This window comes from Arthrobacter sp. SE2 (assembly GCF_058244265.1).
The window spans coordinates 1-111176 of record NZ_JBZAYA010000011.1; the positions used below are offsets into that span (position 1 = coordinate 1).

General features: G+C 64.0%; 111 protein-coding genes and 2 pseudogenes (1 of these 113 running past the window's edge). 44 read left to right on the forward strand and 69 right to left on the reverse strand.

Features of this window, described 5'->3' with window-relative positions:
• Positions 1 to 1342 (reverse strand): urocanate hydratase (gene hutU / locus AC4CS3_RS15405; protein ID WP_490784195.1); only part of this gene is annotated, 1342 nt, incomplete at its 3' end.
• Between the two features lie 296 nt (positions 1343 to 1638).
• Entirely contained in the window at positions 1639 to 2442 is an 804-nt protein-coding gene (locus tag AC4CS3_RS15410; protein ID WP_490784196.1) for an IclR family transcriptional regulator, read from the reverse strand.
• 298 nt (positions 2443 to 2740) lie between these two features.
• On the opposite strand from AC4CS3_RS15410, the gene AC4CS3_RS15415 reads away from it, so the two are divergent.
• Positions 2741 to 4213: an amino acid permease gene (locus AC4CS3_RS15415; RefSeq protein WP_490784197.1), complete on the forward strand. Its 1473-nt coding sequence runs from the start codon at positions 2741 to 2743 to the stop codon at positions 4211 to 4213.
• Positions 4214 to 4283: 70 nt separating this feature from the next.
• Positions 4284 to 4919 (forward strand): LysE family translocator, encoded by a 636-nt coding sequence (locus AC4CS3_RS15420; RefSeq protein WP_441413882.1) that lies wholly within the window; start codon positions 4284 to 4286, stop codon positions 4917 to 4919.
• A gap of 27 nt (positions 4920 to 4946) precedes the next feature.
• Here the strand turns inward: AC4CS3_RS15420 and AC4CS3_RS15425 are convergent, their stop codons facing one another.
• Positions 4947 to 5612, reverse strand: coding sequence for a hypothetical protein (locus AC4CS3_RS15425; protein WP_490784198.1), 666 nt, complete (start codon positions 5610 to 5612; stop codon positions 4947 to 4949).
• Positions 5613 to 5899: 287 nt separating this feature from the next.
• Here AC4CS3_RS15425 and AC4CS3_RS15430 point away from each other — a divergent pair, with 287 nt between their 5' ends.
• Together AC4CS3_RS15430 and AC4CS3_RS15435 are read left to right on the forward strand one after the other, a co-directional pair.
• A complete protein-coding gene (locus tag AC4CS3_RS15430) occupies positions 5900 to 6151 on the forward strand; it encodes a hypothetical protein (RefSeq protein ID WP_490784199.1) in 252 nt (83 codons plus the stop codon).
• A 2-nt stretch (positions 6152 to 6153) separates the two neighbouring features.
• Positions 6154 to 6384 (forward strand): helix-turn-helix domain-containing protein, encoded by a 231-nt coding sequence (locus AC4CS3_RS15435; protein ID WP_490784337.1) that lies wholly within the window; start codon positions 6154 to 6156, stop codon positions 6382 to 6384.
• On the opposite strand, the gene AC4CS3_RS15440 is transcribed toward AC4CS3_RS15435, so the two are convergent.
• From AC4CS3_RS15440 to AC4CS3_RS15475, 8 genes are all read right to left on the reverse strand, one after another.
• Positions 6362 to 7372: a LacI family DNA-binding transcriptional regulator gene (locus AC4CS3_RS15440; protein WP_490784200.1), complete on the reverse strand. Its 1011-nt coding sequence runs from the start codon at positions 7370 to 7372 to the stop codon at positions 6362 to 6364. The two genes, AC4CS3_RS15435 and AC4CS3_RS15440, sit on opposite strands and share 23 nt — an antisense overlap.
• 121 nt (positions 7373 to 7493) lie before the next feature.
• Positions 7494 to 8399: a carbohydrate ABC transporter permease gene (locus tag AC4CS3_RS15445; RefSeq protein ID WP_234754003.1), complete on the reverse strand. Its 906-nt coding sequence runs from the start codon at positions 8397 to 8399 to the stop codon at positions 7494 to 7496.
• Positions 8396 to 9277 carry a carbohydrate ABC transporter permease gene (locus AC4CS3_RS15450; RefSeq protein WP_490784201.1) on the reverse strand — a complete coding sequence of 294 codons (882 nt, stop codon included), beginning with the start codon at positions 9275 to 9277 and terminating at the stop codon, positions 8396 to 8398. The genes AC4CS3_RS15445 and AC4CS3_RS15450 overlap by 4 nt, the downstream gene beginning before the upstream one ends.
• 46 nt (positions 9278 to 9323) lie before the next feature.
• Positions 9324 to 10658, reverse strand: a complete 1335-nt coding sequence (locus AC4CS3_RS15455; protein WP_490784202.1) for an ABC transporter substrate-binding protein — start codon at positions 10656 to 10658, stop codon at positions 9324 to 9326.
• Between the two features lie 45 nt (positions 10659 to 10703).
• Positions 10704 to 12140, reverse strand: coding sequence for a glycoside hydrolase (locus AC4CS3_RS15460; RefSeq protein WP_490784203.1), 1437 nt, complete (start codon positions 12138 to 12140; stop codon positions 10704 to 10706).
• Positions 12141 to 12303: 163 nt separating this feature from the next.
• A complete protein-coding gene (locus AC4CS3_RS15465; protein ID WP_490784204.1) occupies positions 12304 to 13446 on the reverse strand; it encodes a GGDEF domain-containing protein in 1143 nt (380 codons plus the stop codon).
• A 45-nt stretch (positions 13447 to 13491) separates the two neighbouring features.
• Positions 13492 to 14235 carry a 3-hydroxybutyrate dehydrogenase gene (locus tag AC4CS3_RS15470; protein ID WP_490784205.1) on the reverse strand — a complete coding sequence of 248 codons (744 nt, stop codon included), beginning with the start codon at positions 14233 to 14235 and terminating at the stop codon, positions 13492 to 13494.
• Positions 14232 to 15611: an MFS transporter gene (locus tag AC4CS3_RS15475; RefSeq protein WP_490784206.1), complete on the reverse strand. Its 1380-nt coding sequence runs from the start codon at positions 15609 to 15611 to the stop codon at positions 14232 to 14234. The genes AC4CS3_RS15470 and AC4CS3_RS15475 overlap by 4 nt, the downstream gene beginning before the upstream one ends.
• Positions 15612 to 15740: 129 nt before the next feature.
• Between AC4CS3_RS15475 and AC4CS3_RS15480 the strand changes: the two genes are divergently transcribed.
• Positions 15741 to 16637 carry a LysR family transcriptional regulator gene (locus tag AC4CS3_RS15480; RefSeq protein ID WP_490784207.1) on the forward strand — a complete coding sequence of 299 codons (897 nt, stop codon included), beginning with the start codon at positions 15741 to 15743 and terminating at the stop codon, positions 16635 to 16637.
• A gap of 121 nt (positions 16638 to 16758) precedes the next feature.
• Here AC4CS3_RS15480 and AC4CS3_RS15485 read toward each other — a convergent pair whose 3' ends face one another.
• From AC4CS3_RS15485 to AC4CS3_RS15500, 4 genes are all read right to left on the reverse strand, one after another.
• Positions 16759 to 17649, reverse strand: coding sequence for a spermidine synthase (locus AC4CS3_RS15485; protein WP_490784208.1), 891 nt, complete (start codon positions 17647 to 17649; stop codon positions 16759 to 16761).
• A gap of 90 nt (positions 17650 to 17739) precedes the next feature.
• The gene (locus AC4CS3_RS15490) at positions 17740 to 18243 is read right to left on the reverse strand and encodes a GNAT family N-acetyltransferase (RefSeq protein ID WP_490784209.1); all 504 of its coding nucleotides are present in this window, start codon (positions 18241 to 18243) and stop codon (positions 17740 to 17742) included.
• Positions 18244 to 18258: 15 nt separating this feature from the next.
• Positions 18259 to 18942 (reverse strand): O-methyltransferase, encoded by a 684-nt coding sequence (locus tag AC4CS3_RS15495; RefSeq protein ID WP_490784210.1) that lies wholly within the window; start codon positions 18940 to 18942, stop codon positions 18259 to 18261.
• A gap of 42 nt (positions 18943 to 18984) precedes the next feature.
• The gene (locus tag AC4CS3_RS15500; RefSeq protein ID WP_490784211.1) at positions 18985 to 19311 is read right to left on the reverse strand and encodes a thiamine-binding protein; all 327 of its coding nucleotides are present in this window, start codon (positions 19309 to 19311) and stop codon (positions 18985 to 18987) included.
• A gap of 70 nt (positions 19312 to 19381) precedes the next feature.
• Between AC4CS3_RS15500 and AC4CS3_RS15505 the strand changes: the two genes are divergently transcribed.
• Positions 19382 to 20002: a TetR/AcrR family transcriptional regulator gene (locus tag AC4CS3_RS15505; RefSeq protein ID WP_437773940.1), complete on the forward strand. Its 621-nt coding sequence runs from the start codon at positions 19382 to 19384 to the stop codon at positions 20000 to 20002.
• A gap of 55 nt (positions 20003 to 20057) precedes the next feature.
• Here the strand turns inward: AC4CS3_RS15505 and AC4CS3_RS15510 are convergent, their stop codons facing one another.
• From AC4CS3_RS15510 to AC4CS3_RS15520, 3 genes are read right to left on the reverse strand one after another with little or no spacing between them, the layout of a single operon-like run.
• Complete coding sequence (locus AC4CS3_RS15510; protein WP_366178545.1) at positions 20058 to 20369, reverse strand: AzlD domain-containing protein; 312 nt, start codon at positions 20367 to 20369, stop codon at positions 20058 to 20060.
• Positions 20366 to 21118 (reverse strand): AzlC family ABC transporter permease, encoded by a 753-nt coding sequence (locus AC4CS3_RS15515; protein ID WP_490784212.1) that lies wholly within the window; start codon positions 21116 to 21118, stop codon positions 20366 to 20368. Before AC4CS3_RS15515 ends, AC4CS3_RS15510 begins: the two co-directional genes overlap by 4 nt.
• Positions 21115 to 21609, reverse strand: coding sequence for a DoxX family protein (locus AC4CS3_RS15520; RefSeq protein ID WP_490784213.1), 495 nt, complete (start codon positions 21607 to 21609; stop codon positions 21115 to 21117). Before AC4CS3_RS15520 ends, AC4CS3_RS15515 begins: the two co-directional genes overlap by 4 nt.
• 183 nt (positions 21610 to 21792) lie before the next feature.
• Here AC4CS3_RS15520 and AC4CS3_RS15525 point away from each other — a divergent pair, with 183 nt between their 5' ends.
• Positions 21793 to 22530: a fumarylacetoacetate hydrolase family protein gene (locus AC4CS3_RS15525; RefSeq protein WP_490784214.1), complete on the forward strand. Its 738-nt coding sequence runs from the start codon at positions 21793 to 21795 to the stop codon at positions 22528 to 22530.
• Between the two features lie 49 nt (positions 22531 to 22579).
• Here AC4CS3_RS15525 and AC4CS3_RS15530 read toward each other — a convergent pair whose 3' ends face one another.
• Entirely contained in the window at positions 22580 to 23479 is a 900-nt protein-coding gene (locus AC4CS3_RS15530) for a glycerophosphodiester phosphodiesterase (RefSeq protein ID WP_490784215.1), read from the reverse strand.
• Positions 23480 to 23529: 50 nt separating this feature from the next.
• Between AC4CS3_RS15530 and AC4CS3_RS15535 the strand changes: the two genes are divergently transcribed.
• Positions 23530 to 24891, forward strand: a complete 1362-nt coding sequence (locus AC4CS3_RS15535; protein ID WP_490784216.1) for a DUF445 domain-containing protein — start codon at positions 23530 to 23532, stop codon at positions 24889 to 24891.
• A gap of 156 nt (positions 24892 to 25047) precedes the next feature.
• On the opposite strand, the gene AC4CS3_RS15540 is transcribed toward AC4CS3_RS15535, so the two are convergent.
• The 4 genes from AC4CS3_RS15540 to AC4CS3_RS15555 are packed head-to-tail and all read right to left on the reverse strand — an operon-like array spanning position 25048 to position 28162.
• The gene (locus tag AC4CS3_RS15540; protein WP_490784217.1) at positions 25048 to 25995 is read right to left on the reverse strand and encodes a 5-oxoprolinase subunit C family protein; all 948 of its coding nucleotides are present in this window, start codon (positions 25993 to 25995) and stop codon (positions 25048 to 25050) included.
• Positions 25995 to 26651 (reverse strand): 5-oxoprolinase subunit PxpB, encoded by a 657-nt coding sequence (gene pxpB / locus AC4CS3_RS15545; RefSeq protein ID WP_490784218.1) that lies wholly within the window; start codon positions 26649 to 26651, stop codon positions 25995 to 25997. Before pxpB ends, AC4CS3_RS15540 begins: the two co-directional genes overlap by 1 nt.
• A complete protein-coding gene (locus AC4CS3_RS15550; RefSeq protein ID WP_490784219.1) occupies positions 26626 to 27375 on the reverse strand; it encodes a LamB/YcsF family protein in 750 nt (249 codons plus the stop codon). Before AC4CS3_RS15550 ends, pxpB begins: the two co-directional genes overlap by 26 nt.
• Positions 27359 to 28162 (reverse strand): hypothetical protein, encoded by an 804-nt coding sequence (locus AC4CS3_RS15555; protein ID WP_490784220.1) that lies wholly within the window; start codon positions 28160 to 28162, stop codon positions 27359 to 27361. The genes AC4CS3_RS15550 and AC4CS3_RS15555 overlap by 17 nt, the downstream gene beginning before the upstream one ends.
• A 133-nt stretch (positions 28163 to 28295) precedes the next feature.
• Here AC4CS3_RS15555 and AC4CS3_RS15560 point away from each other — a divergent pair, with 133 nt between their 5' ends.
• The 5 genes and pseudogenes from AC4CS3_RS15560 (at position 28296) to AC4CS3_RS15580 (ending at position 31692) form a co-directional block, all read left to right on the forward strand.
• Positions 28296 to 28442, forward strand: coding sequence for a hypothetical protein (locus AC4CS3_RS15560; protein ID WP_306960266.1), 147 nt, complete (start codon positions 28296 to 28298; stop codon positions 28440 to 28442).
• A gap of 33 nt (positions 28443 to 28475) precedes the next feature.
• On the forward strand, positions 28476 to 29189 hold the full coding sequence (locus AC4CS3_RS15565; RefSeq protein ID WP_490784221.1) for a DNA alkylation repair protein: 714 nt from the start codon (positions 28476 to 28478) through the stop codon (positions 29187 to 29189).
• 28 nt (positions 29190 to 29217) lie between these two features.
• Positions 29218 to 30522: a macrolide family glycosyltransferase gene (locus tag AC4CS3_RS15570; protein WP_490784222.1), complete on the forward strand. Its 1305-nt coding sequence runs from the start codon at positions 29218 to 29220 to the stop codon at positions 30520 to 30522.
• A 31-nt stretch (positions 30523 to 30553) separates the two neighbouring features.
• Positions 30554 to 31192: a hypothetical protein gene (locus AC4CS3_RS15575; RefSeq protein ID WP_490784223.1), complete on the forward strand. Its 639-nt coding sequence runs from the start codon at positions 30554 to 30556 to the stop codon at positions 31190 to 31192.
• Positions 31193 to 31348: 156 nt separating this feature from the next.
• Positions 31349 to 31692: pseudogene (locus AC4CS3_RS15580) on the forward strand (DUF6855 family protein).
• An 8-nt stretch (positions 31693 to 31700) separates the two neighbouring features.
• Here the strand turns inward: AC4CS3_RS15580 and AC4CS3_RS15585 are convergent.
• On the reverse strand, positions 31701 to 32234 hold the full coding sequence (locus tag AC4CS3_RS15585) for a MarR family transcriptional regulator (RefSeq protein ID WP_490784224.1): 534 nt from the start codon (positions 32232 to 32234) through the stop codon (positions 31701 to 31703).
• A gap of 108 nt (positions 32235 to 32342) precedes the next feature.
• On the opposite strand from AC4CS3_RS15585, the gene AC4CS3_RS15590 reads away from it, so the two are divergent.
• Positions 32343 to 33566, forward strand: coding sequence for an FAD-dependent oxidoreductase (locus AC4CS3_RS15590; protein WP_490784225.1), 1224 nt, complete (start codon positions 32343 to 32345; stop codon positions 33564 to 33566).
• 39 nt (positions 33567 to 33605) lie between these two features.
• Here AC4CS3_RS15590 and AC4CS3_RS15595 read toward each other — a convergent pair whose 3' ends face one another.
• The 8 genes from AC4CS3_RS15595 to AC4CS3_RS15630 all read right to left on the reverse strand — a co-directional run bounded on the left by AC4CS3_RS15595 (position 33606) and on the right by AC4CS3_RS15630 (position 41694).
• Positions 33606 to 34379, reverse strand: a complete 774-nt coding sequence (locus tag AC4CS3_RS15595; RefSeq protein WP_490784226.1) for a hypothetical protein — start codon at positions 34377 to 34379, stop codon at positions 33606 to 33608.
• 148 nt (positions 34380 to 34527) lie between these two features.
• Positions 34528 to 36933 (reverse strand): glycoside hydrolase family 65 protein, encoded by a 2406-nt coding sequence (locus tag AC4CS3_RS15600; protein WP_490784227.1) that lies wholly within the window; start codon positions 36931 to 36933, stop codon positions 34528 to 34530.
• A 40-nt stretch (positions 36934 to 36973) separates the two neighbouring features.
• The gene (locus tag AC4CS3_RS15605; RefSeq protein WP_490784228.1) at positions 36974 to 37711 is read right to left on the reverse strand and encodes an HAD family hydrolase; all 738 of its coding nucleotides are present in this window, start codon (positions 37709 to 37711) and stop codon (positions 36974 to 36976) included.
• A 17-nt stretch (positions 37712 to 37728) separates the two neighbouring features.
• Positions 37729 to 38739: a LacI family DNA-binding transcriptional regulator gene (locus AC4CS3_RS15610; RefSeq protein ID WP_490784229.1), complete on the reverse strand. Its 1011-nt coding sequence runs from the start codon at positions 38737 to 38739 to the stop codon at positions 37729 to 37731.
• A gap of 154 nt (positions 38740 to 38893) precedes the next feature.
• Positions 38894 to 39511 carry an alpha/beta hydrolase gene (locus AC4CS3_RS15615; protein WP_490784230.1) on the reverse strand — a complete coding sequence of 206 codons (618 nt, stop codon included), beginning with the start codon at positions 39509 to 39511 and terminating at the stop codon, positions 38894 to 38896.
• Between the two features lie 174 nt (positions 39512 to 39685).
• The gene (locus AC4CS3_RS15620) at positions 39686 to 40264 is read right to left on the reverse strand and encodes an NAD(P)H-dependent oxidoreductase (RefSeq protein ID WP_490784231.1); all 579 of its coding nucleotides are present in this window, start codon (positions 40262 to 40264) and stop codon (positions 39686 to 39688) included.
• Between the two features lie 16 nt (positions 40265 to 40280).
• Positions 40281 to 40583, reverse strand: a complete 303-nt coding sequence (locus tag AC4CS3_RS15625; RefSeq protein ID WP_490784232.1) for a tautomerase family protein — start codon at positions 40581 to 40583, stop codon at positions 40281 to 40283.
• A 151-nt stretch (positions 40584 to 40734) separates the two neighbouring features.
• Positions 40735 to 41694 carry a GlxA family transcriptional regulator gene (locus AC4CS3_RS15630; RefSeq protein ID WP_490784233.1) on the reverse strand — a complete coding sequence of 320 codons (960 nt, stop codon included), beginning with the start codon at positions 41692 to 41694 and terminating at the stop codon, positions 40735 to 40737.
• Positions 41695 to 41878: 184 nt separating this feature from the next.
• Between AC4CS3_RS15630 and AC4CS3_RS15635 the strand changes: the two genes are divergently transcribed.
• Positions 41879 to 42310: an SRPBCC domain-containing protein gene (locus AC4CS3_RS15635; RefSeq protein WP_490784234.1), complete on the forward strand. Its 432-nt coding sequence runs from the start codon at positions 41879 to 41881 to the stop codon at positions 42308 to 42310.
• A gap of 9 nt (positions 42311 to 42319) precedes the next feature.
• Here AC4CS3_RS15635 and AC4CS3_RS15640 read toward each other — a convergent pair whose 3' ends face one another.
• On the reverse strand, positions 42320 to 43057 hold the full coding sequence (locus AC4CS3_RS15640) for a GAF and ANTAR domain-containing protein (RefSeq protein ID WP_490784235.1): 738 nt from the start codon (positions 43055 to 43057) through the stop codon (positions 42320 to 42322).
• 718 nt (positions 43058 to 43775) lie between these two features.
• Between AC4CS3_RS15640 and AC4CS3_RS15645 the strand changes: the two genes are divergently transcribed.
• From AC4CS3_RS15645 to AC4CS3_RS15670, 6 genes are all read left to right on the forward strand, one after another.
• Positions 43776 to 43967, forward strand: coding sequence for a hypothetical protein (locus tag AC4CS3_RS15645; RefSeq protein WP_490784236.1), 192 nt, complete (start codon positions 43776 to 43778; stop codon positions 43965 to 43967).
• A gap of 321 nt (positions 43968 to 44288) precedes the next feature.
• Positions 44289 to 45101: a DeoR/GlpR family DNA-binding transcription regulator gene (locus tag AC4CS3_RS15650; RefSeq protein ID WP_234754051.1), complete on the forward strand. Its 813-nt coding sequence runs from the start codon at positions 44289 to 44291 to the stop codon at positions 45099 to 45101.
• Positions 45098 to 46105, forward strand: a complete 1008-nt coding sequence (locus AC4CS3_RS15655) for a 1-phosphofructokinase family hexose kinase (RefSeq protein ID WP_490784237.1) — start codon at positions 45098 to 45100, stop codon at positions 46103 to 46105. Before AC4CS3_RS15650 ends, AC4CS3_RS15655 begins: the two co-directional genes overlap by 4 nt.
• Positions 46106 to 46107: 2 nt before the next feature.
• Positions 46108 to 48156, forward strand: a complete 2049-nt coding sequence (locus tag AC4CS3_RS15660) for a PTS fructose transporter subunit IIABC (protein WP_490784238.1) — start codon at positions 46108 to 46110, stop codon at positions 48154 to 48156.
• Positions 48157 to 48190: 34 nt separating this feature from the next.
• Positions 48191 to 49900 (forward strand): phosphoenolpyruvate--protein phosphotransferase, encoded by a 1710-nt coding sequence (gene ptsP / locus AC4CS3_RS15665; protein WP_490784239.1) that lies wholly within the window; start codon positions 48191 to 48193, stop codon positions 49898 to 49900.
• A 33-nt stretch (positions 49901 to 49933) separates the two neighbouring features.
• Positions 49934 to 50212, forward strand: a complete 279-nt coding sequence (locus AC4CS3_RS15670; RefSeq protein ID WP_490784240.1) for an HPr family phosphocarrier protein — start codon at positions 49934 to 49936, stop codon at positions 50210 to 50212.
• A 95-nt stretch (positions 50213 to 50307) separates the two neighbouring features.
• Here the strand turns inward: AC4CS3_RS15670 and AC4CS3_RS15675 are convergent, their stop codons facing one another.
• Both AC4CS3_RS15675 and AC4CS3_RS15680 read right to left on the reverse strand, forming a co-directional pair.
• Positions 50308 to 51258 (reverse strand): DNA topoisomerase IB, encoded by a 951-nt coding sequence (locus AC4CS3_RS15675; RefSeq protein ID WP_490784241.1) that lies wholly within the window; start codon positions 51256 to 51258, stop codon positions 50308 to 50310.
• 31 nt (positions 51259 to 51289) lie between these two features.
• A complete protein-coding gene (locus AC4CS3_RS15680) occupies positions 51290 to 51769 on the reverse strand; it encodes a Dps family protein (RefSeq protein ID WP_490784242.1) in 480 nt (159 codons plus the stop codon).
• Between the two features lie 329 nt (positions 51770 to 52098).
• On the opposite strand from AC4CS3_RS15680, the gene AC4CS3_RS15685 reads away from it, so the two are divergent.
• The 4 genes from AC4CS3_RS15685 (at position 52099) to AC4CS3_RS15700 (ending at position 53332) form a co-directional block, all read left to right on the forward strand.
• On the forward strand, positions 52099 to 52269 hold the full coding sequence (locus AC4CS3_RS15685) for a DUF2207 domain-containing protein (protein WP_139359614.1): 171 nt from the start codon (positions 52099 to 52101) through the stop codon (positions 52267 to 52269).
• A gap of 97 nt (positions 52270 to 52366) precedes the next feature.
• Positions 52367 to 52543, forward strand: coding sequence for a CsbD family protein (locus AC4CS3_RS15690; RefSeq protein WP_234754057.1), 177 nt, complete (start codon positions 52367 to 52369; stop codon positions 52541 to 52543).
• Positions 52544 to 52609: 66 nt separating this feature from the next.
• A complete protein-coding gene (locus AC4CS3_RS15695) occupies positions 52610 to 53038 on the forward strand; it encodes a hypothetical protein (protein ID WP_490784243.1) in 429 nt (142 codons plus the stop codon).
• A 27-nt stretch (positions 53039 to 53065) separates the two neighbouring features.
• Positions 53066 to 53332 (forward strand): DUF7218 family protein, encoded by a 267-nt coding sequence (locus AC4CS3_RS15700; protein ID WP_490784244.1) that lies wholly within the window; start codon positions 53066 to 53068, stop codon positions 53330 to 53332.
• Positions 53333 to 53415: 83 nt separating this feature from the next.
• Here AC4CS3_RS15700 and ku read toward each other — a convergent pair whose 3' ends face one another.
• Positions 53416 to 54306 (reverse strand): non-homologous end joining protein Ku, encoded by an 891-nt coding sequence (ku, locus tag AC4CS3_RS15705; RefSeq protein ID WP_490784245.1) that lies wholly within the window; start codon positions 54304 to 54306, stop codon positions 53416 to 53418.
• Between the two features lie 38 nt (positions 54307 to 54344).
• Between ku and AC4CS3_RS15710 the strand changes: the two genes are divergently transcribed.
• A complete protein-coding gene (locus AC4CS3_RS15710; protein WP_490784246.1) occupies positions 54345 to 56840 on the forward strand; it encodes an ATP-dependent DNA ligase in 2496 nt (831 codons plus the stop codon).
• Between the two features lie 132 nt (positions 56841 to 56972).
• Here the strand turns inward: AC4CS3_RS15710 and AC4CS3_RS15715 are convergent, their stop codons facing one another.
• Complete coding sequence (locus AC4CS3_RS15715; RefSeq protein ID WP_490784247.1) at positions 56973 to 57233, reverse strand: hypothetical protein; 261 nt, start codon at positions 57231 to 57233, stop codon at positions 56973 to 56975.
• Positions 57234 to 57305: 72 nt separating this feature from the next.
• Positions 57306 to 57533 (reverse strand): hypothetical protein, encoded by a 228-nt coding sequence (locus tag AC4CS3_RS15720; protein ID WP_284754430.1) that lies wholly within the window; start codon positions 57531 to 57533, stop codon positions 57306 to 57308.
• A 367-nt stretch (positions 57534 to 57900) separates the two neighbouring features.
• On the opposite strand from AC4CS3_RS15720, the gene AC4CS3_RS15725 reads away from it, so the two are divergent.
• Positions 57901 to 58704, forward strand: coding sequence for a putative protein N(5)-glutamine methyltransferase (locus AC4CS3_RS15725; RefSeq protein WP_441413822.1), 804 nt, complete (start codon positions 57901 to 57903; stop codon positions 58702 to 58704).
• A gap of 255 nt (positions 58705 to 58959) precedes the next feature.
• Positions 58960 to 60546: an MFS transporter gene (locus AC4CS3_RS15730; RefSeq protein ID WP_490784248.1), complete on the forward strand. Its 1587-nt coding sequence runs from the start codon at positions 58960 to 58962 to the stop codon at positions 60544 to 60546.
• 109 nt (positions 60547 to 60655) lie between these two features.
• Here the strand turns inward: AC4CS3_RS15730 and AC4CS3_RS15735 are convergent, their stop codons facing one another.
• A complete protein-coding gene (locus tag AC4CS3_RS15735; RefSeq protein ID WP_490784249.1) occupies positions 60656 to 61165 on the reverse strand; it encodes a hypothetical protein in 510 nt (169 codons plus the stop codon).
• A 168-nt stretch (positions 61166 to 61333) separates the two neighbouring features.
• Here AC4CS3_RS15735 and AC4CS3_RS15740 point away from each other — a divergent pair, with 168 nt between their 5' ends.
• Both AC4CS3_RS15740 and AC4CS3_RS15745 read left to right on the forward strand, forming a co-directional pair.
• Complete coding sequence (locus AC4CS3_RS15740) at positions 61334 to 62053, forward strand: response regulator transcription factor (RefSeq protein WP_490784250.1); 720 nt, start codon at positions 61334 to 61336, stop codon at positions 62051 to 62053.
• Complete coding sequence (locus AC4CS3_RS15745; protein ID WP_490784251.1) at positions 62050 to 63417, forward strand: sensor histidine kinase; 1368 nt, start codon at positions 62050 to 62052, stop codon at positions 63415 to 63417. The genes AC4CS3_RS15740 and AC4CS3_RS15745 overlap by 4 nt, the downstream gene beginning before the upstream one ends.
• A 179-nt stretch (positions 63418 to 63596) precedes the next feature.
• On the opposite strand, the gene AC4CS3_RS15750 is transcribed toward AC4CS3_RS15745, so the two are convergent.
• Positions 63597 to 64265 (reverse strand): vitamin K epoxide reductase family protein, encoded by a 669-nt coding sequence (locus AC4CS3_RS15750; RefSeq protein ID WP_490784252.1) that lies wholly within the window; start codon positions 64263 to 64265, stop codon positions 63597 to 63599.
• Between the two features lie 273 nt (positions 64266 to 64538).
• Here AC4CS3_RS15750 and AC4CS3_RS15755 point away from each other — a divergent pair, with 273 nt between their 5' ends.
• The 4 genes and pseudogenes from AC4CS3_RS15755 to AC4CS3_RS15770 all read left to right on the forward strand — a co-directional run bounded on the left by AC4CS3_RS15755 (position 64539) and on the right by AC4CS3_RS15770 (position 66650).
• Positions 64539 to 64856: a beta/gamma crystallin domain-containing protein gene (locus AC4CS3_RS15755; RefSeq protein WP_490784253.1), complete on the forward strand. Its 318-nt coding sequence runs from the start codon at positions 64539 to 64541 to the stop codon at positions 64854 to 64856.
• Positions 64857 to 65062: 206 nt separating this feature from the next.
• Positions 65063 to 65719, forward strand: a complete 657-nt coding sequence (locus AC4CS3_RS15760; protein ID WP_490784254.1) for a hypothetical protein — start codon at positions 65063 to 65065, stop codon at positions 65717 to 65719.
• A 184-nt stretch (positions 65720 to 65903) separates the two neighbouring features.
• Positions 65904 to 66198, forward strand: a pseudogene (locus tag AC4CS3_RS15765) (hypothetical protein); the annotation flags it as partial.
• A 50-nt stretch (positions 66199 to 66248) separates the two neighbouring features.
• A complete protein-coding gene (locus AC4CS3_RS15770) occupies positions 66249 to 66650 on the forward strand; it encodes a VOC family protein (RefSeq protein WP_490784255.1) in 402 nt (133 codons plus the stop codon).
• A 44-nt stretch (positions 66651 to 66694) separates the two neighbouring features.
• Here AC4CS3_RS15770 and AC4CS3_RS15775 read toward each other — a convergent pair whose 3' ends face one another.
• From AC4CS3_RS15775 to AC4CS3_RS15860, 18 genes are all read right to left on the reverse strand, one after another.
• Entirely contained in the window at positions 66695 to 67159 is a 465-nt protein-coding gene (locus AC4CS3_RS15775) for a Clp protease N-terminal domain-containing protein (RefSeq protein ID WP_490784256.1), read from the reverse strand.
• A gap of 7 nt (positions 67160 to 67166) precedes the next feature.
• Complete coding sequence (locus AC4CS3_RS15780; protein WP_490784257.1) at positions 67167 to 67370, reverse strand: helix-turn-helix domain-containing protein; 204 nt, start codon at positions 67368 to 67370, stop codon at positions 67167 to 67169.
• A gap of 31 nt (positions 67371 to 67401) precedes the next feature.
• Complete coding sequence (locus tag AC4CS3_RS15785; RefSeq protein WP_490784258.1) at positions 67402 to 67944, reverse strand: GNAT family N-acetyltransferase; 543 nt, start codon at positions 67942 to 67944, stop codon at positions 67402 to 67404.
• Positions 67941 to 68399, reverse strand: coding sequence for an SRPBCC family protein (locus AC4CS3_RS15790; protein WP_490784259.1), 459 nt, complete (start codon positions 68397 to 68399; stop codon positions 67941 to 67943). The genes AC4CS3_RS15785 and AC4CS3_RS15790 overlap by 4 nt, the downstream gene beginning before the upstream one ends.
• A 112-nt stretch (positions 68400 to 68511) precedes the next feature.
• Positions 68512 to 70005, reverse strand: a complete 1494-nt coding sequence (locus AC4CS3_RS15795; protein ID WP_490784260.1) for a CoA-acylating methylmalonate-semialdehyde dehydrogenase — start codon at positions 70003 to 70005, stop codon at positions 68512 to 68514.
• Entirely contained in the window at positions 70005 to 71030 is a 1026-nt protein-coding gene (locus AC4CS3_RS15800; RefSeq protein WP_490784261.1) for a Gfo/Idh/MocA family protein, read from the reverse strand. Before AC4CS3_RS15800 ends, AC4CS3_RS15795 begins: the two co-directional genes overlap by 1 nt.
• Entirely contained in the window at positions 71027 to 71914 is an 888-nt protein-coding gene (locus tag AC4CS3_RS15805) for a sugar phosphate isomerase/epimerase family protein (protein ID WP_490784262.1), read from the reverse strand. The genes AC4CS3_RS15800 and AC4CS3_RS15805 overlap by 4 nt, the downstream gene beginning before the upstream one ends.
• The gene (locus AC4CS3_RS15810) at positions 71911 to 72690 is read right to left on the reverse strand and encodes an SDR family oxidoreductase (RefSeq protein ID WP_490784263.1); all 780 of its coding nucleotides are present in this window, start codon (positions 72688 to 72690) and stop codon (positions 71911 to 71913) included. Before AC4CS3_RS15810 ends, AC4CS3_RS15805 begins: the two co-directional genes overlap by 4 nt.
• Positions 72691 to 72692: 2 nt before the next feature.
• Positions 72693 to 73724 (reverse strand): inositol 2-dehydrogenase, encoded by a 1032-nt coding sequence (gene iolG, locus AC4CS3_RS15815; RefSeq protein ID WP_490784264.1) that lies wholly within the window; start codon positions 73722 to 73724, stop codon positions 72693 to 72695.
• An 87-nt stretch (positions 73725 to 73811) separates the two neighbouring features.
• Complete coding sequence (locus AC4CS3_RS15820) at positions 73812 to 74744, reverse strand: hydroxyacid dehydrogenase (RefSeq protein WP_490784265.1); 933 nt, start codon at positions 74742 to 74744, stop codon at positions 73812 to 73814.
• Between the two features lie 89 nt (positions 74745 to 74833).
• Complete coding sequence (locus tag AC4CS3_RS15825) at positions 74834 to 75850, reverse strand: LacI family DNA-binding transcriptional regulator (RefSeq protein WP_490784266.1); 1017 nt, start codon at positions 75848 to 75850, stop codon at positions 74834 to 74836.
• A 2-nt stretch (positions 75851 to 75852) separates the two neighbouring features.
• Positions 75853 to 77064, reverse strand: a complete 1212-nt coding sequence (locus tag AC4CS3_RS15830; RefSeq protein WP_490784267.1) for a Gfo/Idh/MocA family protein — start codon at positions 77062 to 77064, stop codon at positions 75853 to 75855.
• 29 nt (positions 77065 to 77093) lie between these two features.
• Entirely contained in the window at positions 77094 to 77891 is a 798-nt protein-coding gene (locus tag AC4CS3_RS15835) for an HpcH/HpaI aldolase family protein (RefSeq protein WP_490784268.1), read from the reverse strand.
• A complete protein-coding gene (iolD, locus tag AC4CS3_RS15840; RefSeq protein WP_490784269.1) occupies positions 77888 to 79837 on the reverse strand; it encodes a 3D-(3,5/4)-trihydroxycyclohexane-1,2-dione acylhydrolase (decyclizing) in 1950 nt (649 codons plus the stop codon). The genes AC4CS3_RS15835 and iolD overlap by 4 nt, the downstream gene beginning before the upstream one ends.
• Before the next feature lie 22 nt (positions 79838 to 79859).
• Positions 79860 to 81290, reverse strand: a complete 1431-nt coding sequence (locus AC4CS3_RS15845) for an aldehyde dehydrogenase family protein (RefSeq protein WP_490784270.1) — start codon at positions 81288 to 81290, stop codon at positions 79860 to 79862.
• Positions 81291 to 81321: 31 nt separating this feature from the next.
• A complete protein-coding gene (locus AC4CS3_RS15850; RefSeq protein ID WP_490784271.1) occupies positions 81322 to 82248 on the reverse strand; it encodes an ATP-binding cassette domain-containing protein in 927 nt (308 codons plus the stop codon).
• Between the two features lie 12 nt (positions 82249 to 82260).
• Positions 82261 to 83310 carry an ABC transporter permease gene (locus AC4CS3_RS15855; protein ID WP_490784272.1) on the reverse strand — a complete coding sequence of 350 codons (1050 nt, stop codon included), beginning with the start codon at positions 83308 to 83310 and terminating at the stop codon, positions 82261 to 82263.
• Positions 83311 to 83380: 70 nt separating this feature from the next.
• A complete protein-coding gene (locus tag AC4CS3_RS15860; protein ID WP_490784273.1) occupies positions 83381 to 84376 on the reverse strand; it encodes a substrate-binding domain-containing protein in 996 nt (331 codons plus the stop codon).
• A gap of 255 nt (positions 84377 to 84631) precedes the next feature.
• Here AC4CS3_RS15860 and AC4CS3_RS15865 point away from each other — a divergent pair, with 255 nt between their 5' ends.
• The 3 genes from AC4CS3_RS15865 (at position 84632) to AC4CS3_RS15875 (ending at position 87028) form a co-directional block, all read left to right on the forward strand.
• Positions 84632 to 85495: a sugar phosphate isomerase/epimerase family protein gene (locus tag AC4CS3_RS15865; RefSeq protein WP_490784274.1), complete on the forward strand. Its 864-nt coding sequence runs from the start codon at positions 84632 to 84634 to the stop codon at positions 85493 to 85495.
• On the forward strand, positions 85480 to 85806 hold the full coding sequence (locus AC4CS3_RS15870) for a hypothetical protein (RefSeq protein ID WP_490784275.1): 327 nt from the start codon (positions 85480 to 85482) through the stop codon (positions 85804 to 85806). The genes AC4CS3_RS15865 and AC4CS3_RS15870 overlap by 16 nt, the downstream gene beginning before the upstream one ends.
• A gap of 139 nt (positions 85807 to 85945) precedes the next feature.
• Positions 85946 to 87028, forward strand: a complete 1083-nt coding sequence (locus AC4CS3_RS15875) for an FUSC family protein (RefSeq protein WP_490784276.1) — start codon at positions 85946 to 85948, stop codon at positions 87026 to 87028.
• Here the strand turns inward: AC4CS3_RS15875 and AC4CS3_RS15880 are convergent.
• Positions 86976 to 87770, reverse strand: coding sequence for an SDR family NAD(P)-dependent oxidoreductase (locus AC4CS3_RS15880; protein WP_490784277.1), 795 nt, complete (start codon positions 87768 to 87770; stop codon positions 86976 to 86978). The two genes, AC4CS3_RS15875 and AC4CS3_RS15880, sit on opposite strands and share 53 nt — an antisense overlap.
• 154 nt (positions 87771 to 87924) lie before the next feature.
• On the opposite strand from AC4CS3_RS15880, the gene AC4CS3_RS15885 reads away from it, so the two are divergent.
• On the forward strand, positions 87925 to 88263 hold the full coding sequence (locus AC4CS3_RS15885; protein WP_490784278.1) for a hypothetical protein: 339 nt from the start codon (positions 87925 to 87927) through the stop codon (positions 88261 to 88263).
• A 47-nt stretch (positions 88264 to 88310) separates the two neighbouring features.
• Here the strand turns inward: AC4CS3_RS15885 and AC4CS3_RS15890 are convergent, their stop codons facing one another.
• Together AC4CS3_RS15890 and AC4CS3_RS15895 are read right to left on the reverse strand one after the other, a co-directional pair.
• Entirely contained in the window at positions 88311 to 88697 is a 387-nt protein-coding gene (locus AC4CS3_RS15890; RefSeq protein ID WP_490784279.1) for a hypothetical protein, read from the reverse strand.
• A gap of 15 nt (positions 88698 to 88712) precedes the next feature.
• Positions 88713 to 90398 carry an EndoS/ChiA family endoglycosidase gene (locus AC4CS3_RS15895; RefSeq protein ID WP_490784280.1) on the reverse strand — a complete coding sequence of 562 codons (1686 nt, stop codon included), beginning with the start codon at positions 90396 to 90398 and terminating at the stop codon, positions 88713 to 88715.
• Positions 90399 to 90547: 149 nt separating this feature from the next.
• Between AC4CS3_RS15895 and AC4CS3_RS15900 the strand changes: the two genes are divergently transcribed.
• Positions 90548 to 91570 (forward strand): LacI family DNA-binding transcriptional regulator, encoded by a 1023-nt coding sequence (locus AC4CS3_RS15900; protein WP_490784281.1) that lies wholly within the window; start codon positions 90548 to 90550, stop codon positions 91568 to 91570.
• 3 nt (positions 91571 to 91573) lie between these two features.
• Here AC4CS3_RS15900 and AC4CS3_RS15905 read toward each other — a convergent pair whose 3' ends face one another.
• Entirely contained in the window at positions 91574 to 92860 is a 1287-nt protein-coding gene (locus AC4CS3_RS15905) for a glycoside hydrolase 5 family protein (RefSeq protein ID WP_490784282.1), read from the reverse strand.
• A gap of 163 nt (positions 92861 to 93023) precedes the next feature.
• On the opposite strand from AC4CS3_RS15905, the gene AC4CS3_RS15910 reads away from it, so the two are divergent.
• From AC4CS3_RS15910 to AC4CS3_RS15925, 4 genes are all read left to right on the forward strand, one after another.
• Positions 93024 to 94313: an ABC transporter substrate-binding protein gene (locus AC4CS3_RS15910; RefSeq protein ID WP_490784283.1), complete on the forward strand. Its 1290-nt coding sequence runs from the start codon at positions 93024 to 93026 to the stop codon at positions 94311 to 94313.
• Between the two features lie 33 nt (positions 94314 to 94346).
• Positions 94347 to 95300, forward strand: a complete 954-nt coding sequence (locus AC4CS3_RS15915; protein ID WP_490784284.1) for a carbohydrate ABC transporter permease — start codon at positions 94347 to 94349, stop codon at positions 95298 to 95300.
• The gene (locus tag AC4CS3_RS15920) at positions 95297 to 96202 is read left to right on the forward strand and encodes a carbohydrate ABC transporter permease (RefSeq protein WP_490784285.1); all 906 of its coding nucleotides are present in this window, start codon (positions 95297 to 95299) and stop codon (positions 96200 to 96202) included. Before AC4CS3_RS15915 ends, AC4CS3_RS15920 begins: the two co-directional genes overlap by 4 nt.
• Positions 96203 to 96271: 69 nt before the next feature.
• Entirely contained in the window at positions 96272 to 99262 is a 2991-nt protein-coding gene (locus AC4CS3_RS15925) for an alpha-mannosidase (RefSeq protein WP_490784286.1), read from the forward strand.
• A gap of 463 nt (positions 99263 to 99725) precedes the next feature.
• On the opposite strand, the gene AC4CS3_RS15930 is transcribed toward AC4CS3_RS15925, so the two are convergent.
• The 5 genes from AC4CS3_RS15930 to AC4CS3_RS15950 form a co-directional block, all read right to left on the reverse strand.
• Positions 99726 to 99935, reverse strand: coding sequence for a YegP family protein (locus AC4CS3_RS15930; protein WP_490784287.1), 210 nt, complete (start codon positions 99933 to 99935; stop codon positions 99726 to 99728).
• 63 nt (positions 99936 to 99998) lie between these two features.
• Positions 99999 to 100820, reverse strand: a complete 822-nt coding sequence (locus tag AC4CS3_RS15935; RefSeq protein ID WP_490784288.1) for a class C sortase — start codon at positions 100818 to 100820, stop codon at positions 99999 to 100001.
• Between the two features lie 239 nt (positions 100821 to 101059).
• Positions 101060 to 102532: a SpaH/EbpB family LPXTG-anchored major pilin gene (locus AC4CS3_RS15940; protein WP_490784289.1), complete on the reverse strand. Its 1473-nt coding sequence runs from the start codon at positions 102530 to 102532 to the stop codon at positions 101060 to 101062.
• Between the two features lie 45 nt (positions 102533 to 102577).
• Positions 102578 to 105970, reverse strand: coding sequence for a DUF7927 domain-containing protein (locus AC4CS3_RS15945; RefSeq protein ID WP_490784290.1), 3393 nt, complete (start codon positions 105968 to 105970; stop codon positions 102578 to 102580).
• A gap of 230 nt (positions 105971 to 106200) precedes the next feature.
• The gene (locus AC4CS3_RS15950; protein WP_490784291.1) at positions 106201 to 108744 is read right to left on the reverse strand and encodes a SpaH/EbpB family LPXTG-anchored major pilin; all 2544 of its coding nucleotides are present in this window, start codon (positions 108742 to 108744) and stop codon (positions 106201 to 106203) included.
• A 190-nt stretch (positions 108745 to 108934) separates the two neighbouring features.
• Between AC4CS3_RS15950 and AC4CS3_RS15955 the strand changes: the two genes are divergently transcribed.
• Positions 108935 to 109327, forward strand: a complete 393-nt coding sequence (locus tag AC4CS3_RS15955) for a hypothetical protein (RefSeq protein WP_490784292.1) — start codon at positions 108935 to 108937, stop codon at positions 109325 to 109327.
• Between the two features lie 244 nt (positions 109328 to 109571).
• Here AC4CS3_RS15955 and AC4CS3_RS15960 read toward each other — a convergent pair whose 3' ends face one another.
• Together AC4CS3_RS15960 and AC4CS3_RS15965 are read right to left on the reverse strand one after the other, a co-directional pair.
• Positions 109572 to 109928: a GNAT family N-acetyltransferase gene (locus AC4CS3_RS15960; RefSeq protein WP_490784293.1), complete on the reverse strand. Its 357-nt coding sequence runs from the start codon at positions 109926 to 109928 to the stop codon at positions 109572 to 109574.
• Positions 109925 to 111176 carry the 3' portion of an acyltransferase family protein gene (locus AC4CS3_RS15965; protein WP_490784294.1) on the reverse strand. Its footprint extends 95 nt past the window's final position, so only the last 1252 of its 1347 coding nucleotides appear in the window; its start codon lies beyond the right edge, outside the window; the stop codon is at positions 109925 to 109927. The genes AC4CS3_RS15960 and AC4CS3_RS15965 overlap by 4 nt, the downstream gene beginning before the upstream one ends.

A 111176-nucleotide genomic window follows, 5' to 3' on the forward strand; every position in this document is an offset into this window, starting at 1 on the left:
CTTCGGCGACGAGCTGGTTGAAGAGCAGCCCGGCCTTGGCGCGTTCGCCGTAGCCGAGCCAGCAGATCCTCGCGGGGAGGCCTTCGAACTCGACGCGTTCGGCGGCGGCGTCGAGCCATTTGTGCAGGTGGGTGTTCTCCGGGAAGAGTTCCTTGATGGCCTTGTCGGTCACGGCGATGTCTTCGGGGTCACCGGAGAGCGCGACCCAGCGGAACGGGCCCAGGCCCTCGCAGAACAGGGGCCGGATGTAGGCCGGGACGAAGCCGGGGAACTCGAACGCCCGGTCGTAGCCGCCCTTGCGGGCTTCGTCGCGGATCGAGTTGCCGTAGTCGAAGACCTCGGCCCCGGCGTCCTGGAACCCGACCATGGCCTGGACGTGCTTGGCCATGGAGGCCTGGGCCTTCTTCGTGAAGCCTTCCGGGTCGGCCTCGGCCTCGGTGTGCCACTCGGCCACGGTGATGCCTTCGGGCAGGTAGGAGAGCGGGTCGTGCGCGGACGTCTGGTCGGTCACGACGTCGATGCTGATCTCGCCTGCCTTGTGGCGGGCCAGCAGCTCCGGGAAGACTTCGGCGGCGTTGCCGACGTAGCCCACGGACCAGCCGCGGCGCTCGTCCTTGGCTTTCTGGACTTTGGCGATGGCGGTGTCCAGGTCGGTTTCGACTTCGTCCAGGTAGCGTTTGCCGACGCGGCGGCGCAGCCGGGACTCGTCGACGTCCACGATCAGGCAGGCCCCGTCGTTCAGGGTCACGGCCAAAGGCTGGGCCCCGCCCATGCCCCCGCACCCGCCGGTCAGGGTCAGGGTCCCGGCCAACGGGCCCTCCGTGGAGGAAGTACCGGAGGGGACGCGGCCTTCGGCGCGGAGTTTGTTCCCGACGGCGGCGAAGGTCTCGTACGTGCCCTGCAGGATGCCCTGGGTGCCGATGTAGATCCAGGACCCGGCGGTCATCTGCCCGTACATCATCAGGCCTTCGGCCTCGAGGCGGCGGAACTCGGGCCACGTCGCCCAGTCACCTACCAGGTTCGAGTTCGCCAGCAACACCCGCGGCGCCCACTCGTTCGTGCGGAACACCCCGACGGGCTTGCCGGACTGCACCAGCAGGGTCTCGTCCTTCTCCATGGTCTCCAGGGTCCGGGTGATCGCGTCGAACGCGGCCCAGGACCGGGCGGCCCGGCCCGTGCCGCCGTACACGACCAGGTCATCCGGGCGCTCGGCAACCTCCGGATCCAGGTTGTTCATCAACATCCGCAACGGCGCCTCGGTCTGCCAGCTCTTCGCGGTCAGCTCCGTGCCGCGCGCGGCCTTGACCGGACGAGCTCCGGTAGTGAAATCGGCGGGTGCCATGATGACTCCTTCGTCTCTGGAAGTTGTTAGGTGGAAGTGCTTCTGTATCCAGTAGAGCCCCTCCGCAAGGGTCTTGGAATGGCTTTATGGAGGGTGCTGTCCGGAATACCAGACTCAACTGCCACGCAGTTGTTGTCGTTATGAACGCCCAAAACGACTGTGAGGGCCCACGCCGCCAGGGTTCCCTGGCCGTGGGGCCCCACCGGCGAGGGTCCCGGCCTGAGCTTGCGAAGGCTGGGAGCCGGTGGGGACTTGCGAGGTGAGGGTGGCGGTGGGGATCAGTTGGGCGGGGCGGGCTAGGACGGGCGGCCGTGGATGCGGATCGACAGTTCGTCCGCTGTTTTCTGGATTCGGGCGGCCAGGGCGGGCCATTCCTCAGCCGGCACCCGGTCCTCGAGGAATGTCACGGCGACTGCCGCCGTCGGCCATCCCAAATGGTCGGTGACGGCGGCGGCCACAGAACCGAAGCCGGGCGTGACTTCGCCGTGTTCGGTGGCGTAGCCGCGCTGCCGGACCTGGTCCAAGTGCGAGGACAAGGCCGAGTACTTCATGATGGGCGATTCCATCTCGTGCCGGGCCGTAAAGGCTGCGGCATTCGGGTACAGGGCCCTGACTTGCGATTTCGGCAGTGCGGCCAGGATCGCTCGCCCGCTGGCGGTGAGGTGGCTGGGAAGCCGGACCCCGACGTCGGTCACGAGGGACGGGCGATTCTTGGCCCGCTCCTCCACTATGTAGAGCACATCGCGGCCGTGCAGGACGGCCAAGTGCGCGCTCTCGCCGATCGCATCCACAAGGGCGGCCAGCATGGGGCGGCCGAGCCGCGACAAGGGCTCTTGCCGCGAATATGCGGAACTGAGTTCAAAGGCACTGATGCCCAGCCCGTAGCGCTGCTCCTCATGAAGGTGCAGGACGAAGCCGTTGGCCTCCATGACGCCAAGCAGGTGATAGACACTGGACCGGGGCAGGCCCAGCGCCGTGGCGATGTTGGACGCTGCCATCGGGCCACGCCGGGAAGCGAGCAACTTCAGGATGCGCAGGGTATTCTCGGCGGCCGGGACTTTGGAAGCGGCCCGGCCTTGAGTGGACGGCTGTGTGGTCATGGCTCCTCTTCGAGTGCACGGTAGTGCCCGGCTCACCCCTTCGGGCACAAGGCGGCAAGGCGGGTGTCCGGGATCCCGTACTTAAGCGTGCGCCCCATGGAGCGGACCCGAAAGCCAATCAGAACATTAAGCTGTCTGGAATACCAGACATTTGCGTCTAAGGCGCCTGGTCATCAACCACTCAACAGCGAAGCGTCTGAGAACCGAGACAACGATGTGCCGTGAGACCCATCACAGCCCACTCCGGAATGTTCTGCTGGTTAACAGCCCCCCCTCCCAATGACGAGAAGGTATTCGCATGCAGCAAGCCCCAACCGCCGTCAGAACGCCGGCCGCCAAAGTCGTCGAAGGCGCGGTAACCACCGTTCTCAGCCGCGGCCTCAATGTCCGCCACATCCGCTTCATGGCCCTCGGATCGGCCATCGGGACAGGTCTCTTCTACGGTTCCGCGTCTGCCATCCAAAAGGCCGGCCCGTCGGTTCTATTCGCCTACATGATCGGTGGCGCCGCCGTCTTCATGGTGATGCGTGCCCTTGGCGAAATGGCCGTCCGCCACCCCGTCTCCGGCTCGTTCGGCCAGTACGCCAGCCGCTACCTCGGACCGCTGGCCGGGTTCATCACCGGGTGGACCTACGTCTTCGAAATGGCCATCGTGGCGATCGCGGACGTGACGGCGTTCAGTATCTACATGGGCTTCTGGTTCCCGCAGGTGGACCGATGGATCTGGGTCCTGGCGATCATCCTCCTACTTGGCGCCATGAACCTCCTGAGCGTGAAGGTCTTCGGCGAGCTTGAGTTTTGGTTCTCGCTCATCAAGGTCGTGGCCATCATCGCCATGATTGCGGGCGGCGCTGCGATCATCGTGTTCGGCTTCCACTCCGGCAATGGCGGCGCGGCACCGGGGCTGGGGAACCTCGTTGACCATGGCGGCCTGTTCCCGAACGGTTTCGGCGGGCTCTTGGCCTCGTTCGCCGTCGTCATGTTCGCCTTCGGCGGGATCGAAACGATCGGCATCACTGCGGGCGAAGCCGCCGACCCCAAGAAGGTCATTCCACAGGCCGTCAACACCGTCCCGGTGCGTGTATTGCTGTTCTACGTCCTGACGCTCGGCGTGCTCATGAGCTTGTTCCCCTGGAATGAAATCGGGAACAACGGCAGCCCGTTTGTGCAGATCTTCAGCGGCCTCGGCATCCCCGCGGCGCCCCACATCCTCAATGCCGTGGTCATCACTTCTGCGCTGTCAGCCATCAATAGCGATATTTTCGGCGCCGGACGCATCCTTTTCGGGCTTTCCCAGCAAGGACATGCTCCGAAGAGCTTTGGCAAGATCTCAAGGCACGGTGTTCCCTGGATGACTGTGGTCCTCATGGGCGGCATCCTGCTGGTGGGCGTGGTGCTCAACGCGGTGATTCCCGAGGACGTGTTCCTCGTGATCGCTTCCATCGCCACCTTCGCGACGGTGTGGGTGTGGGTCATGATCCTCGCCTCCCACGTCGCCATGAAGCGCGAGATCAAGCGCAAGGGGCTCCCGGCGTCGGAATTCGCATCGCCATGGTGGCCTGCGGCATCCGTGCTGACCATCGCCTTCATGGCCCTTGTGATCGTCATCCTTGGCGTCTTCGAGGACACCCGCGTGGCTTTGTACGTGGGCGCCGTGTGGCTCGGACTGCTGGTGCTGGCCTACAAGCTGTGGGTCCGCGGCGGCGGGCGCGTTCGTGCGGATCTCATTGACGAAACAGCCTCGATCCCCGTGATCGCCCAGCGGCACTAGCGGACACTGCCCGACGGCGGCTGCCCCCCTAGCCATCGACCGTCACCGCCGGCCAGCGCTATCATCAGGCATGGTTCCGTTCACCAACCTCCTGGCGTTTGCGCTGGCCGCACTGGTCCTCATCGCCATCCCCGGTCCCAGCGTCCTGTTCGTGATTGGACGCTCCCTCGCCCTCGGCCGCAAAGGCGGACTCCTGAGCGTGCTCGGAAACGCGCTTGGCATGGTTCCGCAGATCATCGCTGTGGCGCTCGGGCTTGGTGCGGTCCTGGCGCAATCGATCGTGCTGTTCACCATCATCAAGTTCGGTGGCGCGGCGTACCTGGTCTATCTCGGGGTGCAGGCGATCCGCCACCGCGGCGGGCGTTCGACGGCGGCTGGCCCCGCACCGTCGCGGTCCATGTGGCGGCTCATCCGCGAGGGTTTTGTCGTCGGTGCCAGCAACCCGAAATCGATCGTGTTCTTCGTGGCCGTGCTGCCCCAGTTCGTGGAATATTCGAGCGGCAGCATTCCGCTTCAGCTCGCCGAACTCGGAAGTGTTTTCCTGGTGATCGCCCTGATCTCCGACAGTATCTGGGCCCTCGCAGCGGGCACGGCACGCCACTGGTTTGCCCGCTCCCCGCGGCGGATCTCCACCCTCGGTGCCACGGGCGGGGTCATGATGATCGGGCTCGGCGGAACCTTGGCGCTTACAGGCACCAAGTCTTAGCGCCTAGGACCAGATGCACCTGCGGACTCAGCCGGCAGGAAGCCAATCCACGTGCGAGTCCGAGTCGTAGACCCGGCAAACCCGCACGCTGTCCTGGGCAGGACCATCGACAAGCTTGAGGGTGATCTTCATGAGGATGTCGTACGACGCCAGACCGGAGGCCGCAGTTGACTGCACGGGGTTCCCGGAGAAGGCCATGGAGACCACAGTGAATGGCCGGGGCACCACCGTTCCGGTCACAATTGAGGAGTGCGCCGCATCGCTTTGCAGCCGCGCCGTGCAGCTGTCCTTGATGCGTTGGATCCCGGCCGCGTCAAGGCCCTGCGCTCCAGGAGCAGGCGCCGCGGGGGCCGGAGCTGGCACGGCTGGCGCCGGCACAGGGGCATCGGGCTTGGCACTGCTCGCCGGGGCAGGGACGGGGGCCTGACTTGAAGGCGCGGAGCTGGCGGAAGCGCTGGATGAAGCAGCGCTGGCGGAAGCGCTGGCGGCTGGCGCTGAAGCGGTGGCACTCGGCGTCGTTGCCGGTGTCCTGGTGGCACCGGGTGCAGAAGCCGCTGCACTGACAATGGCCGACGGCGCGGCGCCGGCAATCGAGTTTGATGATGTCTGCGTGGCGTTGAGGGTGATCGCCCCGGCCAGCCCGACCGCCACCACCCCCGCAACGACAATTCCTGCTTTTGCCGCTCGTTGCATTGTTCCCCCTCCCAGACCTGACGGAACATTTGCTTTGAGCGTATGGACTGTTCGCCCGGCCTGGCATGCGTAACCCCTACCCGTCTTTTGCCCGGACTACTCGGGTCACCACTTGCTTGCGCTGGGGTGCTTGTCCGAGTAGTGGTCCAAGTGACGTGAGTGGCCCATGTGCCATAACGGGTGCAAGTCACTCATGTGTTGCGTGTGGTCGGCGCCTACCGTTGGAAGATCGCGACTGCAAAGGAGTGATTCCGATGTTCGATCCTTACTCAAGGCACGCTGCTCGGATGCGCAAGCAGCGCCGCCATGCGCTGGCTTTGCGACTTTGCCAGATATTTTCGCGGGCATCCAAACAGGCCAAAACGACTGTCTCCCCTTTCAAGGTGGGAGACTACGTGGCTGGAGACGATCCCTTCAACGGGTCCAAGGAAGGCGTGGTGGTCGTCATCAAAGGCCCATCGATTGGCTTGAGAACCGTCGTGCCAACGGGTGGCACCCTGGTCTACTACGACTACCGCCAATTGCGGAGGCCGTGGTGAATATGTCCGCCGCCGGCATTCCAGGCGACCGGTTCATGACAATCGCCGAGGTTGCCCAGGCGCTGCGGGTATCCAGAATGACCGTTTACCGCCTCGTGAACTCGCACGCCATCCACGCGGTGCGGTTCGGGCGGTCATACCGCGTTCCGGAGTCGGCGGTGGAGTCCTACATTGAGCATTCCGCCGTTGACGAGGCTGAGCAGAATCCCCCTAAGGCAGCCGGGGAGCCGTGAGGGTAATCGGTCCAACGGAATCACGCTCCACCGGCGGGCATTCAAGCTTAACCACCGGGCTCCCCGCCGGTTCGTCGACGCCGAGAAGCAAGCGCACACCCGCTGCGCCGAGCTCGTAGTGCGGCAGCGCGACGGTGGACAGCGGTGGCCGCATGTGGGCGGCGATGACTTCCTGGTTGTCGAAACCCACCACGGCCATGTCATCGGGAATAGACAACCCCTGCTGCTTCAGCCCGTCGTAGAGACCCATCGCCATGCGGTCGTTGTAGCAAAAGACTGCCGTGACGTCGCGTTTGAGGAGTTCCTCGACTGCTCCGTAGCCGCCTTCCTGGTCAGGATAGGCGTCGAACACGAGGTGCGGATCGAATCCGATTCCCGCGGATTCGAGCGCTTCCCGGTAGCCCTGGAGGCGTCCGTCCTTCGCCGGTGCAGGAATCGTGGCGTTGATGAAGGCGATCCGCCGGTGACCCTTGCGAAGGAGGATGTCGGTGGCCTCCCGTCCGCCATGGACTTCATCCGGGACCACGGCCAAGGCGTCGGAGTCCGGGGAGAAGCAGTTCACCAGTACGAAGTCTGTCTCTTGCAACGCTTCGGGGATCTCCGTTGGGCGGTGGAACCAGGTGGAGTACAGGATGCCGCGAACCTTGTGTTCGAGCATCATCGAGATGGCGTCTTTTTCGACAGGCTCGTCGCCCTCGGTGTTGGCGACCAGGAGCACGAATCCGTGTTTCCATGCTTCGTCCTGGGCGCCGTGGATGATTTGCCCCGCGAAGGGAGTCGTGGCGATCGCGTCTGCGACGAGGCCAATGAACCGTGAACTGCCGCTCACGAGGTTCTTCGCGAGGGCGTTCGGGCGGTATCCCAGTTCGCGGATGGTGTCCAGGACGCGCTTGCGGGTCCCGGCGCCGATCCTGGCGTCTTTCTTGTTGTTGACAACCAGGGAAACCGTAGCAACGGAGACTCCAGCCCCTTCCGCCACGTCCCGCATCGTGACCGGATGACTCGTCCTCGGAGTCGCCGGTGGATGCGAGGGGTTAACCTCGGGTTCTCTCAAGCTTTTTTCAGACGTCATTGGCCCTCCCCTCACAGTCTATCCAGTGGCCTCGTCCTCACCCCTTCGTCGCCCCGCTCTCGAGGCCTTGGATCATCGCCTTGTTGAGGACAAGGAACACGAGCAGCAAAGGGGTGATGGTGATGCAGACAGCGGCGAACGTCGCGGTCCAGTCGACCTTGCCCATTGCGCCGATGTAGTTCTGCAGCCCCAGAGGGATGGTCTTGAGCCCTTCGGAAAGCACGAAGGTGTTCGCGAAGATGAAGTCGTTCCAGATGAAGATGCTGTTCACCAGGACCACTGTCACTACCGTGTTGGTGGAGAGCGGAAGGGTGATGAGTCCGAAGATCCGGTACGGTCCGGCGCCGTCCAGGGAGGCTGCCTCATAGGTCTCGCGGGGAATGTATTCAAAGAATGACGAGAAGAGGTAGATCGACATGGGAAGGGCGAACCCCGCCAAGGGGATGATCATCGATTGGTAGGTGTCCAGCAGGTTCACGGACGAGTAGTCGATGAACAGCGGCACCAGCGCGATCTGCACCGGCACGATGATGCCGATCAGGAAGAGGCCCCGGACGAATTTGCTGAACCGGAATCCGAGGACCTGCAACGCATACGCTGCCATCATGCCCAGCAGGACGATCAGGAGGTTGGCACCCATCGTGACGATGAAACTGTTCAGGATGTTCTGGCCGAGGTTGCCGGTCTGGAAAGCGCGGGCGTAGTTGTCGAAGCTGATGGAACTCGGCAGCGCGAAGGGATCACCCGTGGCGAAGTCGTGCTCGTTGCGCAGGCTCGTGAGGAACAGCCAGGCGAGGGGGTAGACCTGCACGACGACGATGAGGACGATCAGCACCCTCGACAAGCTTCGGAAGACGTTCGGCTTGCGCCGCCGACGTCGGGGAGCCGGGCTGCTTGGCGGTGCAGGGATCGGCCGGGTAACCGGGGCTGTTTGCGCGGTCATGCGTCAGCCTTTCGTTTGAGCATGAGCAAGATGAATCCGACGGCGACGAGGCACTCGACCACGATGAACACCGAGATGGTGCTGGCGTAGCCGAAGTCGGTGCTGGTGAACGCGGTTTTGTACATGTAGGTCGTCAGGAGCTCCGAGGACTGGCCGGGGCCGCCGTTCGTCATGAGGTAAGGGATATCGAATCCACGCAGGCCGTAGGTCGTGGCCATGATGGTGGTGGTGATCCAGACAGGCCGGATGTAGGGAAAGCGGATTTTGGTGAACATTTGCCATTGGTTGGCGCCGTCCAGGCGTGCTGCTTCTTCAAGTTCCTGCGGGACGGCCAGCAGGGCCGCATAGATGATGAGCATGTACAGGCCCGTGAACCGCCAGCCTTCTGGCGCCGAAACAGCCGCGAGGACAGTATTGACGTCCGAAAGCCAGGGGCGCTCAAGGCTGTCCAGACCGATCCAGCCGAGGACCTGGTTGAGCAGGCCCACCGGATCGATCGAGTAGATGCGCACGAAGAGGAAGGCGATGGCTACCGTCGAGATCACGGCCGGCAGGAGGTAGAGGGTTTTGATGATTCCGGCACCGCGGCGCAGCGAGGTCAGGAGGCTGGCGACGAACAACGCGCCGCCCAATTGGAGGACGAGACAGATGGCGAGGTAGCCGAGGGCGTTGAAGAAGGAACGCCAGAACACGCCGTCGCCGGTGAGCATGTGCACGTAGTTTGCGAAGCCCACGAACTCCATGTCACTGATGCCGTTCCAGGAGAAGAAGCTGAGGAACAGCGATTGCAATATCGGGAACAGCACCGCGACGCCGTAGAGAAGCAGCGGCGGAAGCAGGAAGACCAGGACCGAGAGTCGTGATCGATTGGGAAGCATGGGAGTGCCTTTCGGGTGGGGGGCCTGGGCCCCCCACCGCTGCGTGTTATTTGAAGAACTTGGGAGCGTTCTGTGCGATGGTGCTATCCATCGTGCTGGTGAACTCGGCAGGCTTGACATTGCCCTGGGCCAAGAGCACGAGCTCTTGTTGCAGCCTGCTGTTGGTGGTCGGATCAAGCTGCGTGTCCCACGGCATCGCGAGCTTCGATCCGAGATCCTTCGCCTGGTCGACTGCCTTTTTGTACAGTGGCGTGGCGTTGGCTGGAATCGTCGTCTGGACGTTCGTCGTCGGCGAGAGGGCACCCGTGGCCGCGTATTCCGAGGGGTACTTGGCGAGGGCGAATTTCAGGAAGTCGCTCACCAGCGGGTCGAAGGTCTTCGAGTTGACCGCCATCCCTATACCTGAAGTTGCCACGTACTCGTTGGCGGCCGTGGCGGAACTTGGCGCGGCCGGAAGCGTGAAGTAGTCGACGTCGTTCCGCACCGCCGGATTCAGCTTGTCGGTAGCGAGGCTGGGCAGTTCCCAAGTACCGATGTTGTACATGGCGGCCTTGCCGGAGGTGAAGAGGTTCTGGGCGTCAGAGTAGCCCTGCGAGGAGAAGCCGTCCTGGAAGCAACCGGCCCCTCCGAGCTGGCTTATCCAGTTGACTGTCTTCTGGCCGGTGGCGTCGCTGAACTTCGCGTCACCTTTCTTGAGCTTCTGCACGAAGTCGGGTCCTGCATCGCGGAAGGGCTGGTAGGAGACGTAGCGCTCAAGCGGCCACTGGTCCTGGCCGTCAAGAGCGAGGGGCGTAATGCCGGCCTTGCGCAGGGCGGTGCACATCGCGGGGATATCGTCGAGTGACTTCGGCACTGACACTCCAGCCTGCTGGAAAAGGGCCTTGTTGTACCAAAAGTACTCGAGCTCGAACTGGAACGGGATCATGTAGAGGGATCCGTCGTCGAAACGTTGGTAATTCAGGGCGTTCGTCCGGTAAGTGTCGTAGACACCGAGGTCTTTGAGCAGCTTCTCGGCGTCGACCATCGTGCCCTTCTTGGCGAGTTGCTGGGCGAAGGGGGTAGCGTCCGTGTCGAACAGCTCCGGAAGCTTGTTTGCCGCGGCGAGGGTTTCGTACTTCTGGATGTACGAGGGCCGGTCAGGGGTCGTGATCAGGTTCAGGGAAAAGCCGGGATGGGTCTGGGCATACTCGTCGGCCACCTTTTTCATGACGTTGATGACTGCACCGTCAGCCGGCCGGGACAGAAGCCACGAGATTTGCCGCGGTTTGATGTTTCCGGTGGGGTTGACGTCGGAGGCGCTGCCGGCCCCTCCACCGCCGCAGGCGGAGAGTGCGAGGGCTGCGGCCGCTGCTACGGCGGCCGTTCGTATGAGCTTCTTCATGGGGGAAATCTCCTTTGATTTGAACGGAGGTCTGGCGCTGGGTATTTAGTTGTCTGTGCGCTTACGTATCTCAAGGTCAGTGAGGGTGATGGTGCCTTCACCGGCGAAAACGCCGATCCGGCCGTCCGGCAGCCCGTAGATCCGGGTGCTCAAGGCGACCTGCCGGTCGACGACGGCGACGCAGAGGTCCCCGTCCACGACAACTTCGAGGGTGTGTTCTCCGGGGGCGAGCTCGCAGGGGCGTTCCAGCTCGATCTCGAAGGGGACATCCCCTGAGACGTGCCATTGCGCGTCGCCGTTGATCTGACGGGGCCATCGGTCGAACACCATGCGTCCGCGCTTCGGTTCCAGGCGGATGATGTAGGACTCGTCCCCGTCCGCGCTTGAGCGGAGCAGCAGGCCGCATTCGGTGGTATCGGGTTCTATCTGCAGCACCGCCCGGGCGTAGAACTGCCGCGGGAGGACCTCATCGGACACCAAGGCCGAGTATCCGTCGGGAGCATGCAGCACCTCCGGAAGGGCGCTGCCGAAGGTTACCGGGATCTCGTCCCAGAAGCTCTCGACAAGCTCGTCTGCAAAGGAAAACGCGAGGGTGCCGTCGTCGTTCTGGCGGGCCTCGAGGACGGACATCGTGCCCGCCCACTGCCAGGCGCCGTCGTCGCGGTTGTCCTCCTTGCTGGCGATCCAGCCGAAGAAGAACCGGCGGCCATCCCGCTCGGCCGTCTTCGAGGCATAGAAGGCGCGGCCGTCAACGGTGTCCCGCGCTGGCACGGTCCATGGCCCATCGGGACTTTTCGCCATGCGGTAGCGCGTGGTGAAGGACTCGGAGAATTCCGAATAGACCAGGTACCACCAGTCGCCCCAGGCGAAAACGTCCGGGCATTCGTGCGTGATGTACCGGCGGGGATCCCAGAACGGCCCGGCATGCTCCCAATCCATCAGGTCAGTGGAGAGGCATTGGGCGATCACTCCGCGGCGGCGGTCCGGACCGTCCGCGTGCCGTGCGGCCAGCAGCATCCGCCATAGGCCGCTTGCCTCGTCCTTGAAGACGAACGGATCGCGCCAGTCGCCGGATTCGTAGCCGGCCGGGGCACCGAAGGTCAGTTCCGGATGCCTGACCCAGCTCAGCATCCCGTCCGTGCTCGTGGCGTGCATGACAAGTTGCAGCGGGGCTCCGTCGGATCCGAGGTGCTCCGGATTCTGTCCCGTATAGAACAGGTGGTGTATTCCGGACTCGTCGCAGACAACACTGCCGGTGTAGGCATTGAAGTCCGCCTCGTCCTCCCCGCCATGATGCAGCGACACACCATGATCCTCGAACCGCGTGAGGTCCTTGGTGGTCACGAGGTTCCAGGACGTTCCCGGCTTCGGATCGTTCCGCACCTCGTGCAGATAGAAGAGCCAAAACTCCCCGTCCTTCTGGAACGGGATCACGTCTCCAACCCATCCATCGGTGGGCTGGAAGAAGACTGAGTAAGTCATCAGCGTTGATGTCCATTTCTGCTAAAGCGTTTGATCACTGCAAGCGTAACCGAGGTCACACTTTTGATCAAGCGTTTAAGCAGCCTGTTTTTGCGGACTGATCCGAACGCTGCGGAATCGGCCCGGCGGTGCGGGAGTTAACGCACGACAACTGGGTGCGCAGCTAGGCAGTCGCGCAGACCGCGCGGTTCCGTCCAAGGGACTTGGCCTGGTACAGGGCTTTGTCTGCGGCCACGATCATGTGGGCCACCTCGGCGTTGGCGAGGGTGCTGGGGGCGATGCCATAGCTCACAGTGGGGAAGGTGACACCGTCCGGCGGTTCTGCCGAGGCCAAACGGCGGCTGATTTCGTTGGCAATGATTTCTGCACTCTCGAGATCGGCCCCGGGCAGCAGGATGGTGAATTCCTCTCCGCCATACCTCCCGACAAGGTCTGTGTGGCGGACCGAGGCCTGACACGCCGCGGCGAAGGCCTGGATGGCGGTGTCGCCCGCAGCGTGGCCATGGCTGTCGTTGAGTGATTTGAAATGGTCGAGGTCGGCGAGGATCAACGTGGAGATCGATCCCGCAGAGTGCAGCCTGCCGATCTCCTGGGTGGCCAGCTCCATGAAGGCGGTACGGTTCAGGAGCCCCGTCAGGCCGTCCCGGGTGGCGCGTTCGTTGAGCCCGTTGATGAGCTGCTCGTTACTCAGCGCAGTCATACTGAAGGACACGGTGACAAGAAGGACGATGGTGACCACACTGGTGGTTGCCGAGCTGAGAAAGGTGCCGAAATCCGGACCGTCGGGTCCTTCAACGACATATGCGATCCCGCGGCAGAAGAAGAACGACGCCAGCACTCCTGCGGCGAGAGCCAAGGAGCGATGGGCCTGTGAAACGCCGGGCTTCAACCGCCAGAGTTCAACCGTTGCCAAACCCATGCCCAAGGACATCATGGCCAAATACACCAGGCCGCCGGACCATGCGTTGGTGGCCGGGTTCTCCAGCGTGGCGGCCACAGCCGTGGCGACGGGTCCGGCGAGGAGCTGCCATCGCGGCGTCGGAAGCAAGCGCAGGGAGCGCGAGCCCGCCCACACGCTGAACGCCCCGGCCACCAGCAAAGCGTTGCCGAGTGGCCCCGCCCAGACTTGCTGGGGAGTCCCGGCGAGCAGGTACGCCATGTTCCCCGAGAGCAGGAAAACGAGAGCGAGGCACCACCACCCGCTGTACGAGGAGCGGGTCCGGCGGAACGATCCGAAAAACAGCAGGCAGAGCGTAAAAGCGACAATGCCCAGAGCTATCTTCAGGCTGACCGGATCGAGACCCATATGCGCTCCCCTCGTGGGCACCAGCCTACGACATCGAGGGGTAAGTTAACGGGCGGACCAGCCCCCGTCCATCGTGTAGCTGGCCCCGGTGACCATGCCGGCGTCGTCGGACGCTATCCACGCGGCCAGCGACGCTACTTCCTCCGGCTCCACGAGGCGCTTCACCGCGGACTCCGTCAGCATGACCTTCGCCAGGACTTCCGATTCAGGGATGCCGTGCAGCAGTGCCTGGTCCGCGATCTGCTTCTCGACGAGGGGCGTACGCACGTATCCCGGATTGATGCAGTTGGAAGTGACCCCGTGCTGGCCACCCTCGAGGGCCGTCACTTTGCTGAGCCCCTCGAGCCCGTGCTTGGCCGAGACATACGCGCTCTTGAATGCCGACGCCCGCAGCCCATGGACCGAGGAGATGTTGATGATCCGGCCGAATCCGTTGGCGTACATGTGCGGGAGTGCTGCCCGGATGAGGAGGAAAGGGGCTTCGAGCATAAGGGTCAGGATGCGGCGGAAGTCTGCCGGTTCGAATTCTTCGATGGGGGCAACCTTCTGGATGCCGGCATTGTTCACGAGGATGTCGCACTCCAGGCTGAGTCCCGCCAGGGCCTCAGCGTCGAGCAAGTCGACGGCCCAGGCCGTGCCGCCCAGCTTGTCGGCGAGCGCCGCGGCTCCGGCGGCATCGACGTCGGCCACCACAACTTTCGCGCCGCGCGCGGCGAGGGCCGTGGCACATGCTGCGCCGATGCCGCCCGCCCCGCCGGTGACCAGGGCCTTGCGGCCCTCGAGACTCATGCGCGGGCCGCCATGGGGAGCCCGTGGCGAACGGCGTCGGCGTTGTCAACGTCTTCCAGCGCCACTCCGCGGGTCTCCTTGAGCGTCAAGACGACGACGGCAGTGATGGCGCAGGCGATCACCAGATAGATCGCCGTGGGCATCCAGGAACCGGTGTCCTTGAGCCACTGCGTCGCCAAGAGCGGGGCCAGCGAACCGGCGAAGATCGAGGTGACCTGCGAGCCAAGGGAGACGCCCGAGTAGCGCATCCGGGTGGGGAAGAGCTCGGTCATGATGGCCGGCTGCCCTGCGTACATGAAGGCATGCAAGCAAAGGCCGACGGTCACGGCGGCAACGATTACCACGGGGTTCCTGGTATCGAACATGGGGAAGGCGAAGAACGGCCACGTGGCACCGCTGATGGCACCGATGAGGTAAACCGGCTTGCGTCCCCAGACGTCTGCGAGCCGGCCGAGCTGCGGGATGACCACGAAATGGACAACGTGCGCGATCAGGAGGGCGAGCAGCAAGGAGGAGGTGTCGTACTTGTCCACGCTCTTGAGGTACACGATCGAGAAGCTGACCACGAGGTAGTACATGATGTTCTCCGCGAGCCTCAGTCCCATGGCCTGGAGGATGCCCTTGGGGTACTTGCGGATGACCTCGCCCACGCCGTAACTGATGGCTTGTTCCTTCTCCACCTGGGCCTTCGCCTCAAGGAAGATCGGGGCCTCGGTCACGTGGGTGCGGATGTAGTAGCCCACGAAGACGATCACGGCGGAGAGCCAGAACGCCACACGCCATCCCCAGCTGAGGAATGCTGCGCTGCTGAGGGTGGTGGACATGATGAAGAGGACCAGCGTGGCGAGGAGGTTGCCGACGGGAACCGCGGCCTGCGGCCAGCTTGACCAGAATCCGCGGGACTCCTTGGGGCTGTGTTCTGCCACCAGCAGCACCGCGCCACCCCATTCGCCACCCAGTGCGAAGCCTTGGATGAAGCGGAGCGCCACGAGCATGGCCGGCGCCCAGTAACCGAGGTCGGCGAAGCCGGGGAGGCAACCCATGAGGAAAGTGGACACGCCGACAATCACAATGGTGAGCTGCAGGGTGGGTTTGCGGCCGAGCCTGTCGCCGATCTGGCCGAAGACGATGCCGCCCAAGGGCCGGGCCACGAAGCCCACCGCGTACGTCAGGAACGCCTGGATGATGCCGTCAAGGTCGTTGCCGGTGGGCGGGAAGAAGTACTTGCCGAAAACCAGCGTTGCGGCGGTGGCGTAGAGGAAGAATTCGTACCATTCCACCACCGTGCCCACCATCGAGGCGGCGACGATCTTCTTGAGGCCTGCGCCTTTGCCGGTCGCGGCGGCGCCGGCTGCGGAGCGTTGTCCTACGCTCATGTCCATCTCCTTAGTGTCCACACTGACACGCGTTGTGATCCACAACACGAAATGCTCCAATGAGTATTGCCGCACATTACTGCGGCTTCAATAACCAAAATGGCACTAAGTGTGTGCAGAATTGCAGATATGAATCCGAATCCAGACGATCTCCTGGTCCTTCTCGCGGTGTCGCGCTCAGGTAAGTTCACGACGGCCGCCCAAGCCTTGGGACTGAACCACACCACCGTTTCCCGCAGGATCGCCGCGCTCGAGAAAGCGCTCGGCGGCCGGGTCCTCGCGCGGGCGGCAGGCGGCTGGGAAGTCACGGAGCTCGGAGCCGAGGCGGTGGGCGTGGCAGAGCGGATCGAAGCGGCGGTGGGCACACTGGGACCGGAGGACCGCGCGCCGGACCCGATTGCCGGCGTCGTACGCATGACCGCAACTGACGGTTTCAGCGCGTACATCGCGGCACCGGCCGTGGCGCGCTTGCGGCGATCGCATCCCGGCCTCACCGTGGAGATCATCACCGTGACACGCCGGGCGCTCCAACAGCGTTCCGGCCTGGACCTCGAAGTGGTGGTGGGCGAACCCCAGGTGCACCGGGCCGAGGCTGTGCTGCTGGGCGAGTACATGCTGGGAATGTATGCCTCGCGCGAGTATTTGGCTTTTCACGGCGTACCCGGCACCGTGGAAGAGCTGACGCGGCATCAGCTGGTCTATTTCGTGGACTCCATGCTGCAAGTGGACGACCTCGATGCCCCTCGCCGGCTGGTCCCATCCATGCGCGACGGCTTGAGCTCCACCAACGTCTTCGTCCATGTTGAGGCGACGCGCGCCGGGGCCGGTATCGGCTTCCTGCCGTGCTTCATGGCGGACCGGCACCCGGACCTCGTACGGCTGCTCCCCTCGGATTTCGCGGAGCTACTCCCCTACTGGATGGTCCTGCGGCCCGACTCGATGCGCCGCCCCGCTGTTGCCGCCGTCGTGCACGCCCTGCAAGAGGAGACGGCCGCCCACCGCGAGCTGCTGCTGGCGCGCCGCTGAGCCGCGTCCTTCCCCCGCCGACGCTCGCTCACATATAAGCCCAAACCGGCGGACGCTCGCTCACATATGAGCCCAAACCGGCGGACGCTCGCTCACATATGAGCCCATCGGTGAGTGAAGGTCAGGCGGCCGGCTGCGGGTCGTGCCGGATCTGGGCGCCGACGGCGAATGCCCGGACCTTGGCATCGTTCCAGATATGCGCCGGAACGGCTCCGCCGAGGAGCTTCCGGGCGAGTTGGGGATCGTCGCCGAAGGGCTCGTGGCTGCCGGCCATGATCATGTTCCCGTACCGCCGGCCCTTGAGCATCGCGGGATCGGCAATGATCATCGTGTGCGCGAAGGTGTCTGCGATGGTGGCGGCGTCCTCGCGGGCGTTCTTGAGGTCCGGTGCATCTCCGGAATTCACCACATAGAGCCCGCCCGGAGCCAGCACCCTCTGCGCGTGATCGTTGAATTCGCGGGTCGTGAGCGCCCTCGGAGTAAGGGCGCCGGCAAAGACGTCCCGGATGATGAGGTCCCGGGTGTCCGGAGTGAGGCCTTCCGTGACTTCCCTGGCTTCGCCCACCCGGATCCGAAGCAACGGGGCCTTCGGCAGGTCGAACCAGCCGCGCACGTATTCGGCCAGCTTGCCGTCGAGCTCCACCACCACTTGGCGCGCGTCGGGGTAGGCGGCGTGGAAGTACCGGGCCAGGGAACATGCTCCGCCGCCGAGGTGCAAGGCACGCAGCTTCGGCTTGGACTCGGGCGGCCATCTGGATTCCACCAGGGCCGCAATCCAGCGCATGTACTCGAAGTCCAGGAACAACGGCTCTGCAACATCGATGTGCGAGCTCATGACGCCGTTGATCTTCAGGAGCCAGCCGTTGGAGTTGTCCGGGTCGGCAACGAGTTCGCAGTCGCCTGTGTCGATGTAGTAGACGCCCTCCACGGGACCGTTCGGCTTTGTGCCCGCGGGCACCTCGATGACCCCGGCCGCTTGCCCGGCGCCCCTGCCCTTGCCACGCTTCGCCACTACAGCCGCCCTCTTCCGGTCATGCTTCAACCCTAGTTGACGCCGCAGCCTTGCGGTCAGCCCCCGACGGCGGCGCGCACCATCTTGCGGTCAGCCCCCGACGGCGGCGCGCACCATCCGGATCTCCGGCAGTTCGTGCCACTCCGGCGGCAAAAGCTGACGTGTTCCGTCGGGCCGGAAGCCGTTCTTGCGGTAGAAAGCCTGGGCCCGCGGATTGTCTTCAAGCACCCACAGAAAGGCGGCAGAGTCGCCGATCACGGCGTCGACCAATGCTTGCCCCACGCCCAAACCGTGCACGCGACGAAGGGTGTAGATCACCTGCAGTTGGAGTTCGCAGGGCCGGTCCGCTTCCGGGGCCTCGCGGGCGAAGGCGATGCCCACCAAGGCACCGTCGGCGTCGTGGGCGAGCATCGGCTTGTACGAGCCCGCCAAGGCTTCCCGCTGCCTCTCGATCCGCATGTTGATGGTGGCCTCACGGAGAGCGAAGAACTCCTCGGGCAAGAGGTGCCCGTAGCTTTCCCGCCAGGCAGCCAAGTGCATGCGGGTCAGGGGCTCAACGTCGTCCACCGTTGCCCGGCGGAGGGTAAATTCCATTCGCCCAGCCTAGCGTCACACCACCCGGGCTATCGCGAAGCCGTCCCATCCCTTGGATCCAACCGTTTGGATGGCCGTTGCGTCGAGGCGCGGATCCTTGCCCATCATCTCCAGTGCCCCCACGATGCCCGGAGCGTTCACCTCGTCCATGGAAGGATCCAGGATGGCGCCCTCCCAGATGACGTTGTCCATCACGATCACCGTGCCCGGCCGCCCGAGCCGGATCGCCCAGTCCAGGTAGTTGGAATCGTTCTCCTTGTCGGCATCAATGAAGACAAAGTCGAACGGCCCGTCCAGTGAGGGATCTTCGGCAAGCTCCGCAAGGGTTTCCAGCGCGGGGCCGATCCGGATATCTACTTTGTGGCCGATCCCTGCCATGTCAACGTTCGCCCGGGCGATTTCAGCGTGTTTCGGGAGATATTCGCACGTGACCAGTCGGCCGTCGTCGGGCAGTCCCTGGGCCATCCAGATCGCGCTGAAGCCGGCCAACGTGCCGATTTCCAGCACGCGCCGCGCACCGGACAGCTGCACCAGCATCTTGAGCAGCTTGCCGGCGTTCGGCGCCACCTCGATAGGCGGCATCCCGGCGTCGAGGGCGGATTGCACCGCGTGTTTGAGCGCGGCGTTCGGGCGGACGACGGCAGTGGACAAGTATTCCTCGACGGCCACCCACCCGGGCTGGGCCTTGTGTTCAAACATGGCCCCAGTCTGGCACCGGGTCACGGCGAAGGAAAGGACCGGCTATTCGCCCGCCTTATCGATCGCCTTTTCCAACCGCTCAACTTTGCCCGTGAGCTCCCCTTCGAAACCCGGCCGGATGTCCGCCTTGATCACCAAGGAAACCCGGTTTCCGTACTTGCCCACCGCCTCGGTGGCGCGCTTGACGACGTCGAATACTTCATCCCACTCGCCTTCGATGGTGGTGAACATCGAGTCCGTCTGGTTGGGGAGCCCGGAATCGCGGACGATCTTGACGGCCTCGGCAACGGCGTCGTGCACCGAGCCATCAGCGGATACGGCGCCAGCAGCGGGCTGGCCGGACGGGGCAACTGAAAAGGCAAGCAACATGAATCCAGTCTTTCACGGGCAAGAATGTCACAAAAGTGATTGGAGCCCCTCCGTTGCTACTGTGAGCAGCATGGACCGGCCCTTGGAACGCAAGCCACTTAGAGCTGACGCTGCGCGCAACGTTGACAAGATCATCACCGCGGCGCGCCAGTGCTTCCGCGAGCTGGGCCCGGAGGTTCCGCTCCAGACGATCGCCACCACCGCAGGTGTTGGCCCGGCTACCCTGTTCCGCAACTTCGCTGACAAAGAACAACTCGTCCTGGCCGCCCTGTCGCGGCAACTCAGGCTTCATGTCGACCCGGTCGTGGAAGATGCCCTTGCTGGCATGGATGCCGCCGTCGGGCTTATCAACGTGATCGACGCCGTGGTGCAGGTTGCCAGCGAAGACGCGAACTTGCTGGGCGCCGTCGCCGGCCGCCGCGGACTCTTGGTGGGCATCACAGGCGGCTTGATCGATTCCATGGCTGAACTGCTTAGCCGCGGCCAGGGTCAGGGTTCGCTGCGCCGGGACATCTCCATCGAGGACATGGTGCGCCTTGTTGCCATGCTGATCGGCGCCGTGGACACCATGGAGCCGGGGTCCCGCGCTTGGGAACGGCCGGTTGCCTTGCTTGAGGACGCCATCCGCACCGAACGCCCGTCGCGCCCGCTGCCACAGCAGACCCCCATTCCCGGGATGGCTTTCGAGTAACCAGCGCACGACGGCGTTGCGCGCCGCTGCCACGGTTGGAACCGCGCGCACCGGTTCAGCGCCAGCCGAGCAGCCGCAGGCAGGCAGCAGCCGCCGATCCGACGATGACCACCACAAGGAACGGGGCACGGAGCCACAGCGCGACGGCCCCGGCTGCCAGCGCACCGAGCCGGGCGTCGAAGGCCAGGGACTGCCCGGACGCAACCGCGTTGACGACGGTCAGGGACGCCAGCAGGCCGATGGTCATGGTGCCGGCCACGCGCATCATCCGCGGACTCCGCAGCAGTTTCGCCGGTACGAAATAACCCGAAAGCTTGGTGAGGTACGCCAGTCCGCATGCGATAAGGATCCAGAGCCAAAGGTTCATTCGGCGTTCCTTTCGCGGCTGGAAGCTTCAGCGTTTGAATGACCGCGCGGGTAGGGATCGACGTCGGGCTCCATGCCTTCGTCACTGCGTCCGTGGCTGAACCAGCCAATGGCCCCGGCCACGACGGCGGCCACGAGGATGGGCACGCCCGCCGGAACGAACGGAACCGTAATAATGGTTGCCAGAGCAGCAGCAGCGGCGATCGCCCAGGGTTCACGGCCCTTGAGCCGAGGCCAGAGCAGGCCCAGGAACGCTGCCACGGCGGCGCCGTCGAGCCCCCACTGCTTGGGATCGCCCAAGGAATCGCCCGCCAAGGCTCCGACAGCCGTGAAGATGTTCCACAGCACGAAAATGCCGAGTCCGGCCGTCCAGAAGCCACGGCGCTGTTCGTCGGAATCGCTTTGTCCCGAGGCAGTGGCTGTGGACTCGTCGATGGTGATGTGTGCTTGCGGGTACTTGAGCCATCCGCTGGGACGCAACAGCGCGTTCATCTGCATCCCATAGATGCCATTGCGCAAGCCCAGCAGCGCGGCAGCAGTCATGGCCGCAATGCCGGAACCGCCGCCCGCCACGACGCCGATGAAGGCGAACTGCGATCCTCCACTGAACATGAGCAGGCTGAACGCCATGGTCTGCCAGAAGCTGAACCCGGAGGCTGAGGCCAATGCCCCGAACGAGATGCCGTAGAGACCCGTTGCGATGCTGATGGAGAGGCCCACCTTCACCGCCGGGGATTCGAGGAGTTTCATGCGCCCCGTTTCGCTCCAGCCAGACTCCATGCCCACAGGATCAAAGGGAGCTGCAGAGGCAGGCGCAGGGTGTGAATCCGCCGCGCGGACGACGTTCCGGCGGGAGAGTATGCGCGGCGGAGCGCGTCCACGTGGCCGGCCAGGAACGCCGTGAACATCAGCGTGGTGCCACGAGCTGCGGCCCTGCGCGTGGCAGGAATGAGGAGCCCGACGGCGGCAACCGCCTCAAGCAATCCGCTCACCGCGATCCATTCCTCCCGGGACATGACCGCCAAAGCGCCGTTCCGAGGTGCGGTCGCGTTGGCCTTGCCTTGGCCGGCTTCGAGTTCGAAGCCTTCTCTCGGATTGTCAACGCGGCACAGATAATCCGGGACGACCGGTGCAAAGAACTTCGGCTGCTGGAAGTGCTTCCTGGCGCTTACGAGTAACAGTGCACTCATGGCCGCCGCGGAGATTGTCTGGGTTGTCCGGGCGGACCATGAAAAAGGCATGTATTCATGCAACCACAGCCCCGCCCGGCGCGGTAACCGAAGAGTTGCCTGACCGAGCGTAGGCAATTCATTGCCGTTCAAGATACTGGACTAAGTTCAGCATGATGTATGTTTTTCTTTAGACCGTGGCTGACACCGTCCGCCGCACCGTCCGCCGCCACAAGAAATTCAACGAGGAGTTCCATGCGCATCGCCCGACTACAAACCCCTTCCGGCCCGACGCACGCAGTCCTGCGCAACGGAAGCTGGGACCATATCGAGGACCCCTTTGCCGAGGTTCTTTCTTTCACCGGGAAATCCAGTTCCGCGGACGGCGCCTTGTTCCTCGCCCCGGTCCGACCTTCTGTGGTGCTAGGAATCGGGCACAACCTGGGCAACAACAACCACGTGCTGCCCATCCAGGCTTGGCACAAGTCGGTCCACAGCATCGCCGGCCCCGGTGATGACATCGTGGCCGTGCGCAACGCGGGCACAGTTAACGTGGAAGGCGAACTGGCCGCCGTCATCGGAAAGCGTGCGGAGAAGCTCACGGCCGAGAACGCCCTGAGCCACGTCCTGGGCTACACGGTGGTCAACGACGTCACCAATGTGGACCAAAACCAGGTCGACGAAAAACTCTTCCAGGGCAAGTCCGGCACCAACTACACGCCGCTCGGACCGTGGATCGAAACCGGGATCGAGGACCCGGACAACGTGAGCACCGAGGTAGTGGTCAACGGCGAGGTCAAAGCCAGGTCCGGTTCCTTCAACCTGCCATCCTCCATCACGGATTGCCTCGTTTACGTCACCCAATGGCTGACGCTGGAACCGGGAGACATCATCATGACGGGCGCCCCGAACACCTTCGTGGCTGTCCAGCCCGGCGACCGGGTGGACATCACGCTGGGCGGCATCGGAACCCTCAGCAACACGGTCATCTGACTCGCAGTCGTTGTCGTTTTGGGGCCCCAGAACGACAACAACTGAGGCCCTAAAGCTGGGCCAGGACTTGCGCCGGCTTGTTCGTGGTGATCTCGTGGATCCCAAGGCCTTGGCATAGGGCAACATCGTTCTCGGAGTCAACGGTCCACACCCGGAACCGGCGGCCTGATTCAAGCCAGCGCTGGACGGTGCGGGCATGCTTGCGGACGTAGTCGATGCCCGGGCCGGCCAGTCCCACCTCGCAGTCGTCCAGGATCCGCTCGCCTTCCTGCTGGGCTGCCTTCATCACGTTGGCCACGGCTCCCCCCGTGATGACGCCCAGGCCAAGTTCATCGCGGACTTCCTCCACCGTGACGTCGTCCACCAGCTGGCAGATGTGCTCCGCGGGAACGAACTGGAGCAGGTGCTTGACCGAATCCGGGCTGAAACTCATGAAGGAAACCTGGATGTTGTCCAGCATGGACGTCTCTGCGTTCCACCCTTCGTTGCCCAGAAGCTCGAGCACGCGGTCTTCAAGCTTGAGCTGGTACGGGCTCGGGTGCTTGAGCTCAATGGCCAGGCCGATGGTCCTGCCGGCACCGCGCAGGATCTCCAGCAACTCCGGGAGCGTCAGGAGCTGGTCCGACTTTGCGCCGTACTGGTCCGGAATCCGGGCGCCCTTCCAGGAAGAGAAATCCAGCTGCCGCAGCTCTTCGAGGGTCTTCTCCGCCACGGGACCGGTGCCGTCCGAGGTACGGTCCAAGTTTGCGTCGTGAAGCAGGACAACGTGCTGGTCCCTGGTCAGGTGGACGTCGCACTCGACGCCGTCGGCGCCATCGGCGATTGCCTTCAGGTATGCGGCGCGTGTGTGCTCCGCAAATGCGGCACTCGCTCCGCGGTGGGCGTAGACCATGGGCCGCGTGTTTTGCTCCGTGCTTTGCTCTGGGCGACCGGGCTCGTCATTCGTCATGGGGATACGGTAGCCCACGCCCACGACGGCGACGGGGCTACGCTGGGCACATGCAGGTGAACTCTGAACAAATCCCGGTGACCGAGAGCGATAGCGACCCGACGGCGGAGGCCACGCGGCACGCAGATGCCCGGGACAGCTCTACGGTTGCGGCCGGCGTCGGGCAACGAAACGGTGACGCCGAAAAGGCCGCTGCCCTGCGTCGGATGAAATCGGTGGCGCTGGCGCTCCTGATTGTGATGGCGGTGGTTTTCACCGCTGCTTTCGCCTTGCAAAGGCAATATTCATGGCTGGAATACGTGCGGGCCGCTGCCGAGGGCGGCATGGTGGGAGCGTTGGCCGACTGGTTCGCCGTCACTGCGCTGTTCAAATACCCCATGGGCCTGAAAATCCCGCACACGGCCATCATTCCGCGGCGCAAGGACCAGATCGGCGCTTCGCTTGGGGAATTCGTGGAGACCAACTTCCTGTCCGAGCAGGTGGTCCAGGAGAAGCTCGCGAACGTGGACATCGCCCGGAAAGCCGGCAAGTGGCTCGCTTCCCCGGGCGGCCCGGAGCGTATCGCGAAGGAAGGTTCAGCACTGATCCGCGGAGCGTTTACCGTGCTGAACGATGACGACGTCCAGGCAGTGATCGAGGGCATGGTCCGCAAGCACCTGCTCACTCCGCCATGGGGACCGCCCGTGGGCCGGATGGCCGAACGGATCTTTGCCGACGGTCACCACCACAAGCTGGTCGATCTGTTGGTTGACCGTGCGGCGGATTGGGTGGAAGCGAACCACTCTACGGTGAACCGGCTCGTGTCCGACCGTTCACCCCTCTGGGTTCCGTCCTTCGTGGACGACATCGTGGGAGACCGGGTCTACAACGAAATCGCCAAGTTCATCCGGGCGGTGCAGCAGGATCCGGATCATCAAGTGCGCCAATCGATCGATACCTACCTCGGCGATCTCGCCCAGGATCTTCAGCACGATCCCGCAATGATTGCCCGGGCCGAGGCAATCAAGACCCAGGTCCTCGGTGATCCCGAGGTCCGCGAACTCGCTTCCCGCACGTGGGGCACCATCAAGGACGCGCTGCTCACCGCCGTCGACGATCCCGACAGCGAACTGACACAGCGTTTCAAGAGTGCCGTCCGGGACTTCGGTTCACGGCTTGTCAACGACGACGAGCTCGCGGGAAAGGTCAATGCCTGGATCGGTGATGCAGCCGGGTACCTCGTCAAAACGTACCGCTCCGATATCGCGGGGGTCATCACGGACACCGTCGCACGCTGGGATGCCGAGGAAACCTCGCAAAAGATCGAACTCCAGGTGGGCAAGGACCTGCAATACATCCGCATCAACGGCACGGTGGTGGGATCGCTGGCCGGGCTCGCGATCTTCACCGTGGCGCACTTGGTTTTCGGCTGACGCGGGTTCGGGCCGGCCGCAACAAGGGACACGCCCAACGCTGCCTCTGAGCAACGGACATAATCCCATCATGTCCACTCCTCGTACCCAGGAAGGCGCATGTCCAACACGGGTGCTCGGCAGGCAGCAAGGGGCATGTCCGGTGGAGGGGAACCCTCAGCCCAGGAAACGAATCCGCTGGCCGGGGCGGGCTTGGCCCAACAAGTCCAGATCCGTGCGACGCACCACGGCAATCACGGGGTAGCCACCCGTCACGGGATGATCAGCGAGGAATACCGTGGGAAGGCCCGACGGCGGCACTTGCAGTGCGCCGAGCACCATGCCTTCGCTGGGCAGTTCCTCGAGCCGGGTCTGGGTGAGCGGACGGCCCACCAGTCGGGCACCGATCCTGTTCGAATCAGGCGACAGAGTCCATTCCTGGCTGACAAGGCGGCGCCAGGAACCGTCGTCGAACCAGTCTGCCCGGGGGCCGCGGTCCACCCGGGCCGTGATGGCGCGCCCCGGATCGGGAGCGCGGCGGATGGCAGGGAGGGCATGCGCGTTGTTGCGGGTCCCAATGCCCGCTCCGGCCCCCGCGCCGGCCCCAGATCCAGGTCCGGGAACGGGAACGGAACCCGTTCCGGAAACCAGGCCGTTGCTCGCGGAAACACGCCCGATTCCCAACTGCCCACCCGACTTCAGCGGCGCGGGGCCTTCACCGGAGAGCATGTCCGTGCTGCTTGAACCGAGGAGCTGGGGAGCATCGATGCCGCCCTGTACCGCCAGGTAATATCTCAGTCCGAACAGCGGAGCAGCGAAGTCCAGCACCGCACCCGGTGCCACCCGTACGGCTTGGTTCAGCGGAATCTCGGCGTCGTTGAGTGTCACGATTCCCTCCGCCCCTGTCACCGCGACCGTCGACGCCGTGACGAACCTCAAGCGAAGCCCACCCAGCAATATCTCCAATCCGGCCGCTTCCGCAGGATTCCCCACCAGCAGATTGGCAAGCCGGAGTGATTGCCGGTCGAGGGCGCCGGAAGGGCTCAGCCCTAGCGAAGCCCAGCCCGGCCGGCCAAGGTCTTCCACCAAGGTGAGTGGTCCCGGGTTCACCACCACGATCCCCATCAGGCCTCCACGAATCGGACCAGGTCACCCGGCCGGATCAGCGCGGGCTCGGCTTTGGACGCATCCCACAGTGCCGCTGTCGTGGTTCCGATCAATTGCCAACCGCCTGGAGAGGATCGCGGGTAGACGCCGCTGAACTCGCCTGCGAGGCCAACCGAGCCGGCCGGGACGGCAGTGCGTGGAGTGTTCCGACGCGGTACGCGGAGCCGCTCATGCGTGGTGACCAGGTACACGAAGCCGGGCGCGAAGCCGGAAAAGGCGGCCGTCCACTCCGAGCTCGTGTGAAGCTTGACCACTTCGGCCTCGCTCATGCCGAGGAACTGTGCCGTCTCGGCAAGGTCGGGGCCGCCGTAGGAGACCTCGATGGTCACTTCGCGGCCGGAGGCGGAGACCCCCGCTGCAGGCTCCGCGGACTCCAGCCAGTCGCGGACGTCGGAGGGGCGGATCGTCCCGGGATCGAAGGTGACGAGGACGGTGCGGGCGGCGGGCACGACGTCGATGATCCCCTGCGGCGCAGAAAAGCGAGCCGAAGCGCCGGTGCCGGTCAGCCCGCGGTAGTACGCGACGACGGCGGCGAGTCCGGGCAGTTCCACCAAGAAGGCGCTGTCGCCGCAGGGCAAAAGGATCCGCTCAGGCGAAGGATTCAATCTCCACACCAGCTTCCTCAAGGCCAGCGCGCACCGCCGCAGCCAGCTCAACAGCACCCGGAGTGTCGCCATGGATGCACAACGAATCGGGCTTCACCCGAACCACCGTGCCGTCCACGGCCAGCACCTCGCCCCGTACGGCAAAGCGCACGGCCCGTTCGACTACCGCGGCGGCGTCGTGCACCAGTGCACCGTCCTGCGAGCGCGGAACCAACGTTCCGTCCGGCATATAGCCGCGGTCCACGAAGGCCTCCCGGAACACCGGGTGCCCGGATTCTTCGGCGATCCGCAGCAAGGCGGAACCCGGCAGGCCAAGGACAGGAAGCCCGGGATCGTAGGCGTGAATCGCGGCCACCACGGCTTCGGCCTGCTCGACGTCGTGAACGATCCTGTTGTACAGGGCACCATGGGGTTTGGCGTAGTCCACGGAAGCGCCCACCGCGTGGGCCATGCCGTCCAGGGCACCGAGCTGGTAGAGGACGTCGCCGAAGAGCTCATCGAAGGACATGTCCATCGCTCGGCGCCCGAAGCCATGCAGGTCCCGGTAGCCCACATGGGCGCCGACCCGGACGTCGAGCTCGAAGGCGACACGGCAGCTGTCCAGCATCGTCACCGGGTCCCCGGCGTGGAAGCCGCAGGCAACGTTGGCGCTGCTGACAATCCGGAACATTGAAGCGTCGTTCCCCATGGTCCAGGAGCCGAACGACTCCCCCGAATCAGCGTTGAGATCCACTATTTCCGCCTTCCAGCGCGTTTTGCCGGGCGGCTGGGAGCAGCTCGCCCGGGATGATGTCCGGCATGGGACCGAATGCTTCCCTCGCCGAGGCCGCTACGGCACGCCCCATGACGCGGTTCCCGACTCCGCCCACCACGGCCCCGACGCCGAAAGGCAGGGCACGGCCGAGGAAAGCGGCGCCTTGGCGCCTGACGAGGCGCTTGAGGAAGGCGCGCTGGATGGCGTCGCGAATGACCCCGAATCCTCCGCCAGGCAGCTTCTTCGTGAGGGTCTTGCCCCAGGCCTGCGTGACGCCTTTGCCTTTGCCGAGCGATTGTCCGCTCAGCGCACCCAGCAGCGCGGTGCCTTCCTCGCCGAGCATGATGGCCATGACCATCGTTCGAGCACGGTCCGGATCGGTCAGGCGGATGCCGTGGAGCTCGGCCAGGGAAGCGGCGTAAAGCGCGGTTCCTTCCAGGAAGCCGATGGTGGCCAGCGCGGACAGCCCCAGCGAGGCTGCCGTACCGATACCGGGCACGACGGCGGTTGCCCCAACGGCGGCACCCCCGCCGGTGACTGCGGCGAGGTAGTCCCTCTCCAGTTTGGCGGCCAGCTGCGCCGCCGTGGCCTGCGGGTATTTGCGCTGCAAGCGACGCAGGTTCGCCAGGACAAGGGGACGTTGGACCTCGACAGCCCGAAGGAGCACGTTGTGGACACCGGGCTTGGCATTGCCGCTGGCGTCGAACATGGCGTTGTGGGCCGTTTCCTGCGCAATCTTTACTGCCTGATTGGGTCGCTTTGCCATTCTTCACCTCTGCATTCAGCCGTTGGATTCGTTCGGTAGTTCCTTGGCCTAGCCTAGGCCACACGCCCCCTCCCCGGCGTAGACTTTAAGGCGTTCGCGGGAACAGTCCAACGAAGGACAGGAAGCATCCGGAATGAACAAGGCACCAGATCCCAACGAAGTCCGCCATCACAGCGACGCCCCTGCCGAAGGGGAAACGGAGGGTTGGGTGTCGCACGATACCGGCCTTCACAGCCAGGAACCTGCCGAAGGGCCGGATACCGACGACGCCCCCGCATAGTAGCGTTCAGCCTGCGAAATCGGGGGGCCGAAAGTGGCTTCGCACGGGGTGCTCGTCTCTCCGGGGGATACTCAACCGGGGCAATTGTTGGCGCGCGTCCTTGAGGAACTGCGCGCTTTGGAGAAGCACGACGCCGCGAGCTTTCGCGCCGTCCGCCGCAGGGTTTCCGCGGAAATCGCCACGATGGACGCGGCCGTCGTCTTCAACCTCGCCGAAGGGCTCGTACAAGCGGGCTTTGACTGGGAGGGCTGGGAGTTCATCAATGCCCATCAAGCGGCTTTCGCTGAGCTGACGCGGGCCCGGCTTGAATACTTGGGAGAAGGCATCGCTACGTGGGGCCAGGCCGATGCCTTCGCGACTGTCTTGGTGGGGCCCGCATGGCGCGAAGGGCTCATCTCTGACGCCGACGTCGACGGCTGGGCGCGGAGCCCGGACCGCTGGTGGCGGCGCATAGCGCTTGTCTCCACAACAGTGCTCAACACGAGGTCACGGTGGGGAACGGGAGATACGCAACGGACGCTCGCCGTCGTCGGCATCTTGATCAACGATCGCGACGACACCGTGGTCAAAGCAGTCAGTTGGGCATTGCGGTCCTTGGTGCCGTGGGATCCGCGGGCCGTCCGGACCTTCCTTGAAATGCATGAGACTGAGCTTGCCGCCCGGGTGAAGCGCGAGGTGCGGACCAAGTTGGAGACCGGGCTGAAATCGCGCCGGCGCAGCGTTCATGGCGCCGAGCTTTCCAAATGAAGCCTCCACTGTTCTTGGGGGTGGTGCCATGCACATAGCCTTCATCTGTCTGCCTGCTGCGGGCCATGTGAACCCGACGTTGCCAGTGGTCGCCGAGCTGGTTCGCAGAGGCCACAGGGTCACATATGCGACGTCGGCGAAGTATGCGAAGGCAGTCGAATCTGCCGGCGCCGCGTTCTTTCCCAGTGGAGAGGACCTGGCAGCCTTCCTCCCGCCGCGCGAGCGTTCGGCGGACGGCGGTCCGACCCCGGGAGAGGGCGGCGCAGCGCCCGCCAGTGGAGCGCCGTCACCGATGACGGGGATGTTCGCCGGAATGCCGTCCGGAATGATGTCCGGACTGCTTGAGCGGATTCTCAAGGGCGCACGGGAGGAATTCCCGGCGTTGCTGGCCCGTCTGGCCGAGGACCCGCCGGACGGGGTGGCCTACGACGCCATGACGCTCTCGGGGAAGATGGCTGCAGCGAAGTTGGCTTTGCCCGATATTGCCTTGCTTCCGAGCTATGCCACCAATGAACATTTCTCCATGCGGGATCTCATGCCCGGCCCGCCGCCGCCAGGCATGGTCGAGGCCTGGAAACAGGCCAGCCAGCGGATCAATGATTTCGCCGCGGAGCATGGCGTAGGCCATCTGCAATTCATGGGCGGCCCTCCTGCATCGTTGAACATCTCCTTCATCCCGAGGGAATTCCAGCCCTCGGGGGATACATTCGATGGCAGGTTCCACTTCGTTGGCCCCTGCCTTGGCCTGCGGGGCAACGAGGAAGCCTGGCAGCCCCAGGCGAAAGACAAGCCATTGTTGTTCGTCTCGCTGGGCACCACCCCGTTGAATGACCGGCCGGACTTCTTCAGGATGTGCCTGGAAGGATTTGAGGGCACCCACTGGCAGGTTGCCATGGCAATCGGAGAGCGCGTCGAGGAGTCCGAGCTGGGGGAGATCCCGGAAAACTTTGAGGTACGGCCCTTCTTTCCGCAGCTGGAAGTCCTACCCCACGCCGATGCTTTCCTCTCCCACACCGGGATGAACTCGACCATGGAGGCGCTTTATTTCGGGGTGCCGTTGGTAGCTTTCCCACTGCAGCCCGAACAGGGGGCCAATGCGCGCCGGGTGGAGGACCTGGGACTCGGGCGCCGTCTCCCCCTTGAGGGGCTCTCCCCCGAGCTGATCCGGGAAACGGTCCTTGAAGTCAGCGGCGACCAGGCGATCCTGGACAATCTTGAAGCGATGAGTGCCCGTGTCCGCGGTTCCGGCGGAGCCCCCGCAGCCGCCGGCGCCATCGAAGGCTTCCTGCGCGGCCCCACTGTCCGCCTTCCAGCGCCGCCCGATGCTGTGTAGCGTGTAGCCATCATCGCGACGGGAGGGCCTCATGCGCTGGATCAATGCTCCCGCGGGTATGCCGTGGAACAACCCATGGCCGCACGACATGGTGATCAACGTCGAGGACCGCTCCCTGCCGCTGAACGAGCTTCTGTTCATCCGGCACGCTTGGGGTTTGGCCCCCTACGCCGACATTCCCGCACTCTCACCCCGTCCAGATCCGGGGACCTCGCGGACCCCTGGTTCGGCGAGCGTCGCCGAGTGGGAGGAAAGGTGGCAAGCTGCCTGGAAGCGCGCCTGGGACTGGTACGAGATCAGGGAACGGACCGCGGAAAACAGGCCCACACCCGAGGTGATCCGGCAGGTCACCCGGCCGGGTCAACCGCTCCACCCGTTCATTCCCCCATTGTGGAGTTCTGAGTACGGCAGCGAGGGCGTGGACCAGGCGGCTTTCCATGCTTGGCACAATTCCCTGGTCCCTGCCGTTCCGCCGACTGCGGAACGCGGTAGCCTGCAGGCCTTGATTCCGGCCTGGGAGAGCGGCCTGGAAGAAATCATCGTTCTCCCCTACGCCGGCTTCTACGCCAAACGGATCAGCCGGCGGCAACTAGTTGTTTCGGCGGTGACGCGGAGCGAGCCCGCGAGCTACAGCCGGGCATTGGTGGTTCGGCTAGCCGAGGGCGGCTAAGCTCGGGCGGGCCCCGCAGACATACCGCCCAACGCTGTGTAGCGTGTAGCCCAACACCCGCGCGACGCCCGTCAGGAAGGACACCGTCAGATGGCCGCTGGATCCAAGGAAGACCCCTGGAAACTCACCACCCCGCCTGGTTCCTCCGACTACACGATGTACCGGGACGAAGCGGGTGACCCTCCCGCGATCGTTTGCCAGGTGGGTTCCACGACCCTCAAATACCATTTGAGCGCCATCGAGGACCTGCATGCGTGGCTACTCCAGCAAGGCGATTGGGTGCCGCTCGGGGCCGCGGACGAGAACAAGCCGGCCGCCGAAGGCACCGTAGAGGCCTGGGGCGCGACGACGGCAACCCGGTGGGCGGTTGGTACGGCCTGCGCAAGGGATACCGCGGTCGCTTCGGTATGTACATGCCACCGCTCCTGGAGGCTCTTGGACTTGCAGAACTCACCCACGAGAAGCGGAACAACAGCATGCGGGGCGTGGCGCCTAAGTAGGAAGCAACTCAGGCGGGGTTCGACGACGGCGCTCGGCCGTCGTCGTCGTGCGCGTTCCCGCCGGGTGCGGCACCCAGCCGCCCCGCCGCCTCCCGCTGGATGCGCGCCGCCTTGGAGGAATAGTCCGCGATGACGCGGAGTTCTTCGTCGCTGTAGCCCTTCAACAGGCTCGCCAGCCCGCCCATGAAGTCGACGAAATGGGGCATTGCGGCAGTCACCTGGTCCCCCACGAGCTCGATCAGGACCTTCCGCTTGTCTCCTTCGTGCCGGATCCTGCGCGCCACGCCCTTGCTTTCGAGCCGTTGCATCAATCCCGTGACCGAGGCCGGAGCCAGGCCGGAATGTTCGCCGAATTCCCCCGCCGTCATGGGTCCGAAGCGCAGCAGGATGTCGATCGCCTTGCCCTCCGTCGCCGACAGCCCGCGCAGCTCGGACAGCTTCGTGTGGAACATGACGGCCGCCGTCGAAAGCTCCCGTCCCGAGGCAAAGACCGCCTCAAGCAATTCTTGGCGCTGCGTACCGACGCCCGGGTGGTTCTCCATCCTCCGAGGCTAGCAAATTATTTCGTCTCACCGAAAGGATTGACCGCGCCTTGCGGCGAGTCATATATTTCTTTCAACCGAACGAAATATATTGCGAAGGACTCCGCCATGTTGAATTGCCTTGTTATCGGATCCGGGATCGCCGGACTCGCCACAGCCATCTCACTGCAGAAAGCCGGCCATCACGCCACCGTGTTCGAGGCCTACAGTGGGCCCTCGGACGGCGTCGGCGGCTTCCTCACCGTGGCCGTCAATGGCTTCGATGCCCTTGAAACCCTCGAGCTCAAGGGGGCAGCCGCCAACCTGGGCTTCAGCACCCCACAGATGTCCATGTATCTGGGCAGCACTGGAAAACACCTCATCGACTTCGACTACGGCGGATCCCTCCCCGACGGCACCACCGCCCGCACTATGACGCGATCCGAGCTGTACGGCCTGTTCCGCGAGGCGGCCAACCGCCGCGGCATCCGCATCGAGTATGCCAAGCGGCTCGCTACGGTAAAGGAAGGGTCCGACCGCGTCACGGCCGTTTTCGCGGACGGCACCTCCGCGCTCGGAGACCTCGTGGTAGGCGCCGATGGCCTCCACTCGGCGGTACGGCCGTTGATCGACCCCGCATCCCCGGCTCCCCGCAATATCCCACTGCTCAACACCGGCGGGATCGTCGAGGCCGGTTTGCTCCCGGCCGGGCGGCTGGACGTCGAACCGGGACGCATGAAGATGGTCTTCGGCAAGCGCTGCTTCTATTGCTACATGCAGGATCCGGAGGGCAGGATCTGGTGGTTTGCCAACCCGTTGCAGCGGTCATCGGAAGATCCGGCCACGCTGGACCACAGCGCCCGCAAGTCCTGGCTGACACAGCTCGTAGCCGGGGACCGCACGCCCATGGCCAAGATCATCGCCGCCACTGACGGCATCATCCGGCCGTACACAACGTCAGATTTTCCGAGCATCCCCAGCTGGCACCGCGGCAGGCTCGTGCTGGTGGGAGACGCTGCCCACGCTGCATCGCCGTCGTCCGGACAAGGCGCCTCCATGGCCATCGAAGACGCCATCGCGCTGGGCCGATCGCTCCGAGGCACCTCGCCCGGCGACATCCCCGGCGCCCTGTCCCGCTACGAGAAGGAACGCCGGAACCGGGCAGAATCGGTGGTCGAATGGGGCCGCCGGAACGCCGCTCCGAAGATCCGCGGCCAGTTCAAGCGAGTCTTTGAAGACCTTGTGCTGAAGGCCGTCTTCCGCTCACTCGCCCGGAAGACGGCCGACAACTTCGACTGGGTCTATCGCCACCACATTGACTGGGATGCAGAGGAAACGGCACGGGCACGCTGAAGTTCGCTCTGGCAAAGCGTCCCCTGCGCCATCCGGGAATCAGCCGTTGGGATAGGCCTGCACGATCAGTTTCCCGCGGAGCACGGCGATCTGGGCGTACATGTCGTGCACCAGATAGAGATCACGACGCCGGGTCCACGGCTGTCCGGACTGCGGATCATAGGTGCCCGGCATGTCGATGCCTTCGGGAGCGAAAGCGTCCATCCCGCGGTCTTGGGTGGTCTGGACACAGCGCTTGATGTGGTCCCGGAATCCAACAATGCAGGCGATCCCCGAAGGCTGAGAGGCGCGCAGCTCCTTGACCTGGGCTGCAACGCCGTCCGTGCTCAGATACACAATGGTGCCGTCCGCCGAAATGACCGGTTCAATCGAGGTCACCCCGCTCATGTGGTACTTGGACTCGAGGAACCTGGCGATTTCCCACTGGGCAAAGACAGGAACGTTGCACCTCGCCCGCAGCTTCGCAACCGTGTCCGCGAGGGCTTCGTTGACCGGGCCAGGCTCGTAGAGCACGCGGCTAGGATCTCCGCCTCCTGCCGGCCGTCGGTTGCCGAAACCATAGGCGATGATGAAATCAATGCTCTCGACCGGCTTGGTTGGCGGATGCCAGTTGAATCCGATGTCTTCAATGTGGGGCTCCACGACGGCGGCGGTGGCACGGTCGTCCAGTTCACCCTCCAAAGCGTCCAACATAGTGCGCGTCAGCTTGGCATCCTTTCCCTTCCCGGAAGAGTCCGCGAGGGCCGGAGTAGTGGTGAACAGCGGTGCCGCCGCGGTCAGCAAGGCAGCGGAGGCGAATGTTCGTCGATCCATGGGAAGAGTCCTTTTCAAGAGAGGTCTCAGGAGACCGTATCTACGTCCTATGAATCAGGAATGAACCGTTCCCGAATAACTCCGAAACCGCCGTGCCCCACCGACCAAGCTACGTAGGCCGGTCGGTGGGGAGCGGTGGATGGCGTAGTCAGACCCGCGCGCTCCCGATCACCGGAAGGCCCGCCGTCGGGAAGAGGCTCGGGAAGACCGACGGCGCGGGGACCGGCACTTGGTCGAGGGGCACAGTGACCGTCTCGACGCCGACGACGACCCGCTGCCCGCGCACGCTGACCTCCAAAGGCGCGGCATCTTCCAAAGGCGCGGCACCGGCGTCGGGCGCTGAACCTGAAACTGCATCCAGAACCAGCGCAAGGCTGATCGACCCCGGGCGCAGCTCGACGGACAGGAGCCGCCCGCGGATCTTGAGCCGGAAGGACAGGCTGTCCCACTCGGCCGGGAGCCGCGGATCGAAATGCGGGACCTGGCCCTGGTCCCGCATGCCCGCGAAACCGCACACCAAGGAACTCCAGATGCCGCCGGTCGACGCGATATGCACGCCGTCGACTGTGTTGTTGTGCGTGTTGTCCAGGTCGATGAACAAGGCCTCGGTGAAGTGCTTGAGCGCGACGTCGGAGTAGCCCACCTCGGCCGCCATGATGCCCTGCACACACGCGGACAAGGTGGAGTCGCCGGTGGTGATGGGATCGTAGAAGTCGAACGCGCGCTGCTTTTCCTCGGCCGTGAAGTCCTGCCACTGCAGGAACATCGCCAACACCGTATCCGCCTGCTTGAGGACCTGGTGCCGGTAGATCACCAGCGGGTGGAAGTTGAGCAGCAGCGGATACTTGGACCGCGGGGTGGACCAGTCCCACGGCTCCAAGGTCATGAAGTCGTTGTCCTGGCTGTAGATCTCCATGTCCGGATCGTAGGGAAGGGACATGCGCGCGGCGGCCTGTTGCCATACCATCCGATCGGTTTCCGGGACGTCAGGGTGTTCCAGTGCCGCAGCGGCTCGCAGGTTAAAGCGGGCCATGACGTTGGTGTAAAGGTTGTCGTTGACCACGGCCGTGTATTCATCGGGGCCGGTGACACCGTGGATGTGGAACAAGCCGTCCTTGCCGAAGAAGCCCAGCGAAGCCCACATGCGAGCCGTCTCGATCAACAGATCGGCGCCCACTTCGGCGCGGAAGCTGGCGTCGCCGCTCGCCCATTGGTAGCGGTTGGCGGCGAAGGAGATCGCGGCGGCAATGTGGAACTGCGCGGTGCCGGCAGCGTAGTACGCGCTGGCCTCGTGCCCGTTGATGGTGCGCCACGGGAACAGGGCACCGTCCACGCTCAGTTCCTTGGCCCGGATCCGGGCGTCGGGAAGCATGGCATGGCGAGATTCCAGCACCTGGCGGGCAGCGGTCGGGTTGGTGTACGTCAGGTACGGCAGCAGGTACACCTCCTGGTCCCAGAAGTAGTGGCCCTCATAGCCCGAGCCGCTGACTCCCTTCGCCGGAATGCCCGCGACACCGGCACGCGCGGTGGCCTGGGCAAGCTGGAACAGGCTCCAGCGCACGGCCTGCTGCTGTTCGGGCTGGCCACCAATGGTGATGTCCGCGGTGGACCAATAATCGCGGTAGTGGGCCGCACCTTCGGCCAGGAGCGCGTCGAACGGCACGAGTCCCAATTCGGCGTCGGACGCCAGGATCTCGCCGGGCTCTGCTGCGTTTGAGTCGGCGCTGTTCACGACGTAGCTGACGCTCTTCTCCAAGCGGAACGTCTCGCCCTCATTCACGGCCATGACGTAGCGGACCGTGGACTCGTCCTCCCCCACTACGGTTTCGAAGGGCTGGCCTTCCGCGGAAATCCAGTGGTCCACGGCCATACCGATGCGCTGGTGGGATTCGGCGGTCTCCCAGGCCATGCGCAGGGATCCGTCGGAGCCCTGGAGGTGGAGCGGGAGCAGCACCCGGCCGGCGTGGCGGCCGGAGCGGCGGGGGTCGTGGGCCGAGTGGTCCTCCACAGGCTGGTCCTGCCGATTGATCACCAAGGACGTGATGTCCGCAGTCACCTGGCGGTCTGCGGTGAGGCTCAGCTCGATGCCAAGGGAACCCCTGGATTCGATTCCGACGGCGCGGCGCTCCACCGTCGTGACGATGGCGCCCGAACGGCACTCCCACGTGACAGCGCATTCGTACACGCCCGTGGCGAAGTCGATGCTGCGGCGGTAGTTCTGCACCGTTGACTCGGCGAGGCTCAGTTGTTCGCCGTCGATGACAATGTTGAAGTTGTTGGCATCCGGGACGTACACGATCCTTTGTCCTATGCGGGCAAAACCGTACGCGTTCTCGGCGTGCTTGATGTCCCACGTTTCGTGGAAACCGTTGATGAACGTGCCGGGAAGTCCGGCGTCTGCGCCAGCCCAGTGGGCGCCGCGGATGCCCAGGTGGCCGTTGCCGAGGCTGAAGAGGGTTTCGAGCGTACCGGCGTCACCGGGAACGTGAATGCTCTCCACGAGCTTCCACGGTTCGCAGGGGAAGCGCAGCCGGTCGGAGCTGATGAGTGCCATGGACTGTTGGGTTCCTTCTGTTTCTGGTGAAACGGCTTGGTTAGAGGAGATCGTCGAGGTCGTCGACCACGAACGTTGCGCCGGCGTCGAGCAGGGTCTGGTGGCCGGCGCCCCGGTCCACCCCGATGACCGCACGGAAGTTCCCGGCGCTGCCGGCCTGCACGCCGGACACAGCGTCCTCGACGACGACGCAGCCCGCGGCGGGGACGTCCAGCAGCTCGGCGGCGTAACGGAAAGTTGCCGGATCCGGCTTGCCGGGGAGCCCGACGGCGGCCGCCACCTGGCCGTCGACCACCACCGGGAAGTAGCCATCGAGTCCGGCCGCCTTCAGGACGGCGGGCGCGTTGCGCGAAGAAGACACGACGGCGAGCTTGAGTCCCAGCTCCAAGGCTGCGTGGATGAAGCGGACAGAGCCTGCGTAAGGCTCGACCCCGCGAGAATCCACGATTTCGTTGAAGATCCGGTTCTTGCGATTGCCCAGACCCTGCACGCTGGTGTTGGCCGGATCGTCGTCGGTGGGTCCTTCCGGCAACGTGATTCCGCGGGAGGTGAGGAAATCCCGTACTCCATCGAAGCGCGGCTTGCCGTCGATGTGGTCGAAGTAGTCGCTCTCCTGGTAGCCGTCCGGATGGCCGGTTTCCGCCAGGTAGCCGTCGAAGAGTTCCTGCCAAGCCTGCTCATGCACGACGGCGGTCGGCGTCAGCACGCCGTCGAGGTCGAAAAGGAGCGCAGTAGCGCCCGTCCAGGCGGTCTTCTGGGTTGCTCGGGTGTCAGTCATGGTGTGGAGTAGTCCGTTCAGCGCTGGCGGCGCGTGGTTTTGCGTTCAATGAGTTTCGTGTCAAGGAAGTGGCTGGAGGGTTCGTTGGGGGCGTCGGTGTTCTGGAGCCGGTCCACCAGCAGGTTGGCAGCGAAGGCACCCTGGTCAGCCACCGGCTGCGCCACTGTACTTAGGCCAAGGAACCAGCTCATGGGGTGGTCGTCGATTCCAATCACGGAGACATTCTTCGGTGCGGACAGTCCGTGCTCGCGCATGGCCATCAAAGCTCCGAAAGCCGCCTCGTCGCAGTCCGCAAAGACCGCCGTTGGAAGGCTTCGGTGGGCAATGAGTTCGTTCATGGCCTTGCGGCCGCCGTCGATCGTGGAATCCGAGTTGATGACCAAATCCGGATGAACGGTCAGGTGATGGTCCTTCAATGCACGGCTGAATCCCTTGAGCCTGTCGCTGGCCGTCAACACCGAGTTCTCATGGGTTTCGCGGCCGGAAAGCACCGCCAGATCCCAATGGCCCAGCCCCAGCAGGTGTGAGGTGGCTTGCCAAGCCGCGAGTTCGTCGTCGATCCCTACGTTGTCCCACGGTACGGAAGTCATCCCCACGCTCGCAACTGCAAGGCCGGACGCGGCCAGGAGTGCAACCTCTGATTCACTCAAATCGACGTTAAGGAGCAGCACGCCGTCAACGCGTTGGGAGAGCCCCAGGAGATCGCCGAAGATTTTCCGCTTGACGCTCGACTTGCCGCGCAGGCTGATCAGGACGGTGTCGAAACCGCTGTCTCCGAACACTTCCTCGGCCGCTTCGACGGCCTGGGCGAAGAACCAGGCCGTGGCGGTGGGAGCAATGATGGCGATGGAACCGGTATTTCCGCCGGCCAGCCGGGCTGCCGCCGAGGATGCCTTATAACCGAGTTTGGCGGCGGCGTCGGCCACTTTGGCTTGCGCTTTTTCGGACACGTTCGGCAGGTTCCGCAGGGCGCGTGAAACGGTGCAGATGGACAAGCCCGAGAGGACGGCAACGTCCTGGATTGTCACGCGGTGAGCCTTAACCATTCAACACGGCCTCAACCCTTTCATCTTCTGGATTTAGCAGCACATCCTTGCACCGCCGAAGAAGAGTGTAAGCGCTTACAATTTTGGCAATCAAGAGTTGTTTTCCGGCACCCCCGATTGTGACGCGGGCCTCACCTCAGCGGAGGACGTAAAACCGCAGAAACGCGTTGACATCCGCCATTTCCCGGGCCTCGATCCGGTGGCCCATGCCGGGGTAGGTTCTCGCGGTCAGAGCCATATTCTTGTTCAGCCATTCCTCGGTGTGCTCAATGGCATCACTGAAGATCACGGGATCGGCTTTGTCCCTCCCCCAGAAGAACGGCGGCGGGGAGTCGAAGGATTCGCTGAGCGCCAGAAGATCGTTATCCAGCACGAATCCGGAGAGGCCCACGGTCGCTTTGAAGCCCTCCGGACGAAGCCGCAGCAGCGTACTGGCCATGGCCATGCCTTGTGAATAGCCCAGGAGGCTCACGCTGCTGTGGTTGCGCTTGACCGAGTCAATCCAGGAAAACACCTTGTTGGTGGCGGTGATGACGTCCGCAAAGTCGTTGGCGAGGAAGTAGTCAAGCAGGAACCAACCGTAGTGGTCCCCGATCGCCATAGGCCCACGGAGCGCGGCGCAGGTGAATTCCCCGGGAAGCTGGGGAAAGAGATTCACCATTCGCTGCTCGTCTGTGCCGTACCCGTGCATCATCACAAGCAGCGGCGTCCCGGCGCGCTCATTTTCCGGTTTGGACCAGACGACTGTTTCCATGGGAAGAGCCTATGCGCCGCAAGGGAGTCCACCACTTCGTGTGGTGGACTCCCTTGTTTGATCCCTTCCGCTGTCTTACTTGGCGGAACTCGATGCTCCGCGTCCGACCCTTAATGGCAAGAGGTGCAAACCGCCCGCCAGTCGCGGGTTTCATTTGCTCGGCGCCGCCACATTCTAGGAATTGGCCGGTTCGAAGGGGCGTAGATCTTCCAAAGGCCGGCGCTCCCCGCGCGCTTCCACGAGCAGCTCGTGAAAGCTGCTTCGAAGCTGCCGAATGCCTGCGTCATCCAACTCCCGGACACCGTGGATGACCAGCGGTTCCTGCCAGGCCATGCCGAGTCGTCGGGCTGTCGCTTTTAGCGGCACAAGCATTGCTCCGTACTCCCAGCCGTGGAGGCCGTCGGGGCCGTAGCCTTCGAAGGCGCCGCCCGTAGTTGTAACAATGCGGAGCGTCTTACCGGCCAGTGCTCCGGGAGTGCCGGTCCCGTAGGCCCAACCCCGGGTTAGGACCTCGTCCAGCCAACGTTTGAGAATTGAAGGCATGGCGTACCAATATGTGGGGTATTGCAGCACGATGTGGGCAGCCCCCGCGATGGCATCCTGTTCGGCCTGGATATCAATGGAGCCCGTCCTATACAGCTCGGAAAGGACACGGGTGCGAACATCATCAATGGACCTTGCCTCCTCGAGTAATGCGGCGTTAATGCGCGAACTGCTAAGGTCCGGGTGGCCGACGATAAGTACTGTCTTCATGCTGTGCTCCAACGAATCACTTTTCCAGAACGGGTGATTTCTCAGCCAGTTCCGGTCGGGTAACCGGGTGCCCGTCGATGGACTCGTAGAGGCTCTTGGAGCGGGCAAGTCCGTCCATCAGGCTTGCCGGTCCCCTGAACGGTAGACCGCCGATGTGCCAGCCGTCTGTGTGCAGTTCCTCAATGAGGACCCAGACCACCTCGCGGAAAGCTTCAGACCCTTCAAACTTCACCATGACGTCAGTCAGGGCTGCCGCCATCCGGTGCTTTTCATCTTCCGTGAAGACGCCGTCGACGAGCTTGACATTTACGAACGGCATTGCGTTCTCCTCTTTGTAGGTGCTCCGGATTGCCCGGATATACCAAGCTTCGACGACGGGCGGCGCCGGCGGACCCGCGAATCCCGTCAAGCACCCCTCAGATAGCGTCAGGGTCCGTCGGAAGCAGGGTGTGGTGAGGACCCGAGAACCATCAGGGCTGCGACAGGAGGCGTTCCAGATACAGCGAGGGGCTCATTCCGATCTTCTGCGTAAAGACCCGCCTCATCGTCTCAGCACTTCCAAATCCGCTTGCGGCTGCCGCTGCGGCGACAGTGGTTCCTCTCTGGAGCATTGCCTGAGCCGCTTCGATCCGCACCATTTCGACGTATCGACCAGGACTCGTGTTGGTTCCCTCTTGAAATAGCCGTGCAAGGCTACTGGCGCTGAGATTCGTCATGGCGGCCATGGCGTCGATCGAGTAATCTGCGCCGGGCTCGGCGGTAATGCGGTCCAAGAGCTTTCTGAGGGCGTGGTCCCGGGGAACTCCCACCCGAACGGCGACCGAGCGCTGGGATTGACCCCCCGGCCGTTGATTGAAAATAATCATTTGACGGACGACGGCCCGGGCAACGTCGGGGCCGTAGTCTTCCTCAACTATGAACAAGGCCAGGTCCACCCCGGAACTGATGCCCGCGGAGGTGATGATCGAACCGTCCTGCACGAACAACGCATCAGGGACGACATGTACCAGCGGATACGACCTCCTGAACCGTTCGACCTGGGTCCAATGAGTGGTCGCGTTCCGGTAGTTCAGCAAGCCCCCGTGCGCCAGGAGAAATGCACCGGTGCAGACGGAAGCGATCCGGCCGGCATCATTCGTTAGATGGGAAACCGCCTCGACAAGTTCCTGCTCGAAAGGTCGGGCCACCATCCCATATGCACCCGGAACGATTACCGTGTCCAAGGCGCCCGTATGTCCGGCTGCGGCCTCCGCGGTCAAATAGTGTCCATTGGAAGCGCGCTTGGCTTTGCCGTCGGTGGAAACCAAGACAGTGTCGTAACGGGCCCCAAAGGCATTTGCATGATGAAACACATCAGCGGGCCCGGCAACGTCGATCATTGTCACGTTGTCATGGATCAAGAACCCGATAGCCCGGCTTCGATCAATCACTTCTCACCGTAATCTTCCAAAATGTGGTGCGCAGCTTTGATGCGCTTCTTGTGCATCAAAGCTGGGCAACTGTACGCCAGCGGACACTTGTTGTCTAGATGGCCAGCATCACGTACCGCAACGGCAGGCGTAGACTCTGTTGCGCCGGCGCCCGGACGCCGAGCACGTGAAAAAGGAGACTGACATGGCGGGCAACTTCATCGCGAGTTCAACCATCACGATCCACGCAAGCGCCGATCGGGTGTGGTCAGTGCTCACCGATCCCCACGACATCAAGGAGTTCATGTTCGGAACCGAGGTTGTCACCGACTGGGCGGTCGGCGGACCCATTGCTTGGCGCGGCGTGTGGAAGGGCAAAGAGTACGAGGACAAAGGTGTCATCCTCGAATTCGAGCCCGGGAAGCGGTTGGTAAACACCCATTTCAGTCCACTTTCCGGCCAAGACGATGCCCCAGAGAACTACCACACGCTGACGTGGACTTTGGAGCCCGGAGACGGGCTGACCAAGCTGACCTTGGCGCAGGACAACAACGCCAGCGCGGATGAAGCTGCGCATTCGAAGGGCATGTGGGACAGCCTCGTGGAGAGCGTGAAGAGAATCGCGGAGCGCAGCTAGCGAAGTCCCTTACGCTTCGAAGTGGGAGGCCGGCGTTTGGTTAGTCAGAGACAGCAGAAGGGATTCCGCAACATCCCTCAGTTTCTGGTTCCTTCCGTTTGAGGCCTTGGTCAGAATCCTGAAGGCCTCCTCCTGGCTGCACCGGTTCTGGCCCATGATGACGCCGGTTGCCAGATCGATGGCGGTCCGGGAACGCATGGCCTGCTCGAGGTCCTCTGCGCGTTGTTGCCTGGCACCGATCCGGACCGCCAGCCTCAAAGCCTTTTCTGCCTGGCTTGCGAATAGTTCGCAGCTGCGGATGGAGGCCTCATCGAAGGCATCGCGCTGCCGGGCGAAAAGGTTGATCGCCGCCGTCGCACCCTCTTCGAGGCCCAAGGGGACGCAGAGTACGGCCAGGTGCCCGCGTTCCGCGATGGTGGTGCAGTATTCAGGCCACTGCGAGTCCGTGGAAGTGTCAGAAACGAGTACAGACTTCCCGGTCCTCATCGCTTCCAGGCAAGGCCCGTCTCCGTAGGCTTGCTGCACCTCGTCAATGAGGCGGGCTTCGTGGTTGTTTCCTGCGACTGTCATCGATCGGCGGCGTCGGCTCAATGTGACGCCGCACAATACGTCCTGCTCGCGCGCGGCGGACACTGAGGACGCAGTGAAGATCGCAAGGTCTTCCAGGAAGCCACTGACGTCTTCACTGTCAATGATCAGATCCTGGAGTTGTCCCACTACCGAGGAATTCAGGCCCATTTCGTCCATGATTCAGTCTAGGAGCAGGAGCGCGGCAATGGCGGAACAGGCATGCGATAAAACGTCCACCACATGGACAAACGCTCTCACGGTCTTGCGCACCGGGAATACAGAGTGCAGAATTCTTCTACAGTCCGTGCAGAACTCCGGACAAAGGCCGAGCCTTCGGCCTGTTTTCGCTCAAGCAGCCGGGCGCCATTTCACTCAACGTGAAGGTGCTGCCTGATGAGCAAATGCCTGTTACCGGCGGGGAGCTAGTCGATGTCGACCCTCTCCGAATCCGCCATCCCTCATGAACCACACCAGCCCAGGGCTGCCCGCCTTTGGTGTGCCGTTTGTGGAACAGACAAGCACCTGATCATCGAATCCATCCAGGCCCAGACTCCAAGGTCTTCCCAACAGCTTGCCGTGTTTTACACGTGCACTTCCTGCGGGTTTTCCTACAGCCACGCAGCCACTGTCCAGCAGGCGGGGGCCATCCTGAATCGTCGGGGGATTCAGGATGGCCTTCTGGAGTTCGGAAGCCACTATTTCCACTGCGGTGAACCCCTCCGTGAAGCGAAAACCGCGCTGCGAAGCTTCAGGGCACCGCAAGCGGGCAGGCCCCGATCACGCAACTCTCCCCCGGAAGCCCAACTCCACATCAAGGTCTTGAGATGCAGTTGCGGGTTCGAGTTGGAAATTCCTGCTTAGCCAACGACATGCAGCATTACCCGAAGGAAGCACCATGAAGCTTGAAAGTACACAGCAGCGACGGCCCGAGGAAGACTCCCGGCAAGAGTCGGATGAGCTGGACCAAAAGAGGAACAAGCACCGGCAAGAAACGGACTCCTCTCCCCGGCCCCGCTTGCCCGACCCTCCGGACCCGGACAACCTCCCCATCGACTACCCCGGTCTACGGGAGATCGAGTGGCCGTAGGACACCTTCCGGTCCGACGATAGAGCAGCCAGCCCTTACTCGACCAACCCATCCAGGCTAGCCAGCCCTGCGTCGGACCGGTTACATCGTCGTGCCGGCCCGAGGTCGCGCCCGTCCGACGTCGAACCCGTCGTCAAACCCGCGCTCAGGGCGCCTTCAGAACCCACCCCAACCCCCTCAACAAACCCAAACCAACACAATATCTTTGTTTATGTTGTTTTCTGTTGACAGACCAACATGAACAAAGATAGAGTCAAGCAATTCCACATCATGTGATCACAGTCACTGGTGTACCTACAGCTTGTACGCAATGGAGGGTATGTGTTTGCCGAGGAGCGCCAACAGCTGATCTCCGAGCTCGTCGCCGAGCGTGGACGGGTCAGCGTCACAGACCTTGCGGATCGATTCAGCATCACCACGGAGACCGTCCGCCGTGACCTCGCCGCCCTCGAATCCGCAGGCAATCTTCGCCGTGTCCACGGTGGTGCAGTCCCGTCGGACCGGCTCAGCACCCGCGAGGAAAGCGTGGTTGAGCGTGCCATCCAGCGCCAACCGGAAAAGCTCCGTATCGCCGAGGCCGCCCTTGCCCTCATCCCCGAGAACGCAGCCGGCAGCATCCTGATCGATGCCGGCTCCACCACCGAAGCCCTCGCCCGCTTGCTGGACCAGCGCACCGCGCAGCGCACGGCGTCTTCCAACGGGAACGCCCCGCGTGAAGAACTGGTGGTTATCACCCACGCCATCCCCATCGCCGGACGGCTCTCCGGCAATCCGCGCATCGCCCTCCAGATCCTGGGTGGCCGCGTCCGCGGGCTCACCCAGGCCGCCGTCGGGCAGTCCACGGTCGAGGCCGCCTCCCGGCTCCGCCCGGACATCGCCTTCGTCGGCGCCAACGGTATCCACGCCACGTTCGGGCTCAGCACCCCTGACCCCGAAGAAGCCGCCGTCAAGGCCGCCTTCGTCACGTCCGCACGGCGCGTCGTCGTCCTCGCGGATTCCTCCAAGCTGGACGCGGAAACTCTCGTCCAGTTCGCAGCCCTCAAAGATGTGGACACCGTGATTACTGACCACGAACCCTCCGAAGAGCTCTCCGCCGCTTTGGCCGAGGCCGGCGTCGACGTGGTGATCGCATGATCGTCACTCTGACCGCCAACCCGAGCCTGGACCGCACCGTGGAGCTTCCAGCCCCCCTGGCCCGCGGCGAGGTGCAACGCGCCGTTGCCGTCCACCAGCATTCCGGCGGCAAGGGCGTCAATGTCTCCCGGGCGCTGGTCGCCTCGGGCCTGGACACCGTCGCAGTCCTGCCGGGCGGGGATTCCGATCCCGTCCTTGCCGGACTGCTCGACGACGGCGTCCCCTACGCGGCGCTCCCCATCAGTGCGCCGCTTCGCAGCAACGTGACGCTCACCGAACCGGACGGCGTCACCACCAAGATCAACGAGCCCGGCCCGGAGTTGAGCCTGGACGAGCAGGAAGCCCTGATCGGGCTGCTGCTGGACCGCTCCCGTGGCGCCAGCTGGGTGGTACTCGCCGGATCGCTCCCACCAGGAGTTCCGGCGGATTTCTACGCTACGGTCGCCCGCCGGATCCGTTCCACGCACAACGATCCTGCAAACGGCGACGCCCCGCTTATCGCAATCGACTCTTCGGGCGCCCCGCTGGTTGCCGCCATCAGTGGCGATTCACTCGGCAACATCAGTAGCAAGCCCGATCTCTTGAAGCCCAACGCGGAAGAACTGGCCGAACTGGCCGCGGCAGCGGGCCTCACGGACGTCCACACAGCTGACGAACTGGAAGCGGACCCGGGCCTTGCCGCCAGGGCCGCCGCCGCCGTCGTCGGCAGCGGTGTGGGTGCAGTACTCGCAACACTCGGTTCCAAAGGCGCCGTCCTGGTAACCGCCGACGGCGCGTGGTTCGCCACGCATCCGCCGATCCAAGCCGTCAGCACAGTTGGTGCCGGCGATTCATCCCTTGCTGGCTATCTGCTGGCCGCCACTCGCGGCGGTTCCGCGCAGGACTGCCTCCGTCAGGCTGTGGCACACGGTGCCGCCGCTGCTTCGCTGCCGGGCTCCACTGTCCCGGCGGTCCACCAAACAACTCCCGACGCCGTAACCATCACGGCCCTTCAGAAGGACTAACAGTGACCCAGCTCATCACCCCCCAACTGGTCTCCCTTGACCAGAACCTCGGCGATTCTCCCGCCGATGTCATCCGCTTCCTGGCAGGCAAAGTTGCCGCAGCGGGACGCGCCTCCGAGGTTGAAGGGCTCTTCGCCGACGCCTTCGCCCGCGAGCAGAAGACTGCCACGGGCGTACCCGGCGGCATCGCCATCCCGCACTGCCGCTCCGCTGCCGTGACTGAGCCGACGCTGGCAATGGCCCGGCTTTCACACAAGGTGGACTTCGGCGCCAAGGACGGCCCCGCGGACATCATCTTCTTCATTGCCGCCCCGGAAGGAGCAGACCAGGAGCACTTGAAGCTGCTCTCCAAGCTGGCCCGTTCCCTCATCAAGAAGGACTTCACGGCGGCCCTGCGAGCAGCCGCCACCGAGCAGGACATCGTCGACCTTGTTGAAGGCGCGCTGGCCGACAAGCCGGCTGCACATGCGGCAGAATCGGCAGCACCCGGCGCCGAGGCACCGGCTTCGGCCCGTGCCGCTTCGGCTATGGCGCCCAAGCGCATCGTCGCCGTCACGGCCTGCCCCACCGGCATCGCCCACACCTACATGGCAGCCGACTCCCTCGTGGCTGCCGCCAAGGAGATGGGCGTCGACCTCCAGGTGGAAACCCAGGGCTCGGGTGGATTCACCGCGTTGGACCCGGCTGTCATTGCCGCTGCTGACGCCGTGATCTTCGCAGTAGACGTCGATGTCCGCGGCAAGGAACGCTTCGCCGGCAAGCCGGTCATCAACGCGCCGGTCAAGCGTGGCATTGACGAGCCGGCCAAGATGGTGCGGGAAGCCCTCGCAGCTGCCTCCGACCCTCACGCCCACCGCGTTCCGCACTTCGGCGCCGAAGAAAACGCCGAACACGCATCAGAGGCCGCCAGCGAGCACTTCGGCACCAAGGTCAAGAAGGTCCTGCTGACTGGTGTCAGCTACATGATCCCGTTCGTCGCCGGTGGCGGCCTACTCATTGCCTTGGGCTTCCTCCTCGGCGGCTACGAGATCGCCGGTGCCGCCGACAAGATCCTCGGAGCGAACACGCTTGGCAACCTGCCCACCGATTTCCCCGCGCACGCTTGGGGCCCACTGGGCGCATACTTAGGCGCCGTGCTGTTCAAGATCGGCGCATTGTCCCTTGGCTTCCTCGTCCCCGCCTTGGCGGGCTACATCGCTTATGGCATCGCGGACCGGCCCGGCATCGCTCCCGGCTTCGTCTCCGGCGCTGTTGCTGGCTACATGGGCGCAGGCTTCCTGGGCGGTCTGGTAGGCGGCCTGCTGGCTGGTGTCACGGCACACTGGATCGGCACCTTCAAGGTTCCGCGCTGGCTGCGCGGCCTCATGCCCGTGGTGATCATCCCGCTCGCGGCCTCGATCGTTGCATCCGGGCTCATGTTCCTGGTTCTCGGCGGCCCCATCGCTGCAATCACCAAGGGCCTCAACGCGTGGCTCTCCGGCATGACTGGCGTCTCCGCCATCGTTCTCGGCATCATCCTTGGCCTCATGATGTGCTTCGACCTGGGCGGTCCCGTCAACAAGGTGGCCTACTCCTTCGCAGTGGCCGGCCTCGGCGCCGGAAGCGCGGCCAACCAGGCTCCTTGGCAGATCATGGCCGCCGTCATGGCGGCCGGCATGGTTCCCCCGCTCGCCATGGCACTGGCAACCGTGCTCAACAAAAAGGGCTTCAGCCTGGCCGAGCGTGAAAACGGCAAGGCAGCCTGGCTGTTGGGTGCTTCCTTCATCTCCGAAGGCGCCATCCCGTTCGCAGCTGCCGATCCGCTGCGCGTCATCCCGGCCAGCATGGTGGGCGGCGCCGTAACCGGTGCGCTGAGCATGGCCTTCGGGGTCACCTCGCAGGCTCCGCACGGCGGAATCTTCGTCTTCTTCGCCATGAACAACTTCCTGTTGTTCTTCGGCTCGATCGCGGTAGGCGTCGTGATCACGGCCATGGTCCTGCTCGCGCTCAAGCGTTGGGCAGTCCGGAAGCCGGTTGAGGCAGAGCAGGCTCCTGTTCCGGTCGCAGCCTGACCCCACCGTCAGCAAGCAAGTAGAGGACTAATCCATGCAGACCTTTTCAGGTGTAGGCGTTGCCCCCGGGCGTGTTCTGGGGCCGGTACGGCAGATGCCGAAGCCGGTTCAAGAGCCCCACGAGAACGTCAATATTCCTGTGGACGTAACCGTCGAATCGCAGGGCCAGCGCATCAAGGATGCCGCCAAGGCCGTGCAGGCGGAACTCCGTGCCCGAGCCGCCACAGCGTCCGGCGAAGGCAAAGAGGTCCTGGAAGCAACCGCCCTGATGGCCGCCGATCCCATGTTGGTGAAATCGGCCATCAGGCTCCTCTCCCCCGAGGCTCCGGGCGGCGCACGTACCGCCGAACGGGCCATCTGGGAGGCAGCTGCCAGGGTTGCAGACTCGTTGAAGGCCCTCGGCGGCTACATGGCAGAGCGCGTGGCCGACGTCCTGGACGTCCGCGCCCGCATCGTCTCTGAATTGCGTGGGCTGCCCGCGCCGGGCATCCCGGCGCCGGACGTTCCGTTCATCCTGGCCGCCGAGGACCTCGCCCCGGCAGACACTGCCACCCTGGACCCCGCCAAGGTGATCGCGCTGATCACCTCAAGCGGCGGCCCGCAGTCCCACACCGCCATCCTGGCCCGCGCCCTCGGGCTTCCCGCGATCGTCGCCGCCCCGGGGGTCGACGAGATCCGGGACGGCACCGAGGTCTACCTCGACGGCGCTGCCGGCACCATCACGGTTGACCCGGACGAGGAACTCCGCCTCGCGGCAAAGGCTTGGGCCAACCAGGCGTCTACGATTGCCGCCTTCAGCGGGAGCAACGTCATGGCCGACGGGTTCCGGGTTCCTCTGCTCGCCAACGTCGGTACAGGCGCCGACGCGGTCAAAGCCGCCGACGCCGGTGCCGAGGGCGTCGGTCTGCTGCGCACCGAATTCTGTTTCCTGGATCGTGACGACGAACCAACCGTCGAGGAGCAGATCGCCGCCTACGGCGCCGTCTTCGCCGCGTTCCCGGGCAAGAAGGTAGTGGTCCGAACCCTCGACGCCGGCGCCGACAAGCCCTTGCCGTTCCTCACCAACGCGGACGAGCCCAACCCTGCGCTGGGTGTCCGCGGGTACCGCACCGACCTCACCTCCCCCGGGGTCCTCGAACGCCAGCTGGCGGCGATCGCGGCAGCTGAGATCAACAACCAGGCAGAAGTGTGGGTCATGGCACCCATGATCTCGACGGCCGAGGAAGCCGCGCATTTCGCAGCCCTCTGCTCAGCCGCCGGATTGAAGACCCCCGGCGTCATGGTCGAAGTCCCGTCAGCTGCCCTGACCGCCGCCTCCGTGCTGCGCGAAGTCAGCTTCGCCTCGCTCGGAACCAACGACCTCACCCAGTACGCCATGGCCGCGGACCGCCAACTCGGCCCGCTCGCCACGCTCAATGATCCGTGGCAGCCCGCCGTGCTGCAGCTCGTGAAGTTGACCGCCGACGGCGCTGCTGCCGCCAGCGCGGGCGGCATCGCCCGGCCCGTGGGAGTATGCGGCGAGGCAGCCGCGGACCCCGCCCTCGCCGTCGTACTCGTTGGACTGGGCGTCGCGACGCTTTCCATGAGTGCACGCGCCCTGGCTGCCGTTTCCGCTGTCCTGGCAACCGTCACCGTGGCACAAGCCCAAAAACTCGCGACGACGGCGCTGGCCGCCCCGAGTGCATCCGCCGCGCGCCGAGCCGTTCGTGCCCAGCTGCCTATCCTGGACGAGCTGGGTCTCTAGACTTTCCCCAAGCCCACAATCGAAGGAGCAACAATGTCCGAACGTACCGCCACCATCGCCAGCCGCGTCGGCCTGCACGCCCGCCCGGCAGCCATCTTCGCCGAAGCCGCCGGCGAACTGGACCTCGAGGTCACGATCGCCCGCGAAGGCGAGCCCGCCGACGACGCCATGGACGCCGCCAGCATCCTCTCCCTGATGAGCCTCGGAGCTTCATTCGGCGACGTCGTTGTGCTGCGCGCCGAAGGTGCCGGGGCCGACGAAGCCCTGGACCACCTCGTGAAGATCCTCGAAACGGACCACGACGCCGAGTAACCCCACTGAGCATGCTCTCCCTTGGCACTCAGGGATGGACATATTCCTAATTTGTCCATCCCTCGTAGCCATCGGGGAGCATGCTCTTTGTTAGTTCAGGGCAGATTGTTCAGGTAGGCCGCAATTTCCGGCTCGGTGGCCTTGAGCTGTTCTATGTCACCGGCAAGGAAACCCTCGACGACGCGCGGATCGACGTAGGCCGCCCTCGCCACCGTGGGCGTGTTGCCGAGCAGTTCGGCGGTTTGCTTGATCGCCTCGAGGACTCGTTGGCGGGGGGGCACTTTCGATCTGCCTGCGAGCGCCATGCCGGCTGCCGCGGTCCCTTTCCACGTGCGGAAGTCCTTGGCCGTATAGTCGCCGCCGGTGATGTGGCGAAGGTACTCGTTGACCATCGCGGCATTCAGGCAGACGCTGCCCTCACCGTTCTGGAAGACCAGCAGGGACTCCTTGCCGGGCCTGCCCGCCAAGGGTCCGAGGAATCGGGCCAGCACAGGGTCCTCGATGGTGGAATCCCAGGTTTGACCGCTTTTCCCCGGGAAATGCAGGGAGACCGCATCCCTGTTGACCTTGACGTGCTTGCACCTCAGCGTGGTGAGCCCATATGAGCCGTTGCGGCGCGTGTAACCATCGGATCCAACGCGTAAGGCACCGAGATCCATGAGCCGCACGGCCGCGGCCAAGGTTTTGGTCTTCTCCGAAGCTGACTCCCTCAGATGCCGGGAGACCAGACGCCGCGCCTGCGGCAGGAGGGCCCCGAGCCGAGCAGCCCGGGCGAACTTTTCAATATCCTGGCGGGCACGCCATTCCGGGTGGTAGATGTATTGGCTCCGGCCGGCGTCGTCCACTCCCATTGCCTGGATGTGCCCGTTCTCGAACGGACATATCCAGACATCGGACCACGCCGGAGGAATCGCCAGCGAGTCAAGGCGCTTGCGCTCCCCACCCGCGATAAGCGATCCGTCCGGATGGTAGTAGCTGAATCCGCGGCCGGACCTTCGCCGGGAAATGCCCGGAGTGCCGGGTTTGCTGCGGCGGAGCCGTGGCATGCCTGGCGCCGTTTGCCTGGGTCCCGGCTTTCTAAGCTTCCTGCGGGTCTGCCACGGACGCACTCGCGGACATGATCTCGGCACTGATCATCCAGGCGAGCTGCTCCAAACGGGCGATGAACGCGTGGAGCAGGTCCGCCGTCGTGGGGTCTTCTTTGTCTACTTCGTCGTGGACATCACGTATGGTTTGTACCGTCCGCTCCAGGCGGTCGGTGATCAGTTTTACGGCGTCTTTGGTTTTGGTCAATCCCGCGGGGAATCGCTCCAGCCTGGTTGAGGCAGCGATGGTGCTGCTGCGGCCATCCGGAAGGGCATGGAGCGCCCGCATCCTTTCGGCGGTTTCATCGGCGAACTCCCGGGCCGCTGCGACGAGTTCGTCAAGCTGCAGATGCAGGTCCCGAAAATTGGCCCCAACGATGTTCCAATGCGCCTGTTTTCCTTGGAGCTGGAGTTCAATCAGATCCGTCAGGACCAGCTGGAGATTATCTGCCAGGGTTTGCGATGCTTTCACGTTTTCTCCTCCTAGACGACCATCCGATGCGTGCGCTGGAACCCGGCGCACGACCTTCCAATTAGCCTACGACGATATCCAAAAATCTTTGTAAGCGTACTTAGTACTTGATTTGATAAGGGTGCTTAGTAGTACCATGGAGGAAGTCGGTACCGGTCCCTAACGGATGAAAACCCCGAAAATATGGGCGGTATCGCTACAGCAGGACCTTGCACGGGGCCTGGGGGCCTGGCGGGGAACCACGGTTCGCAAGTGAACCGATAACCGAATACATCGCAAGGGGCCCGGGCGCTTGCCGGCGGTCCCGCTGAAGTAAGGAATGTGTCATTGTGAACACTCTTCTGATCATTGCAGGCGTTGTGGCAATCGTTCTTCTGCTCGTCGGCGGATTCTCGCAGGCCGTGAGCTGGCTCCTCTGGGTCGGTGTGGTCCTCCTGATCGTCGCGGCCATCGGCTGGCTCCTCAGCTTCATGTCCGGCCGTAGGTCACACGGCGTTTGACCGACAACAGCAGTTAGGGCGCCTGGCCCCTGCCGGCCAGGCCCCACACCGCTTGGCGGAATGAAGTAATCCATTTACCAGCAAAAGGAGTACGTCCATGGGTGCAGATGACAAGATCCAGAACGCCGGAGAAAAGCTTGCAGGCAAATCCAAGGAAGCGGCTGGAAAGCTGACGGGCAACGAGAAGCTCGAAGCCGAAGGCAAGATGGATCAGAGCAAGAGCGACCTGAAATCGGCCGGCGAAAAGGTCAAGGACGCTTTCAAGAAGGACTAAATCCGCCCGAAGTGCGGCTTCCGCCTCGCGCGGGAGCCGCACTTCCCGCTTCAAGGAGTTAAGTCGATGCCGACTATCTCTGACCCGATCGTTCCCAACGGCGCACCTCACCCCAGAGCGGAACGAATCTGGTGCGGCACTTGCCGCACTGCCGAGCACGTGATCCTGGATTCCATCGAGCCGCTCGAACCGCCGGTGGCAGAGCTCGTGGATGTCGCTTACACCTGCGTGGAATGCGACACGTTCTATGCCCATGCGGCGACTTTCCAGGACGTCGCGGCCATCCTGAACCAGCGAGGCTCAGTATCAGGTGTGCTGCAATTCGGCGGCGAATACATCCATTGCGGCGAACCTATGAGGATATCGGGAACCGGATTCCACAGCGTGTATGCGCCAATGTCCACTGAGGACCCCGCTGTCGATCTGCTCGATGTGTACCTGGCGACAAAGGTGTTGCAGTGCCGCTGCGGGTTCCGGATGGAGCTTCCGTCTTAGCCAGGATCCTGACCGAAGGAGGAACGCATGCCAAACAAGAAGAATCCCAGCCTCAAGGATCCGGAACTCTACGAAACCCTTCGGGAGGATGGCGCCTCGAAGGAAAAGGCCGCCAGAATCTCGAATGCCGCGGCCAAGGAGGGCCGCAAGGAAATCGGCCATCGTGGTGGCATCTCGGGTGACTATGAGGACTGGACCGTGCCCCAATTGAGGTCCCGGGCCAAGGAACTGGGGCTCACAGGGTACTCAAGCAAGAAGAAATCCGAGCTGATCTCGGCGTTGCGAAACCACTAGGCCCTCGGAGGAACATGTGCCTTGCTCCGGCGCGGGCGCGGAGGGACATGTCCAGCTTTCGCGGAGCGCACGACGGCGGCGCGTCAGGCTTTCCTGACCCTCGCCCTCGGCTTGCTGGCCGCCTTGGCGGTGGCGCCGTCGTCGGACTCTTCGGTGGACGACGCAGCGGACGACCCGCTGGCTTCTTTGCCGCGTTTCTTCTCCAAACTCCGTTTGAGGGCTTCCATGAGGTCGATGACCTCGCCGCCTTCCCCTTCGCTGGCTGCTACACCGAACGTCTCCTCGGTATCGATGGAGTCTCCCTTTTCGAGCTTGGCTGCGATGAGTTGGCGCAATTGAACTTGGTAGTTGTCGGTGTATTGCTCGGGTTCGAAGTCGCGCGCCATCGAGTCCACCAGGGCCGAGGACATTTCGAGTTCCTTGTCGGAGATCTTGACGTCGGTTTCCAGCGACGGGAAGTTGGCTTCGCGGACCTCGTCGTCCCAGAGCAGGGATTGCAGCATCAGCACGTCGCCACGTACCCGGAGCGCGCCGAGCCTGGTCTTCTGCCGGAGGGCGTACTGCACAATGGCCACGCGCTCGGTGTCCTGCAGTGTGCGCAGAAGCAGCATGTAGGCCTTGGGCGACTTGGAATCCGGCTCGAGGTAGTAGGGCCGCTCGTACATGATGGGATCCAACTGCTCAGCCGGAACGAACTCCACCACTTCGATTTCGCGGCTGTTCTCCGCAGGCAGCGACTTCAAATCGGCCGCGGACAGCACCACCGTACGGCCTTCCTCTTCGTAGGCCTTGTCGATATCCTCGTAATCCACAACAGAGGCGCAGATTTCGCACTTCCGCTGGTAACGGATGCGGCCTCCGTCCTTGTTGTGGACCTGATGGAGACTGACATCGTGGTCCTCGGTGGCGCTGTAGAGCTTGACGGGTACGTTGACCAGCCCGAACGCGATAGAACCCTTCCATATGGCCCTCATGCACTAAGTGAACATCACAACAAGGCGGAGGTGAAGAGGTGGCAACCAGCCAGAAGGAACGCGTCAACGTCGAAGGCCACGAACTGACGCTCACCAACCTGGGCAAAATCATCTACCCGGAGACTGGCACCACCAAGGCCGAAGTGCTCGAATACTATGCCGCCGTAGCCCCGTTCCTGATCCCGGCTGCCGCCAACCGGCCCGCAACCCGTAAGCGCTGGGTGCACGGGGTAGGGACCACCGAGGATCCCGGGCAGATGTTCTTCCAGAAGAACCTGGATGACTCCACGCCGTCGTGGGTTCCGCGGGTCACCATCCAGCACAGGGAACACAGCAACGTTTACCCGCTCGTCAACAACCTCGCTACGCTCACCTGGCTGGCCCAGATTGCCGCCTTGGAAATCCACGTGCCGCAATGGCAAGTGGACGCCGACGGAACCATGTTGCCGCCGGACCGCCTTGTCCTGGACCTCGACCCCGGTCCCGGCACCGGCCTTTCCGAATGCGTCGAAGTCGCCAAGCTGGCGCGCAGCATCCTGCAGGACATCGGCCTCGATCCGGTCCCTGTGACGAGCGGCAGCAAGGGGATCCATCTTTACGCCGGGCTGGATGGCACTCGCAAATGGGAGCAGGTCTCCGCGTTCGCGCACGAGTTGGCGCGCTCGCTCGAAGCCGACCATCCGGAACTCGTGGTCAGCGACATGAAAAAGACTCGGCGCAACGGCAAGGTGCTGGTGGACTGGAGCCAGAACAGCGGGAACAAGACCACCATCGTCCCGTACTCCCTCCGCGGTCGGGTCCACCCGATGGTCGCTGCACCGAGGACGTGGCATGAACTCGCCTCGCCCACGCTCGAGCATCTGGACTTCACGGCCGTCATGAAGCGCGTCAAAGAGGGAAAGGACCCCTTCGCCGCGGTGGCGGCCGGGCGGTCCGAGCATACGCACGAGCATGGGAGCACCGCCATCGGGGGCACCGCCGTCGGGAGCACCGCGGTAAACCCGCGGCTGGCCAGCTACGTGGAGAAGCGCGACCCGCAGCGGACGCCCGAACCATTTCCCGCCGTCGAGCACCAACCCGGTTCGCGCCCGCTCCAGGCGGACACGGAACCCAATCCGCCCGGCGGAATCTTCGTCATCCAGGAGCACCATGCCCGCCGTTTCCACTTGGACTTCCGGCTGGAGCACAACGGAGTCCTGGCGTCCTGGGCGTTGCCGCGGGGCGTGCCGGACACTCCGGACAAGAACCATCTCGCGGTCCGGACTGAGGACCACCCGATGGAGTATGCGGAATTCGCGGGCATCATTCCGAAGGGCGAATACGGTGCCGGGACAGTCAGCATCTGGGACAGCGGCGAGTTCGAGTGCGAAAAATGGCGTGACGGCAAGGAAGTCATCGCCACCCTCACAGGCAAGCCCGGCGGCGGATTGCACGGCACCCGGCGCTTTGCGCTCATCCACACCGGGGAGTCGCCGTCTCAGTGGCTAATCCACCTGATGAAGGACAAAACGGGCCACCGGACGGTGCTGTTGCCCGACGCCCAGCCACAACCGAACGGGACCCCCAGCTACGCGCCCATGCTCGCAACACCCGGAACCCCCGCCGATGTCTCCTCCGGCGACTGGTTGTTTGAGCTCAAATGGGACGGATTCCGGGCCATCGTTTCAGGTTCGGGCGGCAAGATCAGGTTGACCAGCCGCTCCGGGATCGACATGACTCCCACCTATCCCGAACTGGCGGATCCGCGCTACTGGCCTGACTATGACTTCGTGGCAGACGGCGAAATCGTCGCACTCAGCAAGGACGGCCGGCCCAGCTTCGAGTTGCTCCAGAAGCGGATGAACCTCTTCAAACCCGGCGACGTCGAACGCGCCCGGGCCGCGGTCCCCGTGCAGCTCATGGTGTTCGATCTCCTCTACGACGCCGGATCCCAAGGCAGCGCCGACCTCGCCTCCCTGCCGCTCAGCGAGCGCCGGGACAGGCTGGCGGCCTTCCGTGCCAAGCTGCCGGCCCAGGGCTCCCCTATCCATGTATCCGAGATCCTGGAACATGACCTCGACGACATCTTGGCGAGCGCCAGCGAGCTTGGCTTGGAGGGCGTCATGGCCAAGCGCGCGGATAGCCGGTACCAACCGGGACGGCGCAGCAGGTCCTGGATCAAACTCAAGTTGGAACGCACGCAGGAAGTGGTGGTGGGTGGCTGGCGGCCCGGTGCCGGGGCGAGGCTCGGAACCATTGGATCGTTGCTGGTGGGGATTCCCGACGGCGACAAGCTGCGCTACGCCGGCAGGGTAGGCACCGGGTTCAAGGACTGGCAGCTGCGCGACATCCTGAAGCGCATGCAGGGGCTCGACCGCCCGGACTCCCCCTTCCGCGACATCCCCGCCGAGGACGCCGCCACCGCGCACTGGGTGTCCCCCGAGCTCGTGGGAGAGGTGACGTTCGGCGACTGGACCGGCACCGAAAGGATGCGCCATCCCGTCTGGCGCGGATGGCGCCCCGACAAGTCTCCCGCCGACGTCGAGCGCGCATAGCCCAGCCCCCACGCGCACGCCCCCCGCACGCCCCCGCACGTAGCTCAGCCCAACTGACTGGCAGCAGATGTCGTTATGAGGGCTCATAACGACATTAAGTGCGAGTTAGTTGGGCTGAGGGGGCGAATATTCCTAAGAGGAGTGCGGCAGCTGGGGACGGCTGGTGCGGTGGACCGCGGCGACCGCCGCCTGTTGGCCGACGCGGCCGTGGCTGGCGCCGCGATCCTTGGGGTGCCTGGTCTTGCCGCTTCCGTCTGGCCAGGCCTGTCCTTGGGTCGAGCCGAGGGCCATGGCCACAGTTGCAGGGGCCGGCATGGGCGCCTTATCCATGGACTCGACCAAGTGGCTGGCCACCTCGGAGTTGATTTGTTGCTCAACGTGCTTCGCAGCCATTGTTCTTCCTTTCTGCATTGAAACGAAGGGATTTTCCATACTAGGTGGGAGCGGTCCGCTTGTCTGCAGGATCTACCAGCGGACTTTCTTCTCGGACTTGGCCAGCTTGCCACTCGCTTGAGTGGGCTTGTGTCCTTTTCCGGTGCTTTGCCAGCTGTTCGCTGCCCCGCCACGGGATTTGCTGGCCAGCATCTCCTTCTGCGCGTCAGTCAGTTTCGATCGGACACCGGCAGCCGGGGCGTCGGTTTCCTGCGCTACTGGTTCCTGCCCGGCGTCGGTTTCGGGTGTGTTCGGTGTCATGCAGTGGACTCCTTTAAAGCTCTTGATTTGCCGGAGGAGGTATCGGGACGCGACGTCCGCTGCCAGACCCTGGGTCTAACAAAAGCAACAGAAACGGCGCGGAGGCGAAGCCTCAGCAGGCGTGGATTTTTGTCGGTTCAAACTCAGCGGTGCCGGTAAGCATCTTCAGTGCCTTGCGGGCATCTGCGACGAACCGGGATCGGCTGGTCTATTCAAAAATCAGTGTTCCCATGCACCCACCCTAGACACTCCTCAGCGTGTTTGTGAACCCCGGCTTTTGTCGACGCCGTTTCGCGCATGGCCTCCGCCTTCGCTCTCGGCTAGCATGGCCCGGAGAGCACCCCTCGGTACCCCGAAAGGCTCTCCCATGTCAGCACCCGCGTTCCAGCCTTCCCATTCCGCCGTCACAGCCCGGCTCCGTTCTGCCGGTTGTGTCTTCGCCGAGGACGAGGCCCGGCTCCTCATCGCCGCGGCGCACGCCCCCGAGGATCTTGAGCGGTTGCTCGGACAACGCGTCTCGGGATTGCCCCTTGAATACCTCTTGGGGTGGGCTGAGTTCTGCGGCCAACACATCACGGTGGAACCTGGCGTCTTCGTCCCCCGCCGCCGCACGGAGCACCTCGTCCAGGAGGCTGCCCGCCTCGTCCGGCCGGGCGCCGTCGTCGTCGATCTTTGCTGTGGCTCGGGTGCCGTGGGTGCCGCTTTGGTTGCCGCAGTGGGCGGCATTGAGCTTCACGCGGCCGACGTCGACCCCGCAGCGGTCCGCTGCGCCCGCCGAAACATAGGGCTGGCGGGCGGCCAGGTGCACGAAGGCGATCTCTTTTCGGCCCTGCCGGACACTCTTCGCGGCCGGGTGGACGTCCTGGTGGCCAACGCCCCCTACGTCCCTACGGACTCGATCGGGATGATGCCGCCGGAGGCCCGGCTGCATGAACCGCGGGTGGCGCTCGACGGCGGCTCGGATGGTTTGGATGTGCAGCGCCGGATCGCCAGAGAGGCTCCGTCGTGGCTCGCTCCCGGGGGGCGGCTGCTGATCGAAACGAGCATCCGGCAGGCCCCGACGACGGCGGCCTTGTTCGGGGACGCCGGTCTGTCCGCGCTTGTGGTCCATTCTGAAGAATTCGATGCCACGGTGGTGCTGGGGAAACTACGGGAAACCCACCGGAAATGATCAGCAAACTGTGCGTTTCGGGCCCCTGAACCAAACAATTTGGTAACGCACCCCCGGATCGCGCCAAAATCCGCGTGATTCCGGGGCTGTAGGGGGCAAATGGATGTCAGACATTTGCCCCGAAAAGGGGGTGGAATAGCCCCGAATTACAGGGCCCGACTCTCAGATCCGGCGAATCTCGCGTAAAATTGAAACCCTGCCCAGAGCGGAGCAGCTGTATGTCGCAAGCAAATGATCTCCCTAGGAGAAACACAAATGCCCACAGACCGAAGCATTACCGACTCTTCAGCAGGCGCTAGGAACGCTGCTGCAACGAGCAAGACTGCACCACGCGGTGCCTCAAAATTGAAACTTCCAACACGCCGTCGACTCAAGGTATCCGACGTCAACGTCGTTGACCAGCCCATGCTGAAAAAAGCACTCGGCGGCACGATCGTCGGCAACACCATGGAATGGTACGACGTCGGCGTGTTCGGCTACCTCATCACCACGATGGGGCCGGTCTTCCTGCCGGAGGCCGATAAGTCCGTGCAGACCCTCTTCCTTCTGGGAACATTCGCCGCAACCTTCGTGGCACGGCCACTCGGCGGCGTAATCTTCGGCTGGCTCGGTGACAAGGTGGGCCGCCAGAAGGTGCTCGCCACAACACTCTTGCTGATGGCTGCCAGCACCTTCGCCGTCGGACTCCTGCCTGGATACGCACAAATCGGCATCTGGGCGGCTGTGCTGCTCGTCCTCCTGAAACTTATCCAGGGTTTCTCGACCGGCGGCGAATACGCCGGCGCGACTACGTTCGTGAGCGAATACGCTCCGGACAAGCGCCGCGGTTTCTTCGCGAGCTTCCTGGATATGGGCTCCTACATCGGCTTCGCCCTGGGTGCGGCCCTCGTTTCCATCCTCCAGCTCACCATCGGCCAGTCGGCCATGGAGGACTGGGGCTGGCGACTGCCGTTCCTCCTCGCTGGTCCCCTCGGAGTCATTGCGGTGTATTTCCGTAGCAAGATCGAGGAATCACCCCAGTTCCAAGCCACTTTGGATGCCCAGGAAGCCCTCGCCGCGGACGCCGCAGCAGGCGACGCCGCGGTAGCCAAGGGCCCCATCGGCATCGTGAAGGCTTACTGGCGCCAGATCATCCTCGCCATGATCCTTGCCGCCGCCGCCAACACCGTGGGCTACATGCTGACTTCCTACATGCCCACCTACCTGACCGAGTCCAAGGGCTACGACCCCGTTCACGGCACGCTGCTGACCATCCCGGTGTTGGTCATCATGGCAGTCTGCATTCCGCTGACGGGCAAGCTCTCCGACCGGATCGGCCGCCGGCCCGTACTGTGGATCGGTGCCATCAGCACCGTTGTATTCGCCGTTCCGGCTTTCCTGCTGATCGGCATCGGCGATATCTGGTCAACGCTTGCCGGCCTGGCCCTGATCGCCTTCCCGGTCACGTTCTATGTGGCAAACCTCGCCTCTGCGCTGCCGGCACTGTTCCCGACCTCCAGCCGTTACGGGGGAATGGGCATCGCCTACAACTTCTCCGTAGCGATCTTCGGCGGCACCACACCGTTCATCGTCGCCGCCTTGATCCAGGGCACTGGCAACGACATGATGCCCGCGTATTACCTCATGGGCACGTCCGTGGTTGGCGCAATCGCCATCTACTTCCTGCGGGAATCCGCACAGCGCCCGCTTCCGGGCTCCATGCCGAGTGTGGACACCCAGGCAGAGGCCCGCGAGCTGGTGGCCACCCAGGACACCAACCCGTTGATCGACTTGGACGAAATGCCGTTCGACGACGGCACACTCGTAGCAGCAGAGCCGGACCGGGACCCCGTCCCGGCCTAGGCACACAGCGGGCGGGGGCTGCGGGCGGCCCGCGCCGGCAGAACAAGGCTGGTTATTTGTAGCGGAACGCTACAAATAACCAGCCTTGCCGTCGTTTAAGCCTTGTCCCTTAGGCCTTGCGGTCGGCCTTCTGCTCCTGCATCCGCTTTGCCTGCGCCTGGATCTTCGGACCGTAGCCGCCATTCAGCGCGGTGTCCCTGATGTGGGTGGCTTTCGCGACCCGGTCGCCGTCCGCAGCATCCTTGAGCGCTTTCAAGTCCGCCTGCAGGGCGGCTGGAAGCTTTGCGGCCAGCTTCGGGCGCTTGTCCAGGATGAAGGTGGCGATCTTCGCGGCGCGCTGACCGTAACCCGGCTTGCTGCTGTCGCCGTTGACGAAGAACCGCAGCCCGGCCGCGAGCGGGTGGCGCGCCAGGGCCGTCTTGGCCGCCACGGCCGCCGTCGTTGGCTGAGAGGCGGCTGCCGCCGTCGCGCTCGTGCTGTTTGAGGTGGCTGCGTTTGCGGCGATCACGCCGCCGCCCAGCAGGAGGCCAGCTGCCAGGACGCCGACGACGGCGGTGCGGACCCTGCTGCGCTTGCGGCCTTCAGCGGGGGTACTGGAGCTCGGGGTGCTGTTGTTCATTGTCCGTGTCCTTTGTTCCGGCCGGCGGTCGATCCTCCGGCGCTCTTCACCACACTCTGGTCCGGCCGCGTGAACTGACTGTTCGGCCAATGTTCGAGGAATGTAAAACCGTCGCCACCGGCTGACAACGACGCTCCAAGGGAACCGTCCGTGCTGTTGAATGGACGCATGGAAGACAGCCGCGGATTGGTGCTGATTGCCGAGGATGAACAGGCGATTGCCGATATCCAGCGCCTCTATCTGGGCCGCGCGGGGTTCGGCGTACACGTTGAGCGGGACGGGATTTCCGCGCTGGCACAGATCAAGCGGCTCAAACCGGTCGCGGTGATCCTCGACGTCGGGCTGCCCGGCATGGACGGGATCGAGCTCTGCAGGCAACTGCGGCAGGCGGAGGACTGGACGCCGGTATTGTTCGTCACTGCCCGCGATGAGGAGGTGGACCGCGTCCTTGGCCTGGAATTGGGCGCGGACGACTATCTCGCCAAGCCGTTTTCGCCCTCCGAACTGGTCGCCCGGGTCAAGGCCGTCCTGCGCCGGACCGAAGGCACTCCACGGTCCAAACCACTCGTGCTGGGCAGCGTCGAACTGGATCCGCTGAACAGGACCGCACGCGCCGGCACCGAGGAACTCACGCTGACCGCCACCGAATTCGACCTCCTCGCGTACCTCATGGCGCAGCCTGGCCGGGTCTTTTCCCGTGAGCAGCTCCTGTCCGCCGTATGGGGGCAGGCCAGTTACGCCGCCGGACGGACCGTGGATGTGCACATCGCGCAGCTCCGCGCCAAGCTCGGCGAGTACTCCCCCATCGCGACAAGCCGCGGCGTCGGCTATTCCGCCGCAGCTTCCCAATCGTCCGGCCCCCGCCCCGCCGCCGGGAGAGCCACGTGAGGCGCTGGTTCGGCACACTGGCCGGTCGCACGACGGCGGTGATCGCCGCCGTCGCGACTGTCGCCGTCGTACTTGCCGGCCTTCTGGCCGCGCAACTGGTCAACGCCACGGCCGTGGACGAAGCCAAGAAGTATCTCGCGGTTGAGGCCGATTCCCTCAGTAAGCAGTCAAGCATTGGAAGCCTGCAGGACCTTCGCGCAGATCTGCTCACGCACGGCGCGAGGCTAGCGCAAATCAGCACCGACGGTCGCGTGACAGGCGGCGGGGCAAGGCTGGTGGATGCCAGGACAGTGGCGGATGTCCTCGCCGGAAAGTCGGTCTCGACGTCGGTGAACGGTCCGCAGAACACCGTGGTCCTCGAGGCCCGGCCCTTGGCGGCCGGCGGTGGCGTTGTACTGGCTCAGCCCGTGTCCGAAATCCGCGCCGCCGCTGCTCCCCTGTTGAGCCGCATGCTGATCGCCCTCGCGGTCTGCCTCGTGTTCGCCATCGTGGCGGGCGGCCTGTTGGCCCAATGGTTGAGCCGGCCCTTGGTGCGCACAGCACATTCGGCCCATCGGCTCGCGGCCGGAGAACGATCCGTGGCTGTCGCGCCAGGCGGCCCGGCCGAAGTAGTGGAAGTTTCGCAGGCGCTGGCGGCCCTCGACGCCGCGCTCCGGACCAGCGAGGGGCGCCAACGCGAGTTCCTGCTTTCCATTTCGCATGAAATCCGGACGCCCCTGACCGCGCTGCGGGGCTACGCGGAGGCACTTGCCGATGGCGTGGTCAGCGGAAACGACGTGGTCGGGGTCGGGCGGACCCTCGTGGCCGAAACCAACCGCCTGGACCGTTTTGTCCGCGATCTCCTGGAATTGGCTCGGCTTGAGTCCGACGATTTCCGCGTGGAAATCCAGCCCGTGGACGCATCCTTGATCCTGCGCGAGAGTTGGCAGGCCTGGCAAGCGGTGTGCGTCCAGAACGGGGTCGCGGGACGGCTCGAACTGCCTCTTGGGCCCTTGCCGGTCCGCAGCGATGGCCAGCGGCTGCGCCAAGTGGTGGACGGCTTGCTGGAGAACGCCCTGCGCGTGACACCTGAAGGGGTTCCCGTTGTGCTCGCCGCGTACCTTTCCGGCAGCGCGCTCACTGTGGAAGTGCGCGACGGCGGACCTGGCCTCACGGAGGCGGATGCCGCCGTCGCGTTTGAACGCGGTGCGCTCTTTGCGAGATACAGCGGAGAACGGCCTGTTGGAAGCGGACTGGGTTTGTCCATCGCCGCAAGGATCGTGCAGCGGATGGGTGGCCGCATCAGTGTGCGAGCTGCGCGTGAGGGCGGCGCGGCATTTGTGGTGGAGTTGCCTGGCATTCCCGTGGACTCCCGGCAAACGTAGACTCTGCGCATGCCTGATGTTCCGGTGGGTTCGCTGCACCACGTAGAGATCTGGGTACCTCATATCGCCCGGGCCTGACTTGGCCCGCGTCTTTAGTTGGTGGCAAGCCAGGGCTTGACCTGATGCCTCCAGCCCAGCATGCTTGCATTCCCTGATGCTTTTGCACCAGAACCAAGGGCTCAGAAGCCCGAGGTTCCCACGAAAACTTGGATGAACGCGAAGAAGATTGTCGCGATCACGGTCACGTACAGCAGCGCAGTGATGATCCATCCATAGTCGCCCAGGATCTGCGCGGCCTTGTCCGGTACAGGTATTATCCCGGCGGTGATGTTCCGGATGGTCAACCATACGAAGAGTGGAATCATCGCGGCCCAGACGATCATGCAGAATGGGCAGAGTATGTGGATGTCGTAAAGGGCCTGGGACCATAGCCATACTACGAAGATGAAGCCGAGAGAGACTCCTGTTTGCAGTCCCAGCCAGTACCACCGCGCAAACTCGGCCCCGGACAGCAGCGCCATTCCTACGGTGATGATGATGGCGAAAGCCACGATTCCGATGAACATGTTGGGGAAGCCGAAAACTGAACTTTGCCATCGCTGCATCACTTGGCCGCAGGAAATCCAAGGGTTTACGTCACAGACGGTGATGTGGTTGGGGTCTTTGAGTACCTCGAGCTTTTCCAGGACAAGGACGCCTGAGGCGAACCAGCCGATAACACCAGCTATCACCATGAGCCAACCAAGGTGCCGATTGCTCGTCATAGGCGGGGTAGTTGCGGTTCGCTTGTCCGAGGAAAACGTCTGTCCAACGGAACGAATGCCGATGGCTGATGAGGTAGTGGGCATTCCTGCGGCGTCCTTTTCAGCTGGTACTTCCTGCCAGTGTAATGGCTTACCGTCGCTACGATAGCGAACTGGCCAAATTCTTAAACCGATCAGAGAAGTCAGAATTGCAGACAGGCGCGCATCGCCGGCTCGGAGAAACCACGACGTTTATCGACACGGACAACTGAGTACAGCGTCGTTGACCCGCTCTTGCGAGCTGTGATAGCTTCAACGCCCATCGGCAAGGAAAGCGCCTGAATGTAGATCATCCGCAGCACAAATATTGGGGGGAAAATGAAAGCGAAGAAGTCTATTACTGCTGCCTTCACCGGCATAGCCCTGAGCGCCGGCATCGCCTTGGCTGGCGCGCCCGCAGCAAACGCAATCAATCGTGTCGGTTGCAATAACAACGCATATCTGTGGCTCTTTTCGGGAGCCACCACATGCTGGGCTAACGCGGGCACCACTAACGTCCATCTCGCCGGCGTCTTCCAACTTTCCTCTGGAAACAATGATGGAAATATCGCCACGAGCGCCGGAGCGAAGTACTTTGGGAAGAACGCCTGGTTGCAGTTTGCAAACACCACGGTCTCGCAAATCTCCATTTACTAAACAGCGAATTGTCGAAAATCCGCCGTCAGAGTCGCCATGCGGCCCTGACTGTTTCGGCCCTACTTGTAGGACTATTCGTTGCCTCGTGTGGTGATGCACCCGGGGACAAGATCCCCACACGGCAGGAGCCTGCCATCGCTGCTGTCCCCAATCCAGGAAGTGGGGATGCCATCTCTAGACCGATCGACGACTTCCTTCCGTCCGGCGTGCAGATTCTTGCTCTGGCGAAAGCACAGCAACGCGACGTAAACGAATGCCTCCAGGCGCAGGGGTCGAAAGGGCACTTCCAATGGTCATCTTCGGACGCGGAGTTGACTCACTTTATTGACGGCCAGGTCAGAGACCGCACTGTTAGGTCAGACCTGTGGGGGTACTTTGACATTGCAAATGCCCCCATGCATGGTTACAAGCGTGGCGATAGCTCTGGTGCGATTGAGTCATCTGCGGAAGGTGTACCCAAAGATCTTGCAGACCGCTGTTTGGACGAAGCAGTAAAAAGCCACTTGGGGATGGTGGCCTTCATCTTCGCGGAAAGTAAGGCTTTGATCCGCGGGGGTCCCGTGATCCCCCTTGCCGATAGTCGATATGTTCACGTTTCAAATCAGTGGTCTACTTGCATGAAAGATGCAGGATTTGAGTATAAAGACCCAATCGCCGCAATTGGTGACGTGAAGTGGCGCGAGACAGAAAAGGCGACCGCATTAGAAATCGCAGTGGCAACCGCAGATGTGCGGTGCAAAGCAGAAACCAACCTCGTCGGCTTGGGCGCAGCCGTTCAGTCGGCCTATGACCATCGATACATAAGCGAAAATGCTCCAGAGTTGAATGATTTTAAGGACAGACTTCGTCAATACTCTGACTGATGGCGCTCCAAGTTCTGACCTGGCTTGGCTCACGCGTCTTTAATTCGTGCAGGCCAGTGCTTTGACCTGCGGTGGCGTGTTCTAACCGGCGGCTTTTCACGCACTAATGGTGCGGCCTAATGTCGCTGATGTGGCTTTTGTCGGGCGGATCACGGCACACTCACGGAAACTGGCCGGCTCTTCCCACGACCTGTGGCATGTCGAGCAGTCGTTCCCGATGAGCAAGTCCGACCGCCGGGCATGCCCATGTTCCACTGCACTCGCGACGCGGTCAAGGCCCACCTGACCATCGTCTTCACGACGCTGGCCGTCGCCGGAACAGTCCAGGCGAGGACCGGGTTCGCCGTGCGTACCACCCAGACATTCGCCCCCGACATCCCACAGCGCAGCATGCCGTCCTTGATGTCATCCACAGCCTAAAACTCACGCAGCTAAGCAAGGGAGCCAAATCAGGCCTGAGAACGGCGCGGCATTCGTAGCGGAGTTGCCCGGCATTCCCGCCGGCTCCCGGCAAACGTAGACTCTGGGCATGGCTGATGTTCCAGTGGGTTCGCTGCACCACGTAGAGATTTGGGTACCCCACATCGGCCGTGCCCAGGAGGAGTGGGGGTGGCTGCTGGCTGAACTGGGCTACGAACAATTCCAGGACTGGCCCGAGGGCTGCAGCTGGAAACTCGGAGCCACGTACATCGTGATCGAACAGTCCACGGCCCTCACGGGAAGCACGCACCGCAGGACGGAGCCCGGGCTCAACCACCTCGCCTTCCATGCTGGCACCAGGGAGAACGTGGATCGGCTCCGGGAGCTCGGCGCGGACTCGGGCTGGTACGAGATGTTTGAGAGCAAATATCCGCATGCCGGCGGGGCCAACCACTACGCCGCCTATCTGGTGAATACCGACGGCTACGAGGTTGAGCTGGTTGCGGGGTAGGGGACGGGGAGGGCGACACTGCAGGCTTTCCGAAGTCAGCCAGCCTAAGACCCCGGATTTTGAAGCCCGGCCTTCAGTACCGCCGTGTCCACGCCCAGCTTATTGAGCAGGACGGCGGCCGGATCGGGTTCGTGCCGTTCCAGCAGCGCGAGCAAGAGGTGCCGCGCGCTGATCCTGGGGGCCTTCTCCCGGGTGGTCAGTACCAAGGAGTCCTGAATGACTGAGCGGGCGGCCGACGTGAAGGTGGTGCGGCTGCTTCCCTTGGGCGCGCCCAGCAGGCCGAAGTCCCCCAGCGTGATCCCCACGGCTTCCAGCGCCTGCTGGTCGAGAGCGTCGAGCTGGGCGCGGGCCGATTCCAGGTCCGTCTCCAAAGTCCGGCAGCTCTCGGGGTCGTGGAGCAATCCCAGCAGCAAATGGTCCGTGCCAATTCTGCGGTCTCCGCGGCGTTTGGCTTCCTCGGCGCCGGCATGGACAGCGGTCCTGGCTTCGCCGGCAAATCGTTCAAACATGGCAGGCTCACTTTCCGTATTTGGCGTGGACCGACTGCTTGGAGACGCCCAAAGCATCACCGATTTGCTCCCAGGACCAGCCCTGCTGCCGCGCGAGGGCTACATTGGTGGTCTCGACCTTTTCGGCCAAGCGATGCAGGGCACCCACCGCGCGGAGGCCGATTGCCGGGTCCGTCGCAGGGATGTGGGAAGTCAGCTCATCACCGTTCATTTTGTCAGTTTGAACTGACATCTTGTGCGCGTCAATACAGACTGACAGAATTCACCTGAGTGAGGATTGATCTGACGCGCCGCCGCATGGCGATCCTCGGCCATCGGCTCAGGCCCACCAAGCCCTCGCATTCCAGGATGCCCCGGAGTCCGTCGTCCAACACTTCCGGGTCCAGTTCCTCGAAACCCAGCCTGCGATAGTAGGGCGCATTCCACGGCACATCTCGAAAGGTGGTCAGGGTCAGCCACTCCAAGCCCTCGGCGTGTGCCCGCTTTTCAGCAACGTCGAGCAGCTTGCTCCCCAGCCCTCGCCGCGCATGCGATGGGTGGACACTCAACTGCTCGACGTGCGCATTACCGTCGAGGTGTTGAAGCAAGAGATAGGCCACGGGTAAGTCTGACGCGTCGGCAAACACCAAAACACTGCCGCGCGCCTGGTAGAGAGCTAGCTCCGTGACGGTCAACGGCTCGTCGTCTGCGATGGCGTCCATTCCGCAAGAACGGAATATCTCCCCGGCGGCGAATTCGATCCCGCGAAGCCGTTCCAGTTCGTCCGCGCGGGCCGCCCTGATCATGCGGCGGCACCGTTGCGGGCAAGGTATTCGTTGCGCTGTTCGATGAGGTTTTCCAGGTATCGCCCCAGGAAAGCTTTCTCCGCAAGCCTGCCCACGACACCGAAGGGCGCCGCGAACTCGACGCGATCGATCATGAGTGTGCCGCCGTCGTCGCCGGGAAGGAACTCGTGCACGTGCCGGAAGAAACGGAAGGGACCCCGCACTTGCTCGTCCGTAAACGAATCAGGGAAGCGAAACCGGGTGATGCGGCAGCTCATCCGCAGGGGCACCGCGAAATGCCAAGCCTGCCAGGTGACCTCGTCGCCTTCCGAGAGCAGCCCGGCCACGACGCCGGCAACCGCACGTTCCCGGGACTTGGCCATGGAGCCGAGGTGCGCGTCGACATTGCGGGCGAGGTCGAAGAGCTCCCCGGGCTCCATTCCGATATGCGTACGGCATGTGAACGACACAGTCATGCTTCGATCCTGCCACCGTTTCGAAACACCCGTCGACCCAACTAGCTCGCATTTGTTGTCGTTATGAGGGCTCAAAACGACAACAACTGTGAGCTAGTTGGGAGGGCTGGGCTTAGTTGGACGGGAAGTTGTACGAAGCTCCCGAGGCGTGGGTTGACTCAGGCCAGCGGGAGGTGATGACCTTGCCGCGGGTGTAGAAGGAGACGCCCTCGGGTCCGTAGATGTGCTTGTCGCCGAACAGGGAGGCCTTCCAGCCGCCGAAGGAGTAGTAGGCAACAGGAACCGGCAAAGGCACATTGATGCCGATCATGCCGACGTCCACGGAACGTTGGAACCTGCGGGCGCTGGCGCCGGAGGACGTGAAGATCGCGGTGCCGTTGCCGTACGGATTGGCATTGATCAGCTTGATGCCTTCGTCGAGGTCCTCGACCCGGACGACGACCAGGACCGGGCCGAAGATCTCCTCCGTGTAGGCGCTCATTTCGGTTTTGACGTGGTCGATCACGGTGGGGCCGACCCAGAAGCCTTCTTCGTGGCCGGGAACCACCAGGTCGCGGCCGTCCACGACCATCGCGGCGCCGGCCTGCTCCGCCTCGGTCACCGTCTTGACGATGAACTCCCGGGACTCGGGGCTGATCACGGGCCCCATGTCGGCGTCGGCTTCGGTGCCGTTCTTGACCTTGACGTCGAGGGCACGCTCCTCGACCTTCTTGACCAGCAGATCAGCGGCGTCCCCGACGGCGACCGCGACGGAGATTGCCATGCAACGCTGCCCGGCGGAACCGAACGCGGCTGCGGCCAGGTGGTCGGCGGCGTTGTCCAGGTCGGCGTCGGGCATGATGATGGCGTGGTTCTTCGCCCCGCCCAGGGCCTGGACCCGCTTGCCGTGGGCCGTTGCCACTTCAAGGATGTGCTTCGCAACAGGGGTGGAGCCCACGAAGGAGATGGCGTCCACGTCCGGGTGCGTCAGGAGACCTGAAACAACCTCGCGGTCCCCATGCAGGACCTGGAACACGCCGTCCGGCAGTCCGGCCTGCTTCCACAGCTTGGCCAACAACATGGCGGCCGAGGGAACACGGTGGGAGGGCTTGAGGATGAACGCGTTGCCGGTGGCGATCGCCATCGGCGCCATCCACAACGGCACCATCACCGGGAAATTGAACGGGGTAATGCCCGCGACGACGCCCACGGGCTCCCGGAAGGAGAACACATCGATCCCGGTGGAGACCTGGTCCGAGTATTCACCTTTGAGCAACTGCGGGATCCCGCAAGCGAACTCGATGACCTCCAGGCCGCGGCCGATCTCGCCCTTGGCGTCGTTGAGGACCTTGCCGTGTTCGGCGGTGATCAGGGCCGCGAGTTCGTCCACATGCGCGGCGACAAGCTCACGGAATTTGAACAGCACGGCAGTGCGCTTGGCCAGCGAAATGTCGCCCCAGCTCGCAGCGGCTTCCTTTGCGGCGGCGACGGTGGCGTCGAGATCAGCCAGGTTGGCCAGGCGAAGCTGGGCAGTCACGGCACCCGTGGCCGGGTTGTAGACGGGCTTGGTGCCCGTTCCGCTACCGGCAGCTTCGGCTCCGCTGATGAAGTGGTTGATGGTGGTCATTACTGCTCCTGTAGTAGGTGGTGCTCCACGGCATGTACGTCGTTGACATCCCGCGGCAAGCCAGTGGCGAGTGATTCCTGGAGCGCCAGGCGCACAGCCAGGTTCTGTTCGGTCAATTCCCTCTGGACGAGTTCGGGTCCGGAGTTGCGCACCCACGCGCTGAACCGTTCGATTTCGGTCTTGAACGGGTCTTCCCCGATATCGACAGACTCGGTCCAGCCGTCGCGGAAGGACACCGTAACGCGGGCAATTTCGCCCGGATCCGGGTCGAAGGCCTTGTCCAGGGTGATCTGGCCTTTCGTACCGATGATCTGGAACGTGTTGGTACGCGGGCCCTCGAAACCGCAGTCCAGCGTTCCCAGGACGTCCCCATAGTCCAGGATCGCCGTCATAGTGGTTTCCACCGCGTCCGTGCGGCTTGTACCTTTGCCGAAGACGGTTTGCGGCGCGCGGCCCATGACCATGTTCATGATGTCGACGGCGTAGCATCCGACGTCGTTGAGCGCACCCCCGTCCATTCCCGGCTGGAGGCGGACCTCGCCTTCGCTTCGGTCCATGACGAAGTGGAAGCGGGCGTGCATAGACACCAACTCGCCGATCTTGCCCGAGTCGATGAACTCACGGACCTTCTGGTGCTGGGGATGGAAGCGGTACATGAACGCTTCCATAAGGTTCACCCCGTTGCGTTCGCAGGCTTCCAGCACCCGGCGATAGTCGTGGGTGTTGGCGACGAGCGGCTTTTCGCAGAGGATGTCCTTTCCAGCCTCTGCGGCCGCAACAATCCAGTCGGCGTGCAACGAGTTGGGGAAAGGCAGGTAGACGGCTTCGATGCTTGGATCGGCCAGCAATTCCTCGTGTGAAGAATAGGCGGCCGGGATGCCGAAGCGCTCTGCAACTTCGGCTGCCTTTCCGCTCGGACTGCTGATGGCCGACGCAACCGCGTTCCGGGCCCGGCTCATGGCTGGCAGGAACCGACCTTGGGCGATCCGTGCCGTGGTCAGCACTCCCCAGCGGACCGCGCTCATCGGTTGATTTCCGTTTCGAGTTGACGCAGGAAGGCCACTGACTGACGGACATCCTGGACCGGGCCGTCGTCGGTAGGTTCGGCTTCGAGGATGGTGTCCTGCTCCATGGTGAACCAGCCCTCGTAACCGGCGCCCAGCAGGTCGCGGACGATTCCGGCGATGCCGACGTCGCCTTGCCCCAACGGCACATACATGCCTGCCTTGACGCCGTCGGTGTAGGAAATCTCGCCGGCCTGGACACGCTTCGCGACGGCGGTTCGCACGTCCTTCAGGTGGGTGTGGCCGATACGGGCTGCGTAGCCGCGGACGAGCAAGGCAGGATCGGTGCCACCGATGAGAAGGTGACCCGTGTCGAGGCACAAGTTCGCAGCAGTGTCGTTCAGGACCCGGTCAACATCCGAGGTGCTTTCAATCATGGTTCCCACGTGCGGGTGGACCACTGCCTGGATCCCCTTGTCCGCGGCTGCCTTGACCACGGCGTCGAGGTTCCTGCCGAACAGCTCCCAGCCTTCGGCGTCGAGCTCGTGGCGCTGGTCGTAACCTGCGACGCCGGTCTCCGCGGCGAGGACCATGACGCTGGCCCCGGCTGCTTCGTACGCGTCCAACTCGGCCGACACAACATCCAAGGGGTTCTTGGACGGATCGTGCAGGATGACTGGGAAGAATCCGCCGATGGCCTGGAGGTTGTGCCGCTTCAGCACCTCCGCGCGTTGGGCGGCCTGTTCGGGGAGGAAGCCGGCGGGGCCGAACTCGGTGGCGCTGATTCCCAGCTCCGTCATTTCGGACAAGACTCTGTCGGCCTCAAGCTGGTGGCCCCATCCCGGGACTTCACAGACGCCCCAGGAAATGGGTGCTGCAGCAAGGCGCTTGGTGATGATGCTCAATCTGATCCTCCGTATACGTTTTGGTCCCAGTCGATGACCGAGCCTGTGACAACACCGCTCCTGTCGGAGAGGAGAAAGACAATGAATTCGGCGATCTCGTCCACTTGTCCGAGCTTTCCCATGGGCACGGACGCGTTGGCCTTTTCGAGCCAGTCGACCCCTGCGCCATGGAATTTCTTCTGGGTTTCGGCTTCGCCGTCCGTGGCGGTCCAGCCGATGTCGAGCCCGTTGATGCGGATCTTGTCCCAACGGTGGGCATGCGCCGCATTGCGGGTTGCCCCGGCCAGGCCGGCTTTGGCCGCCACATACGGCGCCAAGTACGGCTGCCCGCCAAGTTCGGCGATCGAGATGACGTTCACGATGCTTCCTGGCACACCCCTGCTACAAAGATGCTTGATGGTTTCGGCCATGATGAAGAACGGCGATTTCAGGTTCACCGCGATGTGCGCGTCGAAAAGTTCGGGCGTCGTGTCCAGCATGGTGCCGCGGGTGGTCAGGCCGGCCGCATTGACCGCGCAGTCGAGTTGACCGAAGACGTTGATCGTCTCGAGCACCGAGTTCCGGGCCTGTTCGACGTCGGCAAGATCGGTCTTGATGAACCGGGTTTCGACGCCGGATGCCGCGATCTCCGCGGCGAGCCGAACACCTGAGTCTGCGTTCCGGCCTGTGACCGCAATCCCGGCTGCACCCTCGGCCGCCGCGCGTCTCGCGACTCCGGCGCCCAAACCCTGCGTGCCCCCGCTGATCAGGATGACTTTGTCCTGGAGAAGTGGCATGGCTACAGCTGCCCGATCTTGACCGAATTTTCGATCCTGACGGCGCGGCCGGAACGGGCGGACTCTTCAGCCGCGTTGGCCAAAGCGAGTGCTTGCAGTCCGTCGTCGAATCCCGGGCTGCAGGGGGTGCCTGCGCGGATGGCCTTGGCGAAGCTGTCCAACTCGTTCCGGTAAGCCTGGGCGTAACGCTCCAGGAAGAACGGCAGGTAGGCGTCCGCCTCTTCGGTGCCCGCGGCACCATACTTGCGCACCGTCGTCGGGGTGACGTTGCCCGCGCTGAGCATCCCTTCGCTGCCGAACGCTTCCAGGCGCTGGTCGTGGCCAAAGGCGCTGTGGCGGGAGTTGGTGATGGTGACGAGTTCGCCGTCGCGGCCCTTGAGGGTGATGACAACCGAGTCGAAGTCCCCGGCTTCCTCGATGTAGTCGCAGAACATGTTGGCGCCGGTGGCCGAAACTTCGATGATGTCAGGGACGAAGAAGCGGGCCATGTCGAGGTCATGGATGCTCTGGTCCCGGAAGATCCCGCCGGAGGTGGCGATGTAGGCAGCGGGCGCAGGTGCGGGATCGCGGCTGATGATGGTCAGCTGTTCGAGGCGGCCGATCTCGCCCGCTGCGACACGCGACTGGATGGCCGCGAAGTGGGGATCGAAGCGCCGGTTGAACCCGAGCATGAGGGGCGTGTTGTTGCCCTTGATCGCGTCCCGGCAAGCGAGCGCCCGCTCGATGTCGAGGTCGATCGGCTTTTCGCAGAGGGCCGCCACGCCTTGCGCCATGGCGCGCGAGATCAGGTCCACGTGCGTGCTGGTGGGCGATCCGATCACGACGGCGTCAAGGTCGCCGTTCGCGAAGACCTCGTCGGCCGACTCGACGGCGATAGCGCCGGTCCCGGCCGCCAACTTGCGCGCTCCTTCAATGAAGGGGTCGGCGATCCATGCCAATTCCAGGTCCGGGTGGGCAGCGATGTTCCGGGCGTGGACCTGCCCGATGCGGCCGGAACCGAACAGCGCGACCTTCAGGGGGCGTTCAGTGGACATGTGTGGGGTCCTTTCTAGCGGGTTGCCCGGGAAAGCCGGGCTTGGGTTGGTTCTGGATGGTGGACGGGGACGTCAACTTCAGAGCGGTCACGGCGTTGCCACCGCGGCAGGCGTGCGGCCAGCGAGGACGTCAACCGCGCCTTGGGCGGCATCCCTGATCGTGTGGGCCATGCCTTGACGGGTGAATCCCATCAGGTGTGGAGTCAGGACGACGTTTTCGTGATCGAACAATGGGTGGTGGGCGGGCGGCTCGGGATCGTACACATCCAGCCCGAGCCCGGAAAGATGGCCGGACTGCAGTGCCTCGTGGACGGCGTCGAGCTCGACGAGGCCTCCGCGGCTGCAGTTGACGAGGATCGCTCCGGGCGTCATGGCTTTGAGCCGGTCCGCGTTGATGAGGTTGTGGTTTTCCGGTGTCAGGGGCGCGTGGAGGGTGACGAAGTCGCTGCCTGCAAGGAGCTCCTCCACGGTGTCACAGCGGATCTCGGCGGGGATTTCGGCGAAAGGATCGTAGGCCAGGACCTTCAGCTCGAAGGCCTCGGCGATACGCGCCACCCGGCGGCCAATGCGGCCGTAACCGATGATGCCGAGCGTGAATCCCTCGAGGTCTCCGACGCCGACGGCGGCACGCTGCTCCCAGCGGCCCTCGCGGACCAGCGAGGTCAGTGGAGAGAGCTTCTTGACGAGCGCCAGCAGGTGGGCGAACACGCCTTCGGCCACCGAGGCGGTGTTGCTTCCGGGCGTGATGACCACCGGGATTCCGCGTCGGCTGGCTTCGGCGACGTCCACAAGGTCGGTCCCGACGCCGGTCCTGGCGATGACTTTGAGGGCGGGCATGCGATCCAACAGTTCACGGTCCACGCGGTAGGCAGCCCTGACGATCGCGGCATCGGCATTGGCCAGGTCCTCGTCGGTGGGGTCCTGGATGAGCCGCTGGTGTTCGGAGAGAAGCGGTTCCACGAGGTCTGGCTCGACGCTGCCGAGAGCGACAAAGATTTGGGGTGTGGTTATGGAAGCCATCGTCATCCTTGAAGATGTGGGTATGGGATTGCGCCGAAAATTGCGCTGTTATCGATGTTGCTGGAGGCGTTTCTAGCGGCCTGTGTGTTCTAAAGGCCGAGGAGGCTGGATTTCCGCACGACCAAGTGGGGCGTGACGGAATGGTGGACGAACCCGCTGCCTTCACCATGGATGCGTTCCAGGAGGGTCTTGGCCCCTGTGACGCCAATGGTGGAGCTGTCAGGATCGACGGTGGTCAGTCCGAGGCGCGGCATGGCACCCAGCGCGATGTTGTCATAACCGGTGACGGCTATTTCGACGCCGCGTTCATCGGCCGCTGTCATGGCACCAAAAGCGGCAAGGTCGTTGATGCAGGCCAACGCTGTGGGGCGCTGGTGCTTGGAACGGGAACTCAGTGCCCTTTGAGCGGCAACATAGCCGGACTCCTGGAAGAAGTCGGCATCGACCACATGGATGTGACGGGCCAGCCCGTGCTCTTCCATGGCCGCGGAATACCCATCCACCCGTTCCCGGCCCACCGAGCCACCAAGGCCGCCAAGGTGCACGATGTTCTCGTGTCCCTGGGCGATCAAGTGCTCAACAACCATGGACATGCCGAGGGCATCGTCGCTTCGGACGATATCGGCCGTATCGATGTAGTCCGGTCCCCCGCCCGCAAAGACCACAGCCCCGCCGGAAACGGCGCGGCTGAACGGTGCTTTGTCAGGCACGGTTCCGACGACGAGCAGGCCCGCGACCCGCAAGTCCCGGAAAGCCTGGAGGATGGACTGGTCCACTCCCCTGCCCGCCGCGGTGACCGCACTGAAGAGGACGGTGTGCCCGGCCTCTTCGAGTACGGTCCGTGCGGCGTCGGCGACGTCAAAGGCCCACGGGTTGTGCATATCGCTGACCAGCACACCGATGGTTCCACTATCCCGTGTTGCAAGCGACCGGGCTGCGAGGTTCAACTCGAAGCCCATCTCTTCGACAGCCTTGAGCACCCGCTGGCGGCGTTCGTCACTGACGCGCGGTGAGTCGCGCAGCACGAGTGAGACCAACGACTTGGAAACGCCGGCGCGTTCGGCCACGTCCATGATCGTCGGCCGCCGGGCGGATGGAGCTGCCATGGTTACGCCCGCGCTGCCGTGGTGCCGTGGATTTCCTCGATCTTCTGCCATTGACCGGACAGCGAGGACGCTTCCGCAGCGCTGACAATGGCAGCGGCTGAAGCGGCATCGTGGATGTTGGAGTTTTCCTGTGCTCCTCCAGTGACGGCGACGAGGAACTTCTTGGCCTCGATGACCTTGAGGTCGTCAAAACCCATGCTGTTGCCGGGCCCAGGTTGGAAGTGGGAGTAATCCCCATGGCGTGGGCTGGCGTTGACCGTTGTGTAGCCTTGCTCGTCGTTGTTGCGGCCGAGACAGACCTTGAGTTCGTTCATGCGCTCGAAGTCCCATTTGAGCGAGCCTTCGGTCCCATAGACCTCGATCTGGTAACCGCATTCGGGTCCAACGGCAACGCGCGAGGATTCGATGGTGCCGACGGCGCCTGCTCCGCGGGCGGACGGGCCGAAGCGGACCAGCGCTGCAGCATAGTCCTCATTCTCGACCTCTCCCATTTCACCGTTTTCGATCACCGCGAAGTGCGTCCCTGACCCCATCGCCAGCTTGGGTCGCTGCGTGTAGACCGTGCTTGTGAGCGCGGTTACCTCGGCGATGGGCCCAACTACATATTGGCACAGGTCAGTTGCGTGGCTGAACAGGTCCGCAAGCACGCCGGTGCCGGCTAGTTTCCGGTCAAAGCGCCAGGACAAGGCGCCATTGGGCTCCGACGCGTACCCGGAGAAGAACACTGCGCGGACGTTGGTGATACGGCCGAGGCGCCCGTCCGCGATGAGCTTCCTGGCGTGCTCCACCGCCGGGGCGTGGCGGTAGTTGTAGCCGATGGAGGTCACGACGCCGGCCTCCACGGCTGCTTCCTGCACGGCTGCGGTTTCCTCATAGCCGCGTCCAACAGGCTTTTCAATCCAGAAGTGCTTGCCCGCTTTGGCCGCAGCTATGCCGATTTCGGCGTGCAGGAAGTTGGGGGCGCAGATGGAAACGACATCCACGTCCGGGTGGTTCAGGACATCGTGGTAGTCGGTGGTGCCTTCCGCGAAGCCAAGGACATCGCGGGCGTAGTCCACCCGGTCCGGAGCTGTGTCCGCCGCGATGACGAGCTTGGTGGTCAAGCCAAGCTCCGGGTAAGCGTACGGGACCGTCTGGTAGGCGCGCGAGTGGAGCTTTCCCATCCATCCGACGCTGATAAGGCCTACACCGACTGTGCGGGATTCTGGGCTCACGTTCATGCCTTTCTCGTTGAAAATTCTTGTCAATTGCGGGCGGTGTCGAAGGCGTCCCGGAACGCCGCCGCCATGACGGTGGAGTCCGAGCCGATAGCTACGAACCGGAAGCCCTGGCGGACATATTTGGCTGCCGTCATGCCGTCCACCGCGAGGATGCCGGCCGCTTTGTTGTGCAGTTGCGCGGCCGAGACCACCCGCTGCAACGCCTCTTGGAAGGCATTGCTATCTAGTTGCATCGGAACACCCAAAGCGAAGGACATGTCCATCGGTCCGACGAAGAGGACATCCACGCCGTCCTGCGCCGCGAGCTCCTCCACGTGCTCCAGTGCGTCCAGGGTTTCGATCTGGATGATTCCTACGGCTGACTGCTGGTCTGCGCTCAACGGAGCCCTGTCCATGCCCCAGCGGCACGCGCGGTTGTACGTTGCCACGCCGCGGTCGCCGTAGGGCGGATACAGCATGTGCTTCACGGTCTGGCCGGCTTCCTCAACGGAGTTCAGGCGGGGCACCATGATGCCTGCCGCGCCTAGGTCCAAGACCCGGCCAATGCGGATCCGTTCCCCGCTCTCCACGCGAACAAGGGTGGGGACGCCATAGCTTCCGGCGGCGAGGACGCCGTCGCGGACGGCATCCTCGCCTCCGGAACCGTGCTCAAGATCGATCAGAACCCAGTCAGCTCCGGCAGCGGCGCAAACTTCCACCGCGGTGGCTGAAGCCATGCCAACGAAGGTTCCCAGGGTCACATCCCCGGCGGCCAAGCGTCGCCGTAGCCGACCGCCGTCGAGCGGTCCGCCGTCGTAGTTGCCGCCGCTCAAGGTGCTCATCCGAACCACCGCTGGCGGCTCTTTGCCTGCTCGTAGTCCGAGCGCAACGAACGGACCCATTCCTGTCCGGAAACCTCGGCCGGGGCTACGTCCCACCAGACGTCACCACCGGGCAAATCCACGTGGGGAACAGTGGGCACCACGATCACGACTGGTCCTTGGGTATCGCGCGTGGAGGCCAGCGCTTCCCGGACCTCTGCCGCCGTGGTCGCCCGGATAGCGAGGGCGCCCAGGCCTTCGGCGATCTGCCGGAGGTCCACCTTGAGGTAGTCGCCGTCGAGACGCGCTTTGGGTGCGTCGTCGACGGCGACGCTTCCACCGGTGGTGCGGTAGCGGAATTCGTTACCGAATTCGCGTCCCATACGGTTCATCTGCAGGCGGTGGATGACCTGGTAGCCGTGGTTTTCGGAGACAACCACCGTGACGTTGAGGCCTTCCTGGGCCGCGGTGAGGATTTCCGTAGGTGCCATGAGGAACGTGCCATCACCGATGAAGGTGACCACGCGGTTGTCGTTGTTGCCCTCAGCCAAGCGGACGCCCACGCCAGCCGCGATTTCGTAACCCATGCAGGAGAAACCGAATTCCAGGTGGCAATTGCGGTTGCCCGTGGCATCCCAGACCTTTTGCAGGTCACCGGGAGGTCCTCCGGCCGCGGCGATGATGGTGTCGCCGGAGCGGGCGTGCTCCTGCATCAGTCCGATCAGCTGCGGCTGGGTCAGGACGGCTCCCGTGACCGGCGCGTCCGGGTGGTCTTCCGGGCGGTAGGCAGTGTCGGCGTCGAGCCACTGGGACCGGATGGGCGCCCACTTCGCCTTCTCGGAATGGACTGTTTCCTGCCAGTTTTCAGCCGTGCTGTGGCCCTCCAAAGCCCGGGCAAGTGCTTCCAGGCCCAAGCGGGCGTCCGCGAGGATGCCGGTTGCGCCTTGCTTGCGGGTATCGGCGTCCACGATGTTCAAGGACGCGAAACGGACGTCCGCGTTCTCGAAGATCGACTGGGAGCCGGTGGCGAAGTCGGTGAGGCGCGTGCCGACGCTGAGGACCAGGTCGGCTTGCTTGACCAGGGTGTTGGACGCGAAGTTGCCCTCGAGCCCGACGCCGCCTACTTGCCACCATTCGTCCTTGGTCACGGCGCCCTTGCCGCCGAAGGTCTCGACGACGGGAATCCCGATCTGGCCTGCCAGCGCCTCGAGCGCCGCGTGGGCGTCGGAGTAGTGGATTCCACCGCCGGCGATAATCACGGGACGCTCGGCCGAACGGATGAGCCGGGCGACGTCGTCGACCTCTTCCAGGTCCGGCAGCGGACGCCGGATCTTCCAATCGCGCGGCAAGAAGAATTCGGCCGGGAAGTCATAGGCGTGGGATTGCACGTCCTGGGGCAGCGAAATGACCACTGCACCCGTGTCGGTGGGGCTCGTGAGCACCCGCATTGCTTGCGGGAGCGCCGTTAGCAGCTGCTCCGGGCGATTGATCCGGTCGAAGAATCGCGATACAGGCCGGAACGCGTCGTTGACCGTGGCATCAGCCTCGGTGGGGTGTTCCAGCTGCTGCAGCACCGGGCCTTGGTGCCGGGTGGCGTAGGTGTCACCGGGCAGGAGCAGCAAAGGAATCCGGTTGACCGTTGCCAGCCCAGCGGCGGTCACGAGGTTGAGCGCACCCGGGCCGATGGAGGCCGTGACCGCGAGGACAGCCTGGCGGCGGCTCGCCTTGGCATACGCTGTGGAGATGTGAGCCAGGTACTGCTCATGACGGCCTTGAATGAACGGCATGTCGTCCGCCAGTTCGTCCAGTGCCTGGCCGAGACCTGCCACGTTGCCGTGGCCGAAGATGCCGAGGGCGGCGGGGACCAAGCGGCGGCGGACGCCGTCAGCGAGCGAATACTGTGCGCAGAGGTACTTGACGACTGCTTGGGCCGTGGTGAGCCTGATGGTCTGCGATGGTGTGGTCATTGCCTTATTCCCGTTGTCGTGGTTACCAGGGGCGCCCGTGCAGGACGACCGTCTTCTCTTCGGTCATTTCCTGGACAGCAGAGCGGACGCCTTCCTTGCCGATCCCGCTGCCTTTCAAGCCGCCGTAGGGCATGAGGTCGGCCCGCCAGAGCGGCGACCAGTTGATGTGGATGTTGCCGGCGTCGATCTGCCGCATGGCCTGGACCGCTCCGCCGACGTCGCTGGTGAAGATGCCAGCGCCCAGTCCGTACTCGTTGTCGTTAGCCATCGCGATTGCACTTTCCATGTCCGGCGCGGAGGAGACGGCGACGGCGGGTCCGAACAGTTCGTTCCGGCTCAGCGCGGACCGCGGATCGACGCCGGCGACGACGGCGGGAGTCACCACGGCGCCGTCGCGGTCACCGCCGGTGAGGACCCGGGCACCGGAATGGCGGGCCTCCAGGATCGATGCGTGGACGCGTGAGGCTTCCTCTTCGGAGATCAGCGAACCAAGCCGGGTGTCCTCTTCCTTGGGGTTGCCCACGGCGATCGCTTCGACCTTCGGGACCAGCGCGTCCAGGAAGTCTTTCTCGACGCGACGGTCAACGATGACCCGCTGCACCGAAATGCACACCTGGCCGGCGTTGACGTAGCCTCCGGCAGCCACTGCGGTCGCGGCGAGTTCGAGGTCCGCGTCCGGCAGGATGATCACGGGGCACGAGGCCCCCAATTCGAGGGACAGCTTCTTCACTCCCGCGATCGAACTGATGTGGGTCCCGGTGCTGGTGGAGCCGGTGAAGGACACCTTGCGCACCCGTGGGTCGGACACCAGGACGTCGCCCAGGGAGCTGCCGGGTCCGGTGATCACGGACAGCGCCTCAGACGGCAGGCCGGCGTCGACGAAGCACTGCGCCAGCTTCAGCGCCGTCAGCGGCGTTGCGCGGGCGGGTTTAAGCACGACGGCGTTACCGGCTGCCAGCGCGGGTGCAATTTTGTGCAACACCAGCAGGGCCGGGTAGTTGAACGGGGTGATGGCGACGACGATACCCACCGGCTGGCGCAAGGTGAAGCCGATCTTGTCCAAGCCTGTCCCGGCGTTTGCGTCCAACGGAAGGGTGGATCCGTACAGCTGGCTTCCCTCATAGGCAGCGAGGCGGATGATGTTCCCGGAGCGGCTGGCCTCGCCCCGCGCCTCTGTGATGGGCTTGCCGGATTCGGCGCTAATAGTCTGGGCAATGTCCTCGGCACGTTCATCCGCCAGGGCGGCTGCGCGCAGGAGGATATCGACGCGCACGTGGGCCGGCGTTGTCCTTTGCAGGTGGGCGCCGATTTCGGCCCGGTCAAGAGCGGCTTGGGCGTCCTGGACCGTCGCTACGGGGACCGTGTCGATCGTCCGGCCGTCGAAGGGCGAGCGGACTTCCTCGGTCCTTCCGTCGGCGGCGCCGCGCCAGTTTCCGGCTATTAGCATTTCCATGGTGGCTCCATCAGGTTGTAGACGTACGCGCTTAGTGGCGCTTGGTGTTGCTTTCGTATGCCGCGTCGGTGACTTCGGCGACTTCGGCTTGGACTTCCTTGAGTGCCTCCGTGTGTCCGCCGAGTTGTTCGAGTTCGTGGGCGAGTTCGGCCAGTTCCGCGCCGCCGGCCATCTGGGCGGTGAGCTCGTCCAGGGTGATGTCCTTCTTGTCGTAGTAGCCGATCGACTTGCCGCGCTTGAGCAGCAGGAACCGGTCACCGACAGGGAAGGCGTGGTGCGGGTTGTGCGTGATGAAGATGACGCCCAGGCCGCGGTCCCGGGCCTGCAGGATGTAGCGGAGCACCACGCCGGACTGCTTCACGCCCAGCGCGGCGGTGGGTTCGTCCAGGATCAGCACCTTCGCCCCGAAGTACACGGCCCGGGCGATCGCGACGCATTGGCGTTCACCGCCGGAGAGCTGGCCGATGGGTTGTTCCACATCGCGCAGGTCGATGCCCATCTCGGCGAGTTCCTTCAGGGTGATGTCCTTCATTTTCTGGACGTCCATGGACTTGAACGGCCCGAACCCGGTGGTCAGTTCCGAGCCGAGGAAGAAGTTCCGCCAGATCGGCATCAACGGGACCACGGCCAGGTCCTGGTACACGGTGGCGATGCCGGCGTCCAGGGCGTCGCGGGGCGAGTTGAACTTCCGCTCCTCCCCCATGATCTTCAGCGTCCCGGCGTCGTGCTGGTGCAGGCCGGCGATGATCTTGATCAGCGTGGACTTGCCCGCGCCGTTGTCCCCCAGCACGCAGGTGACGCGTCCGTTGTCCACGGCCATGGTCACATCGCGCAGGGCGATGATGTTCCCGTAGTGCTTGCCCACCGCGTCCAGGGAGAGCAGGTGCACGGGGGTGTGGGTCAGCGGGTCTTTCTCATCCTTGAGCAGGGTCTGCTGGTCGATCTGTTTGGCATTCATTTCCGGGCCCTTCTACTTGAGCTCTGCGCGGCGTTTGACGATGAGGTTCACGATGGTGGCCAGGAGCAGCATCAGGCCCAGGAAGAATTTGAACCAGTCAGGGTTCCACTGCGCGTACACGATGCCCTTGTTCGCCATGCCGAAGATGAACGCGCCGATCGCCCCGCCCACGGCCGAGCCGTAACCGCCGGTGAGGAGGCAGCCGCCGATGACCGCGGCGATGATGTAGAGGAACTCGTTGCCCACGCCTTCGCCGGACTGCACTGCGTCGAAGGCGAAGAGGTTGTGCATGCCCAGGATCCAGCCGCAGAACCCGACCGCCATGAACAACCCGATCTTGGTCTTGGTCACCGGCACGCCCACGGCGCGGGCCGCGTTCGCGTCCCCGCCCACGGCGAAGATCCAGTTGCCCACCTTGGTGCGCAGCAGCACCCAGGAGGCAATCAAGACCAGGATGATCCAGAAGAACACCGTGATCTTGACCTCGACCCCGCCGATGCTGATCGAGGAGGCGAACACCGCGTGGGCCGAGTCGAACCCGTCCAGCTTGGAAATCGACGGAGAGGACACGGACCCGCCGATCAGGCGGGTCAGGGCCAGGTTCAGGCCCGTGAGCATCAGGAACGTCGCCAGAGTCACGATGAAGGACGGCAGCTTCGTCTTGACGAGGATCCACCCATTGATGAAACCGATCGCCAGGGACACCAGCAGCGCGATGACCACGCCGACCCATGCATTCATCGAGAAATACCAGCTGAAGAGGGATGCTGTCAGCGCCGAGGAGATGACGGCCACACCGGTGGAGAGGTCGAACTCGCCGCCGATCATCAACAACGACACCCCCACCGCCATGATCCCGATCGTCGAAGAACCGTAAAGGATCGTCGCCAAGGCATTCGGCTGGGTGAACGTCCCGGACACCGAAGCGAAGAAAATGAAGAGGACAACCGCCCCCACGAGGGCGCCGACTTCAGGACGGGCCATCAACTTGCTCAACGGGCTCCGCTTCGCGACCCGCTCATCCGCGGCAGTTTTGGGTGCCGGGGCAGTAACTAAAGCCATGAAATACCTTTCTTCTCCATCAGCTCGCGCGGCAAGGAAATCGTGCCGCGCGAGCTGAGCGGTCATCGGATTAGCGGATGCCCTGCTGAACGAACTTCAGCACATCGGAAATGTTGGACTTGTCGACGATCGTCGGGCCCGTGAGGACGGGCTGCCCGCCACCGATCTTGAAACCACCAAGTTTGTTCTGCCAGATTGCGTCAATGGACAAGTAGCCCTGGAGCCACGGCTGCTGGTCCACCGTGAACAGGACCTTGCCATCGTTGATCGCCTGCGCCAGCGCGGGGTTCAGGTCGAAGCTGGCTACCTTGATCGGGCTGTTGGCATCTGCCACGGCTTTGAGGATGGTCAAGGTGAAGGGAGCGCCCAACCCGATGATCACGTCAGCATCCTTGCTGGCCTGGAGCTTCGCCGTCGCAGTAGACTGCACCGCCGTCATATCGGCCCCGTTGACATACAGGATCTCGGTCCCGGGCACCTTCGTCTTCACGCCTGCGCACCGCTGTTCGAGTTGCACCTGTCCCTGTGACATGATCACGCAGATGGGGTGCTTGTAGCCCTGCGATGCCAGCTTGGCGCCGACCGCTTCGCCAGCCAGGGTCTCATTGGAACCGAAGTGGGTGAACGCCCCCATCTGCGCGGAGACGTCACCGCCGGCGTTGAAGCTCACCACCGGGATGCCGGCGTCGGTGGCCTTCTTCAGCACGTCCTTCATGGCGCCTGGGTTCGCGATAGTGACCGCGATTCCGTCAACCTTCTGGTCGATGGCCTGCTGCACCAGTTGGGACTGGCGCCCCGCGTCGGCATCACTTGTATAAAGAACCTCGACATTGTCCTTCGCGGCTGCAGACTCCGCGCCCTTGCGGACGATGTCCCAGAACGTGTCGCCAGCCTCGGCGTGGGTGATGAGCGCTACCTTGATCCGGGGAGTGCTGGCGGCTTGCCCGCCGCCACCTGCACTGCCGGTGTCAGCCGGCTTGCCGCCTCCGCTTGAGCATGCTGCCAGGGCCAGAAGCGGTACTACGGCCAGCGCTACTGCGCCCCGCCGCCAATTGAACTTTGCCACGTGAGATCTCCTTTGATGTCGCGTACTTCGACCGTCGCCCGGGTTTTCTGTGCCTTCGAAGGCAGCGGACGCCGGAACCATCTAGCTATGAACGGATGTGTTCCAACCCGCCGTGTGATCTGGATCGCTTTGTGGAACGCTCCAACGCTAAATCAAGGCTTGACCAATTGTCAATGGAGCGTTCCAATTGGATTGTGACTGAGTATCCACACCCTCACCTGCCCTAACTAGCCGCACCCCGTCGCGAGGAGAACGATGACGTACTCAACAAGCACCCCCAAACTGGTCGCATCCTGCTGGACCAGCGCGGGAAATATCGCGCCTTTGAGCAACCCTGAGACGAGCCCCGTCCCCATCGGAGAGCGCTTGGAAGCCATCGCTTCTACCGGATGGGCCGGGTTCGGGCTGGCGCACGACGACCTCGTGGCCGCGAAGGACACCATCGGCTTCTCCGGACTCCGGAAACTCGTCGAACAGGCCGGCTTCCGCCACGTCGAAGTCGAGTTGCTCAGTGACTGGTGGGACGAGTCCCGCTCCCACGAGTGGAAGCCGCAGCTCGAACTGCTCCTCGATGCCGCCGAAACACTCGGGGCGCGATTCATCAAGGTAGGAACGGCGTTCAGCGAGCCCTTGGATGATCTCGATTTCCTGGTGGAGCCGCTGCGGCGCCTGACAAAGCAAGCCTCACAAAGAGGGACGCGCATTGCCCTCGAGCCCATGCCGTTTTCGATGGTCGGCTCGATTCCCGCGGCCGCCGAACTCATGCGGACCGTTGATATGGCGGAATGCGGCCTCGTGGTTGATTACTGGCATGTCTTCCGGGCTGGAACGAGCTTGGAAGAGCTGTCCCGCAGCCTCACCGCCGAGCAGATTTTCGGGGTGGAACTCAATGACGCGGACGCGGAAATAAAGGGGACCCTCTTTGAGGACACCCGGGACAATCGCCGGCTTTGCGGAGAAGGAGACCAGGACGTCACCGGGTTCATCAAAGCGCTCCAGGCCATCGGTTTCAACGGGCCGTGGGGCGTGGAAATCCTCTCCGAGCAACACCGCAAACGTCCCGTTCGCGAAGCGCTGGAATCCGCCCGCTCGACGGCGTTGCAATGCTTCCCGGCCTGACGCGCCTTCCGGCCACGTCGGCCACGTCGGCCACGTCGGCCACGTCGGCCACGTCGGCCACGTCGGCCACGGTCAAACCGGACACCAGGAGGATGCACCTCCAGCACGACTGGGTGGCGCTACTCGGCGAAGTGATCCAGATCCGGCGCGATAACACGACAGTCCGCACCGGTCGCGTCGACGGCGTCACCCCGGATGGAGCCATCCTATGGATCGAGGGACACGGCGCCGAGCCCCGCACGATGTTCGAGCGCTGCGAAGGGTTCACCGCTTGGATCGACTACAAATGGGATTCCGGGGGATGCCGCTGACCTTGCTGCCTCACTAACGGCCGCCAGCGCGCGACGCACAAAGAAACGTTGTGACCCAGCTAATGGCGCGGATCTTGGGGTGCTGATAGCTTCCGAATGATCGGCTGAATTGATTGGTGGTGTCCCGTTGCGATCAATCTTGGCCCATGCACGCGCCCTTCATAGGATCCCGCCGGCAAGCGACGATCACCTTGCTGCCGTCCGCGTCGCATTGAGCGTCGCTGTGCCGGCACTTGTGCTTCTCGCGGTTGGCCGGGCGGACCTCATCATCTACGCCGTGTTCGGCGCACTGACCGGCATGTATGGCCGTGCCGAGTCGCATCAACTGCGGCTCAAGCACCAGGCCCAGGCCGCCGCGGTGCTCCTGACCGGCGTTTCGGTGGGCACGTTCTTGTCCGTCTCGCATATCCATTCATGGGGATTAGTAGCGGTCGAGGCAGTCCTGGCGGGCGTGGGCTCGCTGTTCTCGGACAAGGTGCGGCTCAAGCCCAACGGCCCGTTCTTCGGAATCCTGGCCCTGGGGGCATGCGCTTCCGTCCCCGCGCACATCCCCTTCCTTGCCGCGGTCCTGATCTGCGCGGCATCGGCAGCGTTCTCGATGGTGGTGGGTTTTGCGGGGTGGTTTCGGCACCGCGCCTGGGAACGCGGCGCCGTCCGGGACCTTCCGGCACCGTCGGCGCGGCTGCGCCAAGCAGCCGGGCTTCACGCCGCCCGGTATGTGCTCGCCGTCGGCGCAGCGGGAGTCTGCGGAGTGCTCACGGGCAGCGGGCACCCGCACTGGGCGATGGCTGCAGCCGCCGTTCCGCTGGCCGGAGCCGATATGCCCAGCCGGCTACACCGCGGCATCCACCGCATCGTGGGGACATTCCTCGGATTGGCGATTGTCGCCGTCGTGCTCTTTCCAGGACCGCTGTCCCCGCTGCACTATTTCCCCGGGCAAACCACCATCATCCTCGCCCTGCTGGTGATCGGCTTCCAGTTCCCCACCGAGCTGTTCATGGCTCGGCACTACGGCTGGGCCATGGTGTTCTTCACCCCGGTCATCTTGCTCATGACCCAGTTGGCGGCGCCCGCGGATCCTGGCGTGCTCGTCCTGGAACGCGGGGTGGAGACGTTCGTGGGAGCCGTGATCGGGATTGCGGTGGTGGTGCTGGTCCAGGCCCCCCGGTTTACTTCGCGGGCCCGGCCTGCTTCGCGGCGAGGCGAGGCGGACCCGAAGTAAGCTTCGCCGGCAGGAAGCGCATGACTGCGGTGATCGCTTTGTAGCGCTTCGTCGGGATGGATACCCCTTTGCCCTTGGCGTTGTCTTCCAAGCCTTCCCGGACAACGCGCTCGGCCTTCAGCCACAGGAAACGCGGAGCCACCGACTTGTCCATGCCCATCCGATCGTGGAATTCCGTGTGGGTGAAGCCCGGGCACACCGCGGTAACCTTCACACCGCTGTCCGCGTACGCAGTGTTCGCCCAACGGCTGAAGCTGACCTGCCAAGCCTTGGCAGCCGAATAACTCCCCCGGTTCGCGAACGCGGCAACGCTGGCGACGTTGATGATCCGGCCCGACTTTCGCGCCAACATGACCTCCAAGGCCGCGTGGCACAGCTCCATTGGCGTCTGGACATGCAGTCGCAAATGCCGCTTTTCGTCTTCCACATCGTTCTTCTCGAAAGTTTTCAGCAGACCGATTCCGGCATTGTTGACCAGCACGTCCACGGGCCGCGAAGCGTCCCGCAGCCTGGCCGCAACAACTGCAACCCCGACGTCGGAGGTCAAGTCTGCGGGCAGGACCTCCACCGAGATACTGAAGTCCCGTTCAAGCACCTCCGCGCTTGCCCGCAGCCGACTTTCGTCCCGGGCCACGAGGACAAGGTGGTGGCCGGATTCCGCCAGCTGGCGGGCAAATTGGGCACCGAGCCCGGCGGTAGCACCGGTGACCAAGGCAGTGAGTTCGTTGGCACGAGTTGTCATGCGCCCAGACTAGCCCCGTCGGGCCTCGAGTGGCGGGTGCCATGTCGACGGCGGTACTCGTGCGTTCCCGCTGCGCGCGGTAGAGTGCCTCAAACGTGCGCCGTAAAAGCCGCCGAGGGCGGGGCAACGGCTGCCAAACCGGGGGGAACGGACAATGGACGAGGCTCATGGCAGGATTGAATTCCGCGAAATCGACGAGCACGGGAATGCACTGGAGCATCACTTAGGCGCGGTTGAAGTACCTCAGCGCAGAGCTGCGGTGAATCCGTTCATCGTTGGGCTGTGGGTGCTGGAGCTGGCACTTGCCATAGCCATCATGGTGATCATCAATGAGGCGATGACCCCGTTCACCCCCACGCCGGGAAATACGATGCCGTTCGCGTACTTCTTGTCAACGATGACCCCGCAGCTTCTCCAGTCCGCCGCTCTGATCCTGGCGACGCTGCTGTTCTGGCACGCTTGGCAATGGCAGAAAAGGAAGGCACAAAAGTAGGCACCTACACCGCAATGGAGGCGAGTGACTAGCGAACATTGGGCGGACTACGCATCTAAGGAAATGGGCGTGATCGCGTCGTGTTCGTCCCAGAGCTTCGCCCCGGAGGCGGTCACTGCCTTGACAGCCATGGCACTGATGAGCTCCCCTGCATGGCGTTGGTCGTTTTCGGTGACGACATACGTGAAGACCAGTTCAGTTTCCCCTCCGGCAGGCACCGGGCCGAGGGTCAAGACGGACGGACCGCTCGCGTACTTCAGATCCTCCAAGCCAGCGTTGGTGAAGGATCGCAGCACAAGGGTGACATCGGTGAGCTCTTCGCCCGAATCGTTAATGATCCAGGCGGAATAGGCCAAGGTGTCGTGAGGAGCCGCGGCGGTCTTGTCTGCGAAGTGAACCAGGCGCACTCCGGTGCAGTGCAGCGAGCAGGTCAAGAAGATTCCCTTTGATCAGCCGCGACGAGCCCTGCGGTGCCAGGCAACCATCGCCCCGCCGATCGCAGCGAGCAGTGCGCCGACGCCCAACCAGCGGAACGGATCAAGCCCGCCCGTAAACGCGAGGGGAGAGCCTGGCCCCGTGCCTGTAGTGATGCCGACCCCGGTCGCCGTCACGCTGGGCGTGGCTGACGGCGTCGGGGTGACCGTCCCGGTCGCCGTCGGGGTGACCGTCCCGGTCGGCGTCGGTGTGGCCGTCGGCGTCGGCCCGGAATCCGCCACCGTGAGGGAAATGCCCGTGCAGCCCTCGCAGGCGGTCAGGTCGGCGCGCGGCGCCAAGCCGGCGACTGTCACCGAGACCCGGCCCGGAACAGGCCCCTCGGCAGCCGCCGACACCCCCTTGGATTCAGCACCGGCAGCGTTGATCCGCGCCGAAACCGTCAGGGTCGCGCTCTTACCGGCGGGCAGATCCACCGTCCACCCCGCGGCGCCATCAAATTGCTGAATCGTACCGGTCGACGCCGTGAGGCCTTCGATTGTCGCGTCGTCAACGAGGTCCCTGAGGTCCACAGCCACGATCGCGCCCGGCACGTCGACGGATCCGGCGGTCGCCGACACCGTCCACTCGACCACGTCACCCGGACCCAACTTGCTATCGTGCGCCGGAGTCGACGCCACCGCCAGCGACCAGGTGCCCTTGGGCACGACGCCCGCTGCCTTGTCCTGCACTGCGGACAGGTTCTTCATCCAAGAGAACGCGGTGGGCGTAATGGTGTTATCGCCCCAGGACTTTCCGTCGCGGTCCACAGCGTATGCGAAGAACCCGCCCTTCGGGGAGCCGCCCTCGGGCTGCCAGGTCGCGTACTGATACGCCGTGCTCCGCGGTGCCGTGGCGGGATCGTAGATGCCTTCGGCGTCACCCCAGCGCGTCGGATCCTTCTCCTCGGGGAAGGAGAAGCCGGGCAAGAACTGGCAGGAGGCGATCTTATCCACGAACGTGTTCCAGGTCCCCTGCAGCCCCCAGGTGCCGCGGCCGTAGGCCTGCAGGAGTACAAAGGAGACGTTCTGGTGCACGGCCTTGAACAGCGGGGTGTTGCCGTCCTGGTTGGTGTCGTAGATGAAGATCTTGTCGGTGCCGGACTTCGGGCCGATCAGTTTGCCGAGGGCGTTGAAAACGCCGATCGCGCGAGTGAGGTGGTCGCCCTGCGGATAGGACTCGACGTCGATGTCGATCCCGTCGAGGCCGTACGGGGTGACGAAGGTGTCGACGAGCTGCTGCGCGTAGGCGCGGTACGCGTCCTCGGTCAGCGGGATGTCGGCGTTGGCGAGCCGCTCGATCCACAGGGTGTAGACCACCTTCGTGCCCTGCGCATGCAATGCGGGCACGTAGGTGTCGCGTAGGGTGGCCCAATAGTCGGTGTTGGCCGTGGCGCCGGCGTCGAAGACCATCGCCACATCGATCTCCGGAGGGAGGTCGCTCATGCGTGTGACGTTCGGGTCGGGCAAGTCTGAGTTGGCGCTCTGCGGCACGGTGACGTCGCGCCAGGTCCGGTAGTACGCCATCGTGAGTGGCTCGGCCTCGCAATGCGTGGTGTTCCCCACGGAAGCCTTGGGGGTCTCAGCGGCGACCGCCGGCTGCGGGGCGAAGGCGGCGAGTCCGGCGAGTAGTAACCCTGCGCCGAATGCTGTTGTTCGTCTCATTGCTCTCTCTTCTTCGAAGAGGCATCTTCGAAATCCCGTGAAGATACCCGGGTGGGTGCAACTATAGCGATTTAGTAAAACGGTAGCAGATGCAGACTGCTGTGCACAGAATTAGTTTTGAGATCACTCTGTATCGCTACAGTTGAAGCATGAACAAAACGAAGCGCGTGACCATCACGGACATCGCCCGGCTGGCCGGAGTGTCGCCGGGGGCGGTGTCGTTCGCGCTGAACGGGCGACCGGGCGTCAGTGAGCAGACACGAAAGCGCATCCTCACCATCGCCGAGGAGCACCAGTGGCTTCCGAGCTCGGCGGCGCGGGCGCTCGGCGGCGCGGGCGCCGGGGTCATCGGGTTCGCCGTCAACCGCTCGGCAGGTACCCTCGGTGCGGAGGCGTTCTTCACCGACCTCATCGCCGGCGTCCAGTCAGCCCTCGCGGAAAACCGCATCGCAATGCAGATGGTGCTCGTCTCCTCGATGGAGGAGGAAGTGGCGACATACCGCCGCTGGCACAGCGCCAACCAGGTCGATGGAGTCATCGTCATCGATCCTCGTGACGATGACCCGCGTTTCCCGGTGCTGCGCGATCTCACTCTCCCCGCGGTGGTGCTCGGCAGCCATGCGTCCGAGGAGGGGCACCCGGCGACGATCTGGCTCGACGACAGCCAGGTGGCGCACTCCCTTTTCGACTATCTCGGCGCCCTTGGTCATCGATCGATCGCTTATGTCGCCGGTCCTGCGGAGTTCCAACACACGCGCCTGCGCACCGAGGTGCTCGCCCGTCTCGGTGAACGCGGGGTGAGCGGAGAGGTGATCGCCACCGACTTCTCGCCAGCCGCGGCATCCACGGCCATGCGCCGCCTCTTGAGTCGACTGGAGCGGCCAACGGCCGTTGTCTTCGACAACGACGTGATGGCGATCGCCGGCCTTCGCGTCGCGCAGGAGATGGGGGTGTCCGTGCCGAAGGATCTCTCCGTCGCCTCCTTCGATGACTCGGTCGTCGCGGGCCTCGTGCACCCGTCGATCACCTGCATCACCCGCGATACGTTCGGGCTCGGGGCGATGGCAGCGGCGTTCCTGCTTGAGCAGATCGATGCCCCCGACGTACTTGCGGACCGCATCGGCGCCATGCCGCAGCTCACTGTCCGCGAGAGTACCGCCGTCCCGCGTTAGGTCTCAGACGACGGTGTTCCGGGAGGCGTAAGCGGTCCGGCTGACTGCGGGGCGGATGAGCTCGGTGATGCCGCGCGCGGCGAGAACCTCGGGCTTCGCGGCGTCGATCGACGTGACGATGGCCGGGTCAGCGCCTGTTGTGCAGGCGTCCACCCAGGCCTGGAAGATCGCGCCGCCCGGACTCATCGCGCCGCGGCTGATCGGCGTCGCGTTCTCGTCGACCTCGACGACGATGCCGAGGGTGCGCGCCGGGGTGGGCTGCCGCTCGCGAAGCTCCGGAATGAGCTCGGCGAAGCGGCGTCCGATCGGCTTCGCCACGCCGTTTTGGTCGACGAGACCGAGCGTGTACTCCAACTCGGGGAAGTCCGCGAGGCTTCGGCTTACGTCGTGCGAGCACCACCAGGTGACGCCCCAGAGGTTCTCGGTACGTGCGACGGAGCGCAGCGTCGCTTCCAGGAAGCCCGGGGCCTGCGCAGGAGTCAGGCAGTTCGAGGGGGCGCCGACCTCTTGCAGCCAGATCGCACGAGTGGGGTCGGTGGCGAACCCGCGGGCGAGTTCGATCATGTACTCGGCGTGGCGGTCGGATGCCACGGAACGGCCGCCATACTGCTGCGCCGTGCCGTTGAAGATCCACGAGTGCACTGTAGTCATATCCCCGAGGCGGGAGGCGAGGGCGGGCGTGAAGCCATGTCCGTCCATGTACCACGCGGCATCGTACTCGCTGTGCACATGCTGCTGCGCAGGGGCGGAACTGTGCGCGGCATCCAGGAGCGTCGCGATCCAGTTCGCGGCCTCGGCCTCGGTGACCGGCCAAGGGGACGGGTGGCTCGGTGCGGAGAACTGATTGGTTTCATTGCCGAGGGTAAACCCGAGAAAATTGTCGGCGTCGCCGAGTCGCTCGCCGAGACGGGTGACCAACTCGACCTGTCCGCTCAGGGCATCGGGGTGCGTGAACATGTTCTTGTCGTGCCAGGTAAACAGCCAGGACGGGATGAAGTCGAAGCTCGACAGGTGCCCCTGGATGACGTCGACGCTGACATCCAGTCCGAATTCCACTGCAACGTCAACCACGGCGCGGACGTCGTCCACGGCCTTCTCGCGGATCAGCGTGCGGTTGGGCTGGAGCAGCGTCCACAACGGGAAGATCCGCACATGGTCGAGGCCGATCGCTGCCAGCGAGGCGAAATCCCGGCGCACCTCGCCGAGATCCAGCGAGATCCACGCGTGCATCCACTCTGATGACGGCGTGTAGTTGGCGCCGAAGCGCAGCGGGGCGACGGGGCGGCTCATCGCGGTCCTTTCCGGGGAATCAATGTCCGGCCGGTGTTGTCCGGCACTGGACTATTCAACGCTCTGTGTGGCAAGCTGTGGCCACTATATCGCTTTAGTAGCAGGTTGTGACTGTGACCCATCCCAAGACGTAGCAGCCTGGACCTTTCGAAGGAGAACGTCCATGAAGATCCGCACCACTGTCGCCGCATGCATCGCGGTGGCCACAGCACTCGCCCTCACCGCCTGCACCGGCGGTGCCTCCTCGCCCAGCGCTTCCGGTGGCGATGGAAAGATCAGCGGGAACATCTCGTTCCAGACCTGGTCGCTGAAGAACGACAAATTCACCCCCTACTTCGAGGGCGTAGTCAAGGCGTTCGAGAAGGAGCACCCGGGCGTCACGGTCAAATGGATCGACCAGCCCGCCGATGGCTACGAGGACAAGATCCTGCAGCAGGCCGGGTCCGGTGAACTCCCGGACGTCGTCAACCTTCCGCCGGAGTACGCATACTCGCTCGCTTCGGCCGGGCAACTCGTCGACTTGAAAAAAGGGTCGAAGATCCTTGGCGACTACGTCGACGGCGGCGTCGGCGCCTACAAGTTCGACGGCCTCGACGGTTCGTTCGGCTTCCCTTGGTACCTGGGCACCGAACTGAACTACTGGAACAAGGAGCTTCTCGCCAAGGGCGGAGTGACCGAGCCCCCGAAGACGCACGCCGCGACCTTGGACGCCGCGGCCAAGCTCGCAACGGGCGGCGTGCAGACGATCTCGGATGTGCCCGGCCCCAAGTCGCTGCAAATCATGGTGTCCGACCGGGGCGGGAAGCTCGATATCTACAAGGACGGCAAGTTCGTCTTCAACACCCCCGAAGCCGCGGCGATCATCCAGCGCTACGCCGAACTCTACAAGCTGGGGGCGATCACGCCCGAGGCCCTGCAGAACGCCGGAACCGCGAATGCCAACGTCAACAACTTCAACAAGGGCACCGTGGCCTGGACAACCTCAGGTCCGAACTACATCGACAAGGATGTCTCCGTGAACGCCCCGTCGATCCTGCCGAGCGTCGAGGCGACCAATGGCTTCGGCAACCCGCCGCTGTTCGTGCAGGGCATCAGCGTCTCGGCGAAGTCGAAGAACTCCGCCACGGCGCTTGCCTTCGCAGAGTTCCTCACAAACACCAAGAACCAGATCGCGTTCGTCAAGCTCGCCCCAGGATTCTTCCCCGGAACAAGGGACGCCAACGAAGACCCCTCCGCGTTCACCGAGACGGCGAAGAACAAGATGCAGGGCGTCGCCACTGACCTGGCCGCTTCGCAAATGAACAAGGCCCGGATGATGGGAGCCCCGAAGTTCACCGAGGCGATGGAGACCTACGCCAAACAGCAGATCGCCCTCGCGGTCAAGGGGGAAATCTCTGCCCAGGAGTCGCTGGACAAGGCCGTCGCGTACGCGAAGCAGAACGTGGCCAGCTAAGCCGGCGACGACGAGATGAAGGGGGCGTTCGCCGTGAGACTACAGCGCTGGTACACACCGTACCTGCTGGTGCTGCCCGGTGTGATTTGGATGGTCGTGTTCGCAATCTGGCCATTCCTGAACACGATCGCACTCGCGTTCACGGATGCCCGCCCCCTTCGTCCAGCGGAGTTCGTCGGCTTCGCGAACTTCGACAAGATGCTTGAGGACGACCGCTTCGGTTACGCACTGACAACCTCGCTGATTTATGTCGTCGTGTGCGTGCCGCTGCTGACGTTTCTCCCGCTGCTGCTCGCACTGCTCGTGCACAACAAGGTGCCGGCGATCGGGTTCTTCCGTACCACCTTCTACTTCCCGGTGATAGCTTCCGCCGTGGTCGTGGCGATCGTCTGGGAGTTCCTCTTCTCCGGCAGCGGCACGATCAACTCCGCACTGAACTTCTTCGGCCTTATCGACCGCCCGGTCGAATTCCTCTCCGACCGCTGGTTACTGATCGGATGTGCCATCGGCTTGACGGTGTGGAAGGGGCTCGGCTACTACATGGTCGTCTATTTGGCGGCCCTCGGGAACGTGGGCCGCGAGCTGCACGAAGCGGCGGCGATGGACGGCGCCGGGCGCTGGCGCCGATTCTGGTCGGTGACCGTCCCCGGAGTACGCGGACCCATGATGATCGTATCGGTGCTGGTGTGCGTGGGGGCGACGCGCGTCTTCACCGAGCTCTACGTGCTCTCCAACGGTTCGGGGGGACCCGGCGGGCGGGCGATGAGCATGGTGATGCTCGTCCAGTCGATGGGCAAGGGATTGAACGGCCAGATCGGCTACGCCTCCGCGATTTCGCTCGTGCTGTTCCTGCTGACCCTCGTTCCGTTGCTGATCGTCGGGATCGTGAACAACAGTGACACCATCCGCGAAGCGTTGGCGAGCAGGCGCGGGGCCAAAGCCGCGAAGGCCAAACGCGAAGCGACAGTACAGGAGGCCCGGCGATGACTGCGACCCAGACGAGTAGAACGGTGAAGCCACCGCGGGAGAATCCCTACCGTACCCGCGGTTCCGCGGATATCATGAAACCCTCGCTCGGTGGCCTGATCGGCAAGTACGCGCTGCTTCTCGGGGTGCTGGCGCTCATGGTGTTCCCCTTCCTCTGGCAGATGTCGACCTCGCTCAAAGGGGCGTCGGAGAACATCTACGACTTCCCGCCCGCGCTGATCCCGGCGGCGCCGACCCTCGACAATTACGCCGAGGTGTTCCGCACGATTCCGGTGGTCGACTACGCCTGGCACTCCCTGCTCGTCGGCGTCGGCACGGTGATTACCAACGTCCTGTTCGCGACGCTCGGCGGCTACGCGCTGGGCACGATGAAGTTCCGCTTCAAGTGGGTCGTCTTGGCGATCTTCTTCTCCACGCTGCTGATCCCGGCCGAAGTCACCCTGACCAGCCAGTACCTCACGGTGAAGTCATTGGGGCTCGCGAACACGCTCTGGGGTGTGTTCCTCCCCGGGGCGATCGGGGCGATCAACGTGCTGCTGATGACGGCCGCCTGCCGCATGATCCCGTCGGACACGCTGGATGCGGCAACCATCGACGGCGCGAACACGATGCAGCGCCTGCGCCACATCGTCTGGCCGAACGTGCGGGGCATGGTCTCCGTCGTCGCGCTCTTCGCGTTCATCGGCGCGTGGGACGACTTCCTTTGGCCCCTTGTTGTGCTTTCAGATCCTGCGAGCTACACGCTGACCGTCGGAATGCAATATCTCAGCTCCAATTTCGCGGCGAACCCACGCGTGATCGCAGCGGGAACGATGATCGCGCTCGTACCGATCATCGTGCTGTTCGCAGTCTTGCAGAAGTGGTTCTTCAAGGGCGTCGAAGAGGGAAGCGTCAAGGGATGACCGACCCGATGATCTAGCTTTCTGGAGCGTTTTAGTAAAACCATCGGCGTCGAGCCCGGAGAACAGCCCATGCATGATGACACCCCGCTCACTATCGGTCGCGTCAAGCGCGTCCTCGAGGAGCGCATCCGACCGGCGATCCACTCGGCATCCGTGCCTCTGGCCGTCGAGATCCACGAGCTCGCCGGGGAGCCGATCAGCCCCGCTGACGGGCTCGCGCTCGACTACGCGCCGTGGTGCGTCGGAGCGCCATGGGGTCCCGCCTGGGGCACCACCTGGTTCCGCCTCACCGGGCGCGTGCCGGCCGAGTGGGCAGGGCGCCCTGTCGAAGCCGTCGTCGACCTCGGGTTCGATATCAACATGCCAGGCTTCCAGTGCGAGGCGCTCGTCTATCGTGCCGCGGGCACTCCGGTGAAGAGCGTCAACCCCCGCAACCAGTGGATCCCGGTCACCAAGGCGGCCGACGGCGACGAGGCCGTCGAACTTTACCTCGAAGCGGCATCCAACCCCGTGCTGCTCGACTACCATCCCTTCCTCCCGACGCAGGAGGGCGACATCCTCACCTCGTCTGCGGAGCCGCTCTACCGCACGCGCCGGATGGATCTGGTTGTCTTCGAGCAGGAGGTCTTCGAGCTCTCGCTCGACATCGACGTGCTGTTCGAGCTGCAGGCCGAGCTTCCGCCCACCTCGCCGCGGCGCATGCGCATCCTACAGGCCATGGATGACGCCCTCGACGTGCTCGACCTTCAGCGCATCACCGCAACCGCTGCGGACGCCCGCGCGAAGCTCGCCGACGTGCTCGCGGCTCCCGCCGAGGCCAGCGCCCATCGCATCTCGGCCATCGGACACGCACATATCGACTCCGCCTGGCTGTGGCCGGTCCGCGAGACGATCCGCAAGGTCGCCCGTACCTCGTCGTCGATGACGGCGCTACTGGAAGAGCAGCCGGAGTTCCAGTTCGGCATGTCCAGCGCGCAGCAGTACGCGTGGCTCAAGGAGCACCGCCCCGAGGTGTTCGAACGGGTGAAGGCCGCTGTGGCCGACGGACGCTTCCTCCCGCTTGGCGGCATGTGGGTCGAGTCCGACACGGTGATGCCGACGGGTGAGTCGCTGGTGCGGCAGTTCTCGCACGGTCAGCGGTTCTTCGAGCGGGAGTTCGGCCTCCGCTCGAAGGGGGTCTGGTTGCCCGACAGCTTCGGCTACTCGTCGGCACTGCCGCAGCTTATTCGCCGCGCCGGCTTCGAGTGGTTCTTCACTCAGAAGATCTCCTGGAACCAGCAGAACGTCTTCCCGCACCACACGTTCCTGTGGGAGGGCATCGACGGCTCGCGGATCTTCACGCACTTCCCGTCTATGGACACCTACAACTCGCAGCTGAGCGGGATGGAGGTCGCCAAGGCGTCGCGCCAGTTCAAAGAGAACCGGGTCAGCTCCCGGTCGATCGCGCCCGTGGGCTGGGGTGACGGCGGCGGCGGCACGACGCGCGAGATGACGGGCCGCGCCCGACGCCTTCAGAACCTTGAGGGAAGCGCCCAAGTCGTCTGGGAACATCCCGACGTCTTCTTCGACGCAGCCAAGGCAGAGCTCCCGCACCCGGCTGTCTGGGTCGGCGAGTTGTACCTCGAACTGCACCGCGGCACTCTCACCAGCCAGCACGGGACCAAGTCGCGCCACCGCCGGGCCGAGTACGCACTCATCGAGGCCGAGTTGTGGGCGGCGACGGCTGACGTCCGCACGGGGATCGAGTACCCGCAGGCTGAATTCGAGCAGCTTTGGCAGCAGGTGCTGCTGCACGAGTTCCACGACATCCTTCCCGGTACCTCCATCGCCTGGGTGCACCGCGAGGCGGTCGCCGTCCTCGACGACGTGATCGCCGGTGCTCGGGCAATCTCGGATGCCGCGCGCCAATCGCTCGCCGGCGACGGAGACCGTGAGCTCGTGTTCTCGCCGACGTCGGTTGCCGGTCCGTTGCCGCTCGGCGCCACCTCGGTCGCGGCCTCCGATGACCAGATCACGCTCGACGACTCGAGCGACGACATCGTGCTTGAGAACGCGCTCGTGCGTGTGCGCATCTCCAAAGAGGGCCTCGTGGTCTCCGCGGTAGATCTGCGGACCGGACGCGACGCCGTCGCCGATGGCCGCGCTGCGAACCTGCTGCAGCTGCACCAGGACTTCCCGAACATGTGGGACGCCTGGGACATTGACCGCTACTACCGGAACAGCGTCACCGAACTGCGCGATGTCACATGCATCTGCTCCCGGCTCACCGAGGCGGGCGCCGAAGTGGTCATCGACCGCACGTTCTCCAAGTCGGCCATCACCCAGACGATCACGCTGGCACCCGGCTCGCGGACGCTGCAGATAGTCAACGACATCGACTGGAACGAGACCGAGAAGCTGCTCAAGCTCGCGTTCCCACTCGACGTGCAGGCGGCACACTCCGAGGCCGAGACCCAGTTCGGCTATCAGTCGCGCGTCACGCACACGAACACGAGTTGGGAGGCAGCGAAGTTCGAGACGTCGATGCACCGCTTCGTGCTGGTGCGCGAGGACGACTTCGGCGTCGCCCTCGTGAACGACTCGATCTACGGCTACGACACCTCCCGCGAGGTGGCGGACGATTCCGTGACGACAACCGTGCGGCTCTCGCTGCTTCGGGCACCGCGCTTCCCTGACCCCGACGCCGACCACGGACGGCACGTCATCACGATCGGCATGGTGATCGGCGCTGGTCCTGCCGAGGCCACCCAAGCGGGCATCGAGCTGAACGCCCCAAGGACCGTAGTCCGAGGCGGTCACGACGTCGCGCCGCTGGTCTCGGTCCAGGGCGAAGGGATCGTCGTTTCCGGCGTGAAGCTCGCCGACGATAGCTCGGGCGACCTTATCGTGCGCGTCTACGAGTCGCTTGGTCGTCGCACGAACGGCGAGCTGTCGGTGGACTTCCCGCACCGCGAGGTGCGTGAGGTGAGCCTTATCGAGGACGCCCTGGACGATCCGCGCCTCGGTGGCGAGCTGCGACTGCGGCCGTTCGAGGTGCGCACCTTGCGCATCGTGCGCTGAGTGGCGTGCGGCTGGGGGTCTCAGATCCAGCCGCACGCCGTGTAGGGATCCTTCGATCCCTACACGTGCCCCCTGGCCGTGGGTCGCATGGGGGCGCACGACCGCATGGGGCACGGCCTGACATGCCGGTCCATCGAGAATGGACGCCTCCGTAGCGGCCCCCAACAGGTCCGCAAGGAGTCTCACTCCCTCTTATGCCAGGCACTAACTATGTGTCGCTGGGGTGCGAATCGTGTCGCGAACGTCGCAAGATATTTCCGGAAGGCCGTCGAAGCCGACCTTTGCCTTGCTCTCTCCTGACGCGCCGGCACCGGATTGCCAACGCGACGAGCGGAGCGATCAGCAACACAAAGACGACCCCGGCTAGGGCGACGACACCTGCCGCCGTTATTAGCAATGCCATGACAATCATTTGGATATCCGCTGAATCAGAGATGGACTGGCTCAATGCCGGGGCCGTGACCTATTCCGCGGAGTGGTTCTCCGGCATCGAACCGGTGAGATCAACGATGCGCCCGTGGGCCGCGGCCTCGCGCACGGACCAGATCGCTGCGATTGCCGCATCCTCGTCCTCAAAAGCTTTGGAGGTCAGAAGCACGTCCCCATTTCCCGTGGCGAGTTGGAACCGCAGACGGGCGTCCGCGCCAACGTAGAGATTGAATTGTGAGGCCATTGTGGTACTTCCTTGTCTCGAGGTAGATGTGCCCCGGGCCCTTGAGTGCCCGAAGCCTTTGGATTATCGGCTTCGTCGGCGGTTCCAGGCACGGGAAGCCAGGTAGAAGGCCAGCAAGCCGCCGATGAAGTAGACCACCCAGAAGGGGAATCCGATGTTGGTTTGGCGTCCTGCCAGGGTTTTCTGTTCCGGGGCGCCTTTGGGGATGTCTGCGATCCGGGAGGCGTGGACCAGGAGTCGGTGCGAGTTCACTCCGATGGGGGTGCATGTGATCAGGGTGATCTGATCCTCGCCTCCGGTGATTTTCAGGGAGGAGATGTCGTCCGGTTTGACCACTTCGATCTTGTTGACCTTGTAGAGGAACGTGTGGTCCATGACTTCGGTGGAGAAGACGTCGCCGGTTTTCGCGTGGTGGAGTGGGTTGAAGAGTTCGGCGTTGGGGATCCCCGAGTGTGACGTCAGGACGCTGTGCGTGCCGGGGCCGCCTACGGGAAGGGAGGAGCCGTAGAGGTGTCCCACGCCTTTGGCCAGGACGTCGTCGCTGGTTCCGTGGAAGATCGGGAGATCGATGTTCAGGGAGGGGTAGCGGAGTCTTCCGATCACCTCGTCGTTGGCTACGTTTAACTGGCTTTGATAATCCCGCAACTGCCCTTCCAACGCCGGCATCGGGGCTTGGGCCGAGTACGGGTCCCGCAGTTGTCCGGTGGGGATCCTGGAGTTGTATTCGCGTCCCCGGTCCAACACTTTCGTCCGGGCCGAGGGTTCGAGTTGTTCGACTTCCTGCGCGTAGCCGGAAAGTTGGCTGTTGTGGGATATCGAGCTGAACCAGTCCGCTGCCTGGGGGTAAAGGACCAGGCCCAGGCCGATGGCGGCGATGACCATCATCGTGACAAGTCTGCGGTCAGCAAGACCTGATCGGATGCGCTTGCTTCCCGCCGCCGGTCTCCGGGCCCTATCGCGCCGAGGAGGGCCTTCCGGGCCGGGTTCGGAACCCTCCATGAATTCCTTGAGGGTTTGGGTCATTGGGGCCTCTAGCTTTGATGGACGGGAGCGGTATGGGGCATCCACCGTAGTGGTGGATGCCCCATACCCTGCATCAAGGGATGCGGGTCACCGAGGGGTGTTTACTTTGCCTCGTTGCGCTTTCGTCGGCCGGTGACCGTGAACAGACCGGCGCCTGCCAGCACGAGGATCCCTCCGGCGGTCAGGGCCCAGGTTCCCACACCACCGGTGAGGGGCAGCTGGAACCCGGCGTTATGCGGGACGTTGTTGATCGTCACTGTGACCACTGACGGATCAGCGCTGGTGACCGTGGTCTCGACCGGCTGGGCGAGCAGCGCGTACCCGGTCGGGGCCTTAGTCTCCACGAGCCAGTAGCTCTGGTAGCCGGGCTGGCCCGGGCTCACTGTTGCCCCGTTGGCCCAGTTGGAGTAGCGCAGGCCCGAGATCACCAGGTTGCCGCTGGCATCAGTGGTCCAGGAGCTGGCACCGGCGATGCTGATCGCGTTGGTGCCGGCCAGGGCATCAGCCCGGCTCGGGTAGACCGAGAACACGGCGCCCGCGAGGGCGGCGGAGCTCTGGGAGTCCTGCTTGTGAAGGACGATGTTGCCCCACTTGGTCACCGCCACGGGGGGTGTGACGACCGGGCCGTTGGGCTGGCCCGGGGTGATGTTGAAGCTGGCCGCGTTCGGGTAGACGAGGGCCGTGTTCGTGATCTCGCCGACCGTGTTCACGGTGGTGTTCACCGTGACCAGGACCTTCGCGGTGGGGTTCGCGGCCAGCACGGCCCGGCCGCTGGCGGTGAAGCCGACCGTGAGGGTGTTCGTGGCCGTGTCGAACACGACGGTGTAATCCGTGTTCAGCGCCAACGCGGCGTTGTTCGAGAGCGCCACCGTCGAGTTGGTGTAGCTCAGCTTCGAATCGAGCTTGTCAACGATCCGGTACCCATCGATCGGGTTCACGTTGGGAATGTCGGAGGTGATGGTCCACTGCACGTTGTCGCCGAGCTTGAGCACGGAGGCATCGTTGACGGTCTTCGTCGCGGTGGTCACGGCGTTCTTGGGGTAGACGTTCACGTCATACATCCAGCTGTTCTGGTTGCCCGGGTCCGTCATGGGAAGGGTCACCAGGAACGGGGCCGAAGGAGTCACACCGGCCGGGTAGCCGGTTTCCGTCACCAGGTAGAGGCCTAGGGGAAGGTTCCCCAGGGTGGCTGTTCCGGCCGCGTCAGTCGTGGTGGTCGTGCCGGGGCTGGCTGCCTGCGCTGCGGCCTGGGCCGGCGTCAGGGCGGCCGCGGCGGTCCAGCCCGCGTTGGTCGTCAGGTCAATGTTGTTGACCTTCTGCACCGTGAACGTCACCCCCGCCATCGGGGTCAGTGCCGCGGTCTGGGCCGGGGTCAGTGCCGTTCCATCGTTGGGCAGGTTAGTCGCCGTCGCCGGCTTCTGGTACTTGTGGATGGTCAGCGAACCCGTCTTGGACGGATCGATATTCGCGGTGTTCGCCGCGTGTGCGCCTCCGGTTCCGAGGGCGAGCATCCCGGCTGAGGCTATTGCGGCTAAAGAGGCTATTATGCCGCGCCTCACCTTCGATGATTTCATCGTGTTCCTTTCATTGTTTCCCCCATTGATGTGCGCGGAGCTGCGCTAAGGAGTCTGGGTTTGTGGGGTCTTGTCCGCTCGCCTGAAGATGATGAGGGCGAGGGAAGTCATGAGGGCGAGGATCCCGAGAACGGTTCCGCCGAACAAGCCGGCAGTACCTGGGCCACCGGCGGATGGAAGCTTGACGGACGCCATATCCAGAACCTTGATGGTCGAACCGTTTGCTGTTACCGACGTTCCTGCGGTGGCCGGGTCCAGGGCGATGCTGCCGTTGGCCCCAAGCGTGAACTTCACCGGGGTGGCCAGGAGCGAGTAGCCGTCCGGGGCTTTGGTTTCGAGCAGCCAGTACGTCCCGGGAAGCAGATTCCTGACCTCGATGAGCCCGGGTGACCCGGACACTGCACCGTTCACTCCGATCACGGTGGGGCCCATTTGCCCGGCAGCATCGTTGTGGACCTCAAAGGTCGAGCCAGTCAGCGGGACGGTGGAACCCTGGACTGTCCCGGGTCCTGCCTTTTGCACGAACAGGTGGCCCGTGGTGGGATTCGTGGTGAAACATGCAGGGTCAAGCGGAGCCGTGTTGCCAGTGACGCATCGTGCCGGAGGGATGACCCCGGTGCCGGTTGCCCCGTTCTTGAGGGTGACGAGCCATGCATTCGTGTTGACCATCACCGAGTAGGTCAACACGGCCGCGCCGTTGCCGGGGAGGGTGAATGAGGGGGTGACCAGCTTGCTGCCGGCACCCGGGTCCGGGACTGCGAGGGGTATACCGCCATTGACGGTCAGCTTCGCCGAACCGGCGGTGAACGTGGCGTTGTCCAGGACCTGGCTCAGGTCATCGGAGAGGATGACACCGGTGATGGGGTTAATGGTGGAGTTGGTGGCGGTCACCGTGTAGGTGATCACCCTGCTCGCGCTAGGGTCGCCCGGGTTGATGTAAGTTCCCGAGGCCGGGGAGGCCGTCTTGTCCAGCGTCCACGCCCCCACGGGGTTGACGGTGCAGGTGGTGCTGCCGGCCGGGCACGATGTCGGCGGAGTGATGGTGGTTGAGGGTGTCAGGTAATTCTCGAGCGACGCATCACCCAGGTTGCCGGCGCTATTGACCTTCACCTGATACGTGACGACGCTCTTCGCGCCGGCAGCCACGGTGCCCGTGACGGCCAGAGTTTTCGGCGCTGCCCCCGAGTTGTTCGCCACCAGCAAGGGAGTCCCGGCCGTGGAGGTTGTGGTGATGGAGTTGGCCACGAAGCTCGAGGCATCCAGAACGTCCCCGAGCCAGTCGGTAAAACTGACAGTGGCCGGGGCGGTGCCGCTCGTGTTGTCGAAAGCCAGCGAGTAACTCAGGACCTGCCCGGGCCCGACCATGGTCCCGGCCCCCGGGTCCACCCTCTTGGAGGCCACCAGGTGGGGCGTGACGGAATCGCAGGCGGTGTTGTCCGACGTCGGGCCCTGCTCCTGGCCCGCTGGCAAGGAGACCGAGTTGAACAGGCCGGTGCCGGGGCCCGCGCACGCCGCTGGTTGGTTGGTGTTCGTGTAGTGGAACGTCACGGCCAGGTTGAACGTGTGCGTGACTCCCGCACCGATGACCGAACCGGCCGGTGCCAGCGCGTATGGGCCGGAGGTCGGGGACGAGCCGCCGGCAGGAGCCCCGGCCCCGGACGTTATCCAGGAAGCACCCGTGACAGCAAGGTTCGGAGCGAACGCCGGCGTGTCGACCAGGGTGCCGTAGGTCCCGGCCGCCGAGCCGGTGTTGGAGACGGTGACGGTGTAGTTGGCGACAAAGCTGCCGCCCGTATCAGGACCGGTGACCGCACCTGCCTGCTTGGCTGCGTTGATGACCGGCTGGGCGGTGTTTGACAAGGTACAGGCGATGTTGGCTCCGGCCACCGGCGTGATGGCCAGCGATCCGGTGAAGGTTGCGCCGTTCGGCAACCCGGTCTGCAGGCCGAACGAGTCCGTGCACGTGATGGTGCCGGCGTAGTTCGCTGGGTTCGCCGTTCCGGCGGCCGCTTCGGTCAGGGTGTACGTTGTTCCGGCGGTGGCCACGTAAGCGCCGGTGGTGCCGCTTCCCGCAGTTACTGACGATCCCGTACCTGTCGTGGTCGAGTTCGCGGGGTTGTTGACCACCGCGCCTGTCGCCCCGCCGGTGCGGATCTGGACGGTGAACTGGTCCGTTGCCGCACCGCGCGGTGCCCCGAGCGCCTTGGTCAGGGTGATCCGCGGCGCCCGGACGGTCAGCGAGGCGTTCGCCGGCGGGTTGAGGTTGGTCACGATGTTTGCCGGGCCGTTGACATACGTCCCCTCCGCCGCGGCGGTCACGTTGAACGTGATGGTGCAGGATGCCTGCCCCACGGCAAGATCACCGCCCGTGGCCGTGAAGGTGTTCGAGCCGGCAGTCGCAGTGCGGACGAACCCTGCGCCGGTCACCTGGGCACATGTTCCACCGATCGCGGGGTTAGGGGAGATCACGACGCCGGCAGGCAGCGTGTCGGTGATACTCCAGTCGTTCTTCGCCTTCAGGTCGCTGGTGTTGGTCACCGTGAGCGCCACCGTGGACGTCTGGCCGGGGGCAATGAGCGCTGGACTGAACGATTTGTCTAACTGCGGGGTGACGTCGAGGATCTGGGGCAGGTCGAACGCCACATCGTTGCCGCTACCGGTTGCTGTCGCGTTATACAGTGACAAGCCGAGCGATGCCGTGGACCCCGTCGGTATCTGATAAGCGGCGGACTGCAGCTTCGTCACCTGAGTCGCCCAATTCGTAGGGTCGGTGCACGGGTTCAGCCCGGAGCTCAGCACAATCGGGTTGCCGTTCACGATGAGGGAGAACGTCTCTTTCGGCTGATTTGCGCCGCCCGCCGCAGGACAGTTCATAGCGGCGAAATAGGCGGAGACTGCGTAGTAATGCCCCGGAATGGCCGGAATTGCGTTCGCACTGGCCGTCTTGAATTCGGTGCCTGCGGCAATTTGGCCGGTCGGGGAGTTGGTGAACGCCGAAAGGGCCTGGTTGCTGGCGGCCTGTGCCGCGGTCTGGCCTTGCGCCAAACCGAGCTGCACGGCAATCTGCTGAAGTTTCTGCCACGCTGACGGCGCATTGTTCGCACATCCGCTGTCGGCTGACCATGACGGTTGCGGCGTAAATGAGTTGAGGATCCACCCATTGCACTGATTCCCGGCAGGCGTGTACTGCGGGTCCGCCGTGTATGTCATGTTGGCGGCGGCCGCACCACCGGTGTAGTTCAGGATGTTGATGGCGGACGACGTCGCGTTCTGGTTGGAGAAGTCCTCGGTGTAGACCGGCGTACCAGCCTGTGGCACTCCCGGGGTTCCCGGCGTCGTCGCAAATGCGGGTGAAGGCAGGGTGCCGCCTAATCCAAGGCCGACAATCGTTGCTGTGAGGAGAATTGCCAGTAGCTTGGCGGGAAGGGACTGCTTCATAGGCTTGTTTTGCTTCACTTTCGGGAGCGGGCACACAGGTGGTCTCTAGCCATCAAGTGCGCGCTTCCGGCGATTCGTGTCGCAGAAAACAGGTTCAATTTATTGAGGGAAGCGGGGGGGAAACGGCCACCCACTGAAACAGTGGGAGCAATTCGGAGATCGTGACGCGAAAATGGGAAGGTATTTCGGAGCGTGACATCGGCGAGGTCACGTCCCAGGCGGCCAACCGCCTATTTTGCTTCGATGGGCTTCCGACGACCGATGACCATGAACAGGCCTGCGCCTGCCAGCACGAGGATCCCGCCTGCGGGTAGGGCCCAGGTTCCTACGCCGGTGAGCGGAAGCTGGAACCCGGCGTCCTGCTGGATGTTGCCGATCGTCACGGTCACAGCGGAGGGGTCGTTGCTTGTGACCGTGGTCTCGACCGGCTCGGCGAGCAGCGCGTACCCGGCCGGGGCCTTCGTCTCGACCAGCCAGTACGACTGGTAACCGGGCTGGCCCGGGCTCACTGTTGCCCCGTCGGCCCGGTTGGAGTAGCGCAGGCCGGAGATCACCAGGTTGCCGGTGGCATCGGTGGTCCAGGAACTGGCGCCTCCGACGCTGATCGCATTGGTGCCGGCCAGGGCATCGGCCCTGCTCGGATACACCGAGAACACGGCACCGGCCAGGGGCGCCGAACTCTGGGAATCCTTCTTGTGCAGCACAATGTCGCCCCACTTGATGGTGCTTACCAGGGGCGTGACCACGGGACCGCCGGGCTTGCCCGGGGTGATGGTGAAGCTGGCCGCGTTCGGGTAGACAAGAGCCGTGTTCGCGATCTCACCGACCGTGTTCACGGTGGTGTTCACCGTTACCACGACCTTGGCCGTGAGGTTCGCAGCCAGGACAGCCCGGCCACTGGCGGTGAAGTCGACCATGAGGGTGTCCGAGGCCGTATCGAGCACGATCGTGTAATGGGTGTTCAACACCAACGCCGCGTTGTCCGAAAGCGCCACCGTCGAGCTGGTGTAGCTCAGCTTCGAATCGAGCTTATCGACAATCCGGTACCCGTCGATCGGGTTGACGTTGGGGATGTCGGAGGTGATGGTCCACTGCACGTTGTCGCCGAGCTTGACCACGGACGCGTCGTTCACAGTCTTCGTGGCTGTAGTCACGGCGTTCTTGGGGTAGACGTTCACGTCATACATCCAGCCGTTCCCACCGGCCGGGTCCGCCATGGGAAGGGTCACTAGGAACGGCGCCGAAGGAGTCACCCCGGCAGGGTAACCGGTCTCCGTCACGAGGTACAGGCCTAGGGGAAGGTTCCCCAGGGTCGCGGTTCCGGCCGCGCCGGTGGTGACCGTCGAACCCGGGGTCGCTGCCTGCGCCGCGGCTTGGGCCGGTGTCAGGGCTGCCGCGGCGGTCCAGCCCGCGTTGGTCGTCACGTCAATGTTGTTGACCTTCTGCACCGTGAACGTCACTCCGGCCATCGGCGTCAGTCCCTGCAACTGGGCGGCAGTCAGAACCGTTCCGTCTTTAGGCAGCTTGGTCGCCGTCGCCGGCTTCTCATACTTATGGATCGTCAACGAACCCATCCGCGGAATGGGGTTCGTGATGCCGGTTCCGGAATCAACTACCCTGGCCGTCTCCAGCGGGGCAGGAACCGCTTCGGGCACGATCGGCGCGGGCGCTGGAGGTTGCGGCACCGCTGTGGCGGGCGGGTCCGACGTCGGCGCCGGACTTGGCAGGGGTGCCGTCGGGCCACGTTCCGGCACGGACGGTGGGGCTGGTGCACTGCTGCTTGGAACATTGGCTTCGGCGGTTGGCGCCGGGCTGGACTGTCCAAGCCACATGAGGATGCCTGCAATCGCGAGGCCTCCCAAGACCAACGCGGCAATTGCCATCTTCCAGAATCCCCCAACTGAGCGCAGTCCGGCAGCGGCCGGTTCGGCCCCTCCCGGAAGGAATGGCTCGGAAAGGAACGGCTCTGAGAGGAATGGCTCCTGGAGAACCCCTCCGGGAAGAAGCGATTCCAGCAGTACGCTTCCGGGGAGGAATCCGGCGGTCACTGCCGGTGTGAAGACCACCCCAACAACCAGAGGGAAAACAAGCGCCCTCATGCCTGCCTGGACATCGTTGAGTTCCACCAGCACAGCCGTGCACTTCGGACACTCCTCCAAGTGGGCCTTGACCTTTTCGTACGACGCACGTTTCAGGCCGCCGCGAGCGTACTTTCCCAGCTGGCTCGAAAATTCAGCGCATGAGTCGTCACTGGCCACATTGATGTGGTTTTGCAAGTAGGCCTGCCGGAGCCCCTCGCGCGCCCGGATCACGAGCGACGAGACGCCGTTGGGGCTCAATCCGATGAAGGGTGCGGCCGCGGCAGGTTTCAGGCCTTCGATGTCCACGTGCCAGAGGGCCGCCTGCCAACGTTCCGGAAGCGACTTGAAGGCCTTCGCCATGGTGCTGGACTCGAAGGCGTCTAGAACGGTGTCCGCGTCGAGGGCAACGGTATCCAAGGCGTCGACGTCGCCCACAATCTGGGTACGCCTCGCCTTCCGATTCCGGTCGTAGGCAATTCGCCTGACGGCAGTCAGAAGATAGGAGCGGAAGAACTGGTCCGGTCCCTTGCGCTCAGTGAGGGCTTGGAAAATCGAAGCAAACGCCTCGGACACGACGTCGTCGGCGTCACTGGCATTGTCCGTCTGGGCCCGGGCAACGAACTGGGCTGCCGCCAAATGCCGCTGGAACAGCACATCGAAGGCGGAAGCATCGCCGTCACGCACCATGGCCATGATTTGAGGGTCGCTATGCCCAACGGCCATTGACGCGTCCCCGCCATTCGAACCGTCCTCTGAAACCTGCCCCATAATCATCCAGTGTGACAGCCGAAGTTACATGTGACTTGAATCTTACGCAGGGAGAGGTTCTCGGCGACTTTCACCCACGGCAACACGATTCGGTCCCGAGCCACACTCAACTGGCGTGACCCGACTCCGCCGCCCACGCCGCCCACCACAAATTGTCCTCGTTTACGGGGCAGACAAGTCGGCTGCGGCCCCAGGCGAAACCATCATCTTCACAGCCTGGATCATCAATGATTCCAAGCTCCAACTCCGCAATGTGCGCCTCATTCCCCGATCCTTCACCAATGAAGGATCGGAGAATCTTGATTACACGTCCAAGCCCCACGACGGGGACTTGCACATCGGAACGTTGTCCGCCGGAGAATCAGCGATGTTGAACTTTTCGTACGTGGTCAGTGCTTCCGATCACTGGCACGGCGGCGAGCTTGTCAGCGCCATGGGGGTCACCTGCATGTCCCGCGGCCGGGCAATCCGCGACGAACACGACGCCATTGTCGCCCTCAAACAATAGATCCCAGGCAAAACTGCGTCACGATCCCGCGTCTGCGCCCACTTATCAGTGACACGACCACTCAATGCAGTCGACGGGAAGTTCAGATGATTCAACGCACGCCGCGAGACCGCGACGGAAAGTCCAGGGTGTTCTATGTGACCCTTGATTGCAGGGACGGGGTTCACGCGGCGTGCACTGTATGCCATTGCCTTTGCCACGCACACGCGCCTGGTGTGCTGCGGCAGCACAGCCCTGCGTCTGGCTACTCGTTGTCCGGTTCCCCCACCGGCGGTTCCGGCGGCCAATCGACGTCGAGATCGTAGCCCTCATGCTTGCGCAGATAGGCGGCGATGAACGGGCAATGCGGAATGATCCGCTTGCCGGAGGCCAGCACATCGTCCAGGGCAAAATGTGCCAGGACCTTGGCCAGCCCGCGGCCTTTGAACTTTTGGCGCGTCTCGGTGTGGAGGAAGTCGATGTGGCCCGGCTTATCCATAAATTGCGAAATCACGGCTACTTCACCGTCAACAAGGAGCTCGTAGCGGTGGAATTTGTCGTTCCTGACCGTTGTCACGTCCGGGCTGAACGACTCTGCGGTTGAATCCGTGAACTCAGTCATGAGTCGAGATTCGCACGTAAACCGGGCTCTGGCAATGGCACGGCAGGGGCATCGGGAACCGCTGCGGAAAGGACTCCGGCCGGCACCCGTCCCAGCAGTAACACTCCCAGCGCGAAGCACGCCGCTCCCCCACCAAGAAGGGTCAGCGTGAGTCCGTTGAAGGCGGCGTCCACCACCGGAATGAAAACCACGACGCCGGCAGTCACCACCGCGACGTGCGTCCTGCCGCGCGCGTGGTTGGCCGCCGTCGGGCGCTCTTCAAGCCTGCCGCACAGCAGCAGGACCGGGAGCAAGAGAAGGAGGACGCCGAGCAGCACCAATGGGCGGGCCCACCACCATTCGGCCGTACCTGCCGCCGGTTTGGGGAAGTCCGTGAGGAGAAGCAGCCCCGCCATGGCTGCGAGCAGCGGCAAATGCCACAGATAGACCGTCATGGACCGCCGGCCCGCAACGGCCACGACCCAACGGATCCAGCGCACCCCAGCCACCCAGTCAAGGGCGGGGCGCAGCAATTGGAGCGTTGCCGCCTGGGACAGACCCAAGAGCAGCATGCAGAAGTTGGGCGGATTCAGGTCCACGATCATATTTCCGGAGTAGACCCCGATCCCGGTCACGAACCCCAGCAGAAGGTTGCTTACCACGATCAACCCCGCGAACCAGCCTCGGCTGCGTCCAGCGAAGATGCCATCGGCGATGAAGAAGCCGAATTGCTGGACCGCACACCACACAAAGAGCATGTTGACGAAAGCGAGCATCGGAAACGCCCCGCGCAGGGAGTCAAGGGTGATCACGGCGGCCACGAGCCCGCCGAGGGTCAACCACGGGGAATGTCCGTGCAGCCGGGCCAGCAAGGGAACGCTGAGTTGAGTTGCGAGGTACGCGGCCAGGAACCACAAGGGCATGCCCGCCCCAGTCGCGATGAGCTGGACCACTTCCGGGTCGACGCCAAGCAGCCTTGCGGCCCACAACCCCACGAACATCGAGGCCAGCAACGCAGTTGCCGGACGGATGAGGCGCAAAAGCCTCAGTTGGGCATAGTCGACGCCGGAGCCGCCGCGCGCACGCAGGCGACGCCATGACTCCAGTCCCGTGATGCCGCCAAGGACGAAGAACAGCGGCATGACTTGGAACACCCACAAGACGGGTTCGAACCAGTGCTGTTCCATGAGCGTGTTTTCCGTCGTGACCGTGCCATCCGGGTGCAGGACCGGGCTGACCATCATGCAATGCGAGAGCACCACCAGAATG

Excerpts from the sequence above, each read along its gene's own strand:
- AC4CS3_RS15410 (WP_490784196.1), bottom strand. The coding sequence starts at position 2,442 with ATGACCACACAGCCGTCCACTCAAGGCCGGGCCGCTTCCAAAGTCCCG.
- AC4CS3_RS15415 (WP_490784197.1), top strand. The coding sequence starts at position 2,741 with ATGCAGCAAGCCCCAACCGCCGTCAGAACGCCGGCCGCCAAAGTCGTC.
- AC4CS3_RS15420 (WP_441413882.1), top strand. The coding sequence starts at position 4,284 with ATGGTTCCGTTCACCAACCTCCTGGCGTTTGCGCTGGCCGCACTGGTC.
- AC4CS3_RS15425 (WP_490784198.1), bottom strand. The coding sequence starts at position 5,612 with ATGCAACGAGCGGCAAAAGCAGGAATTGTCGTTGCGGGGGTGGTGGCG.
- AC4CS3_RS15430 (WP_490784199.1), top strand. The coding sequence starts at position 5,900 with ATGCGCAAGCAGCGCCGCCATGCGCTGGCTTTGCGACTTTGCCAGATA.
- AC4CS3_RS15435 (WP_490784337.1), top strand. The coding sequence starts at position 6,154 with ATGTCCGCCGCCGGCATTCCAGGCGACCGGTTCATGACAATCGCCGAG.
- AC4CS3_RS15440 (WP_490784200.1), bottom strand. The coding sequence starts at position 7,372 with ATGCGGGACGTGGCGGAAGGGGCTGGAGTCTCCGTTGCTACGGTTTCC.
- AC4CS3_RS15445 (WP_234754003.1), bottom strand. The coding sequence starts at position 8,399 with ATGACCGCGCAAACAGCCCCGGTTACCCGGCCGATCCCTGCACCGCCA.
- AC4CS3_RS15450 (WP_490784201.1), bottom strand. The coding sequence starts at position 9,277 with ATGCTTCCCAATCGATCACGACTCTCGGTCCTGGTCTTCCTGCTTCCG.
- AC4CS3_RS15455 (WP_490784202.1), bottom strand. The coding sequence starts at position 10,658 with ATGAAGAAGCTCATACGAACGGCCGCCGTAGCAGCGGCCGCAGCCCTC.
- AC4CS3_RS15460 (WP_490784203.1), bottom strand. The coding sequence starts at position 12,140 with ATGACTTACTCAGTCTTCTTCCAGCCCACCGATGGATGGGTTGGAGAC.
- AC4CS3_RS15465 (WP_490784204.1), bottom strand. The coding sequence starts at position 13,446 with ATGGGTCTCGATCCGGTCAGCCTGAAGATAGCTCTGGGCATTGTCGCT.
- AC4CS3_RS15470 (WP_490784205.1), bottom strand. The coding sequence starts at position 14,235 with ATGAGTCTCGAGGGCCGCAAGGCCCTGGTCACCGGCGGGGCGGGCGGC.
- AC4CS3_RS15475 (WP_490784206.1), bottom strand. The coding sequence starts at position 15,611 with ATGAGCGTAGGACAACGCTCCGCAGCCGGCGCCGCCGCGACCGGCAAA.
- AC4CS3_RS15480 (WP_490784207.1), top strand. The coding sequence starts at position 15,741 with ATGAATCCGAATCCAGACGATCTCCTGGTCCTTCTCGCGGTGTCGCGC.
- AC4CS3_RS15490 (WP_490784209.1), bottom strand. The coding sequence starts at position 18,243 with ATGGAATTTACCCTCCGCCGGGCAACGGTGGACGACGTTGAGCCCCTG.
- AC4CS3_RS15495 (WP_490784210.1), bottom strand. The coding sequence starts at position 18,942 with ATGTTTGAACACAAGGCCCAGCCCGGGTGGGTGGCCGTCGAGGAATAC.
- AC4CS3_RS15500 (WP_490784211.1), bottom strand. The coding sequence starts at position 19,311 with ATGTTGCTTGCCTTTTCAGTTGCCCCGTCCGGCCAGCCCGCTGCTGGC.
- AC4CS3_RS15505 (WP_437773940.1), top strand. The coding sequence starts at position 19,382 with ATGGACCGGCCCTTGGAACGCAAGCCACTTAGAGCTGACGCTGCGCGC.
- AC4CS3_RS15510 (WP_366178545.1), bottom strand. The coding sequence starts at position 20,369 with ATGAACCTTTGGCTCTGGATCCTTATCGCATGCGGACTGGCGTACCTC.
- AC4CS3_RS15515 (WP_490784212.1), bottom strand. The coding sequence starts at position 21,118 with ATGAAACTCCTCGAATCCCCGGCGGTGAAGGTGGGCCTCTCCATCAGC.
- AC4CS3_RS15520 (WP_490784213.1), bottom strand. The coding sequence starts at position 21,609 with ATGCCTTTTTCATGGTCCGCCCGGACAACCCAGACAATCTCCGCGGCG.
- AC4CS3_RS15525 (WP_490784214.1), top strand. The coding sequence starts at position 21,793 with ATGCGCATCGCCCGACTACAAACCCCTTCCGGCCCGACGCACGCAGTC.
- AC4CS3_RS15530 (WP_490784215.1), bottom strand. The coding sequence starts at position 23,479 with ATGACGAATGACGAGCCCGGTCGCCCAGAGCAAAGCACGGAGCAAAAC.
- AC4CS3_RS15535 (WP_490784216.1), top strand. The coding sequence starts at position 23,530 with ATGCAGGTGAACTCTGAACAAATCCCGGTGACCGAGAGCGATAGCGAC.
- AC4CS3_RS15540 (WP_490784217.1), bottom strand. The coding sequence starts at position 25,995 with ATGGGGATCGTGGTGGTGAACCCGGGACCACTCACCTTGGTGGAAGAC.
- AC4CS3_RS15555 (WP_490784220.1), bottom strand. The coding sequence starts at position 28,162 with ATGGCAAAGCGACCCAATCAGGCAGTAAAGATTGCGCAGGAAACGGCC.
- AC4CS3_RS15560 (WP_306960266.1), top strand. The coding sequence starts at position 28,296 with ATGAACAAGGCACCAGATCCCAACGAAGTCCGCCATCACAGCGACGCC.
- AC4CS3_RS15570 (WP_490784222.1), top strand. The coding sequence starts at position 29,218 with ATGCACATAGCCTTCATCTGTCTGCCTGCTGCGGGCCATGTGAACCCG.
- AC4CS3_RS15575 (WP_490784223.1), top strand. The coding sequence starts at position 30,554 with ATGCGCTGGATCAATGCTCCCGCGGGTATGCCGTGGAACAACCCATGG.
- AC4CS3_RS15585 (WP_490784224.1), bottom strand. The coding sequence starts at position 32,234 with ATGGAGAACCACCCGGGCGTCGGTACGCAGCGCCAAGAATTGCTTGAG.
- AC4CS3_RS15590 (WP_490784225.1), top strand. The coding sequence starts at position 32,343 with ATGTTGAATTGCCTTGTTATCGGATCCGGGATCGCCGGACTCGCCACA.
- AC4CS3_RS15595 (WP_490784226.1), bottom strand. The coding sequence starts at position 34,379 with ATGGATCGACGAACATTCGCCTCCGCTGCCTTGCTGACCGCGGCGGCA.
- AC4CS3_RS15600 (WP_490784227.1), bottom strand. The coding sequence starts at position 36,933 with ATGGCACTCATCAGCTCCGACCGGCTGCGCTTCCCCTGCGAACCGTGG.
- AC4CS3_RS15605 (WP_490784228.1), bottom strand. The coding sequence starts at position 37,711 with ATGACTGACACCCGAGCAACCCAGAAGACCGCCTGGACGGGCGCTACT.
- AC4CS3_RS15615 (WP_490784230.1), bottom strand. The coding sequence starts at position 39,511 with ATGGAAACAGTCGTCTGGTCCAAACCGGAAAATGAGCGCGCCGGGACG.
- AC4CS3_RS15620 (WP_490784231.1), bottom strand. The coding sequence starts at position 40,264 with ATGAAGACAGTACTTATCGTCGGCCACCCGGACCTTAGCAGTTCGCGC.
- AC4CS3_RS15625 (WP_490784232.1), bottom strand. The coding sequence starts at position 40,583 with ATGCCGTTCGTAAATGTCAAGCTCGTCGACGGCGTCTTCACGGAAGAT.
- AC4CS3_RS15635 (WP_490784234.1), top strand. The coding sequence starts at position 41,879 with ATGGCGGGCAACTTCATCGCGAGTTCAACCATCACGATCCACGCAAGC.
- AC4CS3_RS15640 (WP_490784235.1), bottom strand. The coding sequence starts at position 43,057 with ATGGACGAAATGGGCCTGAATTCCTCGGTAGTGGGACAACTCCAGGAT.
- AC4CS3_RS15645 (WP_490784236.1), top strand. The coding sequence starts at position 43,776 with ATGAAGCTTGAAAGTACACAGCAGCGACGGCCCGAGGAAGACTCCCGG.
- AC4CS3_RS15655 (WP_490784237.1), top strand. The coding sequence starts at position 45,098 with ATGATCGTCACTCTGACCGCCAACCCGAGCCTGGACCGCACCGTGGAG.
- ptsP (WP_490784239.1), top strand. The coding sequence starts at position 48,191 with ATGCAGACCTTTTCAGGTGTAGGCGTTGCCCCCGGGCGTGTTCTGGGG.
- AC4CS3_RS15670 (WP_490784240.1), top strand. The coding sequence starts at position 49,934 with ATGTCCGAACGTACCGCCACCATCGCCAGCCGCGTCGGCCTGCACGCC.
- AC4CS3_RS15675 (WP_490784241.1), bottom strand. The coding sequence starts at position 51,258 with ATGCCACGGCTCCGCCGCAGCAAACCCGGCACTCCGGGCATTTCCCGG.
- AC4CS3_RS15690 (WP_234754057.1), top strand. The coding sequence starts at position 52,367 with ATGGGTGCAGATGACAAGATCCAGAACGCCGGAGAAAAGCTTGCAGGC.
- AC4CS3_RS15695 (WP_490784243.1), top strand. The coding sequence starts at position 52,610 with ATGCCGACTATCTCTGACCCGATCGTTCCCAACGGCGCACCTCACCCC.
- AC4CS3_RS15700 (WP_490784244.1), top strand. The coding sequence starts at position 53,066 with ATGCCAAACAAGAAGAATCCCAGCCTCAAGGATCCGGAACTCTACGAA.
- ku (WP_490784245.1), bottom strand. The coding sequence starts at position 54,306 with ATGAGGGCCATATGGAAGGGTTCTATCGCGTTCGGGCTGGTCAACGTA.
- AC4CS3_RS15715 (WP_490784247.1), bottom strand. The coding sequence starts at position 57,233 with ATGGCTGCGAAGCACGTTGAGCAACAAATCAACTCCGAGGTGGCCAGC.
- AC4CS3_RS15720 (WP_284754430.1), bottom strand. The coding sequence starts at position 57,533 with ATGACACCGAACACACCCGAAACCGACGCCGGGCAGGAACCAGTAGCG.
- AC4CS3_RS15725 (WP_441413822.1), top strand. The coding sequence starts at position 57,901 with ATGTCAGCACCCGCGTTCCAGCCTTCCCATTCCGCCGTCACAGCCCGG.
- AC4CS3_RS15730 (WP_490784248.1), top strand. The coding sequence starts at position 58,960 with ATGCCCACAGACCGAAGCATTACCGACTCTTCAGCAGGCGCTAGGAAC.
- AC4CS3_RS15735 (WP_490784249.1), bottom strand. The coding sequence starts at position 61,165 with ATGAACAACAGCACCCCGAGCTCCAGTACCCCCGCTGAAGGCCGCAAG.
- AC4CS3_RS15740 (WP_490784250.1), top strand. The coding sequence starts at position 61,334 with ATGGAAGACAGCCGCGGATTGGTGCTGATTGCCGAGGATGAACAGGCG.
- AC4CS3_RS15750 (WP_490784252.1), bottom strand. The coding sequence starts at position 64,265 with ATGCCCACTACCTCATCAGCCATCGGCATTCGTTCCGTTGGACAGACG.
- AC4CS3_RS15755 (WP_490784253.1), top strand. The coding sequence starts at position 64,539 with ATGAAAGCGAAGAAGTCTATTACTGCTGCCTTCACCGGCATAGCCCTG.
- AC4CS3_RS15770 (WP_490784255.1), top strand. The coding sequence starts at position 66,249 with ATGGCTGATGTTCCAGTGGGTTCGCTGCACCACGTAGAGATTTGGGTA.
- AC4CS3_RS15775 (WP_490784256.1), bottom strand. The coding sequence starts at position 67,159 with ATGTTTGAACGATTTGCCGGCGAAGCCAGGACCGCTGTCCATGCCGGC.
- AC4CS3_RS15780 (WP_490784257.1), bottom strand. The coding sequence starts at position 67,370 with ATGAACGGTGATGAGCTGACTTCCCACATCCCTGCGACGGACCCGGCA.
- AC4CS3_RS15785 (WP_490784258.1), bottom strand. The coding sequence starts at position 67,944 with ATGATCAGGGCGGCCCGCGCGGACGAACTGGAACGGCTTCGCGGGATC.
- AC4CS3_RS15790 (WP_490784259.1), bottom strand. The coding sequence starts at position 68,399 with ATGACTGTGTCGTTCACATGCCGTACGCATATCGGAATGGAGCCCGGG.
- AC4CS3_RS15795 (WP_490784260.1), bottom strand. The coding sequence starts at position 70,005 with ATGACCACCATCAACCACTTCATCAGCGGAGCCGAAGCTGCCGGTAGC.
- AC4CS3_RS15800 (WP_490784261.1), bottom strand. The coding sequence starts at position 71,030 with ATGAGCGCGGTCCGCTGGGGAGTGCTGACCACGGCACGGATCGCCCAA.
- AC4CS3_RS15810 (WP_490784263.1), bottom strand. The coding sequence starts at position 72,690 with ATGCCACTTCTCCAGGACAAAGTCATCCTGATCAGCGGGGGCACGCAG.
- iolG (WP_490784264.1), bottom strand. The coding sequence starts at position 73,724 with ATGTCCACTGAACGCCCCCTGAAGGTCGCGCTGTTCGGTTCCGGCCGC.
- AC4CS3_RS15820 (WP_490784265.1), bottom strand. The coding sequence starts at position 74,744 with ATGGCTTCCATAACCACACCCCAAATCTTTGTCGCTCTCGGCAGCGTC.
- AC4CS3_RS15825 (WP_490784266.1), bottom strand. The coding sequence starts at position 75,850 with ATGGCAGCTCCATCCGCCCGGCGGCCGACGATCATGGACGTGGCCGAA.
- AC4CS3_RS15835 (WP_490784268.1), bottom strand. The coding sequence starts at position 77,891 with ATGAGCACCTTGAGCGGCGGCAACTACGACGGCGGACCGCTCGACGGC.
- iolD (WP_490784269.1), bottom strand. The coding sequence starts at position 79,837 with ATGACCACACCATCGCAGACCATCAGGCTCACCACGGCCCAAGCAGTC.
- AC4CS3_RS15845 (WP_490784270.1), bottom strand. The coding sequence starts at position 81,290 with ATGGAAATGCTAATAGCCGGAAACTGGCGCGGCGCCGCCGACGGAAGG.
- AC4CS3_RS15850 (WP_490784271.1), bottom strand. The coding sequence starts at position 82,248 with ATGAATGCCAAACAGATCGACCAGCAGACCCTGCTCAAGGATGAGAAA.
- AC4CS3_RS15855 (WP_490784272.1), bottom strand. The coding sequence starts at position 83,310 with ATGGCTTTAGTTACTGCCCCGGCACCCAAAACTGCCGCGGATGAGCGG.
- AC4CS3_RS15865 (WP_490784274.1), top strand. The coding sequence starts at position 84,632 with ATGACGTACTCAACAAGCACCCCCAAACTGGTCGCATCCTGCTGGACC.
- AC4CS3_RS15870 (WP_490784275.1), top strand. The coding sequence starts at position 85,480 with ATGCTTCCCGGCCTGACGCGCCTTCCGGCCACGTCGGCCACGTCGGCC.
- AC4CS3_RS15880 (WP_490784277.1), bottom strand. The coding sequence starts at position 87,770 with ATGACAACTCGTGCCAACGAACTCACTGCCTTGGTCACCGGTGCTACC.
- AC4CS3_RS15885 (WP_490784278.1), top strand. The coding sequence starts at position 87,925 with ATGGACGAGGCTCATGGCAGGATTGAATTCCGCGAAATCGACGAGCAC.
- AC4CS3_RS15895 (WP_490784280.1), bottom strand. The coding sequence starts at position 90,398 with ATGAGACGAACAACAGCATTCGGCGCAGGGTTACTACTCGCCGGACTC.
- AC4CS3_RS15900 (WP_490784281.1), top strand. The coding sequence starts at position 90,548 with ATGAACAAAACGAAGCGCGTGACCATCACGGACATCGCCCGGCTGGCC.
- AC4CS3_RS15905 (WP_490784282.1), bottom strand. The coding sequence starts at position 92,860 with ATGAGCCGCCCCGTCGCCCCGCTGCGCTTCGGCGCCAACTACACGCCG.
- AC4CS3_RS15910 (WP_490784283.1), top strand. The coding sequence starts at position 93,024 with ATGAAGATCCGCACCACTGTCGCCGCATGCATCGCGGTGGCCACAGCA.
- AC4CS3_RS15920 (WP_490784285.1), top strand. The coding sequence starts at position 95,297 with ATGACTGCGACCCAGACGAGTAGAACGGTGAAGCCACCGCGGGAGAAT.
- AC4CS3_RS15925 (WP_490784286.1), top strand. The coding sequence starts at position 96,272 with ATGCATGATGACACCCCGCTCACTATCGGTCGCGTCAAGCGCGTCCTC.
- AC4CS3_RS15930 (WP_490784287.1), bottom strand. The coding sequence starts at position 99,935 with ATGGCCTCACAATTCAATCTCTACGTTGGCGCGGACGCCCGTCTGCGG.
- AC4CS3_RS15935 (WP_490784288.1), bottom strand. The coding sequence starts at position 100,820 with ATGATGGTCATCGCCGCCATCGGCCTGGGCCTGGTCCTTTACCCCCAG.
- AC4CS3_RS15940 (WP_490784289.1), bottom strand. The coding sequence starts at position 102,532 with ATGAAATCATCGAAGGTGAGGCGCGGCATAATAGCCTCTTTAGCCGCA.
- AC4CS3_RS15945 (WP_490784290.1), bottom strand. The coding sequence starts at position 105,970 with ATGAAGCAGTCCCTTCCCGCCAAGCTACTGGCAATTCTCCTCACAGCA.
- AC4CS3_RS15950 (WP_490784291.1), bottom strand. The coding sequence starts at position 108,744 with ATGGCCATGGTGCGTGACGGCGATGCTTCCGCCTTCGATGTGCTGTTC.
- AC4CS3_RS15960 (WP_490784293.1), bottom strand. The coding sequence starts at position 109,928 with ATGACTGAGTTCACGGATTCAACCGCAGAGTCGTTCAGCCCGGACGTG.